106 protein-coding genes, 2 tRNA genes and 1 pseudogene (1 of these 109 cut by a window edge) are annotated in these 112,651 nt (G+C 67.2%); 58 read left to right on the top strand and 51 right to left on the bottom strand.

Annotated features, from left to right (window positions below; translation table 11 throughout):
- Positions 1-357, bottom strand: partial view of a hypothetical protein gene (locus CY652_RS17120; RefSeq protein ID WP_102131902.1) — the 5' end (the start) only. 597 nt of this gene lie to the left of the window's left edge; the window shows 357 of its 954 coding nt (coding positions 1-357); the start codon lies at positions 355-357; the stop codon falls past the left edge of the window.
- Between the two features lie 275 nt (positions 358-632).
- Here CY652_RS17120 and CY652_RS17115 point away from each other — a divergent pair, with 275 nt between their 5' ends.
- The gene (locus tag CY652_RS17115; RefSeq protein WP_219723751.1) at positions 633-1,874 is read left to right on the top strand and encodes an MFS transporter; all 1,242 of its coding nucleotides are present in this window, start codon (positions 633-635) and stop codon (positions 1,872-1,874) included.
- Between the two features lie 131 nt (positions 1,875-2,005).
- Here the strand turns inward: CY652_RS17115 and CY652_RS17110 are convergent, their stop codons facing one another.
- A complete protein-coding gene (locus tag CY652_RS17110; protein ID WP_102131900.1) occupies positions 2,006-2,908 on the bottom strand; it encodes a DnaJ domain-containing protein in 903 nt (300 codons plus the stop codon).
- Between the two features lie 259 nt (positions 2,909-3,167).
- Here CY652_RS17110 and CY652_RS17105 point away from each other — a divergent pair, with 259 nt between their 5' ends.
- The 4 genes from CY652_RS17105 to CY652_RS17090 all read left to right on the top strand — a co-directional run bounded on the left by CY652_RS17105 (position 3,168) and on the right by CY652_RS17090 (position 6,686).
- Positions 3,168-4,202: a sulfate ABC transporter substrate-binding protein gene (locus CY652_RS17105; protein WP_374703669.1), complete on the top strand. Its 1,035-nt coding sequence runs from the start codon at positions 3,168-3,170 to the stop codon at positions 4,200-4,202.
- 51 nt (positions 4,203-4,253) lie between these two features.
- The gene (gene cysT, locus CY652_RS17100) at positions 4,254-5,108 is read left to right on the top strand and encodes a sulfate ABC transporter permease subunit CysT (RefSeq protein ID WP_102131899.1); all 855 of its coding nucleotides are present in this window, start codon (positions 4,254-4,256) and stop codon (positions 5,106-5,108) included.
- Positions 5,105-5,992, top strand: coding sequence for a sulfate ABC transporter permease subunit CysW (gene cysW, locus CY652_RS17095; protein ID WP_102131898.1), 888 nt, complete (start codon positions 5,105-5,107; stop codon positions 5,990-5,992). The genes cysT and cysW overlap by 4 nt, the downstream gene beginning before the upstream one ends.
- 88 nt (positions 5,993-6,080) lie before the next feature.
- The gene (locus CY652_RS17090) at positions 6,081-6,686 is read left to right on the top strand and encodes a LysE family translocator (protein WP_102131897.1); all 606 of its coding nucleotides are present in this window, start codon (positions 6,081-6,083) and stop codon (positions 6,684-6,686) included.
- Positions 6,687-6,777: 91 nt separating this feature from the next.
- On the opposite strand, the gene CY652_RS17085 is transcribed toward CY652_RS17090, so the two are convergent.
- Positions 6,778-7,593: an ABC transporter substrate-binding protein gene (locus CY652_RS17085; RefSeq protein WP_102131896.1), complete on the bottom strand. Its 816-nt coding sequence runs from the start codon at positions 7,591-7,593 to the stop codon at positions 6,778-6,780.
- Positions 7,594-7,871: 278 nt separating this feature from the next.
- On the opposite strand from CY652_RS17085, the gene CY652_RS17080 reads away from it, so the two are divergent.
- The 3 genes from CY652_RS17080 to CY652_RS17070 are packed head-to-tail and all read left to right on the top strand — an operon-like array spanning position 7,872 to position 14,104.
- Complete coding sequence (locus tag CY652_RS17080; RefSeq protein WP_102131895.1) at positions 7,872-11,156, top strand: efflux RND transporter permease subunit; 3,285 nt, start codon at positions 7,872-7,874, stop codon at positions 11,154-11,156.
- Between the two features lie 58 nt (positions 11,157-11,214).
- The gene (locus CY652_RS17075; RefSeq protein ID WP_102131894.1) at positions 11,215-12,474 is read left to right on the top strand and encodes an efflux RND transporter periplasmic adaptor subunit; all 1,260 of its coding nucleotides are present in this window, start codon (positions 11,215-11,217) and stop codon (positions 12,472-12,474) included.
- 25 nt (positions 12,475-12,499) lie between these two features.
- Positions 12,500-14,104, top strand: coding sequence for an efflux transporter outer membrane subunit (locus CY652_RS17070; RefSeq protein WP_102131893.1), 1,605 nt, complete (start codon positions 12,500-12,502; stop codon positions 14,102-14,104).
- Here CY652_RS17070 and CY652_RS17065 read toward each other — a convergent pair.
- The 3 genes from CY652_RS17065 to CY652_RS17055 all read right to left on the bottom strand — a co-directional run bounded on the left by CY652_RS17065 (position 14,058) and on the right by CY652_RS17055 (position 16,889).
- A complete protein-coding gene (locus CY652_RS17065; RefSeq protein ID WP_180970650.1) occupies positions 14,058-15,551 on the bottom strand; it encodes a heavy metal sensor histidine kinase in 1,494 nt (497 codons plus the stop codon). The genes CY652_RS17070 and CY652_RS17065 overlap by 47 nt on opposite strands.
- The gene (locus CY652_RS17060; protein WP_102131891.1) at positions 15,548-16,225 is read right to left on the bottom strand and encodes a heavy metal response regulator transcription factor; all 678 of its coding nucleotides are present in this window, start codon (positions 16,223-16,225) and stop codon (positions 15,548-15,550) included. Before CY652_RS17060 ends, CY652_RS17065 begins: the two co-directional genes overlap by 4 nt.
- A gap of 91 nt (positions 16,226-16,316) precedes the next feature.
- A complete protein-coding gene (locus tag CY652_RS17055; protein ID WP_102131890.1) occupies positions 16,317-16,889 on the bottom strand; it encodes a c-type cytochrome in 573 nt (190 codons plus the stop codon).
- Between the two features lie 276 nt (positions 16,890-17,165).
- Between CY652_RS17055 and ribBA the strand changes: the two genes are divergently transcribed.
- From ribBA to CY652_RS17035, 4 genes are read left to right on the top strand one after another with little or no spacing between them, the layout of a single operon-like run.
- On the top strand, positions 17,166-18,323 hold the full coding sequence (gene ribBA, locus CY652_RS17050; RefSeq protein ID WP_102131889.1) for a bifunctional 3,4-dihydroxy-2-butanone-4-phosphate synthase/GTP cyclohydrolase II: 1,158 nt from the start codon (positions 17,166-17,168) through the stop codon (positions 18,321-18,323).
- Positions 18,324-18,383: 60 nt separating this feature from the next.
- Positions 18,384-18,896, top strand: a complete 513-nt coding sequence (gene ribH / locus CY652_RS17045; RefSeq protein ID WP_102131888.1) for a 6,7-dimethyl-8-ribityllumazine synthase — start codon at positions 18,384-18,386, stop codon at positions 18,894-18,896.
- The gene (gene nusB, locus CY652_RS17040) at positions 18,893-19,327 is read left to right on the top strand and encodes a transcription antitermination factor NusB (RefSeq protein ID WP_102131887.1); all 435 of its coding nucleotides are present in this window, start codon (positions 18,893-18,895) and stop codon (positions 19,325-19,327) included. The genes ribH and nusB overlap by 4 nt, the downstream gene beginning before the upstream one ends.
- Positions 19,328-19,381: 54 nt before the next feature.
- Positions 19,382-20,578: a pyridoxal phosphate-dependent aminotransferase gene (locus CY652_RS17035; protein WP_102131886.1), complete on the top strand. Its 1,197-nt coding sequence runs from the start codon at positions 19,382-19,384 to the stop codon at positions 20,576-20,578.
- A 134-nt stretch (positions 20,579-20,712) separates the two neighbouring features.
- On the opposite strand, the gene CY652_RS17030 is transcribed toward CY652_RS17035, so the two are convergent.
- Entirely contained in the window at positions 20,713-21,840 is a 1,128-nt protein-coding gene (locus tag CY652_RS17030) for a transglycosylase SLT domain-containing protein (protein WP_102131885.1), read from the bottom strand.
- A 382-nt stretch (positions 21,841-22,222) separates the two neighbouring features.
- On the opposite strand from CY652_RS17030, the gene CY652_RS24120 reads away from it, so the two are divergent.
- The 3 genes from CY652_RS24120 (at position 22,223) to CY652_RS17020 (ending at position 24,813) form a co-directional block, all read left to right on the top strand.
- A complete protein-coding gene (locus CY652_RS24120; protein WP_146010128.1) occupies positions 22,223-22,435 on the top strand; it encodes a hypothetical protein in 213 nt (70 codons plus the stop codon).
- A complete protein-coding gene (locus CY652_RS17025; protein ID WP_102131884.1) occupies positions 22,432-24,006 on the top strand; it encodes a UbiD family decarboxylase in 1,575 nt (524 codons plus the stop codon). The genes CY652_RS24120 and CY652_RS17025 overlap by 4 nt, the downstream gene beginning before the upstream one ends.
- 111 nt (positions 24,007-24,117) lie before the next feature.
- A complete protein-coding gene (locus CY652_RS17020) occupies positions 24,118-24,813 on the top strand; it encodes a LysE family translocator (RefSeq protein WP_102131883.1) in 696 nt (231 codons plus the stop codon).
- A gap of 135 nt (positions 24,814-24,948) precedes the next feature.
- Here the strand turns inward: CY652_RS17020 and CY652_RS17015 are convergent, their stop codons facing one another.
- Both CY652_RS17015 and CY652_RS24540 read right to left on the bottom strand, forming a co-directional pair.
- Positions 24,949-25,227 carry a hypothetical protein gene (locus CY652_RS17015; RefSeq protein WP_102131882.1) on the bottom strand — a complete coding sequence of 93 codons (279 nt, stop codon included), beginning with the start codon at positions 25,225-25,227 and terminating at the stop codon, positions 24,949-24,951.
- A 402-nt stretch (positions 25,228-25,629) separates the two neighbouring features.
- On the bottom strand, positions 25,630-25,791 hold the full coding sequence (locus CY652_RS24540; protein ID WP_180970646.1) for a hypothetical protein: 162 nt from the start codon (positions 25,789-25,791) through the stop codon (positions 25,630-25,632).
- Positions 25,792-26,390: 599 nt separating this feature from the next.
- On the opposite strand from CY652_RS24540, the gene CY652_RS17010 reads away from it, so the two are divergent.
- Positions 26,391-26,954, top strand: coding sequence for a YggT family protein (locus CY652_RS17010; protein WP_102131939.1), 564 nt, complete (start codon positions 26,391-26,393; stop codon positions 26,952-26,954).
- Between the two features lie 189 nt (positions 26,955-27,143).
- Here the strand turns inward: CY652_RS17010 and CY652_RS17005 are convergent, their stop codons facing one another.
- Both CY652_RS17005 and CY652_RS17000 read right to left on the bottom strand, forming a co-directional pair.
- Complete coding sequence (locus CY652_RS17005) at positions 27,144-27,386, bottom strand: hypothetical protein (RefSeq protein ID WP_102131938.1); 243 nt, start codon at positions 27,384-27,386, stop codon at positions 27,144-27,146.
- 137 nt (positions 27,387-27,523) lie between these two features.
- The gene (locus CY652_RS17000; protein WP_102131881.1) at positions 27,524-29,128 is read right to left on the bottom strand and encodes a methyl-accepting chemotaxis protein; all 1,605 of its coding nucleotides are present in this window, start codon (positions 29,126-29,128) and stop codon (positions 27,524-27,526) included.
- Positions 29,129-29,467: 339 nt separating this feature from the next.
- Between CY652_RS17000 and mnmH the strand changes: the two genes are divergently transcribed.
- The 3 genes from mnmH (at position 29,468) to CY652_RS16985 (ending at position 31,563) form a co-directional block, all read left to right on the top strand.
- Positions 29,468-30,547, top strand: coding sequence for a tRNA 2-selenouridine(34) synthase MnmH (gene mnmH, locus CY652_RS16995; protein WP_102131880.1), 1,080 nt, complete (start codon positions 29,468-29,470; stop codon positions 30,545-30,547).
- An 80-nt stretch (positions 30,548-30,627) separates the two neighbouring features.
- A tRNA-Gly gene (locus CY652_RS16990) sits at positions 30,628-30,702 on the top strand.
- A 243-nt stretch (positions 30,703-30,945) separates the two neighbouring features.
- Entirely contained in the window at positions 30,946-31,563 is a 618-nt protein-coding gene (locus CY652_RS16985) for a cupin (RefSeq protein WP_102131937.1), read from the top strand.
- Between the two features lie 133 nt (positions 31,564-31,696).
- On the opposite strand, the gene CY652_RS16980 is transcribed toward CY652_RS16985, so the two are convergent.
- From CY652_RS16980 to CY652_RS16965, 4 genes are read right to left on the bottom strand one after another with little or no spacing between them, the layout of a single operon-like run.
- Positions 31,697-32,416 carry an amino acid ABC transporter ATP-binding protein gene (locus CY652_RS16980; RefSeq protein ID WP_102131879.1) on the bottom strand — a complete coding sequence of 240 codons (720 nt, stop codon included), beginning with the start codon at positions 32,414-32,416 and terminating at the stop codon, positions 31,697-31,699.
- Positions 32,403-33,053 carry an amino acid ABC transporter permease gene (locus tag CY652_RS16975; RefSeq protein WP_102131878.1) on the bottom strand — a complete coding sequence of 217 codons (651 nt, stop codon included), beginning with the start codon at positions 33,051-33,053 and terminating at the stop codon, positions 32,403-32,405. Before CY652_RS16975 ends, CY652_RS16980 begins: the two co-directional genes overlap by 14 nt.
- A complete protein-coding gene (locus CY652_RS16970; protein ID WP_102131877.1) occupies positions 33,050-33,727 on the bottom strand; it encodes an amino acid ABC transporter permease in 678 nt (225 codons plus the stop codon). The genes CY652_RS16975 and CY652_RS16970 overlap by 4 nt, the downstream gene beginning before the upstream one ends.
- 46 nt (positions 33,728-33,773) lie before the next feature.
- Positions 33,774-34,583, bottom strand: coding sequence for a transporter substrate-binding domain-containing protein (locus tag CY652_RS16965; protein WP_102131876.1), 810 nt, complete (start codon positions 34,581-34,583; stop codon positions 33,774-33,776).
- Positions 34,584-34,973: 390 nt separating this feature from the next.
- On the opposite strand from CY652_RS16965, the gene CY652_RS16960 reads away from it, so the two are divergent.
- Positions 34,974-35,183 (top strand): hypothetical protein, encoded by a 210-nt coding sequence (locus CY652_RS16960; RefSeq protein WP_258002345.1) that lies wholly within the window; start codon positions 34,974-34,976, stop codon positions 35,181-35,183.
- Positions 35,184-35,328: 145 nt separating this feature from the next.
- Positions 35,329-36,108, top strand: a complete 780-nt coding sequence (gene trmB, locus CY652_RS16955; RefSeq protein WP_102131874.1) for a tRNA (guanosine(46)-N7)-methyltransferase TrmB — start codon at positions 35,329-35,331, stop codon at positions 36,106-36,108.
- Between the two features lie 93 nt (positions 36,109-36,201).
- Here trmB and CY652_RS16950 read toward each other — a convergent pair whose 3' ends face one another.
- Together CY652_RS16950 and CY652_RS16945 are read right to left on the bottom strand one after the other, a co-directional pair.
- Positions 36,202-36,792, bottom strand: coding sequence for a DUF1439 domain-containing protein (locus tag CY652_RS16950; protein WP_102131873.1), 591 nt, complete (start codon positions 36,790-36,792; stop codon positions 36,202-36,204).
- A 130-nt stretch (positions 36,793-36,922) separates the two neighbouring features.
- Positions 36,923-37,246, bottom strand: coding sequence for a YkgJ family cysteine cluster protein (locus tag CY652_RS16945; protein WP_102131872.1), 324 nt, complete (start codon positions 37,244-37,246; stop codon positions 36,923-36,925).
- A gap of 356 nt (positions 37,247-37,602) precedes the next feature.
- Between CY652_RS16945 and hemN the strand changes: the two genes are divergently transcribed.
- Positions 37,603-38,991 carry an oxygen-independent coproporphyrinogen III oxidase gene (gene hemN, locus CY652_RS16940; RefSeq protein WP_102131871.1) on the top strand — a complete coding sequence of 463 codons (1,389 nt, stop codon included), beginning with the start codon at positions 37,603-37,605 and terminating at the stop codon, positions 38,989-38,991.
- Between the two features lie 136 nt (positions 38,992-39,127).
- Positions 39,128-39,212, top strand: a tRNA-Leu gene (locus CY652_RS16935).
- Between the two features lie 165 nt (positions 39,213-39,377).
- Here CY652_RS16935 and CY652_RS16930 read toward each other — a convergent pair.
- The 5 genes from CY652_RS16930 to poxB form a co-directional block, all read right to left on the bottom strand.
- Positions 39,378-39,917: a flavin reductase family protein gene (locus tag CY652_RS16930; RefSeq protein ID WP_308410389.1), complete on the bottom strand. Its 540-nt coding sequence runs from the start codon at positions 39,915-39,917 to the stop codon at positions 39,378-39,380.
- 52 nt (positions 39,918-39,969) lie between these two features.
- Positions 39,970-40,329, bottom strand: coding sequence for a hypothetical protein (locus CY652_RS16925; protein WP_102131870.1), 360 nt, complete (start codon positions 40,327-40,329; stop codon positions 39,970-39,972).
- 177 nt (positions 40,330-40,506) lie between these two features.
- Positions 40,507-41,754, bottom strand: a complete 1,248-nt coding sequence (locus tag CY652_RS16920; protein ID WP_102131869.1) for an MFS transporter — start codon at positions 41,752-41,754, stop codon at positions 40,507-40,509.
- 474 nt (positions 41,755-42,228) lie between these two features.
- Complete coding sequence (locus CY652_RS16915) at positions 42,229-43,251, bottom strand: asparaginase (RefSeq protein ID WP_102131868.1); 1,023 nt, start codon at positions 43,249-43,251, stop codon at positions 42,229-42,231.
- A gap of 173 nt (positions 43,252-43,424) precedes the next feature.
- Positions 43,425-45,146 (bottom strand): ubiquinone-dependent pyruvate dehydrogenase, encoded by a 1,722-nt coding sequence (gene poxB, locus CY652_RS16910; RefSeq protein ID WP_102131867.1) that lies wholly within the window; start codon positions 45,144-45,146, stop codon positions 43,425-43,427.
- 236 nt (positions 45,147-45,382) lie between these two features.
- On the opposite strand from poxB, the gene CY652_RS16905 reads away from it, so the two are divergent.
- Both CY652_RS16905 and CY652_RS16900 read left to right on the top strand, forming a co-directional pair.
- Positions 45,383-46,087, top strand: a complete 705-nt coding sequence (locus CY652_RS16905) for a pseudouridine synthase (RefSeq protein WP_102131866.1) — start codon at positions 45,383-45,385, stop codon at positions 46,085-46,087.
- 144 nt (positions 46,088-46,231) lie between these two features.
- Positions 46,232-46,420: a hypothetical protein gene (locus CY652_RS16900; protein WP_102131865.1), complete on the top strand. Its 189-nt coding sequence runs from the start codon at positions 46,232-46,234 to the stop codon at positions 46,418-46,420.
- A 25-nt stretch (positions 46,421-46,445) separates the two neighbouring features.
- Here CY652_RS16900 and CY652_RS25210 read toward each other — a convergent pair whose 3' ends face one another.
- Positions 46,446-47,450: an NAD-dependent epimerase/dehydratase family protein gene (locus CY652_RS25210; RefSeq protein WP_102131864.1), complete on the bottom strand. Its 1,005-nt coding sequence runs from the start codon at positions 47,448-47,450 to the stop codon at positions 46,446-46,448.
- Between the two features lie 65 nt (positions 47,451-47,515).
- Here CY652_RS25210 and CY652_RS16890 point away from each other — a divergent pair, with 65 nt between their 5' ends.
- From CY652_RS16890 to CY652_RS16880, 3 genes are all read left to right on the top strand, one after another.
- Entirely contained in the window at positions 47,516-48,547 is a 1,032-nt protein-coding gene (locus tag CY652_RS16890) for a CDP-6-deoxy-delta-3,4-glucoseen reductase (protein ID WP_102131863.1), read from the top strand.
- Between the two features lie 367 nt (positions 48,548-48,914).
- Complete coding sequence (locus CY652_RS16885; RefSeq protein WP_102131862.1) at positions 48,915-50,099, top strand: acetylornithine transaminase; 1,185 nt, start codon at positions 48,915-48,917, stop codon at positions 50,097-50,099.
- Positions 50,100-50,139: 40 nt separating this feature from the next.
- Complete coding sequence (locus CY652_RS16880; RefSeq protein WP_102131861.1) at positions 50,140-50,613, top strand: GNAT family acetyltransferase; 474 nt, start codon at positions 50,140-50,142, stop codon at positions 50,611-50,613.
- 105 nt (positions 50,614-50,718) lie between these two features.
- Here CY652_RS16880 and CY652_RS16875 read toward each other — a convergent pair whose 3' ends face one another.
- The 7 genes from CY652_RS16875 to CY652_RS16850 form a co-directional block, all read right to left on the bottom strand.
- The gene (locus CY652_RS16875) at positions 50,719-51,435 is read right to left on the bottom strand and encodes an ABC transporter ATP-binding protein (RefSeq protein WP_102131860.1); all 717 of its coding nucleotides are present in this window, start codon (positions 51,433-51,435) and stop codon (positions 50,719-50,721) included.
- Entirely contained in the window at positions 51,435-52,211 is a 777-nt protein-coding gene (locus CY652_RS16870; RefSeq protein WP_102131859.1) for an ABC transporter ATP-binding protein, read from the bottom strand. Before CY652_RS16870 ends, CY652_RS16875 begins: the two co-directional genes overlap by 1 nt.
- A 25-nt stretch (positions 52,212-52,236) precedes the next feature.
- Positions 52,237-53,406, bottom strand: a complete 1,170-nt coding sequence (locus CY652_RS16865) for an ABC transporter permease subunit (RefSeq protein ID WP_102131858.1) — start codon at positions 53,404-53,406, stop codon at positions 52,237-52,239.
- Positions 53,407-53,435: 29 nt separating this feature from the next.
- Positions 53,436-54,386 (bottom strand): branched-chain amino acid ABC transporter permease, encoded by a 951-nt coding sequence (locus CY652_RS16860; protein WP_102131857.1) that lies wholly within the window; start codon positions 54,384-54,386, stop codon positions 53,436-53,438.
- 228 nt (positions 54,387-54,614) lie between these two features.
- Entirely contained in the window at positions 54,615-55,184 is a 570-nt protein-coding gene (locus CY652_RS24115) for a hypothetical protein (RefSeq protein ID WP_146010126.1), read from the bottom strand.
- Between the two features lie 555 nt (positions 55,185-55,739).
- Positions 55,740-56,699: a 4-hydroxy-3-methylbut-2-enyl diphosphate reductase gene (ispH, locus tag CY652_RS16855; protein ID WP_102131856.1), complete on the bottom strand. Its 960-nt coding sequence runs from the start codon at positions 56,697-56,699 to the stop codon at positions 55,740-55,742.
- Positions 56,700-56,702: 3 nt separating this feature from the next.
- Entirely contained in the window at positions 56,703-57,158 is a 456-nt protein-coding gene (locus CY652_RS16850) for an FKBP-type peptidyl-prolyl cis-trans isomerase (protein WP_102131855.1), read from the bottom strand.
- Between the two features lie 138 nt (positions 57,159-57,296).
- On the opposite strand from CY652_RS16850, the gene radC reads away from it, so the two are divergent.
- From radC to nadB, 4 genes are all read left to right on the top strand, one after another.
- The gene (gene radC / locus CY652_RS16845) at positions 57,297-58,025 is read left to right on the top strand and encodes a RadC family protein (RefSeq protein ID WP_102131854.1); all 729 of its coding nucleotides are present in this window, start codon (positions 57,297-57,299) and stop codon (positions 58,023-58,025) included.
- Positions 58,026-58,290: 265 nt separating this feature from the next.
- Positions 58,291-58,524 (top strand): 50S ribosomal protein L28, encoded by a 234-nt coding sequence (gene rpmB, locus CY652_RS16840; RefSeq protein WP_034208178.1) that lies wholly within the window; start codon positions 58,291-58,293, stop codon positions 58,522-58,524.
- 10 nt (positions 58,525-58,534) lie between these two features.
- Complete coding sequence (rpmG, locus tag CY652_RS16835) at positions 58,535-58,702, top strand: 50S ribosomal protein L33 (protein WP_004185395.1); 168 nt, start codon at positions 58,535-58,537, stop codon at positions 58,700-58,702.
- A 180-nt stretch (positions 58,703-58,882) separates the two neighbouring features.
- A complete protein-coding gene (gene nadB, locus CY652_RS16830) occupies positions 58,883-60,502 on the top strand; it encodes an L-aspartate oxidase (RefSeq protein ID WP_102131853.1) in 1,620 nt (539 codons plus the stop codon).
- A gap of 6 nt (positions 60,503-60,508) precedes the next feature.
- Here the strand turns inward: nadB and nadC are convergent, their stop codons facing one another.
- The 6 genes from nadC to purN all read right to left on the bottom strand — a co-directional run bounded on the left by nadC (position 60,509) and on the right by purN (position 67,365).
- Complete coding sequence (gene nadC, locus CY652_RS16825) at positions 60,509-61,408, bottom strand: carboxylating nicotinate-nucleotide diphosphorylase (RefSeq protein WP_102131852.1); 900 nt, start codon at positions 61,406-61,408, stop codon at positions 60,509-60,511.
- A complete protein-coding gene (nadA, locus tag CY652_RS16820; RefSeq protein WP_102131851.1) occupies positions 61,408-62,538 on the bottom strand; it encodes a quinolinate synthase NadA in 1,131 nt (376 codons plus the stop codon). The genes nadC and nadA overlap by 1 nt, the downstream gene beginning before the upstream one ends.
- Before the next feature lie 125 nt (positions 62,539-62,663).
- Complete coding sequence (locus CY652_RS16815; protein WP_102131935.1) at positions 62,664-63,860, bottom strand: DesA family fatty acid desaturase; 1,197 nt, start codon at positions 63,858-63,860, stop codon at positions 62,664-62,666.
- A 153-nt stretch (positions 63,861-64,013) separates the two neighbouring features.
- The gene (locus tag CY652_RS16810; protein ID WP_102131934.1) at positions 64,014-65,417 is read right to left on the bottom strand and encodes a mechanosensitive ion channel family protein; all 1,404 of its coding nucleotides are present in this window, start codon (positions 65,415-65,417) and stop codon (positions 64,014-64,016) included.
- An 8-nt stretch (positions 65,418-65,425) separates the two neighbouring features.
- On the bottom strand, positions 65,426-66,691 hold the full coding sequence (locus tag CY652_RS16805) for an RsmB/NOP family class I SAM-dependent RNA methyltransferase (RefSeq protein WP_102131850.1): 1,266 nt from the start codon (positions 66,689-66,691) through the stop codon (positions 65,426-65,428).
- Entirely contained in the window at positions 66,688-67,365 is a 678-nt protein-coding gene (purN, locus tag CY652_RS16800; RefSeq protein WP_102131849.1) for a phosphoribosylglycinamide formyltransferase, read from the bottom strand. The genes CY652_RS16805 and purN overlap by 4 nt, the downstream gene beginning before the upstream one ends.
- Before the next feature lie 135 nt (positions 67,366-67,500).
- Here purN and CY652_RS16795 point away from each other — a divergent pair, with 135 nt between their 5' ends.
- From CY652_RS16795 to dut, 6 genes are all read left to right on the top strand, one after another.
- On the top strand, positions 67,501-68,517 hold the full coding sequence (locus CY652_RS16795; RefSeq protein WP_102131848.1) for a bifunctional riboflavin kinase/FAD synthetase: 1,017 nt from the start codon (positions 67,501-67,503) through the stop codon (positions 68,515-68,517).
- A gap of 136 nt (positions 68,518-68,653) precedes the next feature.
- On the top strand, positions 68,654-71,503 hold the full coding sequence (ileS, locus tag CY652_RS16790) for an isoleucine--tRNA ligase (RefSeq protein WP_102131847.1): 2,850 nt from the start codon (positions 68,654-68,656) through the stop codon (positions 71,501-71,503).
- Positions 71,503-72,006, top strand: a complete 504-nt coding sequence (gene lspA, locus CY652_RS16785) for a signal peptidase II (protein ID WP_102131846.1) — start codon at positions 71,503-71,505, stop codon at positions 72,004-72,006. Before ileS ends, lspA begins: the two co-directional genes overlap by 1 nt.
- A gap of 61 nt (positions 72,007-72,067) precedes the next feature.
- Positions 72,068-73,315, top strand: coding sequence for a bifunctional phosphopantothenoylcysteine decarboxylase/phosphopantothenate--cysteine ligase CoaBC (gene coaBC, locus CY652_RS16780; protein WP_258002344.1), 1,248 nt, complete (start codon positions 72,068-72,070; stop codon positions 73,313-73,315).
- Between the two features lie 27 nt (positions 73,316-73,342).
- Positions 73,343-74,350: an LLM class flavin-dependent oxidoreductase gene (locus CY652_RS16775; RefSeq protein ID WP_102131845.1), complete on the top strand. Its 1,008-nt coding sequence runs from the start codon at positions 73,343-73,345 to the stop codon at positions 74,348-74,350.
- A gap of 45 nt (positions 74,351-74,395) precedes the next feature.
- Complete coding sequence (dut, locus tag CY652_RS16770; RefSeq protein WP_102131844.1) at positions 74,396-74,842, top strand: dUTP diphosphatase; 447 nt, start codon at positions 74,396-74,398, stop codon at positions 74,840-74,842.
- 85 nt (positions 74,843-74,927) lie between these two features.
- Here the strand turns inward: dut and clpA are convergent, their stop codons facing one another.
- Together clpA and clpS are read right to left on the bottom strand one after the other, a co-directional pair.
- Positions 74,928-77,225, bottom strand: coding sequence for an ATP-dependent Clp protease ATP-binding subunit ClpA (gene clpA / locus CY652_RS16765; protein ID WP_102131843.1), 2,298 nt, complete (start codon positions 77,223-77,225; stop codon positions 74,928-74,930).
- Positions 77,222-77,536, bottom strand: a complete 315-nt coding sequence (clpS, locus tag CY652_RS16760) for an ATP-dependent Clp protease adapter ClpS (protein WP_102131842.1) — start codon at positions 77,534-77,536, stop codon at positions 77,222-77,224. The genes clpA and clpS overlap by 4 nt, the downstream gene beginning before the upstream one ends.
- A 564-nt stretch (positions 77,537-78,100) precedes the next feature.
- Here clpS and cspD point away from each other — a divergent pair.
- Positions 78,101-78,307 (top strand): cold shock domain-containing protein CspD, encoded by a 207-nt coding sequence (cspD, locus tag CY652_RS16755; protein ID WP_102131841.1) that lies wholly within the window; start codon positions 78,101-78,103, stop codon positions 78,305-78,307.
- 69 nt (positions 78,308-78,376) lie between these two features.
- Here cspD and CY652_RS16750 read toward each other — a convergent pair whose 3' ends face one another.
- Positions 78,377-80,005 carry a multicopper oxidase family protein gene (locus CY652_RS16750; RefSeq protein WP_102131840.1) on the bottom strand — a complete coding sequence of 543 codons (1,629 nt, stop codon included), beginning with the start codon at positions 80,003-80,005 and terminating at the stop codon, positions 78,377-78,379.
- A gap of 923 nt (positions 80,006-80,928) precedes the next feature.
- On the opposite strand from CY652_RS16750, the gene CY652_RS16740 reads away from it, so the two are divergent.
- Entirely contained in the window at positions 80,929-82,323 is a 1,395-nt protein-coding gene (locus tag CY652_RS16740; protein WP_102131838.1) for a DHA2 family efflux MFS transporter permease subunit, read from the top strand.
- 42 nt (positions 82,324-82,365) lie between these two features.
- Here CY652_RS16740 and CY652_RS16735 read toward each other — a convergent pair whose 3' ends face one another.
- Positions 82,366-82,782 carry a RidA family protein gene (locus CY652_RS16735; RefSeq protein ID WP_102131837.1) on the bottom strand — a complete coding sequence of 139 codons (417 nt, stop codon included), beginning with the start codon at positions 82,780-82,782 and terminating at the stop codon, positions 82,366-82,368.
- A 275-nt stretch (positions 82,783-83,057) separates the two neighbouring features.
- On the opposite strand from CY652_RS16735, the gene CY652_RS16730 reads away from it, so the two are divergent.
- The 5 genes from CY652_RS16730 (at position 83,058) to CY652_RS16710 (ending at position 87,949) form a co-directional block, all read left to right on the top strand.
- Positions 83,058-83,660 carry a pseudouridine synthase gene (locus CY652_RS16730; protein ID WP_102131836.1) on the top strand — a complete coding sequence of 201 codons (603 nt, stop codon included), beginning with the start codon at positions 83,058-83,060 and terminating at the stop codon, positions 83,658-83,660.
- Between the two features lie 332 nt (positions 83,661-83,992).
- The gene (locus CY652_RS16725) at positions 83,993-84,184 is read left to right on the top strand and encodes a hypothetical protein (protein ID WP_102131835.1); all 192 of its coding nucleotides are present in this window, start codon (positions 83,993-83,995) and stop codon (positions 84,182-84,184) included.
- 249 nt (positions 84,185-84,433) lie between these two features.
- Positions 84,434-84,940, top strand: a complete 507-nt coding sequence (locus tag CY652_RS16720) for a DUF192 domain-containing protein (protein ID WP_102131834.1) — start codon at positions 84,434-84,436, stop codon at positions 84,938-84,940.
- Between the two features lie 337 nt (positions 84,941-85,277).
- Positions 85,278-87,383: an elongation factor G gene (fusA, locus tag CY652_RS16715; RefSeq protein ID WP_102131833.1), complete on the top strand. Its 2,106-nt coding sequence runs from the start codon at positions 85,278-85,280 to the stop codon at positions 87,381-87,383.
- 59 nt (positions 87,384-87,442) lie between these two features.
- Positions 87,443-87,949: a cupin domain-containing protein gene (locus CY652_RS16710; protein ID WP_102131932.1), complete on the top strand. Its 507-nt coding sequence runs from the start codon at positions 87,443-87,445 to the stop codon at positions 87,947-87,949.
- A gap of 14 nt (positions 87,950-87,963) precedes the next feature.
- Here CY652_RS16710 and CY652_RS16705 read toward each other — a convergent pair whose 3' ends face one another.
- Together CY652_RS16705 and CY652_RS16700 are read right to left on the bottom strand one after the other, a co-directional pair.
- On the bottom strand, positions 87,964-88,812 hold the full coding sequence (locus CY652_RS16705; protein ID WP_102131832.1) for an aldo/keto reductase: 849 nt from the start codon (positions 88,810-88,812) through the stop codon (positions 87,964-87,966).
- 137 nt (positions 88,813-88,949) lie between these two features.
- Positions 88,950-90,371, bottom strand: a complete 1,422-nt coding sequence (locus CY652_RS16700; RefSeq protein WP_102131831.1) for a CoA transferase — start codon at positions 90,369-90,371, stop codon at positions 88,950-88,952.
- Between the two features lie 193 nt (positions 90,372-90,564).
- Here CY652_RS16700 and mdtD point away from each other — a divergent pair, with 193 nt between their 5' ends.
- Both mdtD and CY652_RS16690 read left to right on the top strand, forming a co-directional pair.
- Positions 90,565-92,010: a multidrug transporter subunit MdtD gene (mdtD, locus tag CY652_RS16695; RefSeq protein WP_102131830.1), complete on the top strand. Its 1,446-nt coding sequence runs from the start codon at positions 90,565-90,567 to the stop codon at positions 92,008-92,010.
- 237 nt (positions 92,011-92,247) lie between these two features.
- Positions 92,248-93,516: an EAL domain-containing protein gene (locus CY652_RS16690; RefSeq protein WP_102131829.1), complete on the top strand. Its 1,269-nt coding sequence runs from the start codon at positions 92,248-92,250 to the stop codon at positions 93,514-93,516.
- Positions 93,517-93,584: 68 nt separating this feature from the next.
- Here CY652_RS16690 and CY652_RS16685 read toward each other — a convergent pair whose 3' ends face one another.
- A complete protein-coding gene (locus CY652_RS16685; RefSeq protein ID WP_146010124.1) occupies positions 93,585-95,273 on the bottom strand; it encodes a hypothetical protein in 1,689 nt (562 codons plus the stop codon).
- A 309-nt stretch (positions 95,274-95,582) separates the two neighbouring features.
- Positions 95,583-96,185 carry a TetR/AcrR family transcriptional regulator gene (locus tag CY652_RS16680; protein WP_258002343.1) on the bottom strand — a complete coding sequence of 201 codons (603 nt, stop codon included), beginning with the start codon at positions 96,183-96,185 and terminating at the stop codon, positions 95,583-95,585.
- A gap of 63 nt (positions 96,186-96,248) precedes the next feature.
- Here CY652_RS16680 and CY652_RS16675 point away from each other — a divergent pair, with 63 nt between their 5' ends.
- Positions 96,249-96,842 (top strand): isochorismatase family protein, encoded by a 594-nt coding sequence (locus CY652_RS16675; protein WP_102131826.1) that lies wholly within the window; start codon positions 96,249-96,251, stop codon positions 96,840-96,842.
- A gap of 110 nt (positions 96,843-96,952) precedes the next feature.
- Here CY652_RS16675 and sodB read toward each other — a convergent pair whose 3' ends face one another.
- Positions 96,953-97,531, bottom strand: a complete 579-nt coding sequence (gene sodB, locus CY652_RS16670; protein ID WP_102131825.1) for a superoxide dismutase [Fe] — start codon at positions 97,529-97,531, stop codon at positions 96,953-96,955.
- A gap of 304 nt (positions 97,532-97,835) precedes the next feature.
- Complete coding sequence (xseA, locus tag CY652_RS16665; RefSeq protein ID WP_102131824.1) at positions 97,836-99,230, bottom strand: exodeoxyribonuclease VII large subunit; 1,395 nt, start codon at positions 99,228-99,230, stop codon at positions 97,836-97,838.
- Positions 99,231-99,847: 617 nt separating this feature from the next.
- Between xseA and lpxK the strand changes: the two genes are divergently transcribed.
- From lpxK to CY652_RS16640, 5 genes are all read left to right on the top strand, one after another.
- The gene (gene lpxK / locus CY652_RS16660) at positions 99,848-100,864 is read left to right on the top strand and encodes a tetraacyldisaccharide 4'-kinase (RefSeq protein ID WP_102131823.1); all 1,017 of its coding nucleotides are present in this window, start codon (positions 99,848-99,850) and stop codon (positions 100,862-100,864) included.
- Positions 100,845-101,057, top strand: coding sequence for a Trm112 family protein (locus CY652_RS16655; protein WP_102131822.1), 213 nt, complete (start codon positions 100,845-100,847; stop codon positions 101,055-101,057). The genes lpxK and CY652_RS16655 overlap by 20 nt, the downstream gene beginning before the upstream one ends.
- 76 nt (positions 101,058-101,133) lie before the next feature.
- Positions 101,134-101,946, top strand: a complete 813-nt coding sequence (gene kdsB, locus CY652_RS16650; RefSeq protein WP_102131821.1) for a 3-deoxy-manno-octulosonate cytidylyltransferase — start codon at positions 101,134-101,136, stop codon at positions 101,944-101,946.
- 267 nt (positions 101,947-102,213) lie between these two features.
- A complete protein-coding gene (gene adk / locus CY652_RS16645) occupies positions 102,214-102,876 on the top strand; it encodes an adenylate kinase (RefSeq protein WP_102131820.1) in 663 nt (220 codons plus the stop codon).
- A 143-nt stretch (positions 102,877-103,019) separates the two neighbouring features.
- A complete protein-coding gene (locus tag CY652_RS16640) occupies positions 103,020-103,778 on the top strand; it encodes a 3-hydroxyacyl-CoA dehydrogenase (protein ID WP_102131819.1) in 759 nt (252 codons plus the stop codon).
- 81 nt (positions 103,779-103,859) lie between these two features.
- On the opposite strand, the gene CY652_RS16635 is transcribed toward CY652_RS16640, so the two are convergent.
- On the bottom strand, positions 103,860-104,702 hold the full coding sequence (locus CY652_RS16635; RefSeq protein ID WP_102131931.1) for a SirB1 family protein: 843 nt from the start codon (positions 104,700-104,702) through the stop codon (positions 103,860-103,862).
- A gap of 5 nt (positions 104,703-104,707) precedes the next feature.
- A complete protein-coding gene (gene murJ, locus CY652_RS16630) occupies positions 104,708-106,258 on the bottom strand; it encodes a murein biosynthesis integral membrane protein MurJ (protein ID WP_102131818.1) in 1,551 nt (516 codons plus the stop codon).
- Positions 106,259-106,497: 239 nt separating this feature from the next.
- Here murJ and CY652_RS24105 point away from each other — a divergent pair, with 239 nt between their 5' ends.
- Together CY652_RS24105 and rpsT are read left to right on the top strand one after the other, a co-directional pair.
- Positions 106,498-106,722 carry a hypothetical protein gene (locus CY652_RS24105; protein WP_146010123.1) on the top strand — a complete coding sequence of 75 codons (225 nt, stop codon included), beginning with the start codon at positions 106,498-106,500 and terminating at the stop codon, positions 106,720-106,722.
- Positions 106,715-106,990: a 30S ribosomal protein S20 gene (gene rpsT, locus CY652_RS16625; protein ID WP_102131817.1), complete on the top strand. Its 276-nt coding sequence runs from the start codon at positions 106,715-106,717 to the stop codon at positions 106,988-106,990. Before CY652_RS24105 ends, rpsT begins: the two co-directional genes overlap by 8 nt.
- 175 nt (positions 106,991-107,165) lie before the next feature.
- Here the strand turns inward: rpsT and CY652_RS16620 are convergent, their stop codons facing one another.
- A complete protein-coding gene (locus tag CY652_RS16620) occupies positions 107,166-107,504 on the bottom strand; it encodes a DUF3579 domain-containing protein (protein WP_102131816.1) in 339 nt (112 codons plus the stop codon).
- Positions 107,505-107,842: 338 nt separating this feature from the next.
- Here CY652_RS16620 and argF point away from each other — a divergent pair, with 338 nt between their 5' ends.
- Together argF and CY652_RS16610 are read left to right on the top strand one after the other, a co-directional pair.
- The gene (gene argF, locus CY652_RS16615) at positions 107,843-108,772 is read left to right on the top strand and encodes an ornithine carbamoyltransferase (RefSeq protein ID WP_102131815.1); all 930 of its coding nucleotides are present in this window, start codon (positions 107,843-107,845) and stop codon (positions 108,770-108,772) included.
- 142 nt (positions 108,773-108,914) lie between these two features.
- A complete protein-coding gene (locus tag CY652_RS16610) occupies positions 108,915-110,144 on the top strand; it encodes an argininosuccinate synthase (protein WP_102131814.1) in 1,230 nt (409 codons plus the stop codon).
- Positions 110,145-110,249: 105 nt separating this feature from the next.
- Here CY652_RS16610 and CY652_RS16605 read toward each other — a convergent pair whose 3' ends face one another.
- The gene (locus CY652_RS16605) at positions 110,250-111,059 is read right to left on the bottom strand and encodes an IclR family transcriptional regulator (protein ID WP_102131813.1); all 810 of its coding nucleotides are present in this window, start codon (positions 111,057-111,059) and stop codon (positions 110,250-110,252) included.
- Positions 111,060-111,158: 99 nt separating this feature from the next.
- On the opposite strand from CY652_RS16605, the gene CY652_RS16600 reads away from it, so the two are divergent.
- Positions 111,159-112,349, top strand: coding sequence for an acyl-CoA dehydrogenase (locus CY652_RS16600; RefSeq protein ID WP_102131812.1), 1,191 nt, complete (start codon positions 111,159-111,161; stop codon positions 112,347-112,349).
- Between the two features lie 116 nt (positions 112,350-112,465).
- Here CY652_RS16600 and CY652_RS16595 read toward each other — a convergent pair.
- A pseudogene (locus tag CY652_RS16595) lies at positions 112,466-112,651 on the bottom strand (peroxidase); the annotation flags it as partial.

Genomic DNA, 112,651 nt, shown 5'->3' with positions numbered 1-112,651 from the left:
CGAGCGGCCGAACCCGAAGCGCTCGACGAGCAGATCGTCCGGGCCCGCGAACGCGAGCTGGCTCAGGCCGCCCGGCTCGCCGGCCACGGCGGGAATCGCGGCATAGCGCGCGTAGGCCGCGCCGTGGGCGGACCAGAGAACGGCGCTGCCGCGGTCGTCCGTCACGAAGACCGCCCCGTCCCGGGCGCGCACCGCGATGCCGTTGGGCCGCGCATCGACGGCGACGCGCGGCGGCACGACGTCCTGCGCCCGGCCCGGCGACACGCATCCGGCCAGCGCCGTCAGGCAGAGCGCGACGGTCAGCGAGGCGGCGACGGCGGCGCCCCGGCCACGGCGGCATATTTTCGGCATCGGCATACCGGCTCCTTCGCAAATACGGACGGGTGCGGGGCGCGGACGTTGGCGATCGCCCGCCGAAATAGACAGACGGACATATTGAACGGCAATCCGGCGGCCCGCCGGCCCGGCGACGTTTCCCCCAGACCGCGTAAGGACAATGTTGCATCGCACGATACCGGCCCTGTATAGTGCGCGCAGATCGCTCGCCCCAGGGCGCGCGACGTAAGCGTTAACGTCAACCAACGCATGGGTCCGAAGCCGGCGAGCGGCTTCGCCAACCATGCGACACGTCCATGACCGACAACGCTCCCCGCGCCGCACAATCCTCCCCCGTTTCCGTTCCCCCGTCCGTCGCATCCGCCAGCCCGGTCCATACCGGCGCGGTGATGTTCGGCCTCGCGCTCGGCACCTTCGGCATCGGCACCGGCGAATTCTCGATCATGGGCCTTTTGCCCAACGTCGCCCACGGGCTCAGGATCTCCGTCCCGCAGGCGGGCGACCTGATCGGCGCCTACGCGCTCGGCGTCGTGGTCGGCGCGCCGCTCTTCGCGATTCTCGTCTCGCGCCTCTCGCGCCGCGGGCAATTGCTGTTGCTCCTGAGCTGGTTCGCGCTCGGCAACCTGGCCAGCATGCTCGCGCCGAACTACGCGACGCTGCTGCTGTTTCGCTTCCTGAGCGGCTTTCCGCACGGCGCCTATTTCGGGGCGGCGGCGCTCCTCGCGGCCTCGCTCGCCCAGCCGCACCAGCGCGGCGAGGCAGTCGGCCGGGTCATTCTGGGCCTGACCATCGCGTCGCTGTTCGGCAATCCGCTCGCGACCTGGCTCGGCCAGGAGATGAACTGGCGCTATGCGTTCGGCAGCGTGGCGGCCATCGCCGTCGCGACGCTCGTCTGGCTCCATATCTTCCTGCCGCGCCGCGACGACCATTCGGCCAGCAGCCCGATGCGCGAGCTCGGCGCGCTCGGCAACGCGCGCGTGTGGCTCACGCTCGGCATCGGCGCGATCGGGTTCGGCGGCATGTTCGCCGTCATCAGCTACGTCGCGCCCGTGCTCACCACGCTGGCGCAGATGCCGCCGGCCTGGCTGCCGTTCGCGCTGGCGGCCTTCGGCGGCGGCATGATCGCCGGCAACCTCGCGGGCGGCTGGGCGGCCGACCGCGCGCTGATGCCGTCGATCGGCGCGATCCTCGTCTGGGACATCCTCGTGCTGCTCGTCTTCCCGTTCTCGCTGAACCACGTGCTGACGGCCTTCGTGGGCACGTTCCTGATCGGCAGCAACATGGCGCTCGTCGCGCCGCTGCAACTGCGGCTGATGGACGTGGCCGCCGACGCCCAGACGCTGGCCGCCTCGCTGAACCACTCGGCGTTCAACCTCGCGAACGCGCTGGGTGCCTTCCTCGGCGGCTGGGTGATTTCGAGCCGCCACGGCCTGCAGGACACGGCCTACTTCGGGGCGCTGCTGCCGCTCGGCGGTCTGCTGCTGTTCGCGTATGCGTATCTGCACGAGAGGCGCGTGCACGCCCGCCGCGCTGCCTAGCCCTGAGCAAGGTCCGGGACGAGCGAGTCCGGCGACGGGCCGACGAACGGGCAGGAAAGGTTCCACTCAGACCGGCGGCGCTACCGCCGCCCCTTGCGCCCGGCCGGTAGAGCCCCGGACCGGACCGGCGCTCAGGCGCCCGACGGCAACGAAAAAACGACCCGCAGATAGAGGCAGCCGCGCTGCCCCGACGCGTCGCCGAGCGCCGCTCCGGGCAGGCTCAGCCATTTGCCGGGCGGACAGTTCGGCGGAATGTCGACCGAAAGACGCCGGCCGAGCACTTCGACCTCGCACGGGCCGCCGAGCGCGGCGGTCTGGCAGTCGACGTGCAGGTCCCCCATCAGGCTGAAGCCGAAGCGAAACCAGCCCGGCGGACAGGCGATGCTGACGCTGAAGATGGCGTCGCCCCGCGGGCCGCCGCTCCAGCCGAGGACGCCCTCGCCCTTCACCACGAGCGTCTGGCCATCCCAGGTTCCCGCCGGCACCGGCACGGCGACGCGGCGGCAATAGCAGCGCGTCCCGGTCTGCCGGCAGGCTCCGCAGGCCCGGCGTTGCGCGACCGCGCCCGCGCCGTCGCAGGCGCGGCAGGCCTCGCCGCCGCGGCGCGTGCCGCGGCCGCCGCAACGCTCGCAAACCCCGAAGGTCACGCGGGCGCTCGCGCCCTTGCAGACGCCGCACGGTTCGGTGACGAAGAAGCTGGCCATGACCTCGCCGCCGGCGAGCGCGATCTCGAGCGGCACGCCGAGCACGCGCCGCAGGTTCGCGCCCGGCACATCCGTCGGGCGGACCTCGGGCGGCGCGGCCGGCCGGCGCGCGACGCCGTCGTCCACGACCTGTTCGTCGACGCCGTCGTCCCGCGCGGCCGACAGCGCGTCGAAGGCCTTGCGGATCTTCCTGAATTCATGCCCTGCGGCGACCTCGTTGCCGGGATTGCGGTCGGGGTGCCACTTCATCGCGAGGCGCCGGTACGCCTTGACGATTTCGCCTCGCGTCGCGTTCCGGGCAATGCCGAGTGTCGAGTAGTAGTTCCACATTTCAATGGATGCCTAATACCTGCATTGAGCTGCCATTCTGGCCTGGTCGAGCACGGGGCGGTAGCGCGAACAGGAACGTTTTCGCCCCCCAGATTGCCGGACGGGGCGCGACCCCGGCAACAAGATGAGTAAATCTTGTTTATATATTCAATATATTCATTAGATTGCTTCGGGCATATCAACCTCAAAACTCCATCGTTTGATTTGGCTTTCCGACAGGCTATCCTCACCCCTCCCTTATTCTCCCCCCGCTTTTTTCATGACGATGCTGGCCACCTTGTCCGCCGCCTTTTCCAGATCGCGAAAAGCATTGCTCGCCGTCAGCCTCGTGCTCGCGGCGGCCCCCACCGCCTGGGCCGACACGACGCTGCTGAACGTGTCCTACGATCCGACCCGGGAACTGTACGCCGCCTACGACAAGCTGTTCTCGGCCTGGTACAAGCAGACGACGGGCACGGCCGTCACCGTGCGCACCACGAACGGCGGCTCGGGCGCCCAGGCGCGCCAGGTGCTTAACGGCCAGCAGGCTGACGTGGTCACGCTCGGCATCGCCTCGGACATCGACGCGCTCGCGAGCCACAACCTGCTGCGCAAGGACTGGCAGAAGCAGTTGCCCGACAACAGCACGCCCTACACGTCGACCATCGTGTTCCTCGTGCGCGCCGGCAACCCCAAGGGCATCCACGACTGGAACGACCTCGTGCGGCCCGGCGTCGGCGTCGTGACGCCGAACCCGAAAACCTCGAGCGGCGCGCGCTGGAACTACTTGGCCGCCTGGGCCTACGCGATGCGCCAGCCCGGCGGGAACGAGGCCAAGGCCGAGGCCTTCGAGAAGGCGCTGTATCACAACGTGAAGGTGCTCGATTCGGGCGCGCGCGGCGCGACCAACTCGTTCGTCGAGCGCGGCATCGGCGACGTGCTCGTGGCCTGGGAAGACGACGCGCTCCTGACCGTCAACAAGCTCGCGCCGGGCAAGTTCCAGATCATCGTGCCGTCCATCAGCATCCGCTGCGAGCCGCCCGTCGCCGTCGTCGACTCGGTGGTGGACCGGCGCGGCACGCGCGCGGCGGCCGAGGCCTACCTGAAGCATCTCTACTCGCCCGAAGCCCAGGCGCTCGTGGCGCAGAACTACTACCGCCCGTCGGACCCGACCGTGGCGGCGAAGTACGCGAAGGAATTTCCGGCCGTCAAGCTCATCAACATCGACGACCCCATGTTCGGCGGCTGGCATGACGCCCAGGTGAAGCACTTCGCCGACGGCGGCATCTTCGACCAGATCTTCCAGCCCAACTGACGACGCGCGCAACGCGCGCCCCGTCCGCGTTGCGCTTCCCCGACTTTTCGCATGTCCGCCGCTCTCGCCCGATTCCGCAGACGAAGCCCGTTGCCGGGCTTCGGGCTCTCGCTCGGCTACTCGACGCTCTACCTGAGCCTGATCGTCCTGATCCCGTTCGCCGTGATGCTCGCGCGCGCGTCGAGCTCGGGCTGGGCGGCGTTCGCGGCGGCGGTCTGGACGCCGCGCCTGCTGGCCTCCTACCGGCTCACGTTCGGCGCCTCGCTGCTCGCGGCCATCATCAACTCGGGGCTCGGCTTTCTCGTCGCGTGGATGCTCGCGCGCTACCGCTTTCCGGGCCGCCGCCTGCTCGACGCGCTGATCGACCTGCCGTTCGCGCTGCCGACCTCGGTGGCCGGCATCACGCTCGCGTTCATCTTCGGCCCGAACGGCTGGATCGGCCGGTGGTTCAACGCGTACGGCATCGGTCTCGCGTTCAACGCCTGCGGCATCGTGATCGCGCTCGTCTTCGTCGGCCTGCCGTTCGTGGTCCGCACGCTGCAGCCCGTCATCGAGGAACTCGGGACCGAGGAAGAGGAGGCCGCGGGCCTGCTCGGCGCGTCGCGCGGCCTCACGTTCCGGCACGTCATCTGGCCGGCGCTGCGCCCCGCCCTGCTGACGGGCTTCGGCCTCGCCTTCGCGCGCGGCGTCGGCGAATACGGCTCGGTCATCTTCATCGCGGGCAACCGGCCGTTCGTCTCCGAAATCACCTCGCTGCTCGTGATCACGAAACTCGAACAGTTCGACTTCACGGGCGCCGCGTCGATCGCCGTGGTCATGCTGGCCGTCTCGTTCCTCGTGCTCTTCTCGCTGAACCTCGCGCAGAAGTTCATGCTGCCCCGCTCGTCCGGAGGCGCCCAGCGATGAAGCCCGCCGCCCCGACCGAAACCCGGCCGCTCGTGCAGGAAAACGGCCGCGCGCATCCGCGCTCGCTCGTCGAACAGCTCACGACCGAACGTCCCGCGACCCGCCGCATCATCATCGCCGTCGGCGTCGCGTTTCTCGGCATCTTCCTCGTCCTGCCGCTCGTCGCGATCTTCTGGGCCGCGTTCGGCTCGGGCATATCGGGTTACTTCGCGGCGCTGAGCGACCCCGACGCCCTCTCGGCGATCGAGCTCACCGTCATCGTCGCGCTCATCTCCGTGCCGCTGAACACCGTGTTCGGGTTCGCGGTGGCGTGGGCCGTCGCCCGCTTCGACTTCTACGGCAAGAGCCTGCTCAAGACGCTGATCGACCTGCCGTTCTCGGTCTCGCCCGTCATCGCGGGGTTGCTGTTCATGCTGGCGTTCGGCGCCCAGGGGCCGCTGTGGCCGTGGCTCCAGGCCCATCACATCGACATCGTCTTCGCGCTGCCGGGGCTCGTGCTCGCGACGACGTTCGTCACGTTCTCGTTCGTCGCGCGCGAGCTGATTCCGCTGATGGAAGCGCAGGGCAGCGACGAGGAAGAAGCCGCCGTCGTGCTCGGCGCGTCGGGCTGGCAGATGTTCTGGCGCGTCACGCTGCCCCGCGTTCGCTGGGGCCTCCTGTACGGCATCACGATCACGAACGCGCGCGCGATGGGCGAGTTCGGCGCCGTGTCGGTCGTCTCGGGACACGTGCCGGGCGTGACCAACACGCTGCCGCTCTACGTCGAGGTCATGTACGACGACTACAACTTCGCGGGCGCGTTTGCGGCCGCATCGCTGCTCGCGATCGTGGCGATGGCGACGCTGGCCCTGAAGGGCGCGTTCGAACGCAAGCTGCGGCACTGACCGTCCGCCTCGCGCCCGGATGCCGCAGCGCCCGCTATCGCGGGCTGTGATAGAAAGACGGCTCTGCGTCCCTCTATCCCCCTCGCCCATGTTCTCCGCTCCGACCGCCGCATTGCTCGCCCTCGGCATTGCCGTCGTGCTCGTCACGCCGGGCCCCACCAACACGCTGCTCGCGGCCGCCGGATTGCGCCAGGGCCTGCGTCGCTCGATCCCGCTGACGGGCGCCGAACTTGCCGGCTATCTCGCGTCGATTTCGGTGTGGGGCCTGTTCCTCGCGCGGCTTGCGCACACGCTGCCGTGGCTGCCGCCCGTCGTGCGCATCGCGAGCAGCGTCTACATCGCCTGGCTCGCGCTGCGCATGTGGCGCACGTCGGCCCCGGCCGCCACGCCGCAACCGGGCATCGGCGCGCGCGCGCTGTTCGTCGCGACGCTGCTGAACCCGAAGGCCATCCTGTTCGCGAGCGCGATCTTTCCGGCCGCCGCGTTCGCGGGCCTGCCGGCCTATGTCGAGGCGATGGTGATCTTCGCGGCCCTGCTCGTGCCGATCGGTCTGCTGTGGATTGCGTTCGGCTCGCAGCTCGGCAGCGGCAGGCTCGCATGGCTCGACCCGTCGCGCGTCCAGCGCGGCGCATCGGTCGTGCTGGGCCTCTTCTCGCTGTCGCTGGCGTGGACGGTCTTTCGCCTGGCCTTGTGAGGCACCGGGCGGCGCGACGGCCGCCCGATAGAAAGCAGCCGGGCGAACTCGGCCGCGAAAAAACTCTGCCTTGAATCCCGACCCGCCTGCTTCAGTTCGAAGCCGTGATCGTGAAGTCGCGCGAGAGCGGCGACGGGCTGCCAGGACCGAACCACCGGTTGAAGATCTGCTTCGCCTGCCCGTTCTGCTCGGACGAGACGAGCGTCGCATCGACGACCTTCAGCAGGTTCGTCTCGCCCTTGGGCACCGCGATGCCGTACTTCTCGGTCGTGATGCGGAACGGCGCGATCTCGTAGTTCGCCTTGTCGGGCACGTTGCCGAGCAGGCCCGCCAGAATCGCGCCGTCCTGCGTGATCGTCTGCACGTTGCCGTTGCGCAGCGCCGTGAAGGCGAGCGGGATGTCGTCATAGGCCACGACGCTCGCCTGCGGGTAGCGATCGCGCACCGTGGCTTCCTCGGTCGTCCCCTTCACGGCGCCGACGCGCAGCGTCGCGAGCTGGCCCTCGGACGTGAGGACGCCCTTCTTCGACAGAAACTGCTGGCCCGTGACGAAGTACGGCGTGCTGAAGTCGACGACTTTGGCCCGGTCGTCGGTGATCGTCATCGCGGCCACGATCAGATCGACCTTGCCCGAGGTCAGGAGCGGAATGCGGTTGGCGGGGTTGGTCGCGGTCAGCTCGAGCTTCACGCCGAGCCGCTTCGCGATGAGCCGGGCGAAATCCACGTCGTAGCCGACGATCGTTTTGGCGCCGGTGTCCACCGAGCCGAACGGCGGATTGCTGTCGAATACCCCGACGCGCAGCACCCCTGCCTTCTTGATGTCGTCGAGCCGGTCGGCGTGCGCGACGCCCGACAGGAGGAAGAAGGAAGCCGTCGCGAACGAGAGGAGCCTGAGTAGTTTCGTCATGTTGATCGTTTTTCCGTTTTAGTGATGAAGCGCAGCGCGTCCGGCAACCGCGCCGGACTGCGGCCACGATAGGAAAAAACGTCGCCAGGGTGAACCAACTTATTCCCATAAGAACATCACCGGCCCCGGCGCAAGCTTTGCCGCGCACCGGCAGATAACAATTTTGTAATCCCGAAGTCACCCCGGGGTCAGTGCGAAGCCGCCAGACTGCCAACCTGTCATACCGCCGCGACGCACGCTCCAGGCGGTCCGCCCGCACTGCCTCCGGGGATTCAGCCATGTGGATTGTCAGGCTCGCGCTACGGCGTCCTTATACCTTCATCGTTCTCGCCATCCTGATCTTCATTGCCGGTCCGCTCGCGATCCTGCGCACGCCGACCGACATCTTCCCGAACATCGACATCCCCGTGGTCAGCATCGTCTGGTCCTACAACGGGTTCTCGGCCGAGGACATGGCGCACCGGATCACGTCGATCTACGAGCGCGCGCTCACCTCCGACGTCGACGACATCGAGCACATCGAATCGCAGTCGCTCAACGGCGTGGCGGTCGTGAAGGTCTTCTTCCACCAGGGCGCCGACATCAACCGTGCGATCGCCGAGGCCACGAGCAACTCCGAGTCGCTGCTGCACATCCTGCCGCCCGGCACGCTGCCGCCGAACATCATCACCTACAACGCCTCGACGGTGCCGATCCTGCAGCTCGGCCTCTCGAGCGACACGCTGCCCGAGCAGCAGCTCTACGACCTCGGCAACAGCTTCATCCGCACGCAGCTCGCCACGGTGCAGGGCGCGTCCGTGCCGCTGCCGTTCGGCGGCAAGATCCGCCAGATCATGGTCGACATCGACCCGCGCAAGCTGCAGGCCAGGGGGCTCTCGCCGCTCGACGTCGTCGATGCCGTCAACGCGCAGAACCTGGTCCTGCCGGGGGGCACCGCGAAGATCGGCACGCGCGAATACAACGTGCAGATGAACGGCAGCACGCAGACCGTCGAGGCGCTGAACGATCTGCCCATCAAGACGGTCGACGGCTCGGTGGTCTACGTGCGCGACGTCGCCCACGTGCGCGACGGCTACGCCCCGCAGACCAACATCGTGCGCAGCAACGGCAAGCGCGCCGCGCTGCTCACGATCGAGAAGTCCGGCGACGCCTCGACGCTCTCGATCATCAGCCAGGTGAAAGCCATGCTGCCGCACATCGCGGCGGGGTTGCCGGCGGCGCTCAAGATCACGCCGCTCGGCGACCAGTCGGTGTTCGTCGCCTCGGCGATCGCGGGCGTGGTGCGCGAGGCCGTCATCGCGGCCTGCCTCACCGCGCTCATGATCCTGCTGTTCCTCGGTAGCTGGCGCGCCACGCTCATCATCGCCGTCTCGATTCCGCTCGCGGTGCTGACCTCGATGACGGCGCTCGCCGCGCTCGGCCAGACCATCAACATCATGACGCTCGGCGGGCTCGCGCTCGCGGTCGGCATTCTCGTCGACGACGCGACCGTCGCCATCGAGAACATCACCCATCACCTCGAGAACGGCGAGCCGCTCGAGGACGCCATCCTGAACGGCTCGGGCGAGATCGCGGTACCCACCTTCGTCTCGACGCTGTCGATCTGCATCGTGTTCGTGCCGATGTTCCTGCTCTCCGGCGTCGCGCGCTATCTGTTCGTGCCGATGGCCGAGGCCGTGATCTTCGCGATGTGCGCGTCGTACTTCTTCTCGCGCACGCTCGTGCCGACGCTCGCCATGTACCTGATGCGCGCCCAGCGGCGCGGCACGCCCGCGGGCCGCGGCGTGCTCGCGCGGCTCGCGCGCTTCCAGGCCGGTTTCGAGCGCCGCTTCGAACAGTTGCGCCTGAACTACCGCGCGCTGCTCGAATGGGCCATCGCGCACCGCCGCCGTTTCCTGCCGGCCTTCGTGCTCGCCTGCTTCGCGTCGCTCACGCTGCTCGCGTTCACCGGCCGCGACTTCTTCCCGGCGGTCGACACGGGCGAAATCCGCCTGCACCTGCGCGCGCCGACCGGCACGCGCATCGAGCAGACTGCGCGCATCACCGACGAGGTCGAGGCGAAGATCCGCACCGTCATCCCGCAGTCCGAGCAAGGCTCGGTGCTCGACAACATCGGCATGCCGGTGAGCGGCATCAACCTGACCTACGACTCGTCGGACCCGATCGGCACCGAGGACGCCGACATCATGATCACGCTGAAGCCGGGCCACCGCCCGACCGCGCAGTACGTCGCGACGCTGCGCAACGTGCTCGCGAAATCGTTCCCGGGCGTGACCTTCGCGTTCCTGCCGGCCGACATCGTGAGCCAGATCCTCAACTTCGGCCTGCCCGCGCCCATCGACGTGCAGATCGTCGGCAACAGGCTCGCCGCGAACCGCGTGGTGGCCGACGCGCTGCTCGCGAAGCTGCGCGGCGTGCGCGGGCTCGTCGACGCGCGCATCCAGCAGCCCGGCGACGAGCCGGCCATCAACGTCGACGTCGACCGCACGAAGGCGATTCAGGCCGGGCTCACGCAGCGCCAGGTCTCGCAGAACATGCTGATCGCGCTTTCGGGCAGTTCGCAGACGACGCCGAACTTCTGGCTCGATCCGCGCAACGGCGTGAGCTATCCGCTCATGGTGCAGACGCCCCAGTACGACATCGATTCTCTGCAGGCGCTCGCCAACGTGCCGCTCACGACGAACGACGCGACCACGGCCCGCACGCCCGCGGGCGGCCCGGCGGCCGGCGCCGCGGCGCAGAACCTGCTCGGCACGCTCGGCACGTTCTCGCGCGGCACGCAGCAGGCCGTCATCTCGCACTACAACGTGCAGCCCGTGCTCGACATCTTCGCCTCGGTGCAGGGGCGCGACCTCGGCAGCGTCGCGAACGACGTGACGCGCATCGTGAACGCCGAGCGCGCGCAGTTGCCGCCGGGCTCGTCGATCGTGATCCGCGGGCAGGTGCAAGCCATGCACGACTCGTTCGCGGGGCTGCTCTCCGGGCTCGTGTTCGCCGTCGGGCTCGTTTATCTGCTGATGGTCGTGAACTTCCAGTCGTGGCTCGACCCGCTCGTCATCGTGAGCGGCCTGCCGGCCTCGCTCGCGGGCATCGCCTGGATGCTGTTCGCCACCGACACGACGCTCTCCGTGCCGGCGCTGACGGGCACGATCCTGTGTATCGGCATCGCGACGGCGAACAGCATTCTCGTCGTCAATACGGCTCGCGAAACGCTGCGCCGCGGCGTGCCGCCGCTTCAGGCCGCGCTCGAAGCCGGCTTCAGCCGCTTCCGCCCGGTGCTGATGACGGCGCTCGCCATGCTGATCGGCATGCTGCCGATGGCGCTCGGCCTCGGCGATGGCGGCGAGCAGAACGCGCCGCTCGGCCGCGCCGTGATCGGCGGCCTCGCGCTCGGCACCGTCTCGACGCTGATCTTCGTGCCGGTCGTCTTCGGCATGGTGCACGCGTGGCTCGAGAAGCGCGGCGCACGCCGCCGCGCCGCGCTGCCGCCGCCCGGCCCCGATGCGTCCGATGCGTCCGATGCCTCTTCCGCCACGCCCGATGCGCCGCCCGCCGCGCACTGACCGCGCGGCGCCCCTCGATGCAAGCCGAACCCCGATCCCACTTCGCCGACACCTCATCATGAACGACTTCAACGAACGGTCCCAGCCGGCGTCCACCGAAGCCGGCCCCTCCTCCGCCCCGCCGCAGCGCCCCGGCGCGCCGGGCGGCAACGGACGGCGCAAGGCCGCGTTCGCGCTCGTCGCGCTCGCCGCCGCACTGCTCGCCGTCGGCATCGTGCCGCGCATCCGGGCGAGCGAGGCGCTCACCGCGCAACGCGCCGCGCAGGGCACGCTGACCGTGTCGGTCGTGCGCCCGAGCCCCGCGCCGGCCGACCAGGACCTCGTGCTGCCGGGCGCCGCCATGCCGTTCGCGGACGCGTCGATCTACGCGCGCACGAGCGGCTACATCTCGCGCTGGAACACCGACATCGGCGCGCACGTGAAGGCCGGGCAACTGCTCGCGCTGATCGCCGCGCCCGACCTCGACGCGCAGTTGCGCCAGGCGCGTGCCGACGAGGCCGTCGCGCAGGCCAACTTCGACTACGCGAAAGTCACGGCGCAACGCTGGCAGGCGATGCTGAAAACGCAGTCGGTCGCGCAGCAGGACGCCGACACGAAGGCGAACGACATGGAAGCGAAGCGCGCGATGCTCGCGGCGGCGCAGGCCAACGTCGCGCACCTCGCCGAGCTCGTCTCCTACGAGCGCGTCACGGCGCCGTTCGACGGCGTCGTGACCGCGCGCAACGTCGACGTCGGCGCGCTCGTCACGGCGGGCGGCACGCCCGGCACTCCGGGCCTCTCGGGCGAGCTGTTCCACGTCGAGCAGGTCGACGCGCTGCGCGTGTTCGTCGACGTGCCGCAGGACAGCGCCGCCGACGTCACGACGGGCACGCCGGTCTACCTGAGCACGCAGCAGTATCCGGGACGGCGTTTCGCGGCCCGCGTCGCGCGCAGCGCCGGCGTCATCGATCCGGCGAGCCGCACGCTGCGCGTCGAGGTCGACGTCGACAACCGCGACGGCGCGCTGATGCCGGGCGGCTACGTCGAGGCCCATCTGCTGCTGCACTCGGCGACGCCCGCGCTCGAATTGCCCGTGAGCGCGCTGCTGTTCCGGCCTTCGGGCGTGACCGTGGCCGTCGTCGGCCCGGACGGCAAGACCGCGCTGAAGACCGTGCACATCGGCCGCGACTTCGGCACGCGCGTCGAGATTACCGACGGCCTGTCCCCGACCGACCGCGTGATCGACAACCCCGGCGACGCCATCACGGCCGGCGAGCCCGTGTCGATCGCCGCGGCCGCCGCTGCGGCGCCGGCGGCAACGCCGTCCCACCGTTCCTGAGGCCGCGCGTCGAGAGGATGCCACGATGTCCCCCCTGCCCCTGAATCGACTGATCCCGCCGTTCGCGCGCCGCGCGCTGCCGTCCGGCGTCGTCTGTGCGCTCACCTGCGCGCTCGCCGCCTGCTCGACGCTGCCGCCCTACTCGCGCCCGGGCGTCGACGTGCCGGCCCGCTACGCGGGCGCGCCGGCCGGCCAACCGGGCTGGAGCGTCGCCGCGCCTGCCGACGCGACGCCGCGCGGCCCCTGGTGGACCGTGTTCGGCGACGCCCGGCTCGACGCGCTCGAAGCGCGCGTCGACGTGTCGAACCAGACCGTCCTGAAAGCCGTCGCGAACCTCGAGGCGGCGCGCGCGATGGTCGACTACCAGCGCGCGGGCTTCCTGCCGACCGTGAGCGCGGGGCTCGCGCAAAACCGCTACCGGACCTCGCAGAACAAGCTCGGCTCGTCGCTCGCGGGCAAGACCGTGCCCGACTACTCGGTGGGGCTCGGCGCAAGCTGGGAACCCGACGTGTTCGGCCGCATCCGCGACGAGGTCGCCAACGCAAAGGCCAATGCCGAGGCAAGCGCCGCCGACCTCCAGGCCGTGAAGCTCTCGATGAGCGCGCAGCTCGCGCTCGACTACTTCGACCTGCGCTCGCTCGACGCGCAAAAGCGGTTGCTCGACGACACGGTGCGCGCTTATGCCGACGCGCTGCGCCTGCTCCGGCAGCAGTTGAAGAACGGCGCGATCGACGCGTCCGCCGTCGCCGACGCGCAGGCCCAGCTCGACAACACGCTGACCCAGGACAGCGACATCGACGTATTCCGCGCCCAGTTGCAGCACGCGATCGCCACGCTGATCGGCACGCCCGCCTCGAGCTTCTCGCTGCCGCCCGACCCGCGCCCGCTCGCGGTGCCGGCGCTCCCCGCCGGCCTGCCCTCGGCGCTGCTCGAACGGCGGCCCGATATTGCTGCGGCGGAACGCCGGGTCGCCGCCGCAAACGCGCAGATCGGCGAGGCCCGCGCGGCGTTCTTCCCCGATCTGACGCTGAGCGCCACGGCCGGGTTCGAAAGCTCGTTCTTCTCGCCGTGGCTCACGGCGCCGAGCCTCTTCTGGGCGCTCGGTCCGCAGCTCGTCGGCACGCTGTTCGACGGCGGCCAGCGCAGCGCGACGCTACACGCGGCAAAAGCGCAGTACAGCGGCACGGTCGCCGACTATCGGCAGACCGTGCTCGTCGCGTTCCAGCAGGTGGAAGACAACCTCTCGGCGCTCGGCACGCTCGCCGACGAAGCGCAGAGCGAGGCGCGCGCGACCTCGGCCGCCGATCTCGCGCTGCGCCTGACGACGAACCGCTACGACGCCGGCGCGGTCAGCTATCTCGACGTCGTCGCCGCGCAGACGATCGCGCTCACGGACGAACGCACCGCCGAGCAGATCGCCGGCCGGCGCATGGACGCGAGCGTGCAGTTGCTCGAGGCGCTCGGCGGCTCGTGGTGGCTGGCCAACCAGCGCGCGACGGCAACCGGCGCGGCCGGACAACCGTCGGGAAAAACCGCGCCGGCCGGCTCGACGGCGAAAGCCCCGGCGGCATCCGCCGCCGGCCTCACGTCGCCGCGGGAACCGGACGGCCGCCCGGGAACGACAGGATGAAGCGCGTGCCGGTTTCGTCGCTCTCGGCGCGCGCCGTGCCGCCGTGCAGCTCCATCACCATGCGCACGATGGCGAGGCCGAGCCCGGCCGGGCTGCCCGAGCCGGGCGCGTCGCGCGAACTCGTGCGCGACGGGTCGACGCGATAGAAGCGGTCGAAGATGCGCTCCAGATGGGCTTCGTCGATGCGCGAGCCCGGGTTCGCCACGACGACGTCGAAGCGCTCGCCGCGCGAGCAGGCCTGCAGCTTGATGACGCCGCCGCGCGGCGTATGGCGCAGCGCGTTGGCGAGCAGGTTGCTCACGGCGCGGCGGAACAGCTCGAGGTCGGCGCTCAGGCTGCCGCCGCCCGTCACGCGCAGCGCGAGGCCCGCCTCGTCGGCGAGCCCCTCGAAATAGCCGGCGATGCGCTGCAGCTCCTCGTGCGTGTCGATCTCCCGCATGTTCGTCACGAACTGAGGATGCTCGGCGCGCGCGAGAAACAGCACGTTCTCGATCATGCGCGAAAGCCGTTCGGCTTCTTCGAGATTCGAGGCGAGCAGCGCCTGGTATTCGTCGACCGAGCGCGGGCGGGCCAGCACGACCTCGGTGGCGCCGCGGATGTTGGCGAGCGGCGTGCGCATGTCGTGCGCGAGATCGGCCGTGAACTGCGACAGATGCTGGAACCCGGACTGCAGGCGCGCCAGCATCGCGTTGAGCGCGGTCACGAGCCGCTCGAGCTCGCGCGGCACGCGCGCGAGTTCGATGCGGGTGTCGAGCCGGTTGACCGTCACCTGCCCGGCGTGCGCCGCGATATCGCGCAGCGGCCGCAGCACGGCGCGGATCAGCAGGTAGCTGAGCAGCATCGTGAACAGCGCGCCGACCGTGCCCGCCAGCTCGAGCTTGTCGCGATAGCGGTCGAGCAGCAGCCAGCGGTCGTGCATGTTGCGCGAGATCGAGATGGTGACGGCCTCGCCATCGCCCAGCAGCGCGCCGACCGTCACGTTGTGGATCGGCGTGCCGTCGGCCGTGCGCGATTCGACGATGGCGTCCGTCGTGATGCGCGCGGTGGCCGGCACCGGCCGCGTGCCGGGCGGCGGCGCGGCGACGACGGACGCGGCCCGGCCCGGGCCGGCCACGCCCGGACGGCCGGAGCCGGCGCCGGGCGCGCCGCCCTCGTGCTCCACGAGCACGTGTCCCGCGCGGTCGGCGATGGTCATCGACAACGCCTCGTTGCCGAGCACGACGCTCGACAGCCGGTCCGCGTGCGCGACGACGAGCGCGGGAGAATCGAGCTCCTGCGCAAGACGCCGCACGTGGCGGGCCGCCAGCACGACGTCGAGATCGTCCTGCGTGCGCACCTCGTGGCTCAGCGCGACATAGACGTAGCTGCCCACGAGCGTGAAGATGATGAGCGTGGTCGCGCCGAACGCCAGCGCGAGCGTGACGGTGAGCGAGCGCCCTCTCATCAGGCCGCGCCCTTCGGCTCCAGCACGTAGCCGACGCCGCGGACCGTGTGAATCAGCTTGACGGGATAGCCGTCGTCGATCTTCGTGCGCAGACGGCGGATGGCCACTTCGACGACGTTCGTGTCGCTGTCGAAGTTCATGTCCCAGACGTACGAGGCGATCTGCGTGCGGCTCAGCACCTCGCCGTGGCGGCGCGCGAGCAGTTGCAGCAGCGAGAATTCGCGCGGCGTGAGGTCGATGCGCGTCTGGCCGCGCTTCACGCGCCGGCGCAGGACGTCCATTTCCAGATCGCCGACCACGATGCGCTCCGTTTCGCGCGGCGGTCCCCGCCGCGCCAGCGTGCGCACGCGCGCAAGCAGTTCGACGAACGCGAACGGCTTCACGAGGTAGTCGTCGCCGCCGAGCTCGAGGCCGTGCACGCGGTCGGTCACGTCGTCGCGCGCCGTGAGGAACAGCACGGGCGTCGACTTCGTCGCGCGCAGCCGGCGCAGCACGGTCCAGCCGTCGAGCACCGGCAGCATCACGTCGAGCACGATCACGTCGTAATCCTCTTCCTGGGCGAGCAGCAGGCCCTCGCCGCCGTCGGATGCGAGATCGACGGCATAGCCCGATTCCTCGAGCCCCTTCTTCAGGTAGGCGCCGGTCTTCGACTCGTCTTCGATTACCAGGATTCGCATGTCATGCTCCGATCGTCCCCTCCGTCCGCGCTCATCTTACCGGCATCGCCGGCGCCGCGCGAAGACAGGGAGGCGCCGGGCGACGCGCCCGCTAACCCGCGGGTTTGGCGTCGCCGCCGCGATCGTTGCCGCCGCCGGCGCGGCCCGTCAGCGCGTCGTAATCGCTCGCGCTGATGCCGCGCGCATGGAACAGGAACGCCGCCGTCTGCCAGATGGTCGCGTCCGATTGGGTCTTGCCGAACGACGGCATCGCCGTCATGTTCACGCCGTGCTTGATGGTCCAGAACATCAGCCGCGGGTTGTTGCGGCGGCTCGCCGAGAGCAGCAGCGGCGCGGCAGGCTCGATGCCCTGGCGGATCGGGCTCGGCGCGCGGTCGGGCGCGCCGTGGCAGACCGCGCAGGTCGAATCGTAGAAACGCGCGCCGGCCCGGATGTTGTCGAGCGACATCAGGTCCGCCGGCACGACGATGCCGCTCGCATGGCGGTGCAGCGACGCCTCGTAGGTCCGGTGCACCGCCCAGGCGAAGAGCGGGTTGTCCTTCGAGCTGGCGGACACGTCGTAGACGCCCGAATAGATGAACGCGAGGCCGCCGGCGACCGCGAGGCCGATCATGACGCACACGGTGACGACAACGACTGCGAAGGTTCGACGATGCCCGGACATGGCGCGGATCTCCGTAAGCGGTAAGGACGCGGGGGACCATGGACGGCGTGCGCGGGGCCGAAACCGGCCGCCCGCGCCGACGCCGCATGCATGCTAACGTGCCGCGCGTGACCCGTCACCCGTCGGCCTGATTACGTTTTTGTCATTTTTCGCGCGGCGCGGGGCCCACCGCCGGCCGGCCGCGGGTCGGGCCGGCCGGCCCGCATTTCGCCGTTTCCGGGGCGACGCGCCTGTCCGCCTGGCGTAAAATACGCCCTTTCCCGAAAGATTCCCGACATGACGCTCGCCTCCACCCCCGAAATCATCGCCGAACTGAAAGCCGGCCGGATGGTGATTCTCGTCGACGAAGAAGACCGGGAAAACGAGGGCGATCTCGTCATCGCGGCGGAATGCATCACGCCGGAAGCGATCAATTTCATGGCGCGCTACGGCCGCGGCCTGATCTGCCTGACGCTCACGCAGGAACGTTGCGAGCAGCTCAACCTGCCGCTCATGACCTACCGGAACGGCACGCAGTACGGCACCGCGTTCACGGTCAGCATCGAGGCCGCCGAGGGCGTGACGACGGGCATTTCCGCCGCCGACCGCGCGCGCACCGTCGCGGCCGCGGTCGCGCGCGACGCGCGGCCCGAGCACGTCGTCCAGCCCGGCCACGTGTTTCCGATCATGGCGCAGCCCGGCGGCGTGCTCGTGCGCGCGGGCCACACCGAGGCCGGCTGCGACCTGACGGCCCTCGCGGGCCTGACGCCGGCCGCCGTCATCTGCGAGGTCATCAAGGACGACGGCACGATGGCGCGCCTGCCCGACCTGATCGAATTCGCGCGCGAGCACGGCCTCAAGATCGGCACGATCGCGGACCTGATCCACTACCGCAGCCGCACCGAGTCGATCGTCGAGCGCGTTGCCGAGCGCACCATGCAGACGGCGCACGGCCCGTTTCGCGCCATCATGTATCTCGACCAGCCCACGCGCTCGCCGCACATCGCGCTCGTGCGCGGCACGCCGACGCCGGAATCCGACACGCCCGTGCGCGTACACGAGCCGCTCTCGGTGCTCGATCTGCTCGAAGTCAGTTCGTCGGCCCACTCGTGGACGCTCGACGCCGCGATGAAGGAAATCGCCGCGCGCGAGCTCGGCGTGATCGTGCTGCTCAACTGCGGCGACACGAAGGAACATCTGATCGACGTCTTCCAGGCGTTCGGCGAGAAGGAGCGCGCCGAGGCGCTCGCGCGCCGCCCGGTTGACTTCAAGACCTACGGCATCGGCGCGCAGATCCTGCGCGAGCTCGGCGTAGGCCGCATGCAGGTGCTCTCGAAGCCGCGCCGGCTCGGCAGCATGTCGGGCTACGGGCTCGAAGTCACGGGCTTCGTCCCGATGCCGGGCGGCACGCCCGAAGCCGCGTGCCCGGCCGAAGCCGACGCACCGCATGCCTGAACCGCTACGCCCGCCCCCTTTCTCGCGCTACCGCGCTTAACCCGACACTACGGACACTTCATGGAAATCGGACAATACCAACCGAACCTCGACGGCGACGGCCTGCGCATCGGCATCGTCCAGTCGCGCTTCAACGAACCCGTCTGCAACGGCCTTGCCGACGCCTGCATCGAGGAACTCGAACGCCTCGGCGTCGTGGGCGAGGACGTGCTGCTCGTCACGGTGCCGGGCGCGCTCGAAATCCCGCTCGCGCTGCAAAAGCTCGCCGAAAGCGGCCAGTTCGACGCGCTGATCGCGCTCGGCGCGGTGATCCGCGGCGAGACCTACCACTTCGAACTCGTCTCGAACGAAAGCGGCTCGGGCATCTCGCGCGTGGCGCTCGACTTCGGCGTGCCGGTCGCCAACGCGGTGCTCACGACCGAGACCGACGAGCAGGCCGTCGCCCGCATGACCGAAAAGGGCCGCGACGCGGCGCGCGTCGCGGTCGAGATGGCCAACCTTACGGTCGCGCTCGAGCAGCTCGACGGCGACGAGGAAGACGAGGACGAGGCCGGCGAAGAGGAAGAGCAATGAAGAGCGCGCGCCGCCGCTCCCGCGAACTGGCCACGCAGGGGCTGTACCAGTGGCTGCTCTCGGGCGTGCCCGCGAGCGAGATCGACGTGCAACTGCGTGGCGCGCAGGGCTACGAGAAGGCCGACCACGAGCACCTCGAGGCGATCCTGAACGGCGTGATCCGCGACGCCGACGCGCTTTCCGCCGATATCACGCCGTTTCTCGACCGGCCGATCGACCAGCTCTCGCCGGTCGAACGCGCGATTCTGCTCGTCGCGACGTTCGAGCTGCGCCATCACGTCGACGTTCCGTACCGCGTGGTCATCAACGAGGCCGTCGAGATCGCGAAGACGTTCGGCGGAGCCGACGGCTACAAGTACGTCAACGGCGTGCTGGACAAGCTCTCGGCCCAGTTGCGCGCGACCGAGGCTCAGGCGGCGCGCCGGTCCTGAAGCCTTCGGGACCGAAGCCGCCGCCATTTCCGGGAAGTCCGCAGAAAACACCCCATGAACCTCGTTGCCGAACCGTTGCTGCGGCTTGCCGCCCGCGTCGACGCAATCCAGCCGTTCTACGTCATGGAGCTCGCCAAGGAAGCCGCGAAGCTCGAGCACGCGGGACGCGACATTATCCACATGGGCATCGGCGAGCCGGACTTCACGGCGCCGGAGCCGGTCGTGGAGACCGCGACGGCCGCGCTGCGCCGCGGCGTCACGCAATACACGAGCGCGCTCGGCCTGCCCGCGCTGCGCGAGGCGATTGCGGCCCACTACGCGCGCACCTCGGGCCTTTCGATCGACCCGGCCCGCGTGATCGTCACGGCCGGGGCGTCGGCCGCGCTGCTGCTCGCCTGCGTGGCGCTCGTCGATCGCGACGACGAAGTGCTGATGCCCGACCCCTGCTATCCGTGCAACCGGCACTTCGTCGCGGCGGCAGAAGGCCGTCCGGTGCTCGTGCCGAGCGGCCCCGGGACACGCTACCAACTGAGCGCCGCCGACGTCGCGCGCCATTGGACGCCGCGCACGCGCGGCGTGCTGCTCGCCTCGCCGTCGAACCCGACCGGCACCTCGATCGAGGCCGGCGAACTCGAGCGCATCGTCGAGGCCGTGCGTGCGCGCGGCGGCTTCACGATCGTCGACGAGATCTACCAGGGCCTCAGCTACGACGCGCCGCCCGTCTCCGCGCTATCGCTCGGCGAGGACGTCGTCACCGTGAACAGCTTCTCGAAGTACTTCAACATGACGGGCTGGCGGCTCGGCTGGCTCGTGGTGCCGACGGCCCTCGTCGGCGCGTTCGAGAAGCTCGCGCAGAATCTCTTCATCTGCGCGTCGGCGCTCGCCCAGCACGCGGCGCTCGCCTGCTTCGAACCCGACACGCTCGCGATCTACGAATCGCGCCGCGCGGAGTTCAGGCGCCGACGCGACTTCATCGTGCCGGCGCTCGAGTCGCTCGGCTTCTCGGTGCCCGTCAGGCCGGACGGCGCGTTCTATGTTTACGCCGATTGCACCGGCGTCGCCCATCCGGCCGCCGGCGACAGCGACGCGCTCACGCGCGCGATGCTGCACGAGGCGGGCACGGTCATGGTGCCGGGCATGGATTTCGGCGTCGCGGCGCCGCACCGCCACGTCCGGCTCTCCTACGCGACCGCGTACGCGCGGCTCGAGGAAGCGGTCGAGCGGTTGCGGGAACTGTTCGGCCGTCGTTGAACGCCCTCCGCCGGGGAGAAATTTCCTGGAGCAACAACGACAAAGGCACCTCGAGGGTGCCTTTGTCGTTTTGCGCGCCGAGGCGGCGGGTCGCCGGCCGGAACGCGGGAAATGAGGGGAACCGGGAAGCCGGCTTATGCGCCCAGTTCCGGCCCCTGGACGCGCGACTTGCGCGCGTTCACGCTCGCGTCGTCCTGCTCGGTCGCCTTGACAGGCATGGCCGCCGCCGTCTTTTCCGTCAGCGGATGCGCGCCGTCGAGCGACGCCCGCACACGCTTGTCCGACGCCTTGACGACCGGGGCTGCGGGCGCCTGCGGCGCGTTCACCGGCACGTTAACGCCGCGCGCGACGGCGCGCAGGCGTGCGCGCTCGGCCATCACCTTGGCGCCGTAGCCGCCGTCGTCCTGCGAGGTCGAGCCGACGTAGAGACGCAATCCGCCCGGCAGCGAACCGCCGCGCGCGATGCAGTCCTTCAGCACGAGCGCGCCGACCTTGATGTTTGCGAGCGGATCGAGCGCCGCGCTCTGGCCGCCGAAATACTGGAACTTGTCCGAGTGGACCTTCGACATGACCTGCATCAGGCCCTGGGCGCCCACGCCGCTCTCCGCATACGGGTTGAAGCCCGATTCGATGGCCATCACGGCCAGCAGCAGCAGCGGGTCGAGACCGACCTGGTGCCCCGTGTCGAATGCCGCCTTCACGAGTTCGGCCACGGGCTCCTCGGCCACGCGGTAGCGGCGCGACAGGTACGAGGCGACGAGCGCCTGCTCGCGCGCCGACACGAGCACGCGGTCGTCGCGGGCGTCCGGCACGATGTTCTGCGACGGGATCATCCGCGCGAGGTCGCTCACGTTCGGCAGCGTGCGCGGGTCGAGCCCGTTCAGGGCGACGGCATTGAGCACCGTCGGGTTCGTGCCGGCGTCGGCCGTCGCAGCCATCGGCAGGTTGCCGCCCGTCGCCTGGGCGATGGGGCCGTCCTGCTCGTCGGCGCCCTGCGGCGCGAACGACGGCAGCGGATTGCCCTCCAGCAGACGGGCCGGGCCGGCTTCCACGGCCGCCGTGACGAACGGCATCATCCGGGCGGCCAGCGTGCCGCGCCAGGTGGGCATCAGCCAGACGGCGAGCGCGAACAGAACGGCTACGCCGCCGACGATGCTGAACAGATTGTGGCTAAGCCGCGTCCCGCGGCGCAGCAGCGCACGCAGACCTTGGGCGAGCCGGTCGTCGGCACGCCACGACAGCCACGATAACCAAGTATTCATTCACAGATCTCCCATGTTGCATGATCCGTGAACGGATGGTCGGCATGAGCCGGCAAACCGTTCGCAGGATCAAGACGCCGCGCGCTCTGGTCGGTGCGGCAGCGGCGTCGGGAACACGGCATGCGCCGTCTGTGGAACCGTCAGGCAAAGCCATTGGCATGCCATGGCGGCATGCGCGGAGGTTCTCACACGAAAAAGCCAGCTCGACAAAGCGGCGCTGGCAAGGACAACCAATCTAGACCGTATGGAGCCGTGCAGGGGATCGGCTAAACGGCGACGCGTCGCGTCTGAAGGACCGGGGGCATTGGTTAAAATTTCAAGCCCTGCAACCAGTGTGCACGGATTCTAGCAGGGTTTTATAGATCGTCAACACTATAGAACGATGAAATCATTACTAATTGTGATAACGAACGCCGTTCATCTCGACAAGAATGGCGCCCTGAGCGCGTTTCCGGCCGGCTCGTCAATCGACTGTCAGCGTGGCTTCGGCAACGCAGGTAAAATCGACAATTCCATCACCGCGTTTGCCGGGGTAGGCAGTGCCGGCCGCGATCTCCAGCCTCCGCGCGACGCGGCCCCGATCCGCCTTCAATGAAATACAAAGATCTGCGCGACTTCGCCGGTCGCCTCGAGACCCAGGGCGAGCTACGCCGCATCTCGCACCCGGTATCCCCCTTCCTGGAAATGACCGAACTGTGCGACCGCGTGCTGCGCGCGGGCGGCCCGGCCCTGCTGTTCGAGAACCGCGAACGCCATGCGTTTCCCGTGCTCGGCAACCTGTTCGGCACGCCGCGCCGCGTCGCGCTCGGCATGGGCATCGACGCGCCGGAAAGCGCGGGCGACGGCGCGGCGCTCGAATCGCTGCGCGACGTCGGGCGCCTGCTCTCGGCGCTAAAGGAGCCCGAACCGCCGCGCGGACTCAAGGACGCCGGCAAGCTGCTCACGCTCGCGAAGGCGGTCTGGGACATGGCGCCGAAAACCGTCAGCGCGCCGCCGTGCCAGGAAATCGTCTGGGAAGGCGAGGACGTCGATCTCGCGAAGCTGCCCATCCAGACCTGCTGGCCCGGCGACGCCGGCCCGCTCGTCACCTGGGGGCTCACCGTCACGCGCGGCCCGAACAAGACGCGCCAGAACCTCGGCATCTACCGCCAGCAGATGATCGGCCGTAACCGGCTCATCATGCGCTGGCTCGCGCATCGCGGCGGCGCGCTCGACTTCCGCGAATTCGCGCTCCGGAATCCGGGTCTGCCCTATCCGGTCGCCGTCGTGCTCGGCGCCGATCCGGCGACGATACTAGGCGCCGTCACGCCGGTGCCCGACACGCTCTCCGAATACCAGTTCGCCGGCCTGCTGCGCGGCGGCCGCACCGAGCTCGCGAAGTGCCTCACGCCCGGCGTCGACACGCTGCAGGTGCCGGCACGCGCGGAGATCGTGCTCGAAGGCTTCATTTATCCGCAGCGCGGCGAGCCCGAAGCGGCGCCCGCCGGCGCGCCGCCGCGGCCGGCGAAAGGCGCGAGCGCCGCCTACGAACACGCGCTCGAAGGCCCCTACGGCGACCACACCGGCTACTACAACGAACAGGAGTGGTTTCCGGTCTTCACGGTCGAGCGGGTCACGATGCGCCGCGACGCGATCTACCACTCGACCTACACCGGCAAGCCGCCCGACGAACCGGCCGTGCTCGGCGTCGCGCTCAACGAGGTGTTCGTACCGCTTCTGCAGAAGCAGTTCCCCGAGATCACCGACTTCTACCTGCCGCCCGAGGGCTGCAGCTACCGGATGGCGATCGTACAGATCAGGAAGAGCTACCCGGGCCATGCGAAACGGGTCATGTTCGGCGTCTGGAGCTTCCTGCGGCAATTCATGTATACGAAGTTCATCGTCGTGGTCGACGACGACGTGAACATCCGCGACTGGAAGGAAGTGATCTGGGCGATCACGACGCGCATCGACCCGGCGCGCGACACCGTCCTCGTCGAGAACACGCCGATCGACTATCTGGACTTCGCCTCGCCCGTGGCCGGTCTCGGTTCGAAGATGGGTCTCGACGCCACCAACAAGTGGCCCGGCGAAACGAGCCGCGAGTGGGGCCGGGCCATTGCGATGGACGCGGCCGTGAAAGAGCACATCGACCGGCTGTACGACAAGCTCGGGTTGGGACGTTAGTTACTAATAGAGCGATAGAGAGACCGGGGCGGACGAGATAGTCCCGGCCCGCTTTCCCCACCCGACCGCCTGGCCCGGCCCACCGCCGGTCCGTCCGCTTTCTTCGCCCGCATGCCTCACCTGTCCCTGTTGTCCGACGGATTTCTGCTGTCGCTGTCGTTGTGCCTCGATATCGGCCTCGTCAACGTCGCAATCATCTCGCGCACGCTCTCGCACGGCTTCAGGCCCGGCTTCTGGCTCGGCCTCGGCTCCTGCTTCGGCGACCTGACCTATGCCGCGCTCGCGCTGGCCGGCATGGCCGCGCTGCTGCAATTCACGGCGGTACGCTGGATTGTCTGGATCGGCGGCGCGATTGTCCTGCTCATGCTCGCCTGGAAGATGGCGCGCGAGGCACTGCAGCCGGCCGGCGCGCCGCCCGTCGAAGCGGCGGTCGAAGGCAAGGCCGGCGAACCCGTGCCGCAGCCGGGTCCGTGGCGCGGCTTCGCGCGCGGCGTACTGCTGGCCTTGTCCTCGCCGAGCGCAATCCTCTGGTTCGCCGCGGTCGGCGGCGCGCTGATCGCGAAATCGGGCGCCACCGGCGGCACCACGGCGGCCGTCTTTCTCTTCGGCTTCTTCATGGGCGGCCTGGCCTGGACCGTTTTCCTCTGCACGCTCGCGAGCCACGGCCGCAAGCGGGCCGGCGCCGGGCTGCTGCGCGTCTGCCACCTGCTCTCGGCGTTGCTCTTCGCGTATTTCTCGTACAGCGTGATCGTGAACGGATACCACGAGCTGATTGCGCACGAGGCACCCGCCGCGCAACGGTCCTGACCGGCCGCCAGGCAGTCCTTCCCGCATAAGAAAACGGCGCAACGCAGCAATCAGCCCGCGTTGCGCCGTTTTTGCGCAAGCCTTCGGCAAAACCCGGGCGGAGCACCGCCCGGACAAACCGGCCTCAAAAACTCGTTAGCGACGGTAATAGCCGCGGTGGTGCCAGTAACCGTGGTGCCAGTACGGATAACCACCGTAGTAGCCACCCACCACGACGGCCGGCGGCGCGTAGACCACGGGCGGCGAATAGACGACCGGCGGCGGCGCATAGTAGACGGGCGCCGGGGCGTACACCGGATAGGCCGGCGCAACCGGAAAACCAAGGCCGATACCCACCGACACGCGCGCATCGGCCGTACTGACGAGCCCCACGCCGAGCGCGGCGGCAACAATGAACGGAACGAATTTTTTCACTTCTCTTCTCCTCGCGGTCGGCCCGAATGCCGTACCGCATGACGGTACTGCCTGCCTATTCAATGTATCCAGAATAGAGACGCCCGACAGAGACCATTTGTTGCAAATTGCAATTGCGCCCGAAGGCCATTGACGCGCGCGGGCGCGCCTTCACCCCCAGCCGGCCCGGCGTGCCGCGCACATTGCCGCCGATCGGGCCTTTCTACGGCCCACTCAGGGCCGTTCTCAGGCATTGGCGGGACGCGCGGCATGCGGGCGCCGACTAATCGGTAATGTTTAATTACAAATTGGTTGATGCCGCCCCCGAAATCCGCCGTCCGTAAACGAAAAATGCCCGGCGCATTCGATACGCCGGGCATCCGCGAAGAGCGGGAGCGGCCTGCCAGCCGCCGCCTTCGAGCGCTATCCGACCTTCACGTAGGTGAATTCGCGCGTCACGCTCGGCGGCACGTAGGCACCGCTGATCTGCACTCTCGGCGTCAGACGTTTTCTCTGGTCCCACCAGCGGCGGCGCTGCGTATGGGTCAGGAAGCGCAGATGCTTTCGGTAAGCGAACATACTCATGATCAACTCCCGTGTCGGACAAGCGCCCGAAAAACAAGCCGATTCCGCACCCCCACCCGCCAATCGTAAAATTCGGGGAGATATCGTTCCGTCACCGTAGCGGCCCGAACCGCGAGGGCTCGCCACAGGCCGGACGTCCCCGGAGACGGCGTTTCGTTTGTAGCGGCAGTCTCGGCCGGCCTCGGTACGGCACCCCACACTCCGCGCGCAAGGTCCCGCCCAGCGACCCGCTTCGTTCACTGTACCCGTTCAGGAAAAATCGCGTCCGTCCCGCGACGCCGGCGAGCAACCCTTTACTGGCAAGGCGCAAGCCGTGGTAATGTGACGACCGGCGCGCATCCTGCCGGCGCCGCAGGCTTCGGGACCATCGACGAGAACGCACAATGATCAAGATGAGCATCCTCCTTCCGCACCGGGGAGCCGGGCGTCTCGCCCCCTCCCGTCGTGTCCCCGCGGACGGCCTCCCGCGCCTTGCCGGCGCAATCCGGACACGGCGCTGAAGCCGCCGCAAGCGTGGCGCCGCCCGGCGCACGCCTTCTCAACCCATGACGCCGTCGCGTGAAGCGCCGGTCTGCTGCCTGACGGAAAGGATCCACCCGATGTTCGGCGATATTGCCCGTTTTCTGCTCAATACCGTCTTCACGCTGTTCGGCGCGGCGCTGCTGCTGCGCGCCTGGCTGCAGTTCGTGCGCATGCCGGCGTACAACCCCGTGACGCACACGGTTCTGCAGGTCACCAACTGGCTCGTGCTCCCGCTGCGGCGCATCATCCCCGGCGTGCGCGGCATCGACTGGGCCAGCGTGGTCGCCGCGCTGCTCTCGTCGCTCGTCTACGTACTGCTGATCGTCACGCTGGCCGGCATCGACGTGACGGGCGTATTGCCGGCGCTCGCCGTCGTCACCGTGCTCACGGTGGTGAAGTGGGCGCTCAATCTCATCATCTGGATGACGATCGTGATGGCGCTGCTGTCGTGGCTCAACCCGCACTCGCCGGTGATGCCGGCGCTCTACCAGTTGACCGCCCCGTTCCTGAACCCGCTACGGCGCATCATTCCGCAAATGGGGGGCCTCGACCTGTCGCCGATCCTGCTGTTCGTGATCGTGCAGGTGCTGCTCATGATCGTGACGCACGCGGAGATTTCGCTGACGACGTTCGGAATTTGAGCGCTGCGGGCAGGCGGAGCCCGGTGGCGATCAAGTCGCCGGCGCGCCGGATGGAAGGGGTGACGTGTAACGACGGCGACGATGGCGTTTCGCGTCGCCCTTCTTTCTTATGACGTTTATGACGCAATGGCGCGAACGGATCGGGCCCAGCCCGGGCAGAAAGCCGGGCTGGCCCGTCGACAGCCCCGGTCAGCTCTGCGACTGCGAGGAATCGGCATCCGTGGAATCGTCGGCCGACGCCGTCGTGCTGTCGGCGTTATCGGCATTCCCGTCCTTCTTGCCGAGCAGCGACTCCAGCGCGCCCGCGCCTTCGAACCCTGCAATGGCCGCCGCCCCCTTGGCAAGCAGCCCCGCATCGGAATCGACTTTTTCCAACCCTTCGACAGCCGCCACGGCGCCCGCGATCTCGCCTACCTTGTCCAGGATTCCCATTTCGCTCTCCATAGAGTTAAACGCGAGCGGCCATGTTCTCACGGCCATGGAAGCCTGTCGTCCCCGGATGACACTTCTTTTCTTTTGAGATACGCGGGGGTGGATGCACGGTCCGCGCTGCCCGGACAGGCGCGGGATCAGTAGGCATCGAGCGCCGCAGGACCGCCGACGGCCGGCCCTGCGCCGGCATCGGTGCGAAACACGGAGACGGACGCGCTGAGCCGGCGCGCCTGGTCCTCGAGCGAACTCGCCGCGGCGGCGGCCTGCTCGACGAGCGCCGCGTTCTGCTGCGTCACCTGATCCATCTGGGCCACCGCGAGATTGACCTGGTCGATGCCCGTGCTCTGCTCGGTCGTCGCCGAGGCGATCTCGCTCATGATCGAATTCACGCGGGCGATCGCGTCGACGATTTCCGTCATCGTCGAGCCCGAGCGCTCGACCAGATCGGCGCCCGACTGCACGCGCGTCGTCGATGCGCCGATCAACTCCTTGATCTCCTTCGCCGCGCCGGCGCTGCGTTGCGCGAGCGAGCGCACTTCGGCCGCCACCACGGCGAACCCGCGCCCCTGCTCGCCCGCGCGTGCCGCCTCGACGGCCGCATTCAGCGCCAGGATATTGGTCTGGAACGCGATGCCCTCGATCACGCCGACGATCTCGCCGATCCGCCTCGAGTCGTCGACGATCTGGTGCATCGTACCGACCACCTGACGGGTCAGGTCTCCACCCTGCGCCGCGAGGCTGGACGCGCCGCCGGCGAGCTCGCTCGCCTCTTTCGCATTGCCGGCGGTCTGCCTGACGGTGGAGGTCAGCTCCTCCATGCTCGCGGCCGTCTCTTCGAGCGAAGCGGCCTGCTCCTCGGTGCGCTGCGACAGGTCGGCATTGCCGGTCGCTATCTCGCTCGCCCCGACGTCGATCGATTCGGAACCCTGACGGACGGCGCTGACGGTCACGATCAGCGACGCCTGCATCCCGCGCAGCGCATCGGCCAGCCGGCCCATCTCGTTTCTGCCCGTCACCGCGATGCGGCCGGTCAGATCGCCGCCCGCAATGCGCTGGAACTGTTCGATCATCGCGTCGACGGGATGCGCGACGGCGCGGACCATCACGAGGCGGGCGAACCACGAAAGCAGCAGCGAGAGCGCCATCCCGACGGCCACCGCGATGCAGACCGCCTCGAAGCGCGTCTGCGCATCGCTGTAGCGGCGCGCGCCGTGCTCGATCTGCAATTTCTCGAGCGCGAGCATGGCCGTCTCGTAGTCGCTGTACAGCGCCGGCAGCTTGTGCGCCTGCATCTGCTCGAAGGTGTTGCGGTCGCCGCTTCGCAATGCCGCCAGCGCCGGCGCGACGCCGTCGCGCAGGAACGCCTCGCGCTTGTCGCGCATGTCGCCGATGAGACGCTGCTCGTTCTCCCCCTGGCCGGCGCGGCTCAGGTAGCTATCGAGCAGTTCGCCCGAATGCTTCTGGTATTCGTCCGCGCGCTGCAGCACTTTTGCCGCCCCCGCCTGATCGTTGAGATCGGCGAGCGAGGCATAGGTGGCCATCGCCAGACGCAGGCGCAGCAGTTGGCCGGCGCTGCCCTCGAGATCGGCCACGGCCGGCGTGTCGACCGTATACATCTGTTTCAGCGAGTCGTTGCTCTGGCGCAGCGAAATCAGGCCGGCCGCGGCCCCGAGCAGGAGCACCACGCCGAAGAAGACGACCATCAGGGTCAGGCAGGTACGAATCGACAGGTTCTTCAACATCGCCGCATTTCCTTCGAACTCCTGACCCAGCTTTCCGGATGGCTCCGTAACGCCGCCCGGCACCAGACCAGTTCAGAATCAACAGGCGGCTTTACGACCGTATATGACAGAAACTTTATGTCAGGGCTTTCACTAACTTTACCTTTTGCCATGCCACAGCGGAGTCCATAGCTTTTTCCTGAAAGAGACTGAACGCCGCATTTATGCTGGATGGGTGCGGTTCATAGTCACGGGATTGCCCGAAGCCGGACGGCGAATGCGGCATCGTGTCCGGACCGAAAAGTGCCCGTGCGATAATTGGCTTTTTGCAGACGAAGCGGTCGCGCCGCTTCGACACCGTTGAACCTGTCGCCCGTATCCATCGACCAGATCGGGGACTTCGACGAAATCGTCGACGTCCGGACACCGCTCGAATTCGCCGAGGACCACATCCCCGGCGCGTTGAACGCGCCCGTTCTCGGCAACGAGGAACGCGTCATCGTCGGGACGATGTACAAACAGGTCTCGCCGTTCGAAGCGACCCGCGTCGGCGCCGCGATGGTTGCGCGCAACATCGCGGTCCATCTGGAGACGACGTTCGCCGACCGTCCCCGCAACTGGCGCCCATTGATCTATTGCTGGCGCGGCGGCAAGCGCTCGGGGTCGATGGCGACCTGGTTCAACCTGATCGGCTGGCGCGCGCGGCAACTCGACGGCGGCTACAAGCATTACCGCCGCCGGGTTCTCGAAGAACTCGACGCACTGCCCGCCCGACTCCGCTACATCGTGCTGACCGGGCATACCGGAAGCGGCAAAACCCGTCTGCTCAAGGCGCTGGCCGAAGCCGGCGCCCAGACGCTCGACCTCGAAGCGCTCGCGGCACACCGCGGCTCGCTCCTCGGCGCGCTGCCGGACAGCGCGCAACCGTCGCAGAAAGCCTTCGACACCGCGCTCGTCCACGCGCTACGACAATTCGATCCGGATAAACCGGTCTTCGTGGAAGCCGAAAGCAGACGCATCGGCGCCATTACGCTTCCGGCCGTGCTGCTGGGCGGCCTTCACGGCGGCTTCTGCGTCCAGGTCGAAACCGCCCGCGACGACCGGATCGAACTGCTGCTGCAGGATTACGGGCATCTGTTCAAGCGGGCCGACGCCTTCAAGTCCCAACTGTCGAAGCTGATTCCGCTGCACGGTCATGCGAGAGTGCAGCGTTGGTACGATTTTCTTGACGGCGGGCAAGGTCGCGCGCTGTTCGAAGAGCTTGTCGACTTGCACTACGACCCCGCCTATGCACGCAGCAGCGGTGCGCATTTCGTCCAGCTTCCCCATGCGCGGCCGTTCCCGTTTCGGCCGGTAGCCGACGATGTCGCCGGACAGGCGCGCGAGTTGTTGGCTGCTTTTGCGGAAAACCGGCCGGTTCAGCCGTTTCTCATGGAGTGAGCAAGACCGCGGCCGGCATGCCGTTCGTCGCCGGCCCGGCTTGTCCCTCGCGCCGGAAACCCTGTAGAATGTCGTGCTCCGCGGGCGTCGTATAATGGCCATTACCCCAGCTTCCCAAGCTGGAGACGTGGGTTCGATTCCCATCGCCCGCTCCAGAGCCTCTCCGGTTTCTCCCGCTTCCCTTCCCGCCGCACCCAATCCTTCCGCCCTGAAAGCAAAGAAAGGCCATCTCAAGGCCGATGTTGCCTGAATCGAGCCCTATCGTCTTACAACTGCAAGCATCGCGCGGAAAATGCCGGCGACGAGAACCATCGACATACTTTTCGTCTAATCTTGCTGAATACAGGCCCGCAGCCTGTTTCGTTGCAACTGGTGCCCCACACCCAATGGAGAGTCCGATGACCAACATCACGCGCCGGCGCGTCAGCGCGGCACTCGTCATGGGCGGCTTGCTGCCCGCGGTCAGCGAAGCAGCCACCCCATCGTCCGGCTCCCAGCCGGTCGAACCCGAAACCTACCACTTCCAGCCCAACGGCTGGATCCCGAACAACCAGCATCTGCCGGTGCTCCTGTACCGGTCGGCGATCAAGCCCGTCGGCGACGACCCCGCCTCGCTCTTCGAGCAGGCCTTCGATCGCAACGGCTGGCCGCCGCAATGGCGCAACGGCATTTACGACTTCCACCACTTCCATCCCTCGACTCACGAGGTGCTCGGTTTCGCCGGCGGCAGCGCGCGGCTGATCCTCGGCGGCCCCGGATCGATCGGGCGCGAAGTGCAGATCAATGCCGGCGACGTGGCCGTGCTGCCCGCGGGCACGGGGCATTGCCGGATCGAGGCCACGGCGGATTTTCTCGTCGTCGGGGCTTATCCGCCGGACGAAGACATCGGCATCAGCCGCGTCGGACTCTCGTCCGAGGGATTGCACGCCATGAATCTCGTGCGCTTCCCGAACACGGACCCGGTGTCGGGCCCTAACGGCCCGCTCCCGCGTCTCTGGCACGCGGTGCAGTCCTGAACCTGAAGTCCGTTCGTCCAGACGGCGCGTAACCGGCCCCATCGCCCGGATCCGGATCGCTCGCCGGCACCTGCCTCGCCCCGAACCGCCGCGCCAAGGCGTCGGGCGGCAGGCACCGCGGAAAGCGCGCGGCCTACTGAAGAAACCGGCGCAGTTCGACCGTCGAGGGGCGCTCGAAAATTTCCTCGGGCGGACCGCTCTCCCAGACGCGCCCCTGGTGCATGAACACCACCTTGTCGCTGACGGCGCGCGCAAAACGCATCTCGTGCGTGACCATGATCAGCGTCATGTGGTCTCGCGCCAGACTCTCGACCACGCCAAGCACCTCGCCCACCAGTTCCGGATCCAGCGCCGACGTAATCTCGTCGCACAACAGCACGCTCGGCTTCATCGCCAGCGCGCGGGCAATCGCCACGCGCTGCTGCTGTCCGCCCGAAAGCTGCTCGGGGTAGGCGTCGAACCGGTCGCCGAGACCGACGCGCTCGAGCATCAGTTCGGCCACCGCGCGGGCCTTGTGGCGGCTCTCCTTCTTGACGACCGTCTGCGCGAGCATCACGTTCTGGCCGGCCGTGAGATGCGGAAACAGGTTGTACTGCTGGAACACCATGCCGACCTTCAGGCGCAGCGCGCGCAGATCGGCATGGCGCGCGTCGACGCGTTCGCCGTCGATTTCGATCGATCCGGCGTCGATGCTCTCGAGCCCGTTGAGCGTGCGCAGAAGCGTGCTCTTGCCCGAGCCGCTGCGGCCGATGATGGCGACGACCTGCCCCCGCTCCACCGAAAAGTCGATGCCCTTGAGGACGTGGTTCGAGCCGAACTGCTTTTCGAGTCCCCGGGTTTCAACGAGCGGCATGCCATTTCCTTTGCAAGGTACGCGCGTACCGCGTGAGCGGATAGCAGAGTGCGAAATAGATCAGGGCCACGAGCCCGTAGACGAGAAACGGACGAAACGTCGCGTTCGAAATTTCGGTGCCGGCCTTCGTGAGTTCCGCGAAGCCGATGATCGAGACGAGCGCGGTGTCCTTGATCGCCTGCACGCCGAAGCCGACAGTCGGCCCGACGGCGATGCGCGCGGCCTGCGGCAGGATGACGTGGCGCAGTTGCTCGAAGTAGCTCATCGCGAGACTCGACGACGCCTCCCACTGCCCGTGCGGAATCGCCTCGACGCAGCCTCGCCAGATCTCGGCGAGATAAGCGCTCGTGAAGAACGTCAGGCCGATGGTCGCGGCGATCCAGGGCGCCACGTTGATGCCGACGAGCGGCAGCCCGAAGAACACGACGAAAAGTTGCAGCAGCAGCGGCGTACCCTGGAATATCTCGATGTAGATTCGCACGAGAAAGCGCAGCACGGGCGATCTCGACACGCGCATCACGAGCAGCGCGAAGCCGACGAGGCCGCCCGCGACGAACGAGACGAGCGAAAGCACGAGGGTCCAGCGCGCGGCAAGCAGCAGGTCCGTGAAAATCTGGCCGAACGTGAACTCGATCACCGCACACCCCGCAAACCGCGCGAAAAAAGACGCCGGCCCACGGCGTTGAGCACGAAGCGCAGCACCAGCGCCATCGCCAGATAGAGGCCCGTAATCAGGAAGTACGTCTCGAACGCGCGGAAGTTGCGCGACTGAACGTAGCTCGCCACATAGGTAAGATCCTCGACCGAGATCTGGGAAACGACGGCCGAGCCGAGCATCGTGATGACGATCTGGCTCACGAGCGCCGGAAACACCTTCGCGAACGCCTGGGGCAGCACAACGTGCACGAACGTCTCGGCGGGCGACATCGCGAGCGCGGCGGCGGCCTCGCGATGTCCCTTCGGCACCGCCGCCATGCCCGAGCGCACGATTTCGACGGCGTAGGCGCCGAGATTCAGCGTCATCGCGGCGATCGCCGCCGCGTATTCGTCGACGTGGATGCCGAGCGCGGGCAGGCCGAAGAACACGAAGAAGAGCTGCACGATGAACGGCGTATTGCGGATCGCCTCGACGTAGCCGCCCGTCAGCGCGCGCAACATCGGGTAGCGGCTTTCGCAGGCCGCCGCGCCGAGTACGCCGACGCCCAGGCCCAGCACCGTCGCCACGCCGGTCAGCGCGAACGTCACCGCGGCGCCGCTCGCGAACATGCCCGCATAGCCGGCCAGATCGCCGAATTGAAGCTGATAGCTCATGAAGAATGCCGTCCGTGCCCGGAGGTGCGATAGGTATGATCGGCGATCAGAGACCGGCCGGCAGCGGCTGGCCGAACCACTTCTTCGACATCGCCTCGAGCGTGCCGTCCGACTTCGCCTGCGCGATGGCCGCATTGACCTTTGCGAGCAGGCGCGGCTCGTTCAGGTTCATGCCGACGAAGCAGGGCGAATTCTTGATGACGAACTTCATCTCCGGCCGGCGCGGCGGGTTCCTCGCGAGAATCGCGGCGGCGACGATGTTGCCGGCCGCGATCAGTTGGACCTGCCCCGAGAGAAACGCCTGGATGGTCGCGTTGTTGTCGTCGAAGCGCTTGATCGTTGCGTTCGGGGCCATCTGCGTGAGCGCGATTTCTTCGAGCGCGCCGCGCGTCGCGCCGATGGTCTTGCCGGTCAGGTCTGCGGGACCGCTCACCTTGATGTCGGGCGGCCCGAACACGCCCTGGAAATACGGCGCATAGGCCGCGGAAAAGGCCATCACCTTCTCGCGATCGGGCGTCTTGCCGAGCGACGAGATCACGAGATCGACCTTGTTGGTCGTCAGGTACGGAATGCGGTTTTCGCTGTTGACCGGCACGAGCTGGAGCTTCACGTTCATGGCCTTCGCGAGCAGCTTCGCCGTGTCGATGTCGTAGCCCTGCGGCTGCATGTCGGGACCGACCGAGCCGAACGGCGGGTAGTCCTCGGGCACCGCGACGCGCAGCACGCCGCTCTTCGCGATCGTGTCGAGCGCGTCCGCATGGGCGGGCGACGCGGCGAAAAACGTCAATGCGGGAGCGGCAAGCAGCGCGGCCAGCCAGCGGCGGCGGGTGGCGCGAAAAGCGGGTCGTTGTTCCATCTCGATTCCTGGCGGGTGAAGAGATTCGCGGCACGCCTTCGCGCCGCGATGCTGGGAGCCGTTCAAGCAAGGAGCGCGCCACCCCGCGAAGCCCCGACTGGTCATACCGGTGTACCCGCTCGTACCCGGTTTGCACAAATTTCGAGACGGTATGATTCACCACGGTGGTGCAAATCGACCGCAAGCGGAACCTGGCTCGCGGCACCGCCGATAGAAAGCGCGTAAGATGACGCCCTCCGGAGAACGCGGTCCGCGCGACGCGCGCCTTTCCTCCGGAGCCCGGCCCAATTCGCGCTCCCCCCATCGCCCGCCGGCCGGGGCGCCTGTATCAACCCGCATCACCCGCTGCCCCGCGAGGGGCGGACGCTCAAAGCGATGGACAGATTTTTCATGCCCCGTCACCGGGCAATCGCACTGATCGTGTCGATCCGCCAGTCGATGCTCGAGAAGATCGACGAGCGACTCCCCGACGATGCCCAACGCACCCGCGAGGCCGCGGCCGAACTGGAACGCCTGATGCTCGACGTGCGCGCCGGCCGCCTCGATTCGTTCGAACTGAAGTCCCCCTCGCCGATGCACGTCACGGTCTCGACGAAGTAGCACGCCGGGGCCGGCGATCGGGCCGTCGGCGCATGCGCCGACGCTTGCCGGACCCGCCGGCGCGTTGCCGGGCTGCTATATAATGCGCGGCTGCTTTTTGCTGAGCGCGAGCCGGAATGCCGGCCCTACCCCATCGGCCGCTTCCATGACGAACCACGATCCTGACGACGCCCCGCAAGACCGCCCGCCGACCGGCGCCGATCCGCAGCCGGCTCCCGGGCCCGCCGACGCGTCGGCGGACGGGCTCCACCGCCGGCGGATTCGCAGCTTCGTGACGCGCGCCGGACGGGTCTCGACGGGCCAGCGGCGCTCGCTCGACGAGCTCGGTCCGCGCTTCGTCGTGCCCTACGGGACAGCCTGCCCGGACTGGGACGCCGTGTTCGGCCGCAAGGCGCCGCGCGTGCTCGAAATCGGTTTCGGTATGGGAGCGAGCACCGCCGAAATCGCAGTGCAACGTCCGCAGGACGACTTCCTCGGCGTCGAAGTGCACGAGCCGGGCGTCGGGGCGCTGCTCAAGCTGATCGGCGAGCAGGGGCTCGCCAACATCCGCATCGTCCAGCACGACGCCGTCGAGGTGCTCGAGCAGATGATCGCGCCGCAAAGCCTCGACGGCGTGCACATCTTTTTTCCGGACCCGTGGCACAAGGCCCGCCATCACAAGCGGCGGCTCATCCAGCCGCCGTTCGTCGCTCGCCTCGTCTCGCGGATGAAGCCCGGCGCGTACCTGCACTGCGCGACCGACTGGCAGAACTACGCGGAACAGATGCTCGAGGTGCTTCGCGCCGAACCGGCACTCGAAAACACCGCGGCCGATTACGCGCCGCGCCCCGACTACCGGCCCGTCACCAAGTTCGAGCGGCGCGGCCTGCGCCTCGGCCACGGCGTGTGGGATCTCGTGTTCCGCCGGCGCGCCGACGGCGAATAAACGGGCATTTCGCGGGGCTTCGCGTCGGCGGGCAGCGGCGGGACCTCCATCGCATGGGCCATCGCCCGCGCCCGTACCCGCCTCATCGCTTCTTCAATGCTGCTCGACGATCTGCACGCGTATGCCGTCCGCGAGCACGGTGATGGCGCCGGGTTCGTAGTTCACGCCGGCGACCTGGAGTTGCCCCGGCTTAAACGTGTAGACCGGATACCCGTCCAGCAACTGCGTCGCGACAAGCGCGGCGACCGCGCCGATCTGGGGCTCGTAGTCGGCCGCGCCGCCGCTCACGTCGACGCTGTCGACGGCGGGCGACCTGAGCACGACGGCGCGTCTGGATTCGTCCCATGCCAGCGTGCTCGACAGCGTGAACGCGCCGCTCACGGGCTGGCCGAGCAGCGGGCTGGCCAACTGCACGTCGACCCGCACTGCCACCCGGTTGCGTTGCGGCAGCAGCGCCACGACCGGGTTCGTCAACTCGACGTCGAACAGATGGGACGCCGAATGCCGATACGGGAACTTGCGCTGCACCGCGTCCTGCACCTGCTGCTGCGAAAACGTGTAGTGGTCGGGCACGAACGGAAAGATTCCGGACGCACACGCGCCCAGCGACAGGCTCGCGCCCGTCGCGGCGCACACCGCGAGCAGAAAGGCGCGCCGGGATACGCGCGTTGCAACCTGGGTCATGCAAAGGCTCCTCTCGTCGAAACCGGCATGATGCCGGCAAGGCCGTGTTCGCGCCACCGGGCGGGCCTCGACGGCTCGACCCGGAAGCACAGGCAGGAGGTTATCCGATGAGACGCCGAATGCCGACGCATCACGTGTTCGCATCGCCCGACGCGTCCGGCTCGCCGGGTCGCGTCGCCGCTTCGAGCCGCGTCAGCCAGGCCAGCGCGTCGTCGCGCGAATCGCCGCACATGTCCCGCTCGGGCTGAAGACCGGAACAGCACGCCGGCCGCGACGGCGAACCGAAAATCCGGCAGCGCATCTGCCCGTCGAGCTGCACGCAGCGCTCGCCCGCCGGCTTGCCGTTCGGCATGCCGGGAATCGGGCTCGTAATGGAAGGCGCGATGCAGCACGCCCCGCAACCGGGACGGCATGCATGGCCGGGCACATCGAACGAAAAAGCGGCGCTCACCATCCTGCGTCCTGAAGATCGGCGCTCCGGCGATTCGTGCCGGAGTCCTGCCAGCGGCATTGTGCCACCATCGCCCGCGACCTTTTTACGCAATCGCACCGGACACCGCCCTCCTACACTGGATCGGCTATCGCGCGGCTATCCGCCCCATCGTCCCATCGGGTGCGTCGAACGGAAAGCCGCGTCCCATCGAAACAAGGTGCCTGCGCGGCGTCGAAACCGGCCGTCGGGCCGATCGCTTCTTTCGCACGTTCGTACCGGCGACCTGAGCCGCGCGGGCATGCGGGATGCGACAGCGGGCCGGCCCGCCGCACCGGCCGCCACGCGAAACCACGCCTTACCGAACCAGCGAGACTGCGATGAGCGCTGCCGATCTTCTGTTCCATCCCGACCTGCTCGCGCGGTACAGCGTGCATGGCCCGCGATACACGTCCTACCCGACCGCGCTGCAGTTTCGCGACGACTTCGACCTCTCCGACTACGTGCGGGCAGCCTCCGATTCGGGCGCCGCGCTGACGGACCTCTCGCTGTACTTCCACATCCCGTTCTGCGACACCGTCTGCTTCTACTGTGGCTGCAACAAGGTCATCACGAAGAACCGCTCGCGCGCGAGGCCCTACCTGGCGCAACTCAAGCGCGAACTCGCGCTGCAGGCCGCGCTCTTCGACACGGCGCGGCCGGTATCGCAACTGCACTGGGGCGGTGGCACGCCGACGTTCCTGTCACCCGACGAAATGACCGAGCTCATGATCGCGACGCGCGAACACTTCACGCTGCGTCCCGACGACGAAGGGGAGTTTTCGATCGAGATCGATCCGCGCGAAGCGTCGGCGGCAACGATCGCGCATCTGCGCGCGCTCGGCTTCAACCGCCTGAGCCTCGGCGTGCAGGATCTCGACCCGGTCGTGCAGCGCGCCGTCAACCGCATCCAGCCGCTGGGGCTGACCGTCGACGTGATGCAGGCGGCCCGCGCCACGGGCTTCCAGTCGATCAGCGTCGATCTGATCTACGGCCTGCCGCATCAGAGCGTCGCGCAGTTCGGGCGCACGCTCGACGCCGTCCTCGCGCTCGCGCCGGACCGGCTGTCGGTGTTCGGCTACGCGCACATGCCGCATCTGTTCAAGATGCAACGCCAGATCGATCCAGCCGCGCTGCCCTCGCCCGAAACGCGTCTCGCCCTGCTCAAGCTCGTCGTCGAGAAGCTGACCGAGGCCGGCTACGTCTATATCGGCATGGATCACTTCGCGCTGCCGACCGACGAACTCGCACATGCCCAGGTGCAAGGCACGCTGCATCGGAATTTTCAGGGCTACAGCACGCGCGCCGATTGCGACCTGATCGGCTTCGGCGCCTCGTCGATCGGCAAGATCGGCGACGTGTACGCGCAAAACGCAAAGGATCTGTCCACGTACGGCGCGGCCATCGAGACGGGCCGTCTCGCCATCACGCGGGGCCTTCGCCTGAACGCCGACGACCGGCTGCGCCGCGACGTCATCACGGCGCTGATGTGCAACCTGAAGCTGAATTTCGACGAGTACGAGGCGGCCTACGGCATCCGTTTTCCGGCCGCGTTCGCGCCCGAACTCGCGCGATTGCGCGAACTCGAACGCGACGGCCTCGTCATGCGCACCTGCAACGGACTCGAGGTACTGCCGGCGGGCCGGATGCTCGTGCGCAACATCGCGATGGTGTTCGACCGCTATCTCGACGGAGCGCAGCGGTCCGAGCGGTTTTCCCGCACGGTCTGAACGGCCGGCACGGCCTGCCCCCGCTCTCCTCCCTGAGCCGCCAGTTGCCCGCCCATCCGTTTTACGCCATAATTTACGTTTATCCCGCGTGGCGGGTAGTACAGATAAACGCTCGCGGATAAAGCTTGGCAAAAACGCCTCGGTGGTGAAATTGGTAGACGCGCCGGACTCAAAATCCGGTTCCGAAAGGAGTGCCGGTTCGATTCCGGCCCGAGGCACCACCCCCTTCCAAACATATTCCAGACCGCGCGAAACGGGGTTGGCTACACGACGGCGGTGGAACTTCCCACTTACCGCCCCAACCATCCCGTACAACCGCATCGACAGCACGCCGGTCGCCCGGTTGCCATCATCGGCATGATCTTTTGCGGCAGACAGCTCCGGACTCAATCCTGAAACTGCTTCCACAGCACCATGCGTTCCTTGAGGTTCAGCGTCCGGCCGTCCACGATGAAGGTGCCGTCGCCGTTGTGATGCAACGTGCGCCGCTCTTTCCGTTCGGTATCGACCCAGACCTGCAAGGCTTCGAGAACGAACAGGTTGTACCGTTCGACGAGCGTGTCGTCCACGACGCGGCATTCGATGTTGGCAACGCACTCGGCGATGAGCGGTGCTTTCACCTCGTGTCCCGATAGCGGCGTCAGGCCGAACCAGTCGAACTTGTCGACGTCGGTGCCCGAGCAGTTGCCGATGTCCACGACCTTCGTCGCGAGATCGACGGTCGGAATCGCGATCACGCATTCCCCCGTCTCCCGCAGCGCCCGATAGCTATGGTCCCACGGACCGATCACCGCGCCGATCAGCGACGGGTGCTGGATCATCATGTGGAAGCCCATGGTCATGATGTTCGGCCGCCCGTCGCCCAGCGTGGTGACGAGGACGACCGGCCCGGCTTCGAGCAGACGGTAGGCTTTCGGGGCGGACATGGCCTGCATCGTCATGGGGGGTTCCTCCTCGCCTGTTCGCCCCGCGCGGCGTTCAGCCGTTCGGACCGTGGACGTTGTTCGCTGCGCTACGCCGCCGCACGGGGCCGATCGTGGCCTCGGGCAAGGTTGACAGCAACGCATGCAGCATGAAGTCGAAGTCTTCGGGCGCGATGTCGAACTGGACGAAGACCTTCTCGCGCCGGACCTCGGTCCATGAAATATAGACGCCGATCGGCGAATACTGAAGTGTCGCCAGGTCCTCGAGCGATCGCGCCGCCGTCCCGCCGTCGAGTATCACTTCGAACAGGGCGCGCGTGGGACGCAGGGCGACGATGTTCGGGCGCGACGACGTCTTCGTGACGAAGCCGGCGTCGAAAGCGTCGGGACAAGGAAGTTGTTGTGCAGAGCCCATACGGTTTGGGGTCGTCCCCTCGGGGGTTGTCAAGACCCCTCTAGCCTGGCACGGCGGACATAAACTAGTTGCAAAAAAACGGCGCGCCGGCGACAAAACCGGGCATCGGGCACCGACCTGTCCGAGCTTCGGCCGTCGGCCAGCCGCTTCGTCACGATTTCGCGAGGCCCCGCCGCCTCACTCGGGCGTCGCCTCGCAGACGAACGGCTCGCGGCCGGTCCCCTCGGCGTCGCGTCCCAAGCTCGCCAGCGCAGCCAGCCCGAGGAGGCCGAGCGCGCTGCCCATCAGGAAGTCCACGGGAATGCCGATCCGGTCGACGACGGTCCCGCCGACGAGCGAACCCACGGCAATGGCGACCTGAATGATGCTCACGAACAGCGCCGAGCCGGCTTCCGGCAGGTCGGGCGTCGCGCGCTGAATCCAGACGCTGAAGCACAGCGGCAGCGCGCCAAACGCAATGCCCCATCCCAGCACGACGGCCGTCACCGCCGGTTGCGAGTGCCGCAGCAGCGGCATCAGCAGCAGCGAGAACATCAACAGCGAGACCATGGCGGCCGCCGAGGCCTTCAGGTTCCGCGTCACCGCGGCCGAGGCCGCGAAGTTCGAGAAGAACCCGATGATGCCGAAGCCGAGCAGCAGCCACGTGATGGTGGACATGTCGAAGTCGGCGTTGCGCAGCAGGAACGGCGTGACATACGTGTAGCACGAGAAGTGCGCGCCGAACACGAGCGCCACCATCAGCATGCTCCGGCGCGGATAGGGACGCCGTATCAATGTGACAAGGTCGGCGAAGCGCAGCGCCGTGCCCGACGGCAGCGACGGCACGAGGAAGAACTGCGCCACGAGCGCGACGGCGACGAGCGCGCCCGTCGCGAGGAACGAGAAGCGCCACGACGAGAAGCCCGCGATAAAAGTACCGAGCGGCACGCCGATCACCGTGGCGCACGTCACGCCGGTCAGGATCGTCGCCATCGCGCGCGCCGAATCCTTCGGCTGCACGAGCCGTCCCGCGGCCGCCGTGGCCAGCGTCCAGAAACCGCCGAGCGCCGCGCCGAGAAGCGCGCGCCCGATCAGCATGACGGGGAAATTCGGCGCGAAGGCGGACAGCAGGTTGGAGGCGAGCAGCAATCCCGTCAGCAGCAGGAAGACGAGACGGCGATCCATGCGCCCGGCGCCGAGCATCAACCCCGGCGCGGAAATGGCGGCGATGACGGCGGGCGTCGTCACCATGAGGCCGGCCGTGCCCGGCAGAACGTTTAGTTCCTTCGCGATGTGCGGTAGCAACCCGACGGGAAGGAACTCGGTCGTCACGAAGGCGAACGCGCCGATCGCCACCGCGCCGACGGACAACCATTGGCGCAGCGACGACGAATCGCCGCCCTCCGGCGCGGACTCGCCCGCCGGCTGATTACTTTCGATCAACATAGTGCTGTGTGTACTGGAACCGACAATGACTGGGGAGAGAGCGGGGTTGCCGTGCCGACCCGTTCCGGCCGGCGGATGCGCGACGCAGACGTCCGGCGAAGCGGGCCTCGACCGGCCGTACCCGGGAAGGCCCGGCTCTCGCCATCAGGAAGAACGCACACCATACCATCGACTTAATTCTCTCGCTGACGCACCCGTAAAGACCCGTCCGTAGTAGGGAAAAGCCCGCGAATCCGGCGGCGAAACCTGACGGCACGCGCGCGGAAACCGGCCGCGCCCGGAGCGCCTCAATGCCCGCTCGGGCGCGCACATTCAAACGCGCGCACCCAGACACGAAACGATGCGGAGCAGGACGGATGCCCGCCGGACGAGGCGGCGGGGCCTCGCCAGTCAGGTGAGAGGAATAGACGCCGTTTCTTTCAGGCGTATGGCAATTGCGGTAATCGTGGTGGCCAGCCGTGGGCGACCGGCACGTCAGGCCCGAGCCGCGAGGCGAATCGTCGTCTCGAGCCGCCCCACCTCGAGGCCGCGCGCATTGCGCAGAACCGGATCGCTCCACGGGGCGAGTTCGGCAAGCCCCACCTCGTCGAGGAGCCCGAGCTGCTTCAAGACGGCAACCGCAGCCGCATAGAGCACCGACCGGTTGCCGTCCGCGATCTTGATGGCGATGCCGAGACCGCGGCTTCGCACGCCCATGACGTACACGCCGTCCGCGCCCACCTTCGCCGCGCCGTCGCCGCCGAACGCGCGCGTGACCGCCAGATCGCAGCGCCCCGTTCCCGACACCATCTCGGGATGCGCCGTCATCGCCGCAAAGATCTCGCCTAGCGCATCGTCGCGGTTCGCGCCGGGTGCGGACCTGCCGGCCGCGAGACGCGCCCACATCATGGCGAGCCGCGACAGCGGCATGCCGATGTTCGGCGCGCTGCAGCCGTCGGTGCCGAACCAGAGTTCCGCCTCGCGCAATCCCGACAGCGCGGCGACCTCGCCGGCGATGTCCCGCTGCAGCGGATGATCGGGCGCGAGGTAGTCGCCGAGCGAATGGCCGTGCATGCAGCAATAGCCGAGAAACCCCGTGTGCTTGCCCGAGCAGTTGTTGTGCCGCTGGTCGAAAAGGCTGCCGTGCGGCGGCAGATTATCGTCCGAGTATTGCAGCGGCAGATGCACGCCGCAGCGCAGGTCGGACTCCTCGACGCCGACTTTCGCCAGCATCCCGGTGACGGCATCGACATGGAAGTCCTCGCCGGAATGGCTGCTGCAGAGCAGGGCGACCTGCCGCTGCGAAAAGCCGAACCGGGACGCGCCGCCGTCCCTCACGAACGGCACCGCCTGGAACGGCTTGAGCGTGGAGCGGGAGAAGACGTAGGCCTCGGGGTCACCCATCGAGGCGACGAGCGCCCCGGCCGTATCGACGACGGCGACCGATCCCCAGTGCGTGCGCTCGACGTGGCCGTTGCGCGTGGCAACTGCAATGGGAACATGGGAGAGCGTCGTCATGGCGTCTGAATGTGTTCGTGCGTTCGGGATCGCGGAAAAATCGGAACATGGCCGCGCGCAACGGCGGCATCGTGCAAAACCGCGCGCATGATCGCACGGAATGCCCCGGCCTGTCCGGGATCGTCCGGCGCGGGTCGAACCGGAGCGAAGGCCGGCCCGGCCCGCGTTCGAACTCAGCGGCGCAGGTTCGTGTTCGCGAGCTCGATCACCTCGTCGCCGCGTCCGCTCAGCACAGCGCGCAGCATGTAGAGACTGAACCCCTTCGCCTGGGCCCATTGCAGCTTCGGCGGCATGGCGAGTTCGTGCTTCGAGGTCACGACGTCGACGAGCGCCGGCCCCGGATGCGCGAACGCGGCGCGCAGCGCCTCGTCGACCTGCTCCGAAGTCTCGACGCGCACGCTGAAGATGCCTGCGCCCTTCGCGATCGCGGCGAAATCGGTCGGGCTCAGGTCGGTGCCCGTGTCGAGGTAGCCGCCGGCCTTCATCTCCATCGCCACGAAACCGAGCGTACCGTTGTTGTACACCACGACCTTGATCGGCAGGCCGAGCTGGCGCGCGCTCAGCAGATCGCCGAGCAGCATCGACAGCCCGCCGTCACCCGACAGCGACACGACCTGCCGGTCCGCACGGGCCGCCTGCGCGCCGAGCGCCTGAGGCATCGCGTTCGCCATCGACCCGTGATTGAACGAGCCGTGCAGCGCGCGCCGGCCGTTCATCTTCAGATAGCGCGCAGCCCACAGCGTCGGCGTGCCGACGTCGACGGTAAAGATCGCGTCGTCGGCCGCGAGCGCGTCGACGCGCGTCGTCAGGTACTGCGGGTGAATCGGTTGCCCGGCCGCGGACGGTTTCGCCAGTTCGTCGAGCCCCTTGCGCGCCTCCACGTAGTGCGCTTTCGCACGCTCGACGAACTGGCGCGAAGTCTTGCGCGCAAGCTTCGGCATCAGCGCGCGCAGCGTCTCGCCCACGTCGCCGACGAGGCCGAGCGCAAGCGGCGCGCGCCGGCCGAGCGCCGTGCCTCTGCGGTCGATCTGCACGATGCTGGCCCCGGTCGGATAGAAGTTGCGATACGGGAAATCCGTGCCGAGCATCACGAGCGTGTCGCACGACATCATCGCGTGATAACCGGAGGAAAAGCCGATCAGGCCGGTCATGCCGACGTCGTAGGGGTTGTCCCATTCGACGTACTGCTTGCCGCGCAACGCGTGCACGGTCGGCGCGCCGAGCAGGTCCGCGAGCGCGACGACCTCGTCGTGCGCCTGCGCGCAGCCGCTGCCGCACAGCAGCGTCACGGCTTCGGACTTGTTCAGCAGCGCCGCGAGCCGTTCGATGTCGGCCGGCGCCGGCACGACCGTCGCGCGCTCGGCCGGCGACCACGCGGGCTCGCCGTCAGGCGCGTCGAGCAGCGCGACGTCGCCGGGCAGGACGATCACGGCCACGCCGCGTTCTTCGATGGCCGTGCGCATCGCTGTCTGCAGCACGCGCGCGAACTGCGAGCGGTTCGTCACGAGCTCGACGTAGTGACTGCACTCCTTGAAGAGTTCCTGCGGATGCGTCTCCTGAAAGTAGCCGAGACCGATTTCCGTCGACGGAATGTGCGCGGCGATCGCCAGCACCGGAACGTGGTTGCGATGGCAATCGTAAAGCCCGTTGATGAGGTGCAGATTACCCGGCCCGCAACTGCCCGCGCAAACCGCGAGCTGCCCCGTCGCCGCGGCGTCGGCGCCCGCCGCGAACGCCGCCACCTCCTCGTGCCGCGTGTGCATCCAGCGAATCGTGCCGAACCGGCGCAGACTGTCCGACAGTCCGTTCAGGCTGTCGCCCGTCACGCCCCAGATGCGCTCGACACCCGCTGCCTCAAGCGTTTTCGCGAGAAAGTCCGCGATCGTCTTAGCCATGCTGTCCTCCGTGCAGAAACCAGGAAATGAAGCCGGGAAAACCGGACGCGGGCTGCGCAAGGATCGTGCAAACGAACGGCGACGTCCCGCCGAACCCGGCCGACACCGCCGGCCCGGTCTGCCCCGTCCCCAACCATACGCGCTTCCCGGCAATACGGACGCCGGACTGCCCGCGGCCGGGCACCGCCCCGTGCCCGGGTAGAATGCAGCCGTTTTGTCGCGCGCAGCAGCACGCCATGAATCTCGAAAGCATTCTCTTCACTCAGGGTTTCGGCTCGCGCCGCCAATGCCGCGCGCTGATCGCCGATGCCCGGGTTTCGGTCGGCGGCACGGTCTGCGCCGATCCGCTCGCATCGTTCGATACGGCCGCGCTCGTCTTCGCCGTGGACGGCGCGGCATGGCCCTTCCGCGAGCGCGCCTACCTCGCGCTCAACAAGCCGGCCGGCTACGAGTGCTCGCGCGACCCGCAGCATCACCTGAGCGTCTTTCATCTGCTGCCGCCGCAATTCTCGGCGCGCGGCGTCCAGTGCGTCGGCCGGCTCGACCAGGATACGACGGGCCTGCTGCTGCTCTCCGACGACGGCCCGTTCGTCCACGCGTTCACATCGCCGAAACGCAAGGTGCCTAAAGTCTATGTGGCGACCACGCGCCATCCGCTCGACGACGCGCAGCTCGGCGCGCTACGCGCGGGCGTCCTGCTGCACGGCGAATCCGCCCCGACGGCCGCCGTCGCGGCACGCTCGCGCGGCGCGTGCGAACTGGAATTGACGGTGCTCGAAGGGAAATACCACCAGGTCAAGCGCATGGTCGCGGCGGCGGGCAACCGCGTCGAGGCCTTGCATCGCGAGCGAATCGGCGGATTCTCGCTGCCGACGGATCTGGCCCCGGGCCAGTGGCTGTGGCTCGACGATGTGCAGCTTGCGGCGCTGCGCAACGCGTAGATCCCGGCGCCCGGGCGGCCGGCCCGTCGTGGGCGGCAACGACTGTCGCACCGCGACAGGTCCGTTGGCCCGTCGTTGTTCTTTTCATGACGCGCCCTATACTGAAAAAAACAACGATAACGAATTACGCAAGGAGGGATAGCAATGACCATCCACGGTACATTCGGACTCTCGCACGTGACGATTGCGTTCCTGGTGCTCGCGGCACTGCTTGTCGGCGGGCTGCTCGCCGCCATGCACGTGCGGGGACGGTATTCCCCGAGCCTGATCGGCGCGCTGATCGGCGCCATGTTCTGCTTTCTGCTGCTCGAAGCGCTGCCCGCCCTCGTCTGAACGCTGAACAGCGGTTGCGTCCCGCTCAGGACGAACGCGCCCGCAAGTCGCCCAGAAACGTATCGACGCTCGGATAACGAAGCCGCACCCGCAATTCGCGCTTGATGCGCCGGTTCGTCAGTCGCCTCGATTCGCGCATGAACGACAGCAGCACAGAATCGAGCTGTCGTTCCGCCTCGGCGCGGCTCACGCGCGGCGCACGCGCCATGCCGAAGACGTCGGCGACGCGGTCGAACCAGTCCCCCATCTTCAGCTCGCTGTCGTCGCTCGCGTGCACCACGCGCGCGGGCCGGCCGTGCGTCGCCATGCGCACGAGAATGGCGGCCAGATCGTCGGCGTGGATGTGGCTCGTATAAACGTCGTCGGCCTCGATCAGCGCCGGCGTTCCCTTCCCCAGACGCGCAAGCGGCAATCGGTTCGCCGCGTAGATGCCCGGAATCCGCGCGATGCTCGCGCTGAGCGCGCCGCGCGCGGTCGCGCGGCGCAACTGGCGCTCGGCGCTGACGCGGCGCTTCGCGCGCGCGTTCGCCGGCCTCACGCGGCGCGTCTCGTCGATGCGCGCGCCGCCGCAATCGCCGTACACGCCCGTCGTGCTCGCGTAGACCACCTTCAACGCGGCATGCCGGCCGTGGCCGGGCGGGAAAGCCCGCTCGGGTACAATAGCGGATCGCCTGCGGCGCGCGACGGCGCCCGACGACGCCGGAAACACGGGGCCCGCCGGACGGCGCCGTCCGGCGCCGAGCGCGGCCAGCAGCGCGCGCGTCCGGTAGTCGACGTCGTCCGTCTGGCCGGGCGGCGCGAGATGCAGCACGGTCGGCGCCAGACCGGCAAGGCGCGCGAGACTCGGGCGCACGTCGAGATCGCCCACGACGGGAATCGCGCCGGCCCCGCGCAACGCGACGCACCGCGCCGGCTGGCTCGTCAGCGCGAACACGCGGGCGCGCGGCAACCGTTCGAGGCAGCGCAGGCCGACGTCGCCACAGCCGACGATCAGCACGCGTGGGCGCCTCAAGGTTCGTATGACAGTCATGGTGGACGCATTTTAGCCGTCGGCGGCGACCCCAACGATTACAGACTCATCCCTCTTCTTCGAATATGGCATTCAACGTAACGCTCAAGCAAAGCGGCCGTCAGTTCCAGGTCGAACCCGACGAGCCGGTCCTCACCGCCGCCCTGCGCCAGGGCATCGGCCTGCCGTACGGCTGCAAGAACGGCGCCTGCGGTTCATGCAAGGGTTCGGTGGCGAGCGGCGAAATCGAGCAGCGCGCCCACGCGGCCTCGGCGCTCTCGAACGACGAAAAAACGCGCGGCATGGCGCTCTTTTGCTGCGCCACCGCGCAGTCGGACCTCGAAATCGACATCCGCGAAATCGCGGGCGTCGGCGACATGCCGGTGCGCAAGCTGCCCTGCCGCGTCGCCGCGATCGAACGCAAGGCCGACGACGTCGTCGTGCTGAAGCTGCAACTGCCCGCGAACGAGCGCCTGCAATATCTGGCCGGGCAGTACCTCGAATTCATCCTGAAGGACGGCGCGCGCCGCTGCTACTCGATGGCGAGCGCGCCGCACGAGGAAGGTCTGCTCGAGCTGCACATCCGCCACATGCCCGGCGGCAAGTTCACCGACCACGTGTTCGGCGCGCTCAAGGAACGCGACATCCTGCGCTTCGAGGCGCCGCTCGGCACGTTCTTCCTGCGCGAGGACAGCGACAGGCCGATCGTGCTGCTCGCCTCGGGCACCGGCTTTGCGCCGATCAAGGCGATCGTCGAGCACGCCGCCCACAAGGGCATCGGCCGGCCGATGACGCTTTACTGGGGCGCGCGGCGCCTCAAGGACCTGTATCTGCTGGATCTGGCCCGGCAGTGGGAGCGGGAGATTCCGGGCTTGCGCTTCGTGCCGGTGCTCTCCGAGCCCGACGCCGCGGACGCGTGGACGGGCCGGACCGGCTTCGTGCACCGCGCCGTCGTCGAGGATCTGCCCGATCTTTCGGGCCATCAGGTGTACGCGTGCGGAGCGCCCGTCATGGTCGAGTCGGCGCTGCGCGACTTCACGCAACACCACGGCCTGCCCGAAAGCGAGTTCTACGCCGATTCGTTCACGAGCGCGGCCGACCTAGCCCATCCGGTCTGAGCCGGCGTCCGGCCTGGGTTCGGTCCCCCGGGTTCGGTCCCGCGCCCGCGCGGCAGACGCCGCGGGCGCGGCCGGACACAAAAAAATAATGTTCGCCACGCCCAAATGACGGTTTACAGCGGCGTTCGCCTTGTCGTATTCTCTCGCGCATGAACCGCATCCTGCCCGCCCTTCGACGTCGTCGCTCGCCCAACCCTTAGGGGGGCCTGGCTACGTCACGGACGCGCGCTTCTTCACCCGGATGCGCATGCAGTTCGAATCGCGAAAGCCACGGACCACCGTGGCTTTTTCATTTTTCGGCCGTTTTTCCCGATCTTTTCGTTCATTTCGTCAATCCTCTTTGCCGCTACGCGTGGAGCCCGCCGCCATGAAATTCTCCGAGTATCCGATCCAATCGCTGATGTACATCACCAACCGGCCCGAAATCGTTTTCACTCATGGCAAGGGATCCTGGCTCTACGACAACGAGGGCAAGCGCTATCTGGACTTCATCCAGGGCTGGGCCGTCAACTGCCTCGGCCATAGCAACGAGCCGATGATCGAGGCGCTCGAGCGACAGGCCCGCCTGCTCATCAACCCGTCGCCGGCGTTCTACAACGAGCCGATGGCCAAACTCGCGAGCCTGCTGACCGCGCATAGCTGCTTCGACAGGGTGTTTTTCGCCAACAGCGGCGCCGAAGCCAACGAAGGCGCGATCAAGCTCGCGCGCAAGTGGGGCCGCAAGTTCCGCGACGGCGCTTACGAGATCATCACGTTCGATCACAGCTTCCACGGCCGCACGCTCGCGACCATGTCGGCCAGCGGCAAGCCCGGCTGGGACACGATCTACGCGCCGCAGGTGCCGGGCTTTCCGAAGGCCGAGCTGAACGACATCGCCTCGGTCGAGCGGCTCATCAACGGCAAGACCGTCGCCGTGATGCTCGAGCCGATCCAGGGCGAAGGCGGCGTCATTCCGGCCACGCGCGAATTCATGCAGGCGCTGCGCGCACTGACGAAGCAGCACGGCCTCCTGCTCATCGTCGACGAAGTGCAGAGCGGTTGCGGTCGCGCGGGCACGCTGTTCGCCTACGAGCTCTCCGGCATCGAACCGGACATCATGACGCTCGGCAAGGGCATCGGCGGCGGCGTACCGCTCGCGGCGCTGCTCGCGAAGGAGAGCGTCGCCGTGTTCGAGGCCGGCGATCAGGGCGGCACCTACAACGGCAATCCGCTGATGACGGCGGTCGGCGAAGCGGTGATCTCGCAGCTCGTCGCGCCGGGCTTTCTCGAAGGCGTGCGCGCGCGCGGCGCGTATCTGCGCGAAAAGCTGCTCGAGCTCTCGGCGGAGCGCGGCTTCGAGGGCGAGCGCGGCGAAGGGCTGCTGCGCGCGCTGCTGCTCGGCAAGGACATCGGCAACCAGATCGTCGAAAAAGCCCGCGAGCTGCAACCCGACGGCGTGCTGCTGAACGCCGCGCGTCCGAACCTGCTGCGCTTCATGCCCGCGCTGAACGTGAGCAACGAGGAAATCGACCAGATGATGGCGATGCTGCGCACGGTGCTCGATTCGCTGTAATGCGCCGTTTTCCACCGGACGAAACGAAAGGCCCGTGCCCATGACAGCCTCTCCGCCCATCATCCGCCGCTTTGCCGAGACCGACGCCGACGCCGTCGTCGCGCTGTGGCAGCTCGCCTTCCCCGAGTATCGGGAAGCGGGCAAGCCGCACCGCGACCCGCGCCTCTCGATCGCGAACAAGCTCGCCACCCAACCCGAACTCTTTTTCGTCGCCACGCGCGCAACGAAAATCGTCGGCACGGTGCTGGCGGGCTACGACGGCCATCGCGGCTGGCTCTATTCGCTCGCGGTGGCCCCCGACGCGCGGCGCCTCGGCATCGGCACGCGGCTCGTCGCCCACGCCGAAGCGGCGCTCGCCGCGCTCGGCTGCCCGAAGGTGAACCTGCAGGTGCTGCCCGGCAAGGACGACGTGCTGAACTTCTACGATGCGCTCGGCTACCGCAGCGACGCGGTCGTCAGCCTCGGCAAGCGGCTTGCCGCGACGCAGGCTGACGCCGCAACGCCGGCATCCTGACATGCGCAGACGCGCCATCCAGACGTCTCGCTTATCGCGAGACCAATAAAAAAACCCGCATGTGTCTTACCACATGCGGGTTTTCTCCGGAAACGCCGGTGACGCCTATTCGCCCAGATAGGCCGCGCGCACCTTCGGGTCGTCGAGCATGTCCTTCGCGTTGCCTTCCATCGTCACGAGCCCCGAATCCATCACGTAGCCGCGGTTGGCCGCCTGCAGCGCGAGCCGCGCGTTCTGCTCGACCAGCAGCACCGTGATGCCTTCCTTCGAGATTTCGCGCACCACCTCGAAGATCTTCTCGACCATGATCGGAGAAAGGCCCATCGACGGCTCGTCGAGCAGCAGGAGCTTCGGCTTGCTGATGATCGCGCGCGACATCGCGAGCATCTGCTGCTCGCCGCCCGAGAGCGTGCCCGCGAGCTGGGTCGAGCGTTCCTTCAGGCGCGGAAAGAAGCCGAACATCCGCTCGACGTCGTTCTTGATGCCGTCCTTGTCCTTGCGCAGGTACGCGCCCATCTGCATGTTTTCGATGATCGACATGCGCGCGAAGATGCCGCGACCTTCCGGCACCATCGCGAGGCCGCGCTTGAGCAGTTCGTGCGGCGGCACGCCCTTGATCGACTGGCCGAGGAACTCGATGTCGCCCGCCGAGTAGGCCTTCAGGCCCGTGATGGCCTTCATCGTCGTCGTCTTGCCCGCGCCGTTCGCGCCGATCAGCGTGACGAGCTCGCCCTGCGCCACGTCCAGATCGACGCCCTTGACCGCCTGGATGCCGCCGTAATTGACCTGCAGGCCCTTGATTTTCAACATTGCCGTAGCCATCAGTGGACCCCCGCGCCCAGATACGCCTCGATCACCTTCGGGTCCTTCTGCACGTCCTGCGGCAGCCCCTCGGCGATCACCTTGCCATAGTCGAGCACTGTCATCCGGTTGCACAGGCCCATCACGAGCTTCACGTCGTGCTCGATCAGCAGGATGGTCTTGCCGTCCGCGCGGATCTTGTCGAGCAGGCGCGTCAATTCCACCTTCTCGGTCGCGTTCATGCCGGCCGCGGGCTCGTCGAGCGCGAGCAGCTTCGGGTCGGTCGCGAGCGCGCGCGCGATCTCGAGCCGCCGCTGGTGGCCGTACGAGAGGTTGCGCGAGGTGTAGTCCGCATACTGGGCGATGCCCACGTATTCGAGCAACTCGAGCGCGCGCTCGCGAATCTCGCGTTCTTCCCGGCGCTCGGACGGCGTCTGGAACACCGCGCCGATGAGGCCGTGCTTCGTGCGCACGTGGCGGCCGACCATCACGTTTTCGAGCGCGGTCATGCCGCCGAACAGACGGATGTTCTGGAAGGTTCGCGCAATGCCGGTCTTCGCGACTTCATGCACGGCCGTCGGCGTGTACGGCTCGCCGTCCAGCCTGAAATCGCCGGAATCCGGCGTGTAGAGCCCGGTAATCACGTTGAAGAACGTGGTTTTGCCCGCGCCGTTCGGACCGATGAGCCCGTAGATCGTGCCTTCCTCGATCTGCAGGCCCACGTCGGAGAGCGCCTGCAGACCGCCGAAACGCTTGTTCACGCCCTTTACGGACAGGCGGATGGGTTTGTTGCTCATGAAAAAATTCTCCTGCCGGGGGTCGTTAGGCACGCACCGGCTTCTTGCTGCTCTTCTTCTCGACTTTCGCGATCCTGTCCTCGTGCTTCGGCGCCGGCCACAGGCCTTCCGAGCGATAGAGCATGACGACGACCATCGCGAGACCGTACAGGAGCTGGCGGATCACTTCCGGGTCGATGACCTGATGGCCGAAGAGTGCATTCTGCAGCGGACCCATCGTGCTGCGCAGCACTTCCGGGAAAACCGAGAGCAGCACCGCGCCGAGAATCACGCCCGGGATGTGGCCCATGCCGCCGAGCACGACGCACGAAAGCACCACGACCGATTCCCAGTACGTGAACGATTCCGGCGACACGAAGCCCTGGAACGCGCCGAACATCGCGCCCGAGAGGCCGCCGAACGAGGCGCCCATCGCGAAGGCGAGCAGCTTCACGTTGCGGGTGTTGATGCCCATCGCCTTCGCGGCGATTTCGTCCTCGCGGATCGCGGCCCAGGCGCGGCCGATGCGCGAGTGCTGCAGGCGCGTGCAAACCCAGATCACGAACAGCGCGCAGATCACGAATGCGTAGTAATACAGGTAGACATCCGTGAACGTGAAGCCGAACAGCGTGTGCGGCTGGGCGAAGTTGAACCCGCCGAACTGCAACGGCGCGACACCCGTAATCCCCTGCGGCCCATTGGTGATGTTCAGCGGCCGGTCGAGGTTGTTCATGAAGATCCGCACGATTTCGCCGAAGCCGAGCGTCACGATCGCGAGGTAGTCGCCGCGCAGGCGCAGCGTCGGCGCGCCGAGCAGGATGCCGGCCACGGCCGCGAGCAGCATGGCGACCGGAACGACGATGAAGTACGACGTGTGCATCCCGCCCGGCAACGCGGCCGCAATCCAGGCGAACTGCGTCGTGAGGTGCGGCGAAGTCAGCAGCGCGGCCGTGTAAGCGCCCACGGCATAGAACGCGATGTAGCCCAGGTCCAGCAGGCCGGCGAAGCCGACCACCACGTTCAGGCCCAGCGCAAGCATCACGTAGAGGGCCGCGAAATCGAGCACGCGCACCCAGTAGTTGCCGCCGGCCGCGCCGATCAGCATCGGGGCCGCGACGACGACGATCGCGGTCACGATACCCACGACGAGCTTCTTCGTCGCGCTCTTTTCGGACGCGAGCGTCGCGGACGGCTCGATCGGTTGAATAGAAGTCATTTGCCTTGCTCCTTGCTTTGACCCGGGCCTCAGGCGCGATCCGCGACGCGTTCGCCGAGCAGGCCCGACGGACGGAACACCAGCACGACGATCAGCACGATGAACGCGAACACATCCTGATAGTTGCTGCCGAAGACGCCACCCGTGAGATTGCCGATGTAGCCCGCGCCGAGCTGCTCGATCAGGCCGAGCAGCACGCCGCCCACCATCGCGCCGCCCAGGTTGCCGATCCCGCCGAGCACCGCGGCCGTGAACGCCTTCATGCCCGGGATGAAGCCCATGTAGAAGTTCACGTTGCCGTATTCGGAGGCGAGCATCACGCCGGCCAGCGCGGCGAGCGCGGAGCCGAGCATGAACGTCACCGAGATCACGAAGTTCGGGTTCACGCCCATGAGGCTCGCGACGCTCGGGTTCTCGGCGATGGCGCGCATGGCGCGGCCGAGCCTCGTCTTGTGCACGAGCAGCAGGAGGCCGCCCATCACGAGGAACGCCACGACGATGATGACGATTTCGGTCGGCGAGATCACGGCGCCGGGATTGGTCTGCGTCGACTGGATGACGTTGATCGGATCGGTCGAGATGAGCTGCGGGAACGACAGCGGGTTGGGCGACCAGATCATCATCGCCAGCGTTTCGAGCAGGATCGACACGCCGATCGCGGTGATGAGCGGAGCGAGCCGGGGCGCGCGGCGCAGCGGACGATACGCGGTCCGCTCGATCACGTAGCCGAGCACCGCGCAGACCACCGCGGCGATGACGAGCGCGATGATTAGCGTCGGGATGTTGCCGAGCCCGGGGAAATGATTGTGCAGCACGTTGATCGCCGACAGCGCGACCATGGCCCCGACCATCAGCACGTCGCCGTGCGCGAAGTTGATGATGCCCAGAATCCCGTACACCATGGTGTAGCCCAGCGCGATGATGGCGTAGACGCTGCCAAGCACCAGCCCATTCAGGATCTGCTGGATGAAAATATCCATTTAATGCTCCTTAGCCCGTGCGACCGACCGGATTCGCGCTCTTCATCGGCCGGTGGGCAAATGACTCACGGAAACCGCAACGACACTTTCGGGTACTGATATAAAAAACCAGTTATCCGCCGTCGACCCGCGCGCCGCGCTCGGGTCGAACGCGACGGACATGTCGGCGATAGATGCAAAAACGGCACCGTCAATTGGGTCGGTGCCGTCGGGTTCGACTCCCTGCCACTACAGGGCGACGGTGCCCGGGACGACCATGCCGCGTCTGTCCCGGAGCCTGCCGCGCGCAATGGCCCCCTCGCCCGTGGCGCCCGAGCCGCCGCAATCCATCCGGTCGGTCACGCGCGCGTGACCGACTGCCGGCATCGTTGCGGACATCCGGGACGTCCCGCGCGAATCGGCGCACGCGTTCGCGTCGCCGCCTGCACGTACGTGCGCAGAGCGGGTCCGCGAACAGCCGGGGACGGGCGCGGCGTGAGCCGCGCGCATTGCCGTCCTGGCTACGGCGCGATTATCGGAATATCGGTGAGCAATTTGTGTGCCAATGCATGCGAGCGCCGCGATCCGCATTCCCCCGGATCGCCTCATAATGCGTGTCGCAACAACTGTTCGCATGCCGGTTTCACCAGCGACGACAGGCATCCGGTTTTCATTGTCATGGCCGGTATGTGCGCCGCAGCGATTGAGCGGCCGAACCTCAGCCGCCGCCACGCTCATGTCCGTTGCGCTGTTGCTGTCCGCCTCGAGCGGCACAACTTCAGCCGCATCGAACACGGCGTAAGCAAACTTGACTTGCATTAAACAGGTCTCCTGCGCCTTCCGAAATCCGTTGTCCGAAAGGGCCGCAGCCCTTCAGGACGGGCGCATTGTACCTCCAATCGTCCGGCAGGCAATATTGTTGAATTGGCAGGGTTTTCCTGCATTGCAGCGTCCTTTTAGGGGCACTTTTACGCCCATTTTTCCCGCCTCGGCATGCAACATTTTTGTGCATCAATTGCACCATCTTCGACCCCGGCAGCATCAACTGTTGCGCAGGGTCGGAACGCGCCTTTTACCGGCAGGCCTTGCGGCGAATACAATCACCCGCCATGCATCGAAATGGCAATCACCGGATTGGTGCGACGCAACAAACTCAAAATGAGACGATGACTGAATAAATAGGGAACGATAGGTGAAATCATGCGTCCCGTTTTTGAAAAAAACAGAAAATTCGAGCGCCCTGACGCGCCGGATTCGCTCGCGACCCATGATATGTCACCATTTATGTCAATCCGGTGACTCGCCCGCGTCCTGCCCGCGGCCAATAAAAAAGCGCGCCAGAGGCGCACTCATTTCATCCCGCGGACAGCGTGTTCAGGCTGGCTGGCCGAGACCGCGCGGCAACGGGAACGCGATGTTCTCCTCGATGCCGTCCAGCGCCCGCACCTTGTGCACGCCCAACTCGTTCAGACGACGGATCACGGCCTGCGCGAGCGCTTCCGGGGCTGACGCGCCGGCCGTCAGGCCGACGCGCCGCTTGCCCACCAGCCAGCCCGGATCGATCTGGCCCGGCGAATCGACCATGTAGGCGGGCACGCCGCGCTTCTCGGCCACTTCGCGCAGCCGGTTGGAATTCGAGCTGTTCGGGCTGCCGACGACGATCACGACGTCGCATTGCGGCGCCATGAACTTGACCGCGTCCTGGCGATTCTGCGTCGCATAGCAGATGTCCTGCTTCTTCGGCTCGCGAATGTCGGGAAACTTCGCCTTCAGCGCGTCGATAATTCCGGCGGCATCGTCGACCGACAGCGTCGTCTGCGTGACGAACGCGATGTGGTCGGGGTCGCGCGGCTCGAGCACTGCGACGTCCCCGGCGTCCTCGACGAGATACATGCCCTCGCCGACCTGCCCCATCGTGCCCTCGACCTCGGGATGTCCCTTGTGGCCGATCATCACGATGTCGAAGCCTTCTTCGCGCATCTTCGCGACCTCGACGTGCACCTTGGTCACGAGCGGGCAGGTCGCGTCGTACACGCGCAACCCGCGCGCCGCGGCGTCGGCGCGCACGGCCTTCGATACGCCATGGGCGCTGAAGATCACCGTATTGCCCGGCGGCACCTCGTCGAGCTGCTCGATGAAGATCGCCCCCTTCTTGCGCAGATCGTCGACGACGTAGGCGTTATGGACAATCTCGTGACGCACGTAGATCGGGGCGCCGTGCAACTGGATCGCGCGCTCGACGATCTCGATCGCGCGATCGACGCCCGCGCAGAACCCGCGCGGCTGCGCGAGCAGAATCTCGACGTCGACAAGAGTGGTGTCCATGGTGCTCATCTGTCACAGAATCCCGATGATTTTGACTTCGAAATCCAGCGCCTGCCCCGCCAGCGGATGGTTGAAGTCGAACAGCGCCGAAGTCTCGCCGACCTCTTTCAGCACGCCGGCGTAGCGGCCGCCGTCCGGCGCGTTGAATTCGACGAGGTCACCGGGCGTGAAGTCTTCGCCGATCATGCTGTTCTCGCGCAGCGTGGCGAGCGAGACGCGCTGGATCAGATCCGGATTGCGCTGACCGAACGCGGTGCCGGCCACTAGCTGGAAGGTCGAATGGTGTCCCACCTTCAGGCCCAGCAGAATCTCTTCCAGCGGCGGCGCAAGCTGGCCGGCGCCGAGCAGCAGCGTGGCGGGCCGGTCGACGAACGTGTTCACGACGTCGGTGCCATCGGCGAGCGAAAGCCGGTAGTGCAGCGTTACGTGGGAACCGGGTTTCACCTCGGAGATATCGATGATGCTCATGCGGTACTCGTTTCGTCAGGGCGGGCGCGCCGCCGCCCGCAAAGCACGTATTGTAAGCCACATATTCGCGGGCAGTCGTGCCGGGCGTACGCCCCCCGGTACGCGAAACCGCGGCGCGGCGGCCCGACGGAGGAACGCATGTACGAAATCGATTGCCCGGCTTTGCCGGAAACCGCTGGCGTTGGGCAACCGGCCCCGGTGGCGGAACAGCGTTCGCGCGACATGCCGCGCGAGCGGCTGCGCGACGCCGGTCCCGGCGCACTGTCCGACGTGGAGCTGATCGCGCTGCTGCTCGGCACCGGCCTGCCCGGCCATAACGTGTTCGACGTGGCGCGTTCGCTGCTCGAGCGTTTCGGCGGCCTGCGCGCCATGCTCGACGCGCAGCCGGAAGAATTCGCGGGACTGCGCGGCATCGGCCCGGCGCGAGCCGCGCAACTGCAGGCCGTCATCGAGCTGGCGCGGCGAGCCTTGGAGGAAAAGGTGCGCGAACGGCCGCTCGTCGATTCGCCGGGAGCCGTCGAAGACTATCTGCGTCTGCGCATCGGCGGCCGGTCCCACGAGGTGTTCGTCGGCCTGTTTCTCGACGTGCGCCACCGGCTGATCCGCGCCGAGGAATGCTCCCGGGGCTCGCTGACGCGCATGGCCGTGTATCCGCGCGAGATCGTGCGCCGCGCGCTCATGCTCAACGCCGCGAGCCTCATCGTGGCGCATAATCACCCGTCCGGCGCGGTCAAGCCGAGCGCGAGCGACCGGCGCCTGACGCGCGTGCTGCGCGACACCCTGGCCCTGATCGACGTGCAGCTCGTCGACCATCTCGTCATCGGCGCCCACGACACATTTTCGTTCGCCCGCAACGGGTGGGACTAATGCCGTCGCTTTGCCTTGTACCAGCGCGTCCCACGCGGCATGGACAAATCGGGTTTGATTTTTCGACTCTTTTCCTGCTAGAATAGCTTTTTTCCTCTTTTCAGTCCTGTTTCGCACGCCAGCCCATCAAGAAGTCAGCGGGCGCAGGCTCTTGACGAAAAACCCGAGAAAACCGGGTGCAGGGTCGAGGAATTTCTCGCCGCCTTCGTCCGGGTGACTTCAGCGGCGTTCGAACTCAGAATTTAAGCGTATTAGGAGTGCTCTCATGGCACGCGTATGCCAAGTAACTGGGAAAGCGCCGATGAGCGGCAACAACGTTTCCCACGCGAACAACAAGACCAAGCGTCGTTTCCTCCCGAATCTGCAAAACCGTCGTTTCTGGGTGGAAAGCGAAAACCGTTGGGTGCGCCTGCGCGTCTCGAACGCCGGCCTGCGCCTGATCGACAAGAACGGCATCGACTCCGTGCTCGCGGACCTGCGCGCACGCGGCGAAGTCTAAGGAGCACATCATGGCAAAAGGCGCCCGCGACAAGATCAAGCTGGAGTCGACTGCTGGTACGGGTCACTTCTACACGACGACGAAAAACAAGCGCAACATGCCGGAAAAGATGGAGATCATGAAGTTCGATCCCGTCGCCCGCAAGCATGTGGCTTACAAGGAAACCAAGATCAAGTAATCGCGGTTTCCCCAGCCTGACGAAGACACGAAGCCCCGCCTCGAGCGGGGCTTTTGTTTCTGGCGCGGCAACACAGCATCTTTGTTTCCGGTTTCCCCTCGTGGCGCGCGGCAGGTTATGCTTGCCGACTTACCGGCGCGCATGACGCCGCACAGCACTGACAGACGGAGAGGCGGGATCATGAAATTCGATGTGGCGATCGTCGGCAGCGGCCTGGCGGGCCTGAGCGTCGCGCTCAATCTTGCGGATACCCGCCGTGTCGTGATCCTGGCCAAGCGTTCGATGATGGACGGGGCGAGCGATCGCGCGCAGGGCGGCATCGCGGCCGTGCTCGATTCGGCCGACAGCGTGGAAAACCACGTCCACGATACGCTGACCGCGGGCGGCGGCCTTTGCGACGAAGGCGCGACCCGCTACATCGTCGAGCACGGCCGCGAGGCGATCGACTGGCTGATCGCGCAGGACGTGCCGTTCACGAAGGACGATGCCGCCGAGCTCGGCTTTCACCTGACGCGCGAGGGCGGCCACAGCCATCGCCGCATCATCCACGCGGCCGACGCCACCGGACACGCCGTGCTGCAGACGCTCAGCGAACGCGTGCGCCGGCACCCGAACATCACGATACTGGAAGACTACCAGGCGATCGACGTGATCGTCTCCGGCAATCGAAACCAGCGCTGCCGCGGCCTCTACGCGCTCGATCTCGCAAGCGGCCGCATCGTGACCATCGACGCGCCCCACACCGTGCTCGCCACGGGCGGCGCGGGCAAGGTCTACCTGTACACGACGAACCCCGACACCTCGACGGGCGACGGCATCGCGATGGCCTGGCGCGCCGGCTGCCGGGTGGCGAACATGGAATTCATCCAGTTCCACCCGACCTGTCTCTTCCATCCGCACGCCAAGTCCTTCCTGATTTCCGAGGCCGTGCGCGGCGAAGGCGGGCTGCTCAAACTGCCCGACGGCACGCGCTTCATGCCCGCCCACGACGAGCGCGCCGAACTGGCGCCGCGCGATATCGTGGCGCGCGCCATCGACTTCGAGATCAAGAAACACGGCATCGACTGCGTGTATCTCGACATCAGCCATCAGCCGGCGGCCTTCATCGAGGAGCACTTCCCGACGATCCTCGCGCGCTGCCGCGAGTTCGGCATCGACATCACCACGGGTCCCATCCCCGTCGTGCCGGCGGCGCATTACACCTGCGGCGGCGTCATCACCGATCTCGCCGGACGCACCGATCTCGCGGGTCTCTACGCCGTCGGCGAGGCGTCCTATACCGGCCTGCACGGCGCGAACCGGCTCGCCAGCAACTCGCTACTCGAATGTCTCGTGATCGGGCGCGCGGCGGCCGGGGCCATCGAGCACGAAGGGTTCGACGCAACCGGCCGCACGCCGTTGCCCGACTGGGACGAGAGCCGCGTCTCGGATTCCGACGAGGAAGTGGTCGTCGCGCACAACTGGGACGAGCTGCGCCGGCTGATGTGGAATTACGTCGGCATCGTCCGCACCGATAAGCGGCTCGAACGCGCGCAGCATCGTCTTACGCTGCTGCGCGACGAAATCCACGAGTATTACGCGAACTTCCGCGTGAGCCGCGACCTGCTCGAACTGCGCAATCTCGTGGACGTGGCCTCGCTGATCGTCGAAAGCGCGCGCTCGCGGCACGAGAGCCGCGGCCTGCATTACAGCCGCGACTGGCCGAACCCGCTGCCGAAGGCCCTGCCTTCGGTGCTGACGCCGGAACGCGTACGCAACCGCTACGTCCGGACGCCCCAGACGGTCGGCGGCAAGCGCTAACCGCCGTCAGACGAGGCGCATCGAATAATCGGTCGCGCGCACGTCCTTCGTCAGCGCGCCGATCGAAATGCGGTCGACGCCCGTCTCCGCAATCGTGCGCACTGTGTCGAAGTTCACGCCGCCCGACACTTCGAGCACCGCCCGGCCGGCCGTCAGGCTGACCGCGTCGCGCATCGCGTCGAACGTGAAATTGTCGAGCAGCACCGAAGTCGAGCCGTGCGCCAGCGCGGTATCGAGTTGCGCGAGCGTTTCCACCTCGATCTGGATCGACACGTTCGCGCTCAGCGCCAGCGCCGCATCCATCGCCTGCCCCACGCCGCCGGCGGCCGCGATGTGATTCTCCTTGATGAGGATGCCGTCGTAGAGCGCGAGCCGCTGATTCGCGCCGCCACCCACGCGCACGGCGTATTTCTGCGCGAGCCGCAGCCCCGGCAGCGTCTTGCGCGTGTCGAGAATGCGCGCGCGCGTGTGCGCGATCGCGTCGACATAGCGCCGCGTGGCCCCGGCCACGCCCGAGAGCAGTTGCAGAAAGTTAAGCGCGTTGCGCTCGGCCGAAAGCAGCGCGCGGACGGGACCGCGCATCGCGCAGACGGCGGAATCCGCCGTCATCCGGTCGCCTTCCCGATAGTGCCAGCGCACCTCGATGCGCGGATCGACCTGGCGCATCACTTCGTTGAACCATGGCACGCCGCAGAGCACGGCGCTCTCGCGCACGATGATGCGCGCATCGCGCACGTCGCCGTCCGGCACGAGACGCCCCGTCTGGTCGCCCGGGCCGATGTCCTCGGCCAGCGCGTCGGCGACGTTGCGCGCGAGCGCCGCATCGAACGCCGCGCCATATTCGGCACGGATCTGCCCGAGCAGCGGCGACGCGGCCTCCGGTCCCACCCACTCCTGTGCGCCCATTACGCCGCTCCCACGTTGGAGAACAGCCCCGAGTCGCGCGCGAGATCACCGCTCGCACGCACGCGCCGCTTGTGCTCGGCGGCGAACGCCAGCATGCGGTCGATCGGCCGACGCGCCCGCTCGCCGAGCGCAGGGTCGACGAAAATCTCGTTGTGTCCGCGTTCGAGCACGTCGGCCAGATTCGCGAGACCGTTCATGGCCATCCACGGGCAATGCGCGCAGCTCTTGCAGGTCGCGCTGTTGCCGGCCGTCGGCGCCTCGATGAAGGTCTTGCCGGGCGCGGCGAGCCGCATCTTGTGGAGAATGCCGAGATCGGTCGCGACGATGAAATGCGTCGCGTCGAGACGCACGGCCGCGTCGATCAATTGCGTCGTCGAGCCGACCACGTCGGCCAGCGCCACGACGCTCGCCGGCGACTCCGGATGCACGAGCACCTTCGCGTCGGGACGCTCGGCCCGCAACAGATCGAGTTCGATACCCTTGAACTCGTCGTGCACGAGGCACGAACCCTGCCACAGCAGCATGTCCGCGCCCGTCTTCTTCTGGATGTAGCTGCCCAGATGCCGGTCCGGCGCCCAGAGAATCTTTTCGCCGCGCGCGTGCAGATCGGCCACGATCTCGAGCCCGATCGACGAGGTCACCATCCAGTCCGCGCGCGCCTTGACCGCTGCGCTCGTGTTCGCGTAGACGACCACGGTGCGATCGGGATGCGCGTCGCAGAACGCCGAGAACTCGTCGGCCGGGCAGCCGAGATCGAGCGAGCAGGTCGCGTCGAGGTCCGGCATCAGGATGCGCTTGCCGGGACTCAGAATCTTCGCCGTCTCGCCCATGAAGCGCACGCCGGCCACGACGAGCGTCTGCGCCTCGTGATCGCGGCCGAAACGCGCCATTTCGAGCGAATCGGCCACGCAGCCGCCGGTCTCGTCGGCCAGTTCCTGCAATTCCGGATCGACGTAGTAATGCGCGACGAGCACGGCCCGCTCGCGCGCCAGCAGTGCCCGGATGCGCGCCTTCAGCGCCGCGCGTTCTTCGGCCCCCGGCGCATCCGGTACTCGTGCCCACGCCTGCCCGACGCTGCAAGTCGTGCCTTGCGGTCGATCGTATTCGACCTTCCTGATCACCTGGCTCATGATCTCCTCTGCCCTGCCTGCGCCGCGAAAAGCACGAACCGTCTTTTCGCGGGCCCTAAAAAGCAAAACCCCGCCAACGCGGGGTTTTGTGACGTACTTCAAATTCTAATGGATTTTATCGGCACTCATGCATAGCGCCGCAAGCGCATCGCGAACTCCTGGAGGGCCTTGATACCGCTTTGCTCCGCGCGGTGGCACCACTCCTGCAATTGCGCGAGCAGTTGCTCGCGCGACGCGCTCGAGCGCTCCCAGATCGCCGTCAGCTCGTTGCGCAGTTCGATGAAGGTGCGCAGCTTCTGGCTCTGGGCGAAAATCTGCGGCAACTGGCGTTTCTGCGGTTCGTCGAGGCTCGCTTCCTCCTTGTCGAACCACTTGCGCGCATTGCGCATCAACAGATATTTCTCGCGCGCGCCCACTTCCTTCAGATGCGCAAGCTCCTGGCGATAGGCGCGCTTGACCGCCTTCGCGTACCGCGCCATCACCTCGTAGCGGTTGGACAGCACGGCCTGCAGCGTTTCCTGGTCCGGCACCGGCTTGCCCGCCGTCAACCGCGGCGTGGGCGCGACCTTCTTCACCGTCGCGAGCCGGCAGGCCGACATCAGGCGGATGTAAAGCCAGCCGATGTCGAATTCGAACCACTTGTTCGACAGCTTCGCCGAAGTCGCGAACGTGTGATGGTTGTTGTGAAGCTCCTCGCCGCCGATCAGGATGCCGAGCGGGAACAGGTTCGTGCTCGCGTCGGCCGAATTGAAGTTGCGATAACCCCAGAAGTGCCCGAGGCCGTTCACGACGCCGGCGGCCCAGAACGGAATCCACATCATCTGCACGGCCCACACGCTGAGGCCGACGATGCCGAACAGCCCCACGTCCATCACCATCATCAGGCTCACGCCGAGGATCGGATACTTCGTGTAGACGTTGCGCTCGATCCAGTCGTTCGGCGTGCCGTGGCTGAAGCGGCGCAGCGTTTCCTCGTTCTTCGCCTCGGTGCGATAGAGCTCGGCGCCTTCGAGCAGCACCTTCCAGATGCCGCGCGTCTGCGGGCTGTGCGGATCGTCCTCGGTCTCGCACTTCGCGTGGTGCTTGCGGTGGATGGCCGCCCACTGGCCCGTCAGCATGCCGGTCGTCATCCAGAGCCAGAAGCGGAAGAAATGGCTCGCGGCAGGGTGCAGGTCGAGCGCGCGGTGCGCCTGGCAGCGATGCAGATAGACCGTCACGCCGATGATCGTGATGTGCGTCGCGACCGCCGTAAACAGCACGATCTGCCACCACGACCAGCGCAGTAGCCCATGGGCCAGAAAATCCAGGAGGGAATTCAGCAAGATCATTTACCTGAGAATCGAGTACGGTCGGCGCCGGCCGCGAAAAACGCCACAACCGGCGTTACCGAAGTGAAAGCAAGCGACGAGTTTGGACGGCATTCTACTCGAACCGTTCCAGGTGTTTGTAACAAAAACGAATATTTTTGCACTCCGTTACCGGGCGCCATTCCCCGCCTCCAGCGGGCGACCGGCGGCCTCCCCGGCGCCGGCCGTGGGACGGGCGTCCGCCGCCACGCTGCCCGGCGCAAGCGCCGACTGCGGCACGGGGTCGCCGCCGATGATCCGGACCTCGCGCTGGGAAAACGGAATCGATATGCCATTCTCGCCGAAAAGCCGCCAGATGTTCAGATTGACGGCCGAGCGCACCGACGAGGTGCCGGTCGCCGCGTCGGCTACCCAGAAGGCCAGTTCCAGGTTGATGCCGTCGGCGCCGAAGCTCGCGAGATAGGGTGTCGGGGCCGGATCGGCCAGCACCCGCTCGATACCTTCCGTCGCCTTCGCGAGCAGCGACATCGCGAATTCGATGTCCGACGCGTAAGCGACCTGCACCGGCAGCTTCACGTAGCCGTGCGTGAGGTACGACGACTGGTTCTGCACGACGTCGGTGATGAGCTTCTCGTTCGGAATCAGCGTCTCGATGCCGTCGAGGCCGCGCACGACCGTGTAGCGGGTGCGGATCTGCGTGACCATGCCGGCCTGGCCGCCCACGTTGATCGTGTCGCCGAGGCGCAGCGAACGGTCGATCAGGATGATGAAGCCCGAGACGTAGTTGCTCGCAATCTTCTGCAGCCCGAAGCCGAGCCCCACGCCGAGCGCGCCGCCGAACACGCCGAGCACGGTCACGTCGATGCCGACGAGCGAGAGGCTGAAGAGCACGGCCGCGAGCACCAGCAGCGCCCGCCCGACGCGCGCGAGGACGACGCGCAGATTGGCGTCGATCGTGGTGGCGCGAGTCAGCCGGTCCTCCAGCACGGCGCCCGCCCAGACCGCGACGACCATCGTCACGCAAACCCACAGCAGGCCGTTCGAGAGCGAGAGCAGCGTGACGTGCGCCGTGCCGATCCGGAAGCGCACGCTGTCCATCCAGCCAAGCACCTCGTCCTGGATGCCGAGCACCGTCATCACCATGCCGGCCCAGACCATGAGCGACACGAGTTTCTCGACGAGGGCGAGCCAGGCATGCGTCTCGCCGTTGCGGCCGAACACGCGGCGCGCGAAGAAGAACACTATATAGATGAGACCGATGCCGAAAAGCGGCACGAGCGCGAGGTCGAGCAGGCTCGTGTGCATGAAATTGCGCGCGATCGTCCTTGCGATCCAGACGAACACGCCGCCCACGAGCGGAAAGAACGCCTTGTTCAGGCTTTCCGCGCCGAAGCGCAGGGCCTCGTAGCGGGTCTGCCGGCGCAGGTCGAGCGTGCGCCGCACGACGCGCGCGACGAGCCAGGCAAGCGCCAGCGTGCCGACCAGCACCACGATCTGCCAGAGCATGACAGGCCGCCCGAAGTCGTGCGCGACGGCGGAATCGAGGATGCGGGCGAGCAGGCGCTGTTCCATGGCGAAGGTCATGGCGTGCCGCGCCGCTCCAGCACGGCGGCGAAGAACCCGTCGGTCGCATGGCGATGCGGCCACAACGACAGGTAATCGCCCGTGTCGAGGTCGATGCGCTGGGCGGCCAGCACCTCGCGCGCGCTCACGGTCGCGAAGTCGGGATGCGCGGCCAGGAACTGCTCGACCACGGCTTCGTTCTCGGCAGCAAGAATGCTGCAGGTCGCGTAGACGAGCCGGCCGCCCGGCTTCACGAGCCGCGCGGCGCTCGCCAGAATCGACGCCTGCTTCGGCGCGAGCTCCGCGACCGATTCGGGCGTCTGCCGCCACTTCAGGTCGGGGTTGCGGCGCAACGTGCCGAGGCCGCTGCAGGGCGCGTCCACGAGCACGCGGTCGATCTTGCCGGCCAGCCGCTTGATCTTCGCGTCGTGCTCGCTGTCGATCAGCACCGGATTCACGTTCGACAGTCCGCTGCGCGCGAGCCGCGGCTTGAGCTTCGCGAGCCTTTTCTCCGAGACGTCGAACGCGTAGAGCCGGCCGGTCGAGCGCATTGCCGCGCCGAGCGCGAGCGTCTTGCCGCCAGCGCCCGCGCAAAAATCGACGATCATCTCGCCGCGGCGCGGCGCGACGAGCGAGCACAGCAGTTGGCTCCCCTCGTCCTGGACCTCGAACCAGCCGTTCGTGAACGCATCGAGTTTCGAAAGCGCCGGCTTGCCGACGACCCGCACGCCGAGCGGCGCGAACGGCGTGGCGCCGGCTTCGATACCGGCCGCGGCCAGCGCCGCGAGCAGTTCCTCTCGGCCCGCTTTCAGCGGGTTGGCGCGCAGATCGAGCGGCGCCGGGTAGTTCAGCGCCGCCGCGAGGCGAACGAGCTCGGCCGCGTCGAAGCGCGTCTCGAGCGCGCGCACGATCCATTCGGGCAGGTTCATCTGCACGCGCGCGGGCAGGCTCGCCGGATCGATCTTCGAAACGTGCTCGAGCCAGCCCGCTTCCGCGTCGGTCACAAACGGCCGCACGGCCGCGCGCCCCGCCGTCTGCATGAGGCCAAGCAGCGCGAGCCGGCGCGTCGGGCTGCCGACGCCGCTTTCGGCCAGATGCGCGAACTCCATGCGCCGGCGCAGCACCGCGAACACGGCCTCGGCGATCACGCCGCGCTCGCCGTGGCCGAGCTTCGGATGCGCGCGGAAAAACCGGCTCGTCGTCGCGTCGGCGGGACCGTCGAACCGAAGCACCTCGGCCAGCAGCGTCTCGGTCTGGCCAATCAGAAAACCATGCAACCTCATGCGCCCTCCCCGGCGATCCTGCCGGCGGCTTCGTCGAAGAAGCCGCCCTGAAATTCCTGTGCCCCGCCGCCCGGCGCGAGCGTGACGCGCAACCCGTCGACGACGAGCCGCCCGTCGACGAACCAGCGCACCGCCCGCGGATAGAGCGCGTGTTCGGCTTCGAGCACGCGCGCGGCGAGCGTCGCGGCGTCGTCGCCGGCGCGCACCGGCACCGCCGCCTGGGCGACGATCGGCCCGTGATCGAGCTCGGACGTGACGAAATGAACGGTCGCGCCGTGCAGGCGCACGCCGGCCTCGAGCGCCTGCTGATGCGTGTTCAGGCCCGGAAAGCTCGGCAGCAGCGACGGATGGATGTTGAGCATGCGACCCGCGTAGCGGTCGACGAAGCCGGGCGTCAGCACGCGCATGAAGCCGGCGAGCACCACGAGGTCCGGCGAGAAACCGTCGATGCGGGCTGCGAGCGCCGCGTCGAACGCTTCGCGGTCGGCAAACTGGCGGTGATCGACAACCGCCGTGGCGATGCTGTGCGACGCCGCGGCCGCGAGGCCCTCGGCGTCGGGACGGCTCGCAATCACGGCGGCGACGCGCGCCGGCCAGGCCTCGCGCGCGCAGGCGCGCACGATGGCCTCCATGTTGCTGCCCCGCCCCGAAATCAGGATGACGAGATTTTTCATCTGCGGATTTTATCATCGGGAACCCGCCGGAACGCCCGGGCGGCGGCGGGGCCTGCACTCTGCGTTTATAATCTCCTGTTTCGTTGCGGCCTTGCTGCCGCGCTACCTGGTCTGCGCTACCAGATCCCCGCTATCGTGAGAGTCTTCCGCGGTCTTCCCAATGCCGAGAGCCGCGCGCCCTGCGCGCTGACCATCGGCAACTTCGATGGTGTCCACCGCGGACATCAGGCGTTGCTCGCGCGCGTGCGCGCGGCCGCCGACGCGCGCGGCCTGCCGGTCTGCGTGATGACTTTCGAACCCCACCCGCGGGAATTCTTCGATCCGGCCGGCGCGCCGCCGCGCATCGCGATGCTGCGCGACAAGCTCGAGGCGCTCAGGCTCAACGGCGTCGACCGCGTCGTCGTCGAGCATTTCAACCAGCGGTTCGCGAGCCAGTCGCCCGACGCGTTCGTCGAGAAGATCATCGTCGGCGGGCTGCACGCGCGCTGGATGATGATCGGCGACGATTTCCGCTACGGCTCGAAGCGGGCCGGCGACTTCGCCTCGCTGCAGGCGGCGGGCGAGCGGCACGGCTTCGAGGTCGAGCAGATGGCCACCGTCGCCGATCCGACGGGCGTGCGCATCTCGAGCTCCGGCGTGCGCGCGGCGCTCGCGGCCGGCGACCTCGATGCCGCCGCCGCAGCACTCGGCCAGTACTACGCGATCAGCGGCCACGTCGTGCACGGCATGAAGCTCGGACGCAATCTCGGCTTTCCGACCCTGAATCTGGCGGTCGCGCACCACCGGCCGGCGCTCTCGGGCATCTTCGTCGTGCGCGTGCACGGCCTCGCCGACGAGCCGCTCGCGGGCGTGGCGAGCCTCGGCCTGCGCCCGACCGTCGACGATTCGGGTCGCGTGCTGCTCGAAGTGCACCTGCTCGACTGGCGCGGCGATGCCTACGGCCGGCTCGTGCGCGTCGAATTCCTGAAGAAGCTGCGCGACGAGGAAAAATTCGTCGACCTCGACACGCTGACCGCCGCCATCGCGCGGGACGTCGAGCATGCGCGGGCCTGGTTCGCGGCGGCCGGAGCCGGCGCAACGACCGACGCCCAACCGGTGGCCGGCAGCCGCTCCACGGGCTTCGCGACCTCGGCCACGGACCGAATTAGATGAGCGCCGCGGCCTCCCGCCCTCGCCGCGCGGGAGGCCGCCCGCTTCGCGCCGGCCAGCCGGCGCCCGAAGCGGCGCAAGGACGGCCCGCCGGCCGCCCCCGATGCCGCGCATATTCCGAATTCACCACGATCTCATCATGAGCGACAAGAAAGCCAGTCCGAAAACCGAAGCCAGGTACCCCGTCAACCTGCTCGACACGCCGTTCCCGATGCGCGGCGACCTGCCCAAACGCGAACCGCAATGGGTCAGGCAATGGCAGGACGAGCAGGTCTACGAGAAGATCCGCGCGGCCAGCAAGGGCCGGCCGAAGTTCATCCTGCACGACGGCCCGCCCTACGCGAACGGCGACATCCACCTCGGCCACGCGGTCAACAAGATCCTGAAGGACATGATCGTCAAGGCCCGCAACCTGGCGGGCTTCGACGCGGTCTACGTGCCGGGCTGGGACTGCCACGGCATGCCGATCGAAATCCAGATCGAAAAGCAGTACGGCAAGTCGCTGCCGGCCCCTGAAGTCATGAAGAAGGCGCGCGAGTACGCGGCCGGCCAGATCGAGAAGCAGAAGGTGGGCTTCCGGCGCCTCGGCGTGCTCGGCGACTGGGACAACCCGTACCGGACGATGGACTTCGTGAACGAGGCGAACGAAATCCGCGCGCTCGCGAAGATCATGGAGAAGGGCTACGTGTTTCGCGGCCTCAAGCCCGTGAACTGGTGCTTCGACTGCGGCTCGGCGCTCGCCGAGGCCGAAGTCGAGTACAAGGACCGGACCGATCCGACCATCGACGTGATCTTCCCGTTCGCGCAGCCGGCCGAAACGGCCGCCGCGTTCGGCCTCGCCGCGCTGCCGCACGGCGAGGGCAGCGAAGGCGGCGTCGTGATCTGGACCACGACGCCGTGGACCATCCCTGCCAACCAGGCGCTCAACGTGCATCCGGAGGTCGTCTACGCGCTCGTCGACACGCCGCGCGGCCTGTTCATCTTCGCCGAGGAGCGCGTCGAGGCCTGCCTGAAGGACTTCGGCCTCGAGGGAGGGCGCGTCGTCGCGACCACGCCGGGCGAAAAGCTCGCGAACCTGCGCTTCCACCATCCGCTCGCCTCGGCGCACCCAGCCTACAAGCGGACCGCGCCCGTCTATCTCGGCGACTACGTGACGACCGACACGGGCACCGGCATCGTCCACTCGTCGCCGGCCTACGGCGTCGAGGACTTCGTCTCGTGCAAGGCGCACGGCCTCGTCGACGCCGACATCCTCAACCCCGTGATGGGCGACGGCCGCTACATCGAATCGCTCGCGCTCTTCGGCGGCCTGTCGATCTGGGACGCGAACCCGAAGGTCGTCGAAGCGCTGCGCGCGGCCGGCACGCTGCTGCGCAGCGAGAAGTACGAGCACAGCTACATGCACTGCTGGCGCCACAAGACGCCGATCATCTACCGCGCCACCTCGCAGTGGTTCGCCGGCATGGACGTGAAGCCGAAGGACGGCGGCCGGACGCTGCGCGAAACCGCGCTCGAAGGCATCGAGGCGACAGCGTTCTATCCGTCGTGGGGCAAGCAGCGCCTCTATTCGATGATCGCGAACCGCCCCGACTGGACGCTCTCGCGCCAGCGCCAATGGGGCGTGCCGATGGCGTTCTTCGTCCACAGGGAAACCGGCGAGCTGCATCCGCGCACGCTCGAGTTGCTCGAAGAAGTGGCGAAGCGCGTCGAGAAGAACGGCATCGAGGCGTGGCAGACGCTCGACGCGCGCGAGCTGATCGGCGACGACGCGAATCTCTACGAGAAGAACCGCGACACGCTCGACGTGTGGTTCGACTCCGGCACGACGCACTGGCACGTGCTGCGCGGCTCGCACGCCGACTCGCTGCAGTTCCCGGCCGACCTCTACCTCGAAGGCTCGGACCAGCACCGCGGCTGGTTCCACTCGTCGCTGCTGACGGCGTCGATGCTCGACGGCCGGCCGCCCTACAACGCGCTGCTCACGCACGGCTTCACCGTCGACGGCGAAGGCCGCAAGATGAGCAAGTCGCTCGGCAACGGCATCGACCCGCAGGAGGTGTCGAACCGGCTCGGCGCGGAAATCATCCGCCTGTGGATCGCCTCGACCGATTACTCGGGCGAACTTGCGATCTCCGAGGAAATTCTCAAGCGCGTGACAGAAGGCTACCGGCGCATCCGCAACACGCTGCGCTTTCTGCTCGCGAATCTCTCGGACTTCGACTTCGAGCAGCATGCGCGGCCCGTGTCGGCGTGGCTCGACATCGACCGCTACGCCGTGGCGCTCACCGCCCGGCTCCAGGGCGAGGTGCTCGCGCACTACGACCGCTACGAGTTCCACCCGGTGGTCGCGAAGCTGCAGACGTTCTGCTCGGAAGACCTCGGAGGCTTCTATCTCGACGTGCTGAAGGACCGCCTCTACACGAGCGCGCCCGATTCGGACGCGCGTCGCGCCGCGCAGACCGCGCTCCACCACATCACGCACAGCCTGCTGCGCGTGATGGCGCCGTTCCTCTCGTTCACGGCCGAAGAAGCATGGAAGGTGTTCCGGCCCGCGAGCGAGACGATCTTCGCCGAAACGTTCCACGCGTTCCCGGACGTACCGCAGGCCGACGTGCTGATCGACAAGTGGACGCTGCTGCGCGACGTGCGCGGCGACGTGACGAAGGCGCTCGAGGAAGCGCGCGCGGCGGGCCGGATCGGCTCGTCGCTGCAGGCCGAGGTGCAGATTCGCGCGAGCGGCGCGCGCCACGACGCGCTCGCGAGCCTCGGCGACGACCTGAAGTTCGTGCTCATCACCTCGGCGGCCACGCTCGTCCGGGTGAACGACGCGGCCGACGAGGGCGTCGAGGTCGTCGCCTCGAAGTACCTGAAGTGCGAACGCTGCTGGCACTATCGCGAGGACGTCGGCGCGAACGCGGAGCATCCGGCGCTGTGCGGTCGCTGCTTCGCCAATCTTTTCGGCAACGGCGAAACGAGGAGCGCGGCATAATGGCCAAAACCCTGTCGAAGCATGCGGGCGGCGGCACGCTGGTGCCCTGGCTTGGCGTCGCGCTGGTCGTGATCCTCTGCGACCAGCTCACGAAAATCGCCATCGCGAAGGTGTTCAGCTACGGCGAAGGCCGCGTCGTGACGTCGTTCTTCAACCTCGTGCTCGTCTACAACCGGGGCGCGGCGTTCAGCTTCCTCGCGACGGCCGACGGCTGGCAGCGCTGGGCGTTCACGGCGCTCGGCGTGATCGCGGCGCTCGTGATCGGCTTCCTGCTCAAGCGCCACGCCACGCAGCGCCTCTTTTGCACCGCGCTCGCGCTGATTCTGGGCGGCGCGCTCGGCAACGTGCTCGACCGGCTGATGTACGGCCACGTGATCGACTTTCTCGATTTCCACGCGGGCCGGATGCACTGGCCGGCGTTCAACGTCGCCGACAGCGCGATCACGATCGGCGCCGTGCTGCTCGTGTTCGACGAGCTGCGGCGCGTGCGCGGTTCGCGCTAGACGACGCGCCCGCATACCGCACGCGCATGGCCGCAGAGGCCGACAGACGAGGAGAGCCGCCTTGAACACCGTACCGGACCCGGCATCAGGCCAGGCAGGCCAGCCCGAGCTCGCCGGCAAGCATCTCGTGCTCGGCATGACGGGCGGCATCGCCTGCTACAAGATCGCCGAACTCACGCGTCTGCTCGTCAAGGCCGGCGCCACCGTGCAGATCGTGATGACCGAGGCGGCCACGCAGTTCATCACGCCCGTCACGATGCAGGCGCTCTCGGGCCGCCCCGTCTACACGAGCCAGTGGGACGACCGCGTGCCGAACAACATGGCGCACATCGACCTCTCGCGCGATGCCGACGCCATTGTGATCGCCCCGGCTTCGACCGATTTCCTCGCGAAACTCGCCCACGGCCTCGCCGACGACCTGCTTTCGACGCTCGCGATCGCGCGCGACTGCCCGCTCCTCGTCGTGCCGGCGATGAACCGCCAGATGTGGAGCAACCCGGCCACGCAGCGCAACGTCGCGCAACTTCGCGCGGACGGTATCGAAACGCTCGGCCCCGACTCCGGCCCGCAGGCCTGCGGCGAAATCGGCGACGGCCGAATGCTCGAACCGGAGGCCGTCTACGAAGCGATCGCCGCCTTCTTCGCGCCGAAAGTGCTGGCCGGCCGGCGCGTCCTGCTGACCGCCGGTCCGACCTTCGAGCCCATCGACCCCGTGCGCGGCCTCACCAACCGCTCGAGCGGCAAGATGGGGTTCGCCCTCGCGCGCGCGGCACGGCAGGCCGGCGCGGACGTACATCTCGTCGCCGGTCCGGTGGCGCTCGAGACGCCCTGGGGCGTCTTTCGCGAGGACGTGCAGACCGCGCAGCAGATGCGCGACGCGGTCATGCGCGCGGCGCCCGACTACGACGTGTTCATCGGCGTGGCGGCCGTTGCCGACTGGCGCGTCGATCAGGCGAGCGCCGACAAGATCAAGAAGCAGGCAGGCCGTTCGGTGCCGCATTTCACGTTCGTCGAGAATCCCGACATTCTGGCCGCGGTGGCAACCCTGCCCCATGCGCCCTACTGCGTCGGCTTCGCGGCCGAAAGCGGCGACCTCGAGGCGCACGGCGAGGAAAAGCGCGCGCGCAAGAACGTGCCGCTGCTGATCGGCAACCTGGGCCCGCAGACCTTCGGGCTCGACGACAACGAAGTCGTGCTGTTCGAACCGGGCCGCCACACGCGACTGCCGCGCGCCGACAAGCAGACGCTCGCGCGCACGCTGATCGGCGAAATCGCGCGACGGCTGCCCGACGCCAGCGTCCTTTCGTAGCGCCCCCGTCTTCCGGAGCCGTCCGCCATGACGCTACTTTCCGTTCTGGACCAGTCTCCCGTCATCGCCGGACACACGGCGGCCGACGCGCTTGCCGCCACCGTCGAGCTCGCCCAGCTCGCCGACGATCTCGGCTACACGCGCTACTGGTGCGCCGAGCATCACGGGCTGCTCGGCGTCTCCAACCCGTGTCCCGAAGTGATGCTCGCTCGCATCGGCAGCGTGACGAAACGCATCCGGATCGGTTCGGGCGGCGTGATGCTGCCCTACTACAGTCCGTTCAAGGTCGCCGAGCAGTTCCTGATGCTCGAGGCCCTGTTCCCGAACCGGGTCGACCTCGGCGTTGGCCGCGCGCCCGGCGGCGACATGCGCACCGCGCAGGCCGTCGCGGGCGGCGCCTACAACCGCGGCGACCTCTTCGCCCAGCAGGTGACCGAACTCGTCGCGCTCATGGACGGCACGCTGCCGGCCGATCACCTCGCGCACGGCGTCGTCCTGCAGCCGCAAATCGACACGCGGCCGCAGCTCTGGGTACTCGGTTCGAGCGACTTCGGCGGCATGCTCGCCGCGCAGCTCGGCATCCGCTTCTCGTTCGCGCATTTCATCAACGCGCATTTCGGGCACCTCGTCGCCGACGCCTACCGGCAGCGCTTCGTCGTCGGGCACGAGCCGAAGCCGTACCTCGCCGCCGCCGTCTTCGTGATCTGCGCGGACACCGAGGCGCAGGCCGCCGACCTCGAAAAGGCCGTCGATCTGCGCCGCCTCCAGATGGCCTACGGGCTGAACGCGCCGATCCCGAGCATCGAGCAGGGACTGGCGCAGGAGTACGGTCCGCGCGAGCAACTGGTGATCGACCGCGAAAAGCCGCGCAGCATCGTCGGCACGCCCGAAACGGTGACCGAACGGCTGCGTGCGCTCGAAGAGCGTTTCCGGGCCGACGAGCTGATCGTGCTGACCGTAGCCGGCAGCTACGCGGCGCGGCGGCGCTCCTACGAACTGCTGGCAGAGGCGTTCGGATTGTCCTCGCAGCGCTGAGACGCCCTTTTTGTCCCTTTCGACCTCCCCGTCCTTTCCGCCCGCATGAAAATCGACCTGAAGATTCTCGACCCGCGCATGCGCGACCAGCTTCCCCAGTACGCGACGCCCGGCAGCGCCGGCCTCGACCTGCGCGCCTGCATCGACGCGCCGCTCACGCTGGAACCGGGCCAGACTGCGCTCGTGCCGACGGGCCTTGCGATCCACGTCGCCGATCCCGGCTACGCCGCGCTGATCCTGCCGCGCTCGGGGCTCGGCCACAAGCACGGCGTCGTACTCGGCAACCTGGTCGGACTGATCGATTCGGATTACCAGGGTGAACTGATGATCTCGACCTGGAACCGGGGCAACGCGGCATTCACGCTGAACCCGCTCGAGCGGCTGGCGCAGCTCGTCATCGTGCCCGTCGTGCAGGCGCAGTTCAACATCGTCGACACGTTCGTGGCGAGCGAGCGCGGCACCGGCGGCTTCGGCAGCACCGGCAAGCACTGAAAAAGCGGCGCGGACAAAACAAACGGCGCGGACCTTTCGGTCCGCGCCGTTTCCGTCTGGACGACGCGCTGTAAAGCGTGCCGACTTACTCGACTTCGACCGCTTCCGGATTTGGATTGTGCGGCGCCGCCGATTCATCGAACGTCAGCTTTACCTTGTCTTCCTCGTCGATGTCGACCGTCACGCGACCGCCGGTTATGAGCTTGCCGAACAATAGCTCGTCGGCCAGCGCGCGGCGGATCGTGTCCTGAATCAGCCGCTGCATCGGCCGCGCGCCCATCAGCGGATCGAAGCCGTGCTTCGCCAGATGATTGCGCAGCGCGTCGGTGAAGAGCGCGTCGACCTTCTTCTCGTGCAACTGGTCCTCGAGCTGCATGAGGAACTTGTCGACCACGCGCATGATGATTTCCTCATCGAGCGAGCGGAAGCTGATGATCGCGTCGAGCCGGTTGCGGAACTCGGGCGTGAACATGCGCTTGATGTCGGTCATCTCGTCGCCCGTCTCGCGGCGCGTCGTGAAGCCGATCGTCGACTTCTGCATCGACTCGGCGCCCGCGTTCGTCGTCATGATGATGATGACGTTGCGGAAGTCCGCCTTGCGCCCGTTGTTGTCCGTCAGCGTGCCGTGGTCCATCACCTGCAGCAGCACGTTGAAGATGTCCGGATGCGCCTTTTCGATTTCGTCGAGCAGCAGCACGCAGTGCGGCTTCTTCGTGACGGCCTCGGTCAGCAGCCCGCCCTGGTCGAAGCCGACGTAGCCCGGCGGCGCGCCGATCAGCCGGCTCACCGCGTGGCGCTCCATGTACTCCGACATGTCGAAGCGGATCAGCTCGATGCCGAGCGTGAACGCAAGTTGCCGCGCCACCTCGGTCTTGCCGACGCCGGTCGGGCCCGAGAACAGGAACGCGCCGATCGGCTTGTCGGTCTTGCCGAGGCCCGCGCGCGCCATCTTGATCGACGCGGCCAGCGCGTCGATGGCCGGGTCCTGGCCGAACACGACGGCCTTCAGGTCGCGGTCGAGCGTCTGCAGCTTGCTGCGATCGTCCTGCGAGACGCTCTGCGCCGGCACGCGCGCGATCTTCGAGATGATTTCCTCGATCTCGCCCTTGCCGATCGTCTTCTTCTGCTTCGACTTCGGCAGGATGCGCTGCGCCGCGCCCGCCTCGTCGATCACGTCGATCGCCTTGTCGGGCAGATGGCGGTCGGTGATGAAGCGCGCCGACAGCTCCGCGGCCGCGTTGAGCGCGCCCGAAGAATACTTGACGCCGTGATGCTCCTCGAAGCGCGACTTCAGCCCGCGCAGGATCGCCACCGTCTGCTCGACGGTCGGCTCGATCACGTCGACCTTCTGGAAGCGCCGCGAGAGCGCCGCGTCCTTCTCGAAGATGCCGCGATATTCGGTAAACGTCGTCGCGCCGATGCACTTGAGCATGCCCGACGAGAGCGCCGGCTTGAGCAGGTTCGAGGCGTCGAGCGTACCGCCCGACGCGGCGCCCGCGCCGATCAGCGTGTGAATCTCGTCGATGAAGAGAATCGCGTGCGGGCGCTCCTTCAACTCCTTGAGCACCGTCTTCAGCCGTTGCTCGAAGTCGCCGCGATACTTCGTGCCCGCGAGCAGCGCGCCCATGTCGAGCGAATAGACCTGCGCGTCCGCGAGGATGTCGGGCACCTCGCCGCGCGTGATGCGCCAGGCGAGCCCTTCCGCGATCGCGGTCTTGCCCACGCCGGCCTCGCCGACCAGCAGCGGGTTGTTCTTGCGCCGCCGGCACAGCACCTGCACGACGCGCTCGACTTCGGCCTCGCGTCCGATCAGCGGATCGATGCGGCCGTCCTTCGCCATCTGGTTCAGGTTCTGCGTGAACTGCGCGAGCGGCGTTTCCTTCTGCGCGGTGGCTTCTTCGGTTTCCGCGCTCGTGTCGCTCGCCTTCGCGGCCTCGCCGCTGCTCGCCTTCGCGATGCCGTGCGAGATGAAGTTCACGACGTCGAGACGCGTCACGCCCTGCTGCTGCAGGTAGTAGACCGCGTGCGAATCCTTCTCGCCGAAGATCGCGACCAGCACGTTCGCGCCGGTCACTTCCTTCTTGCCGTTCGACGTCGACTGGACATGCATGATCGCACGCTGGATGACGCGCTGGAATCCGAGCGTCGGCTGCGTGTCGACGTCGTCCGTGCCCGGCACGGTGGGTGTGTTGTCGTGAATGAAGTTGCGCAGGTTCTGGCGCAGGTCTTCGATATTCGCGGCACACGCGCGCAGCACCTCCGCCGCGGTCGGATTATCCAACAGCGCGAGAAGAAGGTGCTCGACGGTGATGAACTCATGCCGCGCCTGACGTGCTTCCATGAACGCCATGTGCAGGCTGACTTCCAGTTCCTGGGCAATCATGCTTCCTCCATCACGCACTGCAGCGGATGCCCGGCCTGCCGTGCGTGGGTAACGACTTGCTCAACCTTGGTCGACGCGATGTCCCGCGTATAGACCCCACAAATTCCCCGCCCCTCGCGATGCACCTTCAACATAATCTGGGTCGCCGTTTCGCGATCCTTGTTGAAATATTCCTGCACGACCATCACGACAAACTCCATGGGCGTGTAGTCGTCATTCAGCAGCACCACTTTATACATGGAGGGTGGCTTGACCTTTTCTTCCTGCCTCTCCAGTACGGTGCCATCCTGCTTGTCCGGGATAATCGCCATACACCCATTCTAAACAACTCGGACAAGCCCGCAACGCCGCCAGAATCCGGTCGTCCGGGCCTGCCTGCCACCCCTCGCCCGAAGCCCGTCCTGCAGCGCCCCGCGCGTCCGTCGCGCCGGCGCGTTGCACCGCCCGCACCCCTGTGGCGCGGCGATCCGCAACTTGCGCACCGGCGGTCGAATCGAGTATCGCACAACCCGCGCACGGCCGCCGGAAGACGCCGAAATTCGCCGCGCCGCACACCGGACCGCGCGTCGCGCCGACATCGCAGGTGAGTCGATTATGCGACTTTTCAAGATGTGCCGCTTGTGCCTATGCGCACGGTCGACGATGTCGGAAAAATGTCGAAATTGGGTTCCGTACAATGTGCGACACGTTGTCTCAAAATCTTCTTGACACTCGAATAAAGAGCCCCAACAATCAAGCTGGCACTTTTTTCATCCGCCTTAAATTCCGGAAAAATGCCGTTGGTGAGCTTGTGAGGAGGGGACGATCGCCGCGCGCGGTCGTTGAGCTTTTCGAACGTGCTCGTGGTAGTGACATGAGTTACAGGGGAAGTTGGAATGGCAACTGGTACGGTCAAGTGGTTTAACGACGCGAAAGGTTTCGGATTCATTACGCCCGACGAGGGCGGCGAAGACCTGTTCGCTCACTTTTCAGCCATCCAGATGAATGGCTTCAAGACCCTCAAAGAAGGTCAAAAGGTGAGCTTCGAGGTCGTGCAGGGCCCGAAGGGCAAACAGGCGTCGAACATTCAGGCAGCGTCCTGAGCGATTTCGATTTCTGCATCCCTGAAAAAAACCCGGCTCGAAGCCGGGTTTCTTTTTTTTGCGCTGCGTTCAAAGCACCCGCAGCGTGCCCATCATGCCGAGATCCTCGTGCTCGAGGATGTGGCAGTGGAACATCCGGTCGCCCGGCAGGCGTTGCACGGTCGCAATGCGCACCGTCTCGCCCGGCCGCAGGTTCACCGTGTCGCGCCACGCGAGAAACGGTTCGGCGCGCGTTTTCCCGCCGATCTCCCGCCCGAGCACCTGAAACTGCGTGCCGTGCAGGTGGAACGGGTGGTCCATGTCGCTATGGTTCCCGATCGACCAGCGCTCGACCTCGCCGCGGCGGCTCGTCAGCGTGGCGCGCCCCATCTCGAACGTCGTGCCGTTGACGAGAAAGCGCATGCCGCGGGGCATGCCCGAGGCCGACGCGCCCGGCGCCTGCATCATCGCCCTCATGTCCATTTCCTCGCTGAACACCACGGATTTCTGCGCGCCGGCCTCGCCGAGCGGCGCGATCGTCCTCAGCCGCGCCGGCAGCGCCCGCTCGGCCTGCGTATCCGCCGCACTCGCCGCAAAGCGCAGGTCCGCCAGCGCGCGATCCGGGTCGGGCGGAAGCTCGCCGCCGCTCATCGCCATTTTCCCGCGGTCGTATTGCGCGGCCATCAACACGGACGTCGTCTCGCCAGCGTCCGCGGGCGGGCTCACCACGAGTTCCGCGCGCTCGCCCGGCGCGAGCAGCAGGCTCGTGAGCCCCGCGCGCGGCGCTTCGAGCAACCCGCCGTCGGTGCCGACCTGCGCGAACGGATGCTGTGCGCCGAGCGTCAGGTTCAGATAGCGGGCGCTGCAAGCGTTCCAGACACGCCAGCGCTCGCCGCCGGCGACGGTCCATTGCGGACGCAGCGCGCCGTTCACGAGCACGAACTGCCCTTCCCGGCCGTTCATCCAGTCCATCATGCCGTTGGCCGGAATGTTGCCGTCGGCGGCCAGCCTCAGATCGGAAACGAACAGATGACGCTCGGGCCAGCCTGCAAGCGGGTCGTTTTTCGCGCGCACGATGATGGGCCCGGCCAACCCGCGCGACACCTGTTCGGACGACAGCCGGTCCGGATGCGGGTGATACCAGTAGGTGCCGGCGCTGCCCCCGGGCAGCGTGAAGCGATAGATGTGCGTCGCGCCCGGTGCGACCGGATTGGACGGATTGCCGTCCTGGTCGGCCGGCACCGGCAGGCCGTGCCAGTGAATCGTGGTCGGCTGGGCTAATCGGTTGACGAAGCGAATTTCGAGCGTGTCGCCCTCGTGCACGTCGATCAGCGGTCCGACGACGGGCCCCGACGCCTGCGCCGCGTCGGCTTCGCTGCCGCCGTCGTAGAGCCAGAACGGCGTCGCCGGCTGGCCGGGCAGCAGCGGCCGGGGTGAAGGCTGCGCGATCAGCGTCGCCCTAAAGACGCCGCGCTCGCGGCTTTCGTTCGCGAGCCGGCGCAGCGCCGCCAGCGGCGCGCCGGACGGCAGCGCGTCAGCGGCGGCCAGCATGCCGGGCGCGGCGGAGCCTGACGTCGGCGCCATGGCCATGCCCGGCATCGCGGCGGACATCCCGCCGCCGTGCATCATCGGCGCCATGGCATCGGCCAGCGCGCGGCCGGCAAACAGCGACGCGGCGCTCGCGCCGAGCATGCGAAGAAGAAATTCCCTGCGGATCATCGATGGTTTCCTCGTGAAAGGGGGCGCGGCGAGCCGATGGCAGCCGGCCGCGCCGAAATCGTTGCGTCCGCGCGCGACGAACGCGTGGACAACCGGAAACGACGGCGGAGCATCCGTTTTCGTCCGGGCCGCGGAAGGCGGGTCCGGGCGACGATGCCCGTTAAACGATGATCGGCGGCGGCAGGAGCGGCGCGCGCGTAATGCCCGCGCGCCCCGGGTCGGAGGAGATAGGAAATGGCGGGTTGCCGGGCCCGTGTGTATCGAAGCGATACGCGACCGACAGCACGCTACAGTGGAAATTGCAGCAGCCCGCATGGCAGCACGCCACGTGGCAGCAAGGGCAAGGCGTGCAGGGCGAGACGGCGTGGCGGACCTCGCCGGCCATCGTCATCCTCGAGCCATCGCCGTGCGGCGAAACCGGCAGCATGACCCCGCGCGTCGGCATCGCCCCCTGTCCATCCATGCCGGCAGCGGGCACGGACGAAAACGCGTTCCCGGTGCCGCGCAGCGCCAGCAACGCGATTACGAGGACAAGGAGGATTCGCCACCGGGCAGCCATGGGAGATCGAACGGCAGAAAAGGCATAACAGACCGCCGCATCATAGCGCATGCCGGTCCGGCGAACGGCGGCCTCCTGCCGCTGCCGGGGATGGCCCGACTCTGCATCCGGCCACGACGGCCGCCCCGAACATTACAAAACCCTTCAACCGCCCGCGATCGAGCGGGAAATGCCCCTTTGGTGGCACAATTGCGCCGGCCGTTATGGCCGAACCCCGTCCGCGGGGTTCCCGATTAAGCACATTCTTACTATGATGGCGGGGGTTCTGCGCGGCATCGTGCCGCGCCGGCCATGTCCCCGCCTGCCGGGCTCGTATCGGGTTGCCTCGCGCACCGCCCCGATCGCCCGCCGCCGCTTCAGATAAATGACCAAGGTTTCTACCCAGACCGCGCTACTGTGGATCGTCGCCACCGGCTTTTTCATGCAGGCGCTGGACACGACGATCGTCAACACCGCGCTTCCGTCCATCGCCCAAAGCCTGCACGTCAAGCCCCTTGCCACCCAGCCGATCGTCGTCGCCTACACGCTGACGATGGCGTTGCTCACACCCGCCTCGGGCTGGCTCGCGGACCGCTTCGGCACCCGGCGCGTCTATTTCACGGCGATCCTCGTTTTCGTGATCGGTTCGCTGTGCTGCGCGAGCGCGCACACGCTCGGCGAGTTGATCGTCGCGCGCGTGCTGCAGGGCATCGGCGGCTCGATGCTACTGCCGATCGGCCGGCTCGCCGTGCTGCGCAGCGTGACGGGCGACGATTACGTGTCGGCGCTCGCGCTCATCTCGGTGGCCGGGCAGGTCGGGCCGATTCTCGGGCCGACGCTCGGCGGCTGGTTCGTCGAGGCCGCCACCTGGCACTGGATCTTCCTCATCAACGTGCCGATCGGCGCGGTCGGGCTCGCCGCCGTGCACCGCTATCTGCCCGACGGCGCCTCAGGCGAAGCCCCGCCGTTCGACTTCGCCGGCTGCGGGCTGCTCTCGCTGTGCATGGTGGCTTGCTCGCTCGCCATCGACGTGCCGATGCAGACCCACCGCGCGCAATGGTCCGCCGGCCTCTTCGCCGTCGGCGTCGGCGCCGCGCTCGCCTACATCCCGTATGCGCGGCATCACCGCAATCCGCTGTTCCGGCTCTCGCTCTTCGGCGAGCCGAACTTCAGCGTGGGCCTGATCGGCAACCTGATCTGCCGGATCGGCTCGAGCGCCGTACCGTTCCTCGTGCCCCTGCTGCTGCAGTTGCAGCTCGGCTACACGCCGCTGCACTCGGGGCTCATGATGCTGCCGGCCGCGCTCGCCGGCACCGTCGCCAAGCGCTGGATCGCCCCGCTCGTGAAGCGCTTCGGCTACGAGGCGTTCCTGCTCGTCAACACGATCATCGTCGGCGGCTCGATCGTCGCGTTCGCGCTGTTTTCGCGCGGCACGCCGATCATCGTCGAGATCGCCGTGCTCGCCATTTTCGGCGCGGCCAACTCGATGCAGTTCGCCGCGATGAACAGCGTCACGCTCAAAGACCTCACGACCGAGGACGCGGGGAGCGGCAACAGCCTCTTCTCGATGGTGCAGATGCTGGCGATCGGCCTGGGCGTCTCGATCGGCGGCGGCCTCGTGAACCTGTTCTCGGCGCAGTGGGGATCGGCGGCGCTGGGCTTCCGGCTCAGCTTCGCCTGCGTCGGCGTCATCACGTTGATTTCGGCGCTGGTGTTCCGGCGTCTCGACGGCGAGCCCGCGCATCCGGCCAGCGTGACGCCGAGCGTTGCCCGGCAATAACCCGAGGACGCCGGCGAAAAGGCAACGCGCGCGGCTAAAAAGCTAAGGGGCAATTGCCCGCAGCACGGCCGTCGCTTCGATCTCGATCTTGAAGCCGAAGTGGAGCAGTCCGGTCGGCACGATCGCGCGGGCCGGCCGCGCGCTGCCGGCCCACTTCGCATAGATTTCGTTGAAGGCCGGCCAATTCCCGATGTCGTCGAGATAGACGCGCACCTGGGCCAGTTGCGCAATGCCGCTGCCCGCCGCGACGAGCGCCCGCTCGAGATTCTGCAGGACCTGCGCGGCCTGGGCCTCGAACGGCGCATCGGTCAACTTCTCTCCCGCCTCCGTGATCGGCAGTTCGCCCGAAACGAATACGAAGCCGTTGGCGACGACCGCGTGGCTATAGTGTCCGCCGGGCGTGGCCAATCCGGGCGTGGAAGGATAAACGGGCGTTGCCCCCGGTGCATTGCCAGCCATGAAACGCCTCCAGACGGTGAATGAGGTAGCCTGTTGAGTGGGCTTTCATTATAGGAGCGGCGAGGCCGGGGAGCGCTCGCAGGATTTCGGCCCGGATATCGTTCGGCCTCCTGAATTCTCGCCCTTTCGTTCCGGCTGATTGCAGGAAGCCCGGACCGGCAGGATTTACGGCCTTTCGTCATTTCCCGGCCGGACCGCCCGCACGGGTGGCCGGGGATTATGCAGTAACATTCGCCCGGCGCCGCCTCGCGCCCGTCATTCATCGCTTGCCCGCCATGCGTCTGATCGCCTTGAACAAGCCTTTCGGCACGATCTGCCAGTTCTCCCCGCACGAGACGCGCCAGTCGCTCGCCGACTGGATCGCAACGCCAGGTGTTTACCCGGCGGGCCGGCTCGATGCCGACAGCGAAGGACTGCTTCTGCTCACCGACGATGGCGCGCTGCAGGCGCGCATCGCCGAGCCGAGGGGCAAGCTCGTCAAGCGCTACTGGGCCCAGGTCGAAGGCGAACCGGAGGCGTCCGCTCTCGCGGCGCTCGAAAACGGCGTGAATCTCGGCGATTTCGTTACCCAGCCGTGCCGGGTCAAGCGAATCGACCCGCCCGCCGGCCTCTGGCCGCGCGACCCGCCGATCCGCTTTCGCGCCGCGATTCCGACCGTCTGGCTCGAACTCGCGATCAGCGAAGGCAAGAACCGCCAGGTCCGGCGCATGACGGCGGCAGTCGGCTTCCCGACGCTACGGCTCGTGCGGGTCGGCATCGGCACGCTGGACCTGTTCACGCTCGGGCTGCTGCCCGGCCAGCATGTCGACGTACCGCCCGATGCGCCCTGGCGCGGCGGCGCTTCGGCACGCTCCGGGCCGCGCCGAAACGCCCCTTAAGCGGATCGACGCGGCACGTTTCCTGCGCAGCGGCTGCCCGGACGCCCCGCCGCCGCGAACATGACGCAGCTCCCGCTCATGTGGAAAACCCGCGTCAACCGGCACGCGGCGCCCTGCGTTAATCGACGCAGATGCCATCCAACGCTGTCCGGCATTCGGCCTTCGGTCCCGCCGCGCGGCTTGCCGCTGCGTAGTCCGGTTCCGACGGCTGACGGGAGCGACGACGAATTTGTCGGCCGCGACTGTCAACCAAAAGGGGGATGGCACCGTTTACCGACCTGACTCAACAACCGGGTCACTTGGTTAATTAACTCAAGCTGAGGATTCACAACATGAACAAACTGATCGCCGCTCTGGTCGCTGGCCTCTTCGCAACGGCTGCTTTCGCTCAAGCTTCGGCTCCGGAAGCCGCTTCGGCTGCTTCGTCGGCTCACAAGACCACGCACCACCGCGCTCACCACCGTGCTCACCGCGCGGCGAAGAAGGCTGCTGCCGCTTCGGCTGCTTCGGCCGCTTCGGAGTAAGCATTTAGTAAGACGTAATCGGGAGCGGGCCGCATGCCTGTTTCCGGTAGCGTTCGAAGGCAGGTTTCCTTGCGGAAATCTGCCTTTTGTTTTTCGGGCTGCAAGCTTTTGTGCCCGCTTGCAGCCCCCGGCGGTCCTCGTTCCCGATTCAAAAACGCCTGACGCGAACTCGTCTGCTCCCGGCTTTTTGACCCGCCCCGACGGACTCGCGTAACATGCGCGGGTCATTCACCCGCCAGGAGTCCAGTCGTGCGATTTTCCCTGCGCCCGCTGTTCGCGCGTTGCGCGCTCGCCGTTGCATTGCCCGTTGCCGCCGCGCTGGCGCTCGCCGCCGGAACCGGTTCGGTCCATGCCCAGCAGATGCCGCCCGGCGCCAAGCAGCCGTCCGATTTCCCGCATACGAAGCTCACCGCCGGCATGTACGTCATCAACGCGGCCGTCGCGGCCAACGACGCCGATCGCGAGCAGGGCCTCATGTACCGCACGCATCTCGCGCCCAACGAAGGCATGTTGTTCGTCTTCGGCGAAAACGCCGTGCACTGCTTCTGGATGAAGAACACGTTGATCCCGCTGTCGATCGCGTTCATGCGCGCGGACGGCACCATCACCGACATCGACGAGATGCAGGCCGAGACGACCGACAACCACTGCCCGCGCAACAACGGCGTCTATGCGCTCGAAATGAGCCAGAACTGGTTCACGCAGAAGGGCATCACGCCCGGCATGCAGATCGGAGGCCTGCCGCAGCCGCAATGACGGCATGACGGCCGGCCGGGCGCGCGGAAAACCCGCGTGCCGCCCCCGCAGGATGCTCCCCGCCCCGCGGCCCTTTACCGGGCCGAAGTCCAATCGTCTCCTTCCTGGCCGGTGCCGTCAATTCAGGCACAGGCTTCCCCATTGCCGCCTCGTGCCGGTTCGACGCATACCCGGGACCGCGCCGCGCAGCCGCCCAGCAAACGCACGGGGTTCGCGCTATGCTGGAACCCGCTGACGCGCGGGCACGGGCCGTGCTCGCGTTGCGCCGGACGACGGCGCGCAGCCCGGCCCATTTCCGCCATTCCAGGCCATTCCAGGCCATTCCAGGGAGAGTACCGTGCCCCGCAAGACCCCTATCGAGCGCTATCGCAACATCGGGATCAGCGCTCACATCGATGCCGGCAAAACGACGACGACCGAGCGCATCCTGTTCTACACAGGCGTCAATCACAAGCTCGGCGAGGTTCACGACGGCGCGGCCACCATGGACTGGATGGAGCAGGAGCAGGAACGCGGCATCACCATCACGTCGGCCGCGACGACCGCTTTCTGGAAAGGCATGGCCGGCAACTATCCGGAGCACCGCATCAACATCATCGATACGCCGGGACACGTCGACTTCACGATCGAAGTCGAACGCTCCATGCGCGTGCTCGACGGCGCCTGCATGGTGTACGACTCGGTAGGCGGCGTGCAGCCGCAATCGGAAACCGTCTGGCGTCAGGCCAACAAGTACAAGGTGCCGCGCATCGCGTTCGTCAACAAGATGGACCGCGTCGGCGCCGACTTTTTCCGCGTGCAGCGGCAGATCGGCGAGCGGCTCAAGGGCGTCGCCGTGCCGATCCAGATTCCGGTCGGCGCCGAGGATCACTTCCAGGGCGTGGTCGATCTCGTGAAGATGAAGGCCGTCGTCTGGGACGATGCGAGCCAGGGCGTCAAGTTCCAGTACGAGGACATTCCGGCAGACCTCGTCGAGCTCGCGCACGAATGGCGCGAAAAGATGATCGAGGCGGCCGCCGAAGCGGACGAAACGCTGCTCGAGAAGTACCTCGAGGACCACGAGAGCCTGACCGAGGACGAAATCAAGGCGGGCCTGAGAAAGCGCACGATCGCCAATGAAATCGTGCCGATGCTCTGCGGCAGCGCGTTCAAGAACAAGGGCGTGCAGGCGATGCTCGACGCGGTGATCGACTATCTGCCCTCGCCCGTCGACGTGCCCGCGATTCTCGGGCACGACCTGCAGGACCGCGAGGCCGAGCGCCATCCGAGCGACGACGAGCCGTTCTCGGCGCTCGCGTTCAAGATCATGACCGATCCGTTCGTCGGCCAGTTGATCTTCTTCCGCGTCTATTCGGGCGTGGTCGGATCGGGCGACACCGTGCTCAACGCGACGAAGGACAAGAAGGAGCGCCTCGGCCGGATTCTGCAGATGCACGCGAACGAGCGCCACGAGATCAAGGAGGTGCGCGCGGGCGACATCGCCGCGGCCGTCGGCCTCAAGGAAGCGACCACGGGCGACACGCTGTGCGACCCGAACCACGTCATCATTCTCGAAAAAATGGTGTTCCCCGAGCCGGTGATCTCGCAGGCCGTCGAGCCGAAAACCAAGGCCGACCAGGAAAAGATGGGCATTGCGCTGAATCGTCTCGCGCAGGAAGACCCGTCGTTCCGCGTGAACACCGACGAGGAGTCGGGGCAGACGATCATCTCCGGGATGGGCGAGTTGCACCTCGAAATTCTCGTCGACCGGATGAAGCGCGAGTTCGGCGTGGATGCGACGGTGGGCAAGCCGCAGGTGGCGTATCGCGAAACGGTGCGCAACAAGGTCGAGGGCGTCGAGGGCAAGTTCGTCAAGCAGTCGGGCGGGCGCGGCCAGTACGGCCACGCCGTCATCACGCTCGAACCGCAGGAACAGGGCAAGGGCTACGAGTTCGTCGACGCGATCAAGGGCGGCGTGATTCCGCGCGAGTTCATCCCGGCCGTGGACAAGGGCATCCTCGACACGCTCAAGAGCGGTGTGCTCGCGGGCTACCCGGTCGTGGACGTGAAGGTGACGCTGACGTTCGGCTCGTACCACGACGTCGATTCGAACGAAAACGCGTTCCGCATGGCCGGTTCGATGGCGTTCAAGGACGCCATGCGCCGCGCGAAGCCGGTGCTGCTCGAACCGATGATGGCCGTCGAGGTGGAGACGCCCGAGGACTTCATGGGCAACGTGATGGGCGACCTGTCGAGCCGGCGCGGCATCGTGCAGGGGATGGAGGACATCGCGGGCGGCGGCGGCAAGATCGTGCGCGCCGAGGTGCCGTTGTCCGAAATGTTCGGTTACTCGACGTCGCTGCGCTCGCTGACGCAAGGCCGCGCGACCTACACGATGGAATTCAAGCACTACGCGGAAACGCCGCAGAACGTCGCCGAATCGATCGTCAACACCCGGCGGTAATGACCCAGCGCCTGCGCGAAACGCTACGCGCGCAGACGGCCCGTTCCCGAGGACATGCAATGAGCGACGAACACGCAGCGGGCGGCACTCCGCCCCACCCGGCCCCCGACTGGCGCGAACACGGCGTCAAGGTGATCCGCGGCGACCAGCTCGACCCGAACACGGCGCAGACGCCCGGCATGAACCGCGCGGCCGCGATCAACGCGGCGCGCGTCGGCGCGCAGAAAATCTGGGCCGGCACCGTAACGATCCATCCCGACGCGAAGACGGGCGCGCATCATCACGGCGCGCTCGAGAGCGTCATCTACGTAGTGCGCGGCCACGCGCGGATGCGCTGGGGCGAGCAGCTCGAATTCACCGCCGAGGCCGGCCCCGGCGACTTCATCTTCGTGCCGCCCTACGTGCCGCATCAGGAAATCAACGCGAGCACCGACGAGCCGCTCGAGTGCGTGCTGGTGCGCAGCGACAACGAGGCCGTGGTCGTCAACCTCGACATCGACGCGGTCGAGCAACCGGAAACGGTCTACTGGGTCGATCCGATCCACCGTCACCCGCACGGGCACTGAGGCCCGTTACGGCGTTACAGCATTTCCAGCGCCTGCTTGCCGCGCGGCGGCTTGAAGTACGCGTCGAGTTGCGCACATTCTTCCGCCGTCAGCGAGAGGTCGAGCGCCGCGCGATTCTCGCGGACGTGTTCGCTGCGCGCGGCCTTCGGAATGGCGCAGATGCGGGGCTCGCGCAACGCCCAGGCCAGCGCGACCTGATACGGAGACACGCCGCGCGCCCGGGCGACGTCGTCGAGCGGCGAGCGCGCCGGCAGCCGCGCGTGATCGACCGGGCTGTAGGCCATCACCGGCATCGAGCGCGCCGCGCACCACGGCAGCAGGTCGAACTCGGGCCCGCGCCGCGCCACGTTGTACAGAACCTGGTTGCTCGCGCACGCGTCGCCGTGCGGCACCGAGAACAGTTCCTCCATGTCCGCCGTGTCGAAATTGCTCACGCCCCAGTAGCGAATCTTGCCGGCGCGGCGCAGCGCCTCGAACCCTTCCACGGTCTGCGCGAGCGGCACGCTGCCGCGCCAGTGCAGCAGATACAGGTCGAGGCGGTCGGTACCGAGCCGCGCGAGGCTCGCCTCGCAGGCGGCCTCGACGCCGCGCCGGCTCGCATGGTGCGGATAGACCTTGCTGACGAGGAACACCTCGTCGCGCAGCCCGCCGCGCAGCGCCTCGCCGACGAGCATTTCGGTCGCGCCGTCGCCGTACATCTCGGCCGTGTCGATCAGCGTCATGCCGAGGGCCACGCCTTCGCGCAATGCGGCCAGTTCGGCGGCGCGCCGCGAAGAGCGCTCGCCCATGCCCCAGGTGCCGAGGCCGAGCCTCGGCATGGGCGCGCCGTCGGGCAGCAGGACGCTGGCTTGATGGGTTGCCATGATTTCTCCTTCGTCGAGGCATGAATTGACCGACGGCGGCGCGCCGGCCGATGCAACCGAGTGTAGCGCGCCCGATACGCCGCGGCGCCTCCTTCCGCATCGACCAGCCTCATCGCGAAACCGCGCAAACGGCCGGATCAGGCATCCCAACGCGGCGCGTCGGTGCCGACCGGCACGGGCGGCCGCGCATGAAACGGCGGCGTCGACTCCAGCCGCTCGGCCGGCGCGACGACGCGCAAACGGCCGAACGGCGAATCGAGCGTCGTCAGGCAGTCCGTCAGGTCGTCGGCGCCCACCTCGGGCGCGCGCCGGCCGTCGGCCACTTGCCCCATCGACTGAAGCCAGCGTCCGGTCTGCGCGAGCGACAGCCGCACGTGCCAGCTCCCGCCCTCGGTCGCGCGACGGGCCAACGCGACCATCGCGCCGAACGCGGCCAGATAGCCGGTCGCATGGTCGAGCGCCTGGCAGGGCAACGCCTGCGGCGCGTCGAACGGCGGACTACCGGCCGGACGCTCGCCCGCCGCCGCGCAGCTTTCGTCCCAGACGATGCCGCTCGCCGTCTGCACGAGGCTGTCGAAGCCCCGCCGCTGCGCCCACGGTCCGCGATGTCCGTAGGCGCAAATCGACACGTAGACGATGCCGGGCCGCAGCCGCGCCAGCGCCTCGGGACCGAAACCGCGCGCGTCGAGCGCGCCGGGCCGGTACGCCTGCAGGAACACGTCGGCTTCGCGGGCCAGCGCGCGCAACTGTTCGCGCGCTGCTTCATCGCGCAGATCGAGCGTGGCCGAGCGCTTGCCCCGGCCGTTGTCGATCACGAGCGGCGCGACGTTCGGCAGATGCGGGCCGTTGACGAGCAGCACGTCGGCACCGTGCTGCGCCAGCGTGCGGCCGGCCACGGGCCCGGCGATGATGCGCGTGAGATCGAGCACGCGCGTGCCCGCGAGCGGCCGCAACGGCGCGCCGCGGCCCGGCGCTTCGGGCGGCGCGTCGCCGATTCGCTCGATCTCGAAGAGCGGCAGGCCCGCGATGGCCTCGGCCTGCGCCAGCGCGGCCCACTCGCGCGGCGCGCGCAGCAGCGCCGCGCACAGGCCCGCGTCGGCCAGCACGCGATCGAGTGCCTCGCCCTCCCACCCGCGGATGGCGGCGGCGACCGCCTCCCGCTCGCCGCCGCAGCCGAGCACCGCGAGAATGCCCTGCAGATGATGCGGGAAGTTGGCATGGAGCTGGATCCAGCGGCCGTCGCGCGTCTCGAAGAAACTCGTCACCGGGTGCCTGAGCAGCGGCGGCGGACCGCCGTCGACGAGCAGATGATGCTCGCTGCGAAACGCCGCCAGCGCGCGCCTCACGTCGATTCCGACACGCTGTTCGCGGCCGCCGCGCAACCGGAAGCACTGCGCCGCGGCCAATCCCGCCGCGCCGATCGAGGCGGCCGCGAGCGCGCCGATGCGATGGACGGACGGCAGGCCCGGGTCGCTTCCGGCGATGTCGAGACGATCAAGCGCCGCCGGATCGCACCGGGCCAGCGTCCACAGGTATTCGAGGGCTTCGCGTGGCGTCATGGCATGGCAGAAAAGGGCGTCGCCGGATATCGGAAGAAAGGCGGCTGCAGGCGCCGCATCTCTACTGTACGCCGCGTCGCGGCGCCGCGCAGCGACTGGCGCACCCCTCGCGCCGCAGCCGGCAAAGGTGCGTCGTTCTCCTCTTTTTCCCTACAATGGCGGCTGCCCGAGACCGTAGAGGCCCTCCCAACTCATGTCCGTCCCGACCTCGCCCGTCGCACCGAGCCCGTCGCCGCACGCGCTCACCGTCATGCTGTGGATCGTCGCCACCGGCTTCTTCATGCAGACGCTCGACACCACCATCGTCAACACGGCGCTGCCGGCCATGGCGCAGGGGCTCGGCGAGAGGCCGCTCAGCATGCAGTCGGTCGTGATCGCGTATTCGCTGACGATGGCCGTGATGATCCCCGTCTCGGGCTGGCTCGCGGATAAACTCGGCACGCGCCGCGTGTTCTTCAGCGCGATCCTCGTGTTCACGGTCGGCTCGCTGCTGTGCGCGAACGCGCATACGCTGACGCAGCTCGTCCTTTGGCGCGTGGCCCAGGGCGTGGGCGGCGCGATGCTGCTGCCGGTCGGCCGGCTCGCGGTGCTGCGCACGGTGCCGGCCGAGCGCTATCTGCCGGCGCTCTCGTTCGTCGCGATTCCGGGACTGATCGGCCCGCTGATCGGTCCGACGCTCGGCGGCTGGCTCGTGCAGATCGCCTCGTGGCACTGGATCTTTCTCATCAACGTGCCGGTCGGCGCGCTCGGCTGCATCGCGACGTTCTTCTTCATGCCCGACGCGCGCAACGCGGACACGCCGAGGTTCGACCTGGCCGGCTATCTGCTGCTCGTCGCGGGCATGGTCGCGATCTCGTTCGCGCTCGACGGTCGCGCAGAACTCGGCATCCAGCATGCCACCGTGCTCGTGCTGCTGATCCTGAGCCTCGCCGCGTTCGTCGCCTACGGGCTGCACGCGGTGCGCGTGCCGCACCCGATCTTCTCGCTCGATCTGTTCAAAATCCACACGTTCAGCGTAGGGCTGCTCGGCAACCTGTTCGCGCGCATCGGCAGCGGTGCGATGCCCTATCTGATTCCGCTGCTGCTCCAGGTCGCGCTCGGTTACAGCGCGTTCGACGCCGGCCTGATGATGCTGCCGACGGCCGCCGCGGGCATGACCTCGAAGCGCCTCGCGACGAAGCTGATCCTGCGCTACGGCTACCGCGGCGTACTCGTCTCCAACACGGTGCTGGTCGGCCTCGCGATGGCGAGCTTCGCGCTCGCGCGCGCCGGCGAGCCGCTGTGGCTGCGCCTCGGGCAACTGGCATTCTTCGGCGCCGTGAACTCGCTGCAGTTCACGGCCATGAACACGCTCACGCTCAAGGACCTCGGCACCGGCGGCGCGAGCAGCGGCAACAGCCTGTTTTCGCTCGTGCAAATGCTCGCGATGAGCCTCGGGGTCACGGTGGCCGGCGCGCTGCTCACGACCTTCACGGGAATCCTGCCGCGCGTGACGCAATCGAACGCGCTGCCGGCGTTCCACGCGACGTTCCTCTGCGTCGGAATCATCACGGCCGGCTCGTCGTGGATCTTCGCGCAGCTCTCGCCGGAAGTGCGCCGCCCCGTGAAGAAGACCACCGATCCGTCGGAGCGGACCTGAGCGGACCGGGAAGCCGGGCAGCCGGGCGCGCGGGCGGACTTCGACGCCCTTCGCGCACCGTTCATGTGCAACCCGCGACCGTACACGGTGCGCGCCGCGCGTGTCGTCCCGGCCCGCGCGGCGCGCAGCCGCCCTGCCCCGCGCCGCGGCAATGCGCATGCTTCTTGCTGACCTATCCTGTAGACTTGACGCTCCCGCGTGCCGTCCGCTCCGCGCGCCCTCTATTCCACAACGAGCATGATCGACCTCGATCCCCCCGGCTTCCAGTCGCCGCGCCCGGTCGCGAGCGAGGAAGGCAACCGGCGAACCGTGCTGTACGGCGGCTACACCGTCTTCAGCGTGTTTCAGCCGGTGTTCTCGGTCGCCCACCGGCGCGCGATCGGCTATCACGCATCGCTGCGCGTGCACGACGAGCACGGCCAGCAGGCGCCCTCGCAGGAAGTCTTCACGCAGGCCGCGCGCCGCGGCGATCTGCTCGAATTGGGCCGCCTTGCCGAATCGCTGCATCTGGGCAATTTCAACGCATTCGACTCGCACGACGAATGGCTCTTTCTGAGCCTGCATCCGGCCGCGCTGATGGACACGAGCTACGGCGACGCGCTGCTCGCCGGGCTGAAGGCGCTCGGCCTGCCGCCGCAACGGGTCGTGCTGGAAGTCTCGGAGCAGGCCGGCGGCGAAACCACGCGCTTCGCCGAAATCATCGACATGCTGCGCAAATCGGGCTTCCTGATCGCGCTCGACGGCTTCGGCGCCAAGCACTCGAACATCGACCGCGTCTGGCATCTGCGCCCGGACATCGTCACGCTCGATCGCGGCCTGCTGACCCAGGCGAGCCGTCATCTGCACATCGAGCGGGTGCTGCCGGGCCTCGTCTCGATGCTCCACGAATCGGGTCAGCTCGTGCTGATGGGCGACCTCGTCACCGAACGCGACGCGCTGATCGCGCTCGAATGCAACGCCGATTTCGTTCAGGGCGCCTACTTCGCCCGGCCCGACGTGGAGCCGGTCAAACCCGAAGCGGCGGCCCGGCTGATGGATGCGCTGTCGGCACGTCTGCGCGAGCGCGTGAGCGCGCGCGAGAAGACCCAGGCGACGCGCCTCGCGCCCTACGCGAGCGCGCTCGAAGCGGCCAGCGCGCGGCTGGCCGACGGCGCGAGCATGGCCGACGCGACGCTGCCGCTCCTCGGTCTCGACCAGACCGCGCGCTGCTTCCTGCTCGACGCGTCGGGCCGGCAAATCGGCGACAACGTGCTGCCGGACGGCCGCGCCACGCAGCGCGCCAAGCGCTTCCGGCCGCTGCTGCATTCGGAAGGCGCGAGCTGGGAGCGGCGCCCGTATTTCATCGAGGCGGTCCGCGCGCCGGGCCGCGTGCATCTCACGCCGCCCTACCTGTCGATCAACGAGGCGCACCTGTGCGTGACCGCCTCGATCGCGGCGCGCACCGCGCGCGGCCTGCAGGTGCTTTGCGTCGACATCAACTGGGAAGTGGCTGCGCACCGCGGCTAACGCGCGCTACGCGAACCGGGTGGACGGCACCACCGCCCCATTCGACGGATGCCGACGTTTTTCGCAGGCTATCCCTGATTAACCGGAAAATCATCCAGACCGTCGTCGAGACGCGAAAGCGTCTCGATCAAGAGGTTCTGCCGGGACACCATGTTGGTGTAGTGCGCCGCATTTTCGCTACCGTACATGTACGGCCTCACAATTTCCCCCGGACTGTCGTACAACTTGAGGGATGCCTTGCGCGGCCCGAACTCCGGACTGCTATCGTGATACTCCGTCTTCAGTACGACGGAACCGGCTTCTTCTGCTGACTGCGGCAGTATCAGATGCCTCACCCCTAAATCCTGACAGACGGAGATGCTGCCTTTGCCCTCGGCAAGCACGAGGCTGGCTTTCGACATCACGAGGTTATTGACATCGAGCGGCAGTTGACCCGCACGCACGACTAGCGGCATCGCATTATCCTGCTTCAGCTTTTCCGAAAACTCCTCGTCGTTCAGATCCACCTCGCCGGCATGTTTCGGAACGTCCTTGTCCCCCGCAATCAGGATGACAGGACGAGCGTCGCCTTTCCGGACTGCGCCGCGATACATGCCTTCAAGCAACGCCTCGCGCTTGTCCGACGGCGTCTGATGGAAGCCGTAGGCATAGAGTAGCGGTGGCGATCTGTCGAGCAGGGCCCGCAGATTCTTTTTAGCGGTTTCGGACAAGGTACTGTTCTCGACCGCCGTGTCGTTGACGACCACGGGAAAGCGGGCGTCCTGTTCTATTTCGGCAGGCAGCTCGTGTCGATTGCCCGCCACGAAAATGCGGCGCCGCTCGGGGCGATGGTCCCTGTCGTTCAGGAACACCTGTGTGACCACCCCCTCGTTTCCGTTGCAGTCCTTGTGGCCGGTTTCGTCAGTCGGGCCGGCGAGCAACAGCGTTTTCTTTCCGCTTTTCCCCAAATCGGCGATGTCCATGAAGCGCACGTTGCGGGCGCTGCCCAACTCGGGCGCCAGCGTCCTCAACTTGTCCGCCGTCGTCGTCACTTCCGGCTGGGATATGCGAAAGTCGATTTCGACGGTCGTCTTTCCCGGCAACTGGAGCAACTCTCTCCTGCATTGTTGCTCGTCCTCATATAAATCGTGCGGACCCTCCAGTAACGTGGCATGAGCATGGCCGAACGTGATGTAGTCGTCGATATCGGACATACTCGTCCTTTGCGCAGAAACCGACTTCCCGAACTTGATGTGATTGCCGTCCAGGGAATAGTCGTCGATATGTTTGTCGGCAGAGGCAAAAGCTTCAAGAAAACCCTGCTCATCGAACTCTTCATTTTCGGGAACCTGAACCTTTATCTTCACCTGCTGTTCCCAAGGCTTTATTTCACTTTCCGGCGTCGCGATGTGGACAGTCTGACCCGACGCCAGCAAGTTCGTCCTGAGGTCGTGAATCATCCGGGCCGCAATCGCCTGCATTCCGTAATTCGGCGTGTTGGGCACATAGACAACGACTTCGTCGAACGTGCCTAAATAAGACGCTGCCTTTTGCGTCTTGCGCAACTCGTCAGCGGAGAGGGCACTCGCGGGAACGGCGGCAGTGTTCCGGGAGTCGTCCGTCGGCGTGGCGCCAACGGTGTTGACAGCCGCCGCACCGGACATGCGAAACGACGGTGCCGCATGCCGACCGCCGGCACTCTCGTCGAGAGGACGGCCGTTGTTCCCGCCTTCCGATTCCTGGGCACGCGCAGAAAACCTCGCCAGCCTCGAATCCATGGCCGGCGACTGCGAACGGGAGCGCTCCTTTGGGGACTCCAAAGGCCGCTGAATGGGATGATCGGAATTCCCGATGGAGGGGGAATTCTTGCTTGATCGCTCGACGTGCATGTTGCCGTACCGTACCTGGAATCAACGGAAACGATGATAAGTCGGCTTTTCTCGCTCCCCCCGCCCGATTGCGAAAAGGCCGCGGTCAATCCGAACATCCGCACGGTCAGAACGGCCAGTTGGACCCGGCACCGATCTTCGGCCCCGTCGTTACCGGAACCCACGACCGGCTCCGACCGTCCACCGCCCCCTTCCTGCTCACCCAAGCCGCCCGGCCAGCCACGCCGACAGCACGCCCTTGTACTCCGCGACGAGCAGCTTGCGCTCTTTCGGCTTCGCGACGGCATAGAGCGGATTGAGACTCTTCATGACCTGCAGCATGACCTCGGCGATCCGGTAGGCCTCGTCGGCGTCGAGCGACGCGTTGTAGCGCTGGAACAGCACGGCGAAGCGCCGGCGCAGCCGGTTGCGCGCGGCGACATCGCGCCGGAACCCGAGCGGCACAGAAAGCAGCGTCAGATACGCCGGATAGGCCTCCATCAACCCGATCATCAGGTCGAAGAGCCGTTCGACGAGATCCGGCAGCGGCACGGGCTCGCCCGCTTCGATGAGAGCGCTGAAACGCGCGTCCATCTCGTCGCCGCAACGCCGGCGCAGTTCGAACGCAAGCGCCTCCTTGTTCGGAAAGTACTGGTACGAAGCGCCGATCGACATGCCGGCCAGTTGTGCGATCTGCGTCATCGTCGCCGCCTCGAAGCCGCGTTCGGCAATCACGTTGCCGGCGGCCTCGAGCAGCGCGTCGACCGTACGCGCCGAGCGCTCCTGCCGCGGCACGCGCCGCGCCACTGCGGAATCGGCCATATCTGAAAGCCCCCTCATATTCCGGTATCATCGTGCGGGTTAATCCTCACACACAGGTGCCCCATGACGCAAGCTCCGTCCACCCTGCCCCTTACGCTCGACGCCCCCACAACGGCGCTCGTGCTGATCGACCTCCAGCACGGCATCGTCGGCCGTACGCTCGCGCCTTACTCCGGGCCGCAGGTCGTCGCGAACGCGAAACGCATCGCCGATGCGCTGCGCATGAAAGGCGGAACGGTCGTGTTCGTGCGCGTGCAGATCGAAGACCTGCTGCATCTGCCGGCCGACACGCCGATGCGCGCCCCCGATGCGCCGCCGCCCCCGCCCGAGGCGTCCCAGCTCGTGCCGGAAGCCGGCGTGCAGCCCGGCGACCTCGTCGTGACCAAGCGCCAGTGGGGCGCGTTCTACGGCACGGATCTCGAACAGCAGTTGCGCCGGCGCGGCATCGGGACGATCGTGCTCGGCGGCATCGCCACCAATTTCGGCGTCGAGTCGACGGCGCGGCAGGCGTTCGATCAGGGCTGGCGCCTCGTGTTCGTCGAAGACGCCACTTCGAGTCTCGCCGGCGACATGCACCGTTTCACGATGGACCGGGTGTTCCGCCTCATGGGCCACGTCCGCACGACCGACGAGGTCATCGGCGCGTTGGGCGCGTAGGTCCGACTGGGACCGAACACCGGCCAGGCCCGAAAAAGAAAAAAAGCCCTCGCTCGGAGGGCTTTTTTTCGCCATTCCACCGGGAGGGAACGGCTGGACGGCGCCTTGCCTTACGCGAAGTTCTTCGCGGCGAAGTCCCAGTTCACGATGTTCCAGAACGCTTCGACGAACTTCGGACGGGCGTTGCGATAATCGATGTAGTAGGCGTGTTCCCACACGTCGATGGTGACGAGCGGCTTCGCGTCGGTCGTGAGCGGCGTCGCGGCGTTGCTCGTCGAGACGATGTCGAGCGAACCATCGGCCTTCTTCACGAGCCACGTCCAGCCCGAACCGAAGTTGCCGACCGCGGCCTTCGTGAACGCTTCCTTGAACGCGTCGTAGGAACCCCACTTCGCGTTGATCGCGTCGCCGAGCGGACCCTTCGGCGCACCGCCGCCGTTCGGCGACAGACCGTTCCAGAAGAACGTGTGATTCCAGATTTGCGCTGCGTTGTTGAACACGCCGCCGGACGACTTCTTGATGATCTCTTCGAGCGACAGCTTCTCGAATTCGGTGCCCGGAATCAGATTGTTCAGATTCGTGACGTAAGCCTGATGATGCTTGCCGTAGTGAAACTCGAGCGTCTCTTCCGACAGGTGCGGGGCAAGGGCGTTCTTCGCGTACGGCAGCGGCGGGAGCGTAAATGACATGATGCAGTTCCTTATGTCGTGTGTTATGGGGAAAGTCTGCGTGACACTGGCATGGAGCACTCGATTGTAGGCGACTTGGAATAACCCCGCAAACGCACTGCCTTTAACAGACGGCACCGAACGCACGGGGAACGCCATCGCCCGAATGGCGTCGCTGCAACGGCACAGCGCACGCAACAGCGAATGCGCGAGACGCGCGAAAAACGAACGCAAACGGACCAACATGCGCATCCGCCGCGCGCCACACGTCGTCGTCACCCAGACGTCATCGCTCCAGCAAACGACGCGCCCGCGACGCAGGCTTTCAGAAGCTGTCCGCGAGGCGCGGCTGCACGTCGGCCAGCGCGACGTCGGCGCTGCCTTCGGCCAGATGAACGGTGAGCCGTCGGCCGGGCTTGAGCGAAGCGGGCGCGCGTACGGCGGCGCCGCTTTGCACGTCGAGCAACGCCGCATAGCCGCGCTCGAAGGTCCGTTGCGGACTCAGCACCTCGAGCCGCGCCGCCAGCTCCGAGACGCGCGCCTGCGTGCGCTCGCGCCGCCGCCCGAACACGCCGTCGAGCCGCAGCGCCAGCGCCTGAACCCTCGCCTGCCGCGCGGCAGGATCGGGACGCGCGCGCTGCCAGCGCATCTGCACGACGTCGAGTCGCGCGCGCGCATCGGCCGCCGCGCGCGCGCCCGCGGATGCGAGACGAATCTGCAGTTGCCGCAAATGCGCGTGCTGCTGCGCAAGCCGATCGGCAGGCGAAATCAATCGGCGCGCCAGCCAGTCGAGCTGCTGCCCGCGTCGCTCGAGCATGCGGCCGAATCCGCGCGCGAGCAACGCACGCCGCTCGTCGAGATCGCGCAACAGCAACGCGCGCTGCGGACTCGCCAGCTCGGCCGCGCCGGTCGGCGTGGGCGCGCGCACGTCGGCGGCGAAATCGGCGATCGTGAAGTCGGTTTCGTGACCGACCCCGCTCACGACCGGGATATCGCTCGCCGCAATCGCGCGGGCCAGCGCTTCGTCGTTGAAGGCCCAGAGGTCTTCGATCGAGCCCCCGCCGCGGCACACCACGAGCACGTCGACCTCGCCGCGCGCGTTGGCCGTCTCCACCATCGCCGTCAGCTTTTCGGCCGCGCCTGCGCCCTGCACGGGCGCCGGATAGACGATCACGGACACGTGCGGCGCCCGGCGGCTCAGCGTCGTCAGCACGTCGCGCAGCGCGGCGGCCTGCATGGACGTGACGACCCCGATGGCGCGCGGATGCGCGGGCAACGCGCGCTTGCGGGCCGGGTCGAACAGCCCCTCGGCTTCGAGTTTCGCCTTGAGCCGCAAAAATGCCTCGTAAAGCTGGCCCTGCCCGGTGCGCCGCACGGCCTCGACGTTCAGTTGCAACTCGCCGCGCGGCTCGTACATGGTCACGAGCGCGTGCACCTCGATGCGGTCGCCCTCGCGCGGTGTGAATTCCGCGTATTGCGCGCGGCCGCGGAACATGACGCAGCGAATTTGCGCCTGGGCGTCCTTGATCGAGAAATACCAGTGGCCGCTCGCCGCGCGCGTGAAATTCGACACCTCGCCGGCCACCCAGGCGAGCGGAAACGAGCGCTCGAGCATGGCGCCGATCGCGCGATTCAGCGCTGAGACGGGAATGACGACGTCGGGAGATGCGCCCGGCGACGGGGAAAAGAAACGGCGATCGAAGGAGCGGTCGGAATTCATGGGATGAACGAGTCGAAACACGGCTGGACAGACGATAGACCGACCGGCCGGGCGGCGTCCAGCGCCCGATACCAACGATCACAAACACCTTCGAGGTGTCCACACTGTGTGCGCTACCCGGCACGGACCGCCCGAGCAAGCCGCGGCCCCATAAAAATATCCATATCCAGTTGATTTATATAGACTTTCCACCCACCCAAACGGTCCTCCTACCGATAGGAGGCCGCCATTTCGGGCTTGCCGCCGGCCTGGACGGCCGTTTCTCCACAAAGTTATCCACAACCGCGTCGCCCGGCTGACGTGGATCGAGTCCATGGGTCCCGACCAGACGGACGGCTTGCCGCCGGACCAGCTCACGCGCTAGAGTGCCGGGTTCGCGGCACGACACCCGGGCTCTGTCCGGGCTTCGCCGCGTGCCGACGCCGTACACGATTCGCGGCAGCCTGCCCCCTACCCTGCTTCCCGGAGGAGCCCGTCCCGATGCCCACTCCGTCCGTCCTGCCACACCGCGCGCGCCCGACGACCGGCGGTGCGGGCGGTACACAACGACCGACACGTCCACGCTTGTCGCCCGCCTCCGGCCGCGCGACGCGGCGCCGGCAACGGTGACCCGGCCGATGGACGGCTTCGTCTCCCGCCTCGAGACGCGCATTGCGCGCGAATGGCAACGGCGCGGGTCGCTCGCCTGGGCACTCACGCCGCTCGCGGCCGCCTTCGGCGCCGTCACGGCAGCGCGCCGCGCCGCCTATGCGCTCGGCTGGCTCAAGGCCATACGCGTCGGCGTGCCGGTCGTCGTGGTCGGCAACGTGACGGTCGGCGGCACCGGCAAAACGCCGACGGTCATTGCGCTCGTCGACGCGCTGCGCGCGGCCGGTTTCTCGCCCGGCGTCGTCTCGCGCGGCTACGGCGCGAAGGTCGCCCGGCCGACCGCCGTCACGCCGGCGACGCCGGCCGGCAACGCCGGCGACGAACCGCTGCTGATCGCGCGCCGCACCGGCGTGCCCGTCTGGGTCTGCCCGAACCGGGTCGCCGCGGCGCAGGCGCTGTGCGCCGCGCATCGCGACGTCGACGTCATCGTGAGTGACGACGGCCTCCAGCACTACCGGCTCGCGCGCGATGCGGAACTCGTGGTGTTCGATCATCGGCTCGGCGGCAACGGCTTCCTGCTGCCGGCCGGGCCGCTGCGCGAACCGCTATCGCGGCGCCGCGACGCCACGCTCGTCAACAACCCGTTCGAGCGCGCCCTGCCGCCCTGGCCGAACACCTTCGCGCTGCGACTCGACGCAGGCGACGCCTGGCATCTGGCGAACCCGGCCCTGCGCCGCCCGCTCGCGCAATTCGCGGGCGAACGCGTGATCGCGAGCGCCGGCATCGGCGCGCCGGAGCGCTTCTTCGCGACGCTGCGCGCGGCCGGCCTCGCGCCGCAGACGCTGCCGCTGCCCGACCACTATGCGTTCGCCAGCAATCCGTTCGCCGACCTCGCTGCCGACGCCATCCTGATCACCGAGAAGGATGCAGTAAAATTGGGGGCATGGAACGATGCGCGCATCTGGGTCGTGCCCGTCGAAGCCGCGCTCGATCATCGCCTTGTCACCCTGGTTGTGGAGAAACTCCGTGGACGCCCGCCTGCTTGAAATCCTGGTCTGCCCGATCTGCAAGGGCCCGCTCAGCTACGACCGTGCCGCGCAGGAACTCATCTGCCACGCCGACAAGCTCGCCTATCCGATCCGCGACGGCATTCCCGTGATGCTCGTCGACGAGGCGCGCCAGACGGTGGAAGGCACGCCCGTCTCGCCGTCCGGACCGGTTGCCGGCCAGACGGCCTGACCCCCCGCCCCCGTCGCTCATCCGGCGCGCCGGCCCCCGGCGCGTTTTCGTTTCCGACCTTGCTCCGTCCGTTGTGATGACCGCCTCCGTCCAGCCCTTCGTCGTCGTCGTGCCCGCCCGTCTCGCCTCGACGCGTCTGCCGAACAAGCCGCTTGCGGACATCGGCGGCAAACCGATGGTGGTGCGCGTCGCAGAACGCGCGCGCGCATCGGGCGCGCAACAGGTGCTGATCGCCTCCGACGCGCAGAGCGTGCTCGACGCCGCGCAGGCGCACGGCTTCGAAGCGGTGCTCACGCGCGCCGACCATCCCTCCGGTACCGACCGCCTCGCCGAGGTGGCCGGACGGCTCGGCTGGAGCGACGACACGCTCGTCGTCAACGTGCAGGGCGACGAGCCGCTGATCGAGCCCGGACTCATATGCGACGTTGCGTCGCATCTGGCCTCGCACCCCGATTGCGCGATCGCGACGGCCGCTCATCCCATCGCGACGACAGCCGACGTCTTCAATCCGAACGTCGTCAAGGTCGTGCTCGACGCGCGCGGCGTCGCGCTATATTTCTCGCGCGCCCCCATTCCCTGGGCGCGCGACGCATGGCAACCGCACTGTCTCCCCGGGCACTTCGACACCGCCTCCATGCCCGCCCCGACTGGGCCCGCGGCGGTTTACCGGCACATCGGGCTCTACGCCTATCGCGCGAAATTCCTGCGCAGCTATCCGTCGCTCCCGCAGTCGCCGATCGAGCAGACCGAGGCGCTCGAGCAGTTGCGCGCGATGTGGCATGGCGAGCGGATCGCCGTACTCCTCACCGACGAAGCGCCCGCGCCGGGCGTCGACACGCCGGCCGATCTGACCCGCGTACAGGCCCTGTTCCGGCCGGAAGCGCAATAAGGCATGGCATAATCGAACGGTCGTGAAAACCTTCCGAAGCCTTGGCGCGTCGAGGGTTTCCCATTCGTTGCAGGCATCGCCCCGCAGCATCCTCCACGGGCATCGCCGCGCGAAACGGGTTGCCGTATGAGGTTGTTGTGTTGTTCGCCAGCGCACGGTCGCCGGCTGCAGCAGCGAACGGGAAAGAGAGCGCTCGAATGCGGCTCACGTCGCATGCCGTTGCAGCCGCCGCGCCCGAAGAATTCACATAGATCGGAGATATCTCATATGCGTTTGATCCTGTTGGGCGCGCCCGGCGCGGGCAAGGGAACCCAAGCGAACTTCATCAAGGAAAAGTTCGGCATCCCGCAGATTTCGACGGGCGACATGCTGCGCGCGGCCGTGAAGGCCGGCACGCCGCTCGGCCTCGAGGCGAAGCGCTTCATGGACGCGGGCGAACTCGTGTCCGACGAGCTCATCATCAATCTCGTGAAGGAACGCCTGCGCGAACCGGATTGCCGCAACGGCTATCTGTTCGACGGCTTCCCGCGCACGCTGCCGCAGGCCGAGGCGATGAAGCAGGCGGCCGTGGCGATCGACTACGTGCTCGAAATCGACGTGCCGTTCGACGAGATCATCGTCCGCATGAGCGGGCGTCGCGTGCATGCCGCGTCGGGCCGCACCTATCACGTGAAATTCAATCCGCCGAAGCGCGAAGGCCTCGACGACGTGACGGGCGAGCCGCTGATCCAGCGCGACGACGACAAGGAAGAGACCGTGCGCAAGCGTCTCGACGTCTACGTCGCGCAGACCCGTCCGCTCGTCGACTACTACCAGCAATGGGCACAGCGAGGCGAGGAGAACGGCCTGAAGGCGCCGCAGTACCGGCGCATCTCCGGGCTCGGCAGCGTCGACGAAATCCGGACGCGCGCGTTCGACGCGCTGAAGTAAGCCGCCTCGCCTCCCCGACGTTACGCCGGGCGGGCGCCTCTGCACAGGTACTCGCCCGGCACCCGCAGCATCTCGCCTCGCGGCCGCACGGCACCGCCCGTCGCACCGATCAAAACAAGACCGCGGACGACAGGAGACAGGACATGCAGATTCGGGACGGCGTTTTTCTGGTCACGGGCGGCGCTTCGGGTCTCGGCGCCGCTACGGCGCGCATGTTCGCGAACGAAGGCGGCAGGCTCGTGATCGCCGATCTGAACGAAGACGCCGGCACGGCCCTCGCCCGCGAACTCGGCGGCCGGTTCGTCGAATGCGACGTCGGTCGCGAGGAAGACGGCGAACGCGCCATGGCCTGTGCCCTCGAACTCGGCCCGCTACGCGGCCTCGTCAACTGTGCGGGCATCGCGCCCGCGGCCAGAACGATCGGCAGGAGCAGCGCGCATCCGCTCGATCTGTTCTCGAAGATCCTGACGGTCAATCTCGTCGGCACGTTCAACATGATCCGCCTCGCCGCCGTGGCGATGGCGCGCAACGAACCGAACGCGGAAGGCGAGCGCGGCGTCGTCGTCAACACGTCGTCGATCGCGGCTTACGATGGGCAAATCGGCCAGGCTGCCTACGCGGCCTCGAAAGGCGGTATAGCCGCGATGACGCTGCCCGTCGCGCGCGACCTCGCCGGCAGCGGCATCCGCGTCGTGACCATTGCGCCGGGCATCTTCGAAACGCCGATGCTGCTCGGCATGCCGAGGGACGTACAGGACGCGCTCGGCGCGATGGCGCCGTTCCCGCCGCGCCCGGGCAAACCGCACGAATATGCGATGCTCGCCCGGCAGATCGTGGAAAACCCGATGCTCAACGGCGAAGTGATCCGCCTCGACGGCGCGATTCGCATGCCGCCCAAATGACGATCCGATGACGTCACGGTAACGCAACAAAAAGCCCGCACATTGCGGGCTTTTTGTTGCGTTACGATTCCGGGCGGTCCGTCAATCGCGGGCACTGTCGAGCGTGCGCTGGCGTAGTTCCTGTAGCTGCGATTCGACCACGGTCGCATCTTCGGCCTCGGGCCGCTCCTCGAGGTAACGCTCGAGATCCTCGAGCGCCGGACGCAGATAGTCGAGCCGCGCATAGGCGAAGCCGCGATCGCGCACCTCCTCGATGCTGCCCGGCAGCAGGATGACGAGCCGCTGCTGGATTGCCAGCAACCGCTCCCAGCGCTCGGTCTCGAGATAGGTCGTCTTCAGGTTGCGCAGCAACCGCGCGACGATCTCGCGCCGCGTGGCGGGCTCGAGCAGCATGCGCAGCGCGCGCGCGACCGAGCTGCCCGCTTTCATGACGTAAGGCTCGAGCATCTCGACCATGTCCGATTCGGACAGCGACCGGCCCGTGGTCGGATCGAGCATCACGTCGCCCCCGGGCGTCGTCACGCGCAACAGGAAATGCCCCGGAAACGAGACGCCCTGAACGGGCAGCCCGAGCTGGCTCGCCATCTCGAGGTACAGCACCGCGAGCGAGACGGGAATGCCGCGGCGGCGCTTGAGCACGACGTTCAGATGGCTGTTGTCCGGATCGCAGTAATCGTTGAGATTGGCGGCGAAACCGAAGTCGCGGAAGAAGCAGCGGTTCAGGGTGCTCACCTGCTCGCGCACGTCGGCGCTCCTGTCGATGCGCCGACGCACGCGCTCGACCAGCTCGTCGAGCTCCGCCAGCGTGCCCTGCAGATCGAGGTCCGGATAAGCGTCCTGGGCGATCGCGAGCGCTGCCTCGGTCAACGGCAGGCTGTCGTCGTCCGCAACGAGCGTGCTGAAATAATCGAGAACCCGCGTCATCGTGCTCACTTCGTTTGCCTCTTGAAGTACGCGTATTTGAACCCCATCAGCCACAGCATACCGAAATATAGCGCAGCGAACAGCACGAGGCAGGCACCGAGCAGCGCGATGCGCGAGAACGGCTCCCGACGCATCCCGATCCAGTCGTAGGTCGTCGCGAACCAGTGCATCGTGCCGCCCAGCACGAGACAGGCGCCGAGCAATTGCACGAAAAACTTCGGCCAGCCCGGCGAGGGCATATAGATGCCGCGCCGGCGCAGTCCGATGAAGAGCAGCAGCGCGTTCATGCAGGCGCCGAGCCCGACCGAAAGCGTGAGCCCCGCGTGCGCGAAGATCGGCACGAACACGTAATTGCTGAGCTGGGTCGCGACCAGCACGACGATGCCGATCTTCACCGGCGTCTTGATGTCCTGGCGCGCGTAAAAACCGGGCGCGAGAATCTTGATCAGGATGAGCCCGACGAGGCCAACACCGTACGCCGACAGCGCCCGGCCGACCATGACGACCGAGCGGGCATCGAACTTGCCGTAGTGAAAAAGCGCGGCCGTCAACGGTTCGGCAAAGAAGAACAGCGCAACCGCGCTCGGCGCGGCCAGCAGAAACGTCACCCGCAACCCCCAGTCGAGGAGCGCCGAATATTCGTGCGGGTCCGCGTCGACGTGCGCCTTCGAAAGGCTCGGCAGCAGGATCGTGCCGAGCGCGACGCCGAGCAGCGCGGTCGGGAACTCCATCAGCCGATCCGCGTAGTTGATCCACGACACCGCGCCCGGACCGAGGCGGGACGCGATGTTCGTGTTGATGATGAGACTCACCTGCGCGACCGAAACGGCGAACATCGCCGGCACCATCTTCGCGAGCACGCGTTTCACGCCGCGGTGCGCGAGCGCCCTGAACGGCGAGAGCCAGATGTGCGGCGTCATGTCGATGCGCTTGAGGCCGGGCAACTGCACGAGGAACTGCAGTACGCCGCCGACGATGACGGCCCACGCGAGCGCATAGACGGGGTGCTTCAGATGCGGCGCGACCCACACCGCCGCGACGATGAACGATACGTTCAGCAGCACCGGCGCGAACGCGGGCAGCGAAAACTGCTTGTAGGTATTGAGCACGCCGGACGCGAGCGACGTGAGCGAGATGAACACGATGTACGGGAACATGATGCGCGTCATCGTGACGGCGAGCGGATAGGCCTGTCCGTCGCTCGTGAGCCCCGATGCGACGACCAGCACGACCAGCGAGGCGCCGGCGATGCCGAGCAGCGACAGCACGACCAGCACCCAGGCCAGCACGGTCGAGGTCGCGTCGACGAGCGCGCGAGTCGCCTCGTGGCCCTCGTGATTCTTGAACTCGGCCAGAATCGGCACGAATGCCTGCGAAAACGCCCCTTCCGCCGAAATGCGGCGCAACAGGTTCGGGATGCGGAACGCGACGTAGAAGGCGTCGGTGAACTGACTGGCGCCGAAGGCGCGGGCGATCAGCGTTTCGCGGGCCAGTCCGGTCACGCGCGACAGCAACGTGAAGCCGCTGACGGTCAGCAAGGCTCGGAATAGATTCATGGGGCGCTTATTATACGGGGGCGGGCGCCGCCCGCGACGCGGCGCGGACGGCAAGCAGGTCGGACAAGCACCCGGCCCGGACGTTCGATTTCCGGCCATCCGGCGAGCGGCGCCCGGGCCAGCAGGAACGCGCCATCCCCGTCCGATTGCCACCCCACTGATTTTGTTGCTATAATCGCCGGTTTCGAAGCTCACCTTTGCTTTTTTGGGTTTTCTGGATGCATTCCGGCCGAACCGGAATGGCTTCGTCCAGCCCGGAAAACATGGGCCGGCGTGCCGCAGCAGCGTTGAGTCAAGTGTTGAAAGTCAACGCGGAGTTAATGCGCAGGCGGCGTCCGGCCGGTGACCGTTTTTTGCGCTTTCGGGCAATCCGCCCGGAAGCTCGGCTCAAGGCAAGCATCGGCGCCGCCCTTTCGCTGGTCGGCATCGAAGAACAGGAACAGGACAAGGAAACTCATGGCTAACTCCGCACAAGCACGCAAGCGCGCCCGTCAGGCCGCGAAGGCCAACTCGCACAACTCGGCGCTGCGCTCGAAGTTCCGCACGGCCATCAAGGCCGTTCGCAAGGCGATCCAGGCCGGCGACAAGGCCAAGGCCGCCGAAATCTTCAAGGCCTCGGCAAAGACGCTCGACATCATTGCCGACAAGAAAATCGTTCACAAGAACAAGGCTGCCCGGCACAAGAGCCGCCTTGCCGCCGCCGTCAAGGCGCTGCAGACCAGCGCGCAGTAAGTCCGGCAGGTCCGCCGCATGGCGGACCGTTTCCTGTTCGCTGCTGCCGCCGCATCAAAACCCGCTCTGGCGGGTTTTTTTGTGGGCGTAAAAAAACCCGCCAGAGCGGGTTCGACTTGTGAATTGCGAAACATACGTCGGGCGTTAATCGCGCCCGAAAGTGCCGACCGCCCCGTTACCGCCCGCCTTGATGAGCGGCGTGATGGGGCGGCAGTTCGCAGGCCTCGGTGACGAGCAGATCGTTGTCCTTCGCGAAATTCATCACGAAGTTGAAAGCCATGGGTTCGATGTCGCGCAGCCGGGAGTCGAGCACCACGCACTTCAGGTCGCCGATCATCGTGGGCCGTACGTAGAGCGAATATTGCAGGTGGGCATTCGGCCCCCGCCCCTTCACGCCGGGCCCGAAGCATGACATGACGCCGGCGAGACGCTCGGACCAGTCGCTCGGCCGAAACTTTTTCCCGTTCGTCGTGATGCCCTGAATGAAATATTCGGTTGGGGGTGTTTCGGCCATGTAGGAAGTACCCGTGTGACAAGCCCGATCGCGAAACACGGCCTGCGAGCGACACCCGCAAAACCTGCGCAGCGCCGCTGCCGGCACCGCGCATCGGCGGGCGCACAGGTCGCATCGACAAGCCCTGAAACTCGCTGCCGTGCCTGTAGGAAAACGCGAAGATTATAGCGCAGCGGACCTTTTTCCGCACTGCACACAAACGCTTTCGTCGCACACCGCCGTCGCTTCGCGACTCGTCAAAACGCCCAAAATCCTTTATGCTGCATTGACTTACCAACAACAGCGGCGTCTCCGGCGAAAGCTGCATTGTCTGCCGGACGGGGCGCCGTTTCTGTTTCATGACCGCCCGGAATATTCGCCATTACCTGCAGTTCAAGGATTTCTCGCTCGAAGATTACGAATACGTGCTCGAACGCTCCCGCATCCTGAAGCGCAAGTTCAAGAACTACGAGACCTATCATCCGCTGCACGATCGCACGCTCGCGATGATCTTCGAGAAGAACTCGACGCGCACGCGCCTGTCGTTCGAAGCCGGCATCTTCCAGCTCGGCGGCCACGCCGTGTTCATGAGCACGCGCGATACCCAGCTCGGCCGCGGCGAACCGATCGAGGACGCGGCACAAGTCATCTCGCGCATGGTCGACATCATCATGATCCGCACGTTCGGCCAGGACATCATCCAGCGCTTCGCGGAAAATTCGCGCGTGCCCGTCATCAACGGCCTCACGAACGAATACCACCCGTGCCAGGTGCTGGCCGACATCTTCACGTATTACGAGCATCGCGAACCGATTCGCGGCAAGACGGTCGCCTGGGTCGGCGACGCGAACAACATGCTCTACACGTGGATCGAGGCCGCTCAGATTCTCGGCTTCAAGCTGCACATCTCGACGCCGCCCGGCTACGCGCTCGACCGCGCGCTCGTCGCGCCCGAGAGCGCGCCGTTCTACGAGGAATTCGACGATCCGCGCGAAGCCTGCGCCGGCGCCGACCTCGTCACGACGGACGTCTGGACCAGCATGGGCTTCGAGGCCGAGAACGAGGTGCGCAAGCAGGCGTTCGCCGACTGGTGCGTGGACGCCGCGATGATGGCCCGCGCGAAACCCGATGCGCTCTTCATGCACTGTCTGCCGGCGCACCGCGGCGAAGAGGTGAGCGCGGAGGTGATCGACGGGCCGCAAAGCGTCATCTGGGACGAGGCCGAAAACCGGCTGCACGTGCAGAAAGCGCTGATGGAATACCTGCTGCTCGGCAAGCTCAATCACTGAGCAACGGCAGTTGCCCGGCCAGGCACGGGCCGTCCCGTTTCACGCCACCGGAAATCGGGCGTGCCCGCGGTTTGGTGTCAAAATATCGTTTTTCGCGCGCCGAGGTCGGCACGCACAGATTCTCTCCAGTTACGGGTTCACCATGAGCGATATAAAGAAAGTCGTGCTCGCCTACTCGGGCGGCCTCGATACTTCCGTCATTCTGAAATGGCTGCAGGACAACTACGACGCCGAAGTCGTGACGTTTACGGCCGACATCGGCCAGGGCGAGGAACTCGAGCCGGCGCGCAAGAAGGCGCTGCAACTGGGCATCAAGCCCGAGAACATCTTCATCGACGACCTGCGTGAAGAGTTCGTGCGCGACTTCGTGTTCCCGATGTTCCGCGCCAACGCCCTCTACGAAGGCGAATACCTGCTCGGCACCTCGATCGCGCGGCCGCTCATCGCCAAGCGCCAGATCGAGATCGCGCGAAAGACCGGCGCGCAGGCCGTCTCGCACGGCGCGACCGGCAAGGGCAACGACCAGGTGCGCTTCGAACTCGGCTACTACGCGCTCGAACCCGGCATCAAGGTCATCGCGCCGTGGCGCGAATGGGATCTGCTCTCGCGCGAAAAGCTGCTGGCCTATGCGGAAAAGGCCGCCATTCCGATCGACATGAAGCACCGTCAGGGCGGCGCGCCGTACTCGATGGACGCCAACCTGCTGCACATCTCGTTCGAAGGCCGTCACCTCGAAGACCCGAAGGCGGAAGCCGAGGAAGACATGTGGCGCTGGACCGTGTCGCCGGAACAGGCCCCGGACGCGCCCGAGTACGTGGACATCGAGTACGGCCACGGCGACCCGGTGGCGATCAACGGCAAGCGCCTCTCGCCAGCCGAAGTACTGACCGAGCTGAACCGTCTCGGCAGCAAGCACGGCATCGGCCGGCTCGATCTCGTCGAGAACCGCTACGTCGGCATGAAGTCGCGCGGCTGCTACGAAACGCCGGGCGGCACTATCATGCTGAAGGCGCACCGCGGCATCGAGTCGATCACGCTCGACCGCGAAGTCGCTCACCTGAAGGACGATCTGCTCGCGCGCTACGCCGCGCTGATCTACAACGGCTACTGGTGGAGCCCGGAGCGCCGCGCGATCCAGGTGCTCGTCGACCACACGCAGGAAAAGGTCAACGGCTGGGTCCGCGTGAAGCTCTACAAGGGAAGCGTCTCGGTCGTCGCGCGCGATTCGAAGGACACGCTGTTCGACAAGACGATCGCCACGTTCGACGACGACGGCGGCGCCTACAACCAGGCCGACGCCGGCGGCTTCATCAAGCTCAACGCGCTGCGCATGCGTATCGCCGAAAACGCCCGCCGCCAGCGCGGCGATTGACGGGCGCAGGCAAGCTCCGCCAGAGCAAAACGCCAGGACGCGACGTCCTGGCGTTTTTCTTTTGCTGCCGGCGAGCCCTATCCACGCTTACCTGCTCCGCCTTCTTCACGCCACCTCGCCCAGCCGCCGCGCCAATGCCAGCAGCCGGGGCGCCACCCGTTCGCGAAACACGTCCTCTCCCATCGACGACGCCGGCCCGCTGCAACTGAGCACGAGCCAGCGCCGCTCGCGCGGCTCGCGAAACGGCACGGCGACCGCGTTCACGTCGTCGTGCCAATCGCGAAACGAAAAGCAGCAATGCTCGCGCGCGAAGGCGCCGATCTCCCGCCGGGCCGCCGCCACGAGCGACGGTCCGGCGGTCCCGGCCGCCTTCTGCAGTTCGGCAAGCAGCGCGGCGCGCGCATCGTCGGGCTGCACCGCGAGGTAAGCCCGGCCCATCGAGCTCGTCAGCATCGAGAGCCGCGAGCCGGCGGCAAGACCGAGCGTCAGCGCGGTGTCGCTGCGTATCGTCTCGAGGTAGACCATGTCGAGACCGTCGCGACAGCCGAGCGAGACCGCCGCGCCGACCTCCCGCGCAAATACGCGCATGTGCGCCCTGGCAAGATCGAGCATGTCGGTGCCGGCCAGCAGCGCGAAGCCGAGCGACAGCACGCCGGCGTCGAGCGCGTACTTGCCGAGCGTTTCGTCGAAGCGAAGGTAGCCGAGCACCGTCAGCGTATAGGCGAGGCGGTTGACGGTCGCCTTCGGCAAGCCGGTGCGCTCGACGAAATCGCGATTGCCGAGCAGCGTCTCGCCCGGCCGGAACGCGCGCAGCAAATCGAGCCCGCGCGCAAGCGCGACGACGAATTTGCGCTCGTCGACGGTATCGCCCCACGGCGTCGGGGGAATCGGGGCGGTCGGGCTGGGTGCGGGCATGGCGGTCCGGGTGATAAACTTATGTCGATATTCAAAACATTGTTCTGCATAGCGGAACTTCGGTCAAGATCGGGTTCCCGCCATTCGAGGAGATAGGCCATGGCCGACACCGCCCAATTCCATTGGGAAGACCCGTTACTCATCGACCAGCAGCTCACCGAAGACGAGCGCATGGTGCGCGACGCGGCGCAGGCCTACGCGAAGGACAAGCTGGCGCCTCGCGTGCTGGAGGCGTTTCGCCACGAAACGACCGATCCGTCGATCTTCCGCGAGATGGGCGAAATCGGCCTGCTCGGCCCGACCATTCCCGAGCAGTACGGCGGCCCCGGCCTGAACTACGTGGGCTACGGACTGATCGCGCGCGAGGTGGAGCGCATCGACTCGGGCTACCGGTCGATGATGTCGGTACAGTCGTCGCTCGTCATGGTGCCGATCTTCGAGTTCGGTTCCGAAGCCCAGAAACAGCAATACCTGCCGAAGCTCGCGAGCGGCGAATGGATCGGCTGCTTCGGCCTCACCGAGCCCAACCACGGCTCCGATCCGGGCAGCATGGTGACGCGGGCCAGGAAGGTGAGCGGCGGCTATTCGCTCTCGGGCGCGAAGACGTGGATCACGAACTCGCCGATCGCCGACGTGTTCGTCGTCTGGGCGAAGCTCGAGGAGGACGGCAAGGACACGATCCGCGGTTTCGTTCTCGAAAAGGCCTACAAGGGCCTGTCCGCGCCGGCGATCCACGGCAAGATAGGGCTACGTGCGTCGATCACGGGCGAAATCGTGCTCGACGAAGTCTTCGTCCCGGAAGAGAACCTGTTGCCGGGCGCCAAAGGGCTGCGCGGCCCGTTCACCTGCCTGAACTCCGCGCGCTACGGCATCGCCTGGGGCGCACTCGGCGCAGCGGAGGCCTGCTGGCACACGGCGCGGCAGTACGTGCTGGACCGCAAGCAGTTCGGCCGGCCGCTCGCCGCCAACCAGTTGATCCAGAAAAAGCTGGCCGACATGCAGACCGAAATCACGCTCGGTCTACAGGGCGTGCTACGGCTCGGCCGGATGAAGGACGAAGGCACGGCCGCCGTCGAAATCACCTCGATCATGAAGCGCAACTCGTGCGGCAAGGCGCTCGACATCGCACGGCTCGCGCGCGACATGCTGGGCGGCAACGGCATCTCGGACGAATTCGGCGTGGCGCGGCATCTCGTCAACCTCGAAGTGGTCAACACGTACGAGGGCACGCACGACGTTCACGCGCTGATCCTCGGCCGCGCCCAGACAGGCATCCAGGCGTTCTTCTGACGAAGACGCCGGCCGGCACGACCCATCATGAAAAAGCGCCACCTCTTTCGAGATGGCGCCTGCCGTTTCCGACCATCTGTTGCGCCGACGGAAAACCCGCTGGCGGAAAAGAAACGTTATTTATTCGGTTGCGGCGTCATGCGCAGATACGGACGCAGCGCCTTGTAGCCCTTCGGGAACTTCTGCCTGATCACCTCCGGGTCCTGCAGCGACGGCACGATCACGACGTCGTCGCCCTGCTTCCAGTTGCCGGGCGTCGCAACCTGATAGTTGTCCGTGAGCTGGAGCGAATCGATCACGCG

Origin of the sequence: Burkholderia sp. WAC0059 (assembly GCF_002870125.1) — a bacterium.
In the GTDB taxonomy this organism is placed as follows: Bacteria; Pseudomonadota; Gammaproteobacteria; order Burkholderiales; family Burkholderiaceae; genus Paraburkholderia.
The sequence above is the reverse complement of the archived record's forward strand: the minus strand, read 5'-3'. Positions and strand labels throughout refer to the sequence as shown.

Bases quoted from the DNA above. Each gene is read 5' to 3' on its own strand.
- CY652_RS16620 (WP_102131816.1), bottom strand. From the start codon at position 107,504: ATGGCCGAAACACCCCCAACCGAATATTTCATTCAGGGCATCACGACG.
- CY652_RS16945 (WP_102131872.1), bottom strand. From the start codon at position 37,246: ATGGTGAGCGCCGCTTTTTCGTTCGATGTGCCCGGCCATGCATGCCGT.
- lspA (WP_102131846.1), top strand. From the start codon at position 71,503: ATGGCCAAAACCCTGTCGAAGCATGCGGGCGGCGGCACGCTGGTGCCC.
- ribBA (WP_102131889.1), top strand. From the start codon at position 17,166: ATGACGCTCGCCTCCACCCCCGAAATCATCGCCGAACTGAAAGCCGGC.
- CY652_RS16930 (WP_308410389.1), bottom strand. From the start codon at position 39,917: ATGTCCGCCCCGAAAGCCTACCGTCTGCTCGAAGCCGGGCCGGTCGTC.
- CY652_RS16680 (WP_258002343.1), bottom strand. From the start codon at position 96,185: ATGGCCGATTCCGCAGTGGCGCGGCGCGTGCCGCGGCAGGAGCGCTCG.
- clpA (WP_102131843.1), bottom strand. From the start codon at position 77,225: ATGATTGCCCAGGAACTGGAAGTCAGCCTGCACATGGCGTTCATGGAA.
- CY652_RS16600 (WP_102131812.1), top strand. From the start codon at position 111,159: ATGGCCGACACCGCCCAATTCCATTGGGAAGACCCGTTACTCATCGAC.
- CY652_RS16635 (WP_102131931.1), bottom strand. From the start codon at position 104,702: ATGACGCGGGTTCTCGATTATTTCAGCACGCTCGTTGCGGACGACGAC.
- CY652_RS17060 (WP_102131891.1), bottom strand. From the start codon at position 16,225: ATGCGAATCCTGGTAATCGAAGACGAGTCGAAGACCGGCGCCTACCTG.
- CY652_RS16850 (WP_102131855.1), bottom strand. From the start codon at position 57,158: ATGAGCATCATCGATATCTCCGAGGTGAAACCCGGTTCCCACGTAACG.
- nadB (WP_102131853.1), top strand. From the start codon at position 58,883: ATGAAATTCGATGTGGCGATCGTCGGCAGCGGCCTGGCGGGCCTGAGC.
- adk (WP_102131820.1), top strand. From the start codon at position 102,214: ATGCGTTTGATCCTGTTGGGCGCGCCCGGCGCGGGCAAGGGAACCCAA.
- CY652_RS16985 (WP_102131937.1), top strand. From the start codon at position 30,946: ATGACCAACATCACGCGCCGGCGCGTCAGCGCGGCACTCGTCATGGGC.
- CY652_RS17090 (WP_102131897.1), top strand. From the start codon at position 6,081: ATGTTCTCCGCTCCGACCGCCGCATTGCTCGCCCTCGGCATTGCCGTC.
- CY652_RS16905 (WP_102131866.1), top strand. From the start codon at position 45,383: ATGAATCTCGAAAGCATTCTCTTCACTCAGGGTTTCGGCTCGCGCCGC.
- CY652_RS16970 (WP_102131877.1), bottom strand. From the start codon at position 33,727: ATGAGCTATCAGCTTCAATTCGGCGATCTGGCCGGCTATGCGGGCATG.
- CY652_RS17085 (WP_102131896.1), bottom strand. From the start codon at position 7,593: ATGACGAAACTACTCAGGCTCCTCTCGTTCGCGACGGCTTCCTTCTTC.
- nusB (WP_102131887.1), top strand. From the start codon at position 18,893: ATGAAGAGCGCGCGCCGCCGCTCCCGCGAACTGGCCACGCAGGGGCTG.
- sodB (WP_102131825.1), bottom strand. From the start codon at position 97,531: ATGTCATTTACGCTCCCGCCGCTGCCGTACGCGAAGAACGCCCTTGCC.
- argF (WP_102131815.1), top strand. From the start codon at position 107,843: ATGACCGCCCGGAATATTCGCCATTACCTGCAGTTCAAGGATTTCTCG.
- CY652_RS16810 (WP_102131934.1), bottom strand. From the start codon at position 65,417: ATGGAACAGCGCCTGCTCGCCCGCATCCTCGATTCCGCCGTCGCGCAC.
- hemN (WP_102131871.1), top strand. From the start codon at position 37,603: ATGAGCGCTGCCGATCTTCTGTTCCATCCCGACCTGCTCGCGCGGTAC.
- murJ (WP_102131818.1), bottom strand. From the start codon at position 106,258: ATGAATCTATTCCGAGCCTTGCTGACCGTCAGCGGCTTCACGTTGCTG.
- trmB (WP_102131874.1), top strand. From the start codon at position 35,329: ATGACGAACCACGATCCTGACGACGCCCCGCAAGACCGCCCGCCGACC.
- CY652_RS16710 (WP_102131932.1), top strand. From the start codon at position 87,443: ATGAGCGACGAACACGCAGCGGGCGGCACTCCGCCCCACCCGGCCCCC.
- CY652_RS17055 (WP_102131890.1), bottom strand. From the start codon at position 16,889: ATGTCCGGGCATCGTCGAACCTTCGCAGTCGTTGTCGTCACCGTGTGC.
- CY652_RS24540 (WP_180970646.1), bottom strand. From the start codon at position 25,791: ATGAGTATGTTCGCTTACCGAAAGCATCTGCGCTTCCTGACCCATACG.
- CY652_RS17075 (WP_102131894.1), top strand. From the start codon at position 11,215: ATGAACGACTTCAACGAACGGTCCCAGCCGGCGTCCACCGAAGCCGGC.
- CY652_RS16735 (WP_102131837.1), bottom strand. From the start codon at position 82,782: ATGGCTGGCAATGCACCGGGGGCAACGCCCGTTTATCCTTCCACGCCC.
- CY652_RS16860 (WP_102131857.1), bottom strand. From the start codon at position 54,386: ATGGATATTTTCATCCAGCAGATCCTGAATGGGCTGGTGCTTGGCAGC.
- CY652_RS17030 (WP_102131885.1), bottom strand. From the start codon at position 21,840: ATGAATACTTGGTTATCGTGGCTGTCGTGGCGTGCCGACGACCGGCTC.
- cspD (WP_102131841.1), top strand. From the start codon at position 78,101: ATGGCAACTGGTACGGTCAAGTGGTTTAACGACGCGAAAGGTTTCGGA.
- ispH (WP_102131856.1), bottom strand. From the start codon at position 56,699: ATGAGCACCATGGACACCACTCTTGTCGACGTCGAGATTCTGCTCGCG.
- CY652_RS16750 (WP_102131840.1), bottom strand. From the start codon at position 80,005: ATGATCCGCAGGGAATTTCTTCTTCGCATGCTCGGCGCGAGCGCCGCG.
- rpmB (WP_034208178.1), top strand. From the start codon at position 58,291: ATGGCACGCGTATGCCAAGTAACTGGGAAAGCGCCGATGAGCGGCAAC.
- CY652_RS16980 (WP_102131879.1), bottom strand. From the start codon at position 32,416: ATGCCGCTCGTTGAAACCCGGGGACTCGAAAAGCAGTTCGGCTCGAAC.
- nadC (WP_102131852.1), bottom strand. From the start codon at position 61,408: ATGGGCGCACAGGAGTGGGTGGGACCGGAGGCCGCGTCGCCGCTGCTC.
- kdsB (WP_102131821.1), top strand. From the start codon at position 101,134: ATGACCGCCTCCGTCCAGCCCTTCGTCGTCGTCGTGCCCGCCCGTCTC.
- CY652_RS16640 (WP_102131819.1), top strand. From the start codon at position 103,020: ATGCAGATTCGGGACGGCGTTTTTCTGGTCACGGGCGGCGCTTCGGGT.
- CY652_RS16915 (WP_102131868.1), bottom strand. From the start codon at position 43,251: ATGACGACGCTCTCCCATGTTCCCATTGCAGTTGCCACGCGCAACGGC.
- mdtD (WP_102131830.1), top strand. From the start codon at position 90,565: ATGTCCGTCCCGACCTCGCCCGTCGCACCGAGCCCGTCGCCGCACGCG.
- CY652_RS16900 (WP_102131865.1), top strand. From the start codon at position 46,232: ATGACCATCCACGGTACATTCGGACTCTCGCACGTGACGATTGCGTTC.
- CY652_RS17080 (WP_102131895.1), top strand. From the start codon at position 7,872: ATGTGGATTGTCAGGCTCGCGCTACGGCGTCCTTATACCTTCATCGTT.
- CY652_RS17000 (WP_102131881.1), bottom strand. From the start codon at position 29,128: ATGTTGAAGAACCTGTCGATTCGTACCTGCCTGACCCTGATGGTCGTC.
- CY652_RS16920 (WP_102131869.1), bottom strand. From the start codon at position 41,754: ATGTTGATCGAAAGTAATCAGCCGGCGGGCGAGTCCGCGCCGGAGGGC.
- CY652_RS24120 (WP_146010128.1), top strand. From the start codon at position 22,223: ATGAAATCATTACTAATTGTGATAACGAACGCCGTTCATCTCGACAAG.
- CY652_RS17025 (WP_102131884.1), top strand. From the start codon at position 22,432: ATGAAATACAAAGATCTGCGCGACTTCGCCGGTCGCCTCGAGACCCAG.
- CY652_RS25210 (WP_102131864.1), bottom strand. From the start codon at position 47,450: ATGACTGTCATACGAACCTTGAGGCGCCCACGCGTGCTGATCGTCGGC.
- CY652_RS16685 (WP_146010124.1), bottom strand. From the start codon at position 95,273: ATGGATTCGAGGCTGGCGAGGTTTTCTGCGCGTGCCCAGGAATCGGAA.
- CY652_RS16925 (WP_102131870.1), bottom strand. From the start codon at position 40,329: ATGGGCTCTGCACAACAACTTCCTTGTCCCGACGCTTTCGACGCCGGC.
- CY652_RS16610 (WP_102131814.1), top strand. From the start codon at position 108,915: ATGAGCGATATAAAGAAAGTCGTGCTCGCCTACTCGGGCGGCCTCGAT.
- purN (WP_102131849.1), bottom strand. From the start codon at position 67,365: ATGAAAAATCTCGTCATCCTGATTTCGGGGCGGGGCAGCAACATGGAG.
- CY652_RS16870 (WP_102131859.1), bottom strand. From the start codon at position 52,211: ATGAGCAACAAACCCATCCGCCTGTCCGTAAAGGGCGTGAACAAGCGT.
- lpxK (WP_102131823.1), top strand. From the start codon at position 99,848: ATGGACGGCTTCGTCTCCCGCCTCGAGACGCGCATTGCGCGCGAATGG.
- CY652_RS16675 (WP_102131826.1), top strand. From the start codon at position 96,249: ATGACGCAAGCTCCGTCCACCCTGCCCCTTACGCTCGACGCCCCCACA.
- CY652_RS16705 (WP_102131832.1), bottom strand. From the start codon at position 88,812: ATGGCAACCCATCAAGCCAGCGTCCTGCTGCCCGACGGCGCGCCCATG.
- poxB (WP_102131867.1), bottom strand. From the start codon at position 45,146: ATGGCTAAGACGATCGCGGACTTTCTCGCGAAAACGCTTGAGGCAGCG.
- CY652_RS16875 (WP_102131860.1), bottom strand. From the start codon at position 51,435: ATGGCTACGGCAATGTTGAAAATCAAGGGCCTGCAGGTCAATTACGGC.
- CY652_RS16725 (WP_102131835.1), top strand. From the start codon at position 83,993: ATGAACAAACTGATCGCCGCTCTGGTCGCTGGCCTCTTCGCAACGGCT.
- cysT (WP_102131899.1), top strand. From the start codon at position 4,254: ATGTCCGCCGCTCTCGCCCGATTCCGCAGACGAAGCCCGTTGCCGGGC.
- CY652_RS16605 (WP_102131813.1), bottom strand. From the start codon at position 111,059: ATGCCCGCACCCAGCCCGACCGCCCCGATTCCCCCGACGCCGTGGGGC.
- CY652_RS16700 (WP_102131831.1), bottom strand. From the start codon at position 90,371: ATGACGCCACGCGAAGCCCTCGAATACCTGTGGACGCTGGCCCGGTGC.
- CY652_RS16880 (WP_102131861.1), top strand. From the start codon at position 50,140: ATGACAGCCTCTCCGCCCATCATCCGCCGCTTTGCCGAGACCGACGCC.
- CY652_RS24115 (WP_146010126.1), bottom strand. From the start codon at position 55,184: ATGCAAGTCAAGTTTGCTTACGCCGTGTTCGATGCGGCTGAAGTTGTG.
- CY652_RS17035 (WP_102131886.1), top strand. From the start codon at position 19,382: ATGAACCTCGTTGCCGAACCGTTGCTGCGGCTTGCCGCCCGCGTCGAC.
- cysW (WP_102131898.1), top strand. From the start codon at position 5,105: ATGAAGCCCGCCGCCCCGACCGAAACCCGGCCGCTCGTGCAGGAAAAC.
- CY652_RS16740 (WP_102131838.1), top strand. From the start codon at position 80,929: ATGACCAAGGTTTCTACCCAGACCGCGCTACTGTGGATCGTCGCCACC.
- CY652_RS16885 (WP_102131862.1), top strand. From the start codon at position 48,915: ATGAAATTCTCCGAGTATCCGATCCAATCGCTGATGTACATCACCAAC.
- CY652_RS16965 (WP_102131876.1), bottom strand. From the start codon at position 34,583: ATGGAACAACGACCCGCTTTTCGCGCCACCCGCCGCCGCTGGCTGGCC.
- CY652_RS17105 (WP_374703669.1), top strand. From the start codon at position 3,168: ATGACGATGCTGGCCACCTTGTCCGCCGCCTTTTCCAGATCGCGAAAA.
- CY652_RS16960 (WP_258002345.1), top strand. From the start codon at position 34,974: ATGCCCCGTCACCGGGCAATCGCACTGATCGTGTCGATCCGCCAGTCG.
- CY652_RS16865 (WP_102131858.1), bottom strand. From the start codon at position 53,406: ATGACTTCTATTCAACCGATCGAGCCGTCCGCGACGCTCGCGTCCGAA.
- radC (WP_102131854.1), top strand. From the start codon at position 57,297: ATGTACGAAATCGATTGCCCGGCTTTGCCGGAAACCGCTGGCGTTGGG.
- nadA (WP_102131851.1), bottom strand. From the start codon at position 62,538: ATGAGCCAGGTGATCAGGAAGGTCGAATACGATCGACCGCAAGGCACG.
- CY652_RS17020 (WP_102131883.1), top strand. From the start codon at position 24,118: ATGCCTCACCTGTCCCTGTTGTCCGACGGATTTCTGCTGTCGCTGTCG.
- ribH (WP_102131888.1), top strand. From the start codon at position 18,384: ATGGAAATCGGACAATACCAACCGAACCTCGACGGCGACGGCCTGCGC.
- CY652_RS17070 (WP_102131893.1), top strand. From the start codon at position 12,500: ATGTCCCCCCTGCCCCTGAATCGACTGATCCCGCCGTTCGCGCGCCGC.
- CY652_RS24105 (WP_146010123.1), top strand. From the start codon at position 106,498: ATGGCTTCGTCCAGCCCGGAAAACATGGGCCGGCGTGCCGCAGCAGCG.
- CY652_RS17005 (WP_102131938.1), bottom strand. From the start codon at position 27,386: ATGGGAATCCTGGACAAGGTAGGCGAGATCGCGGGCGCCGTGGCGGCT.
- rpmG (WP_004185395.1), top strand. From the start codon at position 58,535: ATGGCAAAAGGCGCCCGCGACAAGATCAAGCTGGAGTCGACTGCTGGT.
- ileS (WP_102131847.1), top strand. From the start codon at position 68,654: ATGAGCGACAAGAAAGCCAGTCCGAAAACCGAAGCCAGGTACCCCGTC.
- CY652_RS17010 (WP_102131939.1), top strand. From the start codon at position 26,391: ATGTTCGGCGATATTGCCCGTTTTCTGCTCAATACCGTCTTCACGCTG.
- clpS (WP_102131842.1), bottom strand. From the start codon at position 77,536: ATGGCGATTATCCCGGACAAGCAGGATGGCACCGTACTGGAGAGGCAG.
- CY652_RS16730 (WP_102131836.1), top strand. From the start codon at position 83,058: ATGCGTCTGATCGCCTTGAACAAGCCTTTCGGCACGATCTGCCAGTTC.
- CY652_RS17115 (WP_219723751.1), top strand. From the start codon at position 633: ATGACCGACAACGCTCCCCGCGCCGCACAATCCTCCCCCGTTTCCGTT.
- CY652_RS16890 (WP_102131863.1), top strand. From the start codon at position 47,516: ATGGCATTCAACGTAACGCTCAAGCAAAGCGGCCGTCAGTTCCAGGTC.
- rpsT (WP_102131817.1), top strand. From the start codon at position 106,715: ATGGCTAACTCCGCACAAGCACGCAAGCGCGCCCGTCAGGCCGCGAAG.
- xseA (WP_102131824.1), bottom strand. From the start codon at position 99,230: ATGAATTCCGACCGCTCCTTCGATCGCCGTTTCTTTTCCCCGTCGCCG.
- CY652_RS16690 (WP_102131829.1), top strand. From the start codon at position 92,248: ATGATCGACCTCGATCCCCCCGGCTTCCAGTCGCCGCGCCCGGTCGCG.
- dut (WP_102131844.1), top strand. From the start codon at position 74,396: ATGAAAATCGACCTGAAGATTCTCGACCCGCGCATGCGCGACCAGCTT.
- CY652_RS16805 (WP_102131850.1), bottom strand. From the start codon at position 66,691: ATGAGGTTGCATGGTTTTCTGATTGGCCAGACCGAGACGCTGCTGGCC.
- CY652_RS16950 (WP_102131873.1), bottom strand. From the start codon at position 36,792: ATGACCCAGGTTGCAACGCGCGTATCCCGGCGCGCCTTTCTGCTCGCG.
- CY652_RS17110 (WP_102131900.1), bottom strand. From the start codon at position 2,908: ATGTGGAACTACTACTCGACACTCGGCATTGCCCGGAACGCGACGCGA.
- CY652_RS16775 (WP_102131845.1), top strand. From the start codon at position 73,343: ATGACGCTACTTTCCGTTCTGGACCAGTCTCCCGTCATCGCCGGACAC.